The organism is Peptostreptococcus stomatis DSM 17678, from assembly GCF_000147675.1.
GTDB classification, from domain to species: Bacteria; Bacillota; Clostridia; order Peptostreptococcales; family Peptostreptococcaceae; genus Peptostreptococcus; species Peptostreptococcus stomatis.
In genome coordinates this window covers 1-110,664 of sequence record NZ_ADGQ01000050.1, presented here as the reverse complement: position 1 = coordinate 110,664, position 110,664 = coordinate 1, and the positions used below count along the sequence as shown (strand labels likewise).

The 110,664-nt window shown below is 35.4% G+C and carries 90 protein-coding genes, 1 other RNA gene and 1 other annotated feature; of the genes, 34 read left to right on the top strand and 57 right to left on the bottom strand.

The features are described from left to right. The first annotated feature begins 78 nt into the window (after nucleotides 1-78). From HMPREF0634_RS04715 to HMPREF0634_RS04705, 3 genes are all read left to right on the top strand, one after another. Nucleotides 79-1,929, top strand: coding sequence for a tetratricopeptide repeat protein (locus tag HMPREF0634_RS04715; RefSeq protein WP_007789334.1), 1,851 nt, complete (start codon nucleotides 79-81; stop codon nucleotides 1,927-1,929). A 109-nt stretch (nucleotides 1,930-2,038) separates the two neighbouring features. Beyond that, nucleotides 2,039-2,974, top strand: coding sequence for a magnesium transporter CorA family protein (locus tag HMPREF0634_RS04710; RefSeq protein ID WP_007789430.1), 936 nt, complete (start codon nucleotides 2,039-2,041; stop codon nucleotides 2,972-2,974). Nucleotides 2,975-2,987: 13 nt separating this feature from the next. Next, nucleotides 2,988-3,692, top strand: a complete 705-nt coding sequence (locus tag HMPREF0634_RS04705) for a hypothetical protein (RefSeq protein ID WP_007789347.1) — start codon at nucleotides 2,988-2,990, stop codon at nucleotides 3,690-3,692. 52 nt (nucleotides 3,693-3,744) lie between these two features. Here the strand turns inward: HMPREF0634_RS04705 and typA are convergent, their stop codons facing one another. Then, nucleotides 3,745-5,583 carry a translational GTPase TypA gene (typA, locus tag HMPREF0634_RS04700; protein WP_007789466.1) on the bottom strand — a complete coding sequence of 613 codons (1,839 nt, stop codon included), beginning with the start codon at nucleotides 5,581-5,583 and terminating at the stop codon, nucleotides 3,745-3,747. Between the two features lie 156 nt (nucleotides 5,584-5,739). Next, the gene (locus tag HMPREF0634_RS04695) at nucleotides 5,740-5,940 is read right to left on the bottom strand and encodes a hypothetical protein (protein ID WP_040565761.1); all 201 of its coding nucleotides are present in this window, start codon (nucleotides 5,938-5,940) and stop codon (nucleotides 5,740-5,742) included. Nucleotides 5,941-6,130: 190 nt separating this feature from the next. On the opposite strand from HMPREF0634_RS04695, the gene HMPREF0634_RS04690 reads away from it, so the two are divergent. Then, nucleotides 6,131-8,398 (top strand): heavy metal translocating P-type ATPase, encoded by a 2,268-nt coding sequence (locus tag HMPREF0634_RS04690; RefSeq protein WP_007789440.1) that lies wholly within the window; start codon nucleotides 6,131-6,133, stop codon nucleotides 8,396-8,398. 132 nt (nucleotides 8,399-8,530) lie between these two features. Here the strand turns inward: HMPREF0634_RS04690 and HMPREF0634_RS04685 are convergent, their stop codons facing one another. After that, complete coding sequence (locus tag HMPREF0634_RS04685; RefSeq protein WP_040565760.1) at nucleotides 8,531-8,827, bottom strand: Dabb family protein; 297 nt, start codon at nucleotides 8,825-8,827, stop codon at nucleotides 8,531-8,533. Between the two features lie 270 nt (nucleotides 8,828-9,097). Here HMPREF0634_RS04685 and HMPREF0634_RS04680 point away from each other — a divergent pair, with 270 nt between their 5' ends. The 15 genes from HMPREF0634_RS04680 (at nucleotide 9,098) to HMPREF0634_RS04610 (ending at nucleotide 28,354) form a co-directional block, all read left to right on the top strand. Then, entirely contained in the window at nucleotides 9,098-9,781 is a 684-nt protein-coding gene (locus tag HMPREF0634_RS04680) for a response regulator transcription factor (protein ID WP_007789459.1), read from the top strand. Between the two features lie 92 nt (nucleotides 9,782-9,873). After that, on the top strand, nucleotides 9,874-11,247 hold the full coding sequence (locus HMPREF0634_RS04675; protein WP_007789361.1) for an NCS2 family permease: 1,374 nt from the start codon (nucleotides 9,874-9,876) through the stop codon (nucleotides 11,245-11,247). A gap of 150 nt (nucleotides 11,248-11,397) precedes the next feature. Next, the gene (locus HMPREF0634_RS04670) at nucleotides 11,398-13,017 is read left to right on the top strand and encodes an ABC-F family ATP-binding cassette domain-containing protein (protein ID WP_007789379.1); all 1,620 of its coding nucleotides are present in this window, start codon (nucleotides 11,398-11,400) and stop codon (nucleotides 13,015-13,017) included. Between the two features lie 347 nt (nucleotides 13,018-13,364). Continuing rightward, a complete protein-coding gene (locus HMPREF0634_RS04665) occupies nucleotides 13,365-13,940 on the top strand; it encodes a recombinase family protein (protein ID WP_243440509.1) in 576 nt (191 codons plus the stop codon). A 207-nt stretch (nucleotides 13,941-14,147) separates the two neighbouring features. Continuing rightward, nucleotides 14,148-16,607 (top strand): ABC transporter permease, encoded by a 2,460-nt coding sequence (locus HMPREF0634_RS04660; protein ID WP_007789369.1) that lies wholly within the window; start codon nucleotides 14,148-14,150, stop codon nucleotides 16,605-16,607. 47 nt (nucleotides 16,608-16,654) lie between these two features. Beyond that, nucleotides 16,655-17,335 (top strand): ABC transporter ATP-binding protein, encoded by a 681-nt coding sequence (locus HMPREF0634_RS04655; protein WP_007789373.1) that lies wholly within the window; start codon nucleotides 16,655-16,657, stop codon nucleotides 17,333-17,335. A 295-nt stretch (nucleotides 17,336-17,630) separates the two neighbouring features. Then, the gene (locus HMPREF0634_RS04650) at nucleotides 17,631-18,233 is read left to right on the top strand and encodes an NUDIX hydrolase (RefSeq protein WP_007789416.1); all 603 of its coding nucleotides are present in this window, start codon (nucleotides 17,631-17,633) and stop codon (nucleotides 18,231-18,233) included. 212 nt (nucleotides 18,234-18,445) lie between these two features. After that, nucleotides 18,446-18,736: an MTH1187 family thiamine-binding protein gene (locus HMPREF0634_RS04645; protein ID WP_007789455.1), complete on the top strand. Its 291-nt coding sequence runs from the start codon at nucleotides 18,446-18,448 to the stop codon at nucleotides 18,734-18,736. Then, a complete protein-coding gene (locus HMPREF0634_RS04640) occupies nucleotides 18,711-19,472 on the top strand; it encodes an ABC transporter permease (protein WP_007789367.1) in 762 nt (253 codons plus the stop codon). Before HMPREF0634_RS04645 ends, HMPREF0634_RS04640 begins: the two co-directional genes overlap by 26 nt. 2 nt (nucleotides 19,473-19,474) lie before the next feature. Beyond that, nucleotides 19,475-20,497, top strand: coding sequence for an ABC transporter substrate-binding protein (locus HMPREF0634_RS04635; RefSeq protein ID WP_007789393.1), 1,023 nt, complete (start codon nucleotides 19,475-19,477; stop codon nucleotides 20,495-20,497). Continuing rightward, the gene (locus HMPREF0634_RS04630; RefSeq protein WP_007789426.1) at nucleotides 20,472-21,197 is read left to right on the top strand and encodes an ABC transporter ATP-binding protein; all 726 of its coding nucleotides are present in this window, start codon (nucleotides 20,472-20,474) and stop codon (nucleotides 21,195-21,197) included. The genes HMPREF0634_RS04635 and HMPREF0634_RS04630 overlap by 26 nt, the downstream gene beginning before the upstream one ends. A gap of 188 nt (nucleotides 21,198-21,385) precedes the next feature. After that, nucleotides 21,386-24,028, top strand: coding sequence for a DNA mismatch repair protein MutS (gene mutS, locus HMPREF0634_RS04625; RefSeq protein WP_007789428.1), 2,643 nt, complete (start codon nucleotides 21,386-21,388; stop codon nucleotides 24,026-24,028). A 9-nt stretch (nucleotides 24,029-24,037) separates the two neighbouring features. Then, nucleotides 24,038-26,098 (top strand): DNA mismatch repair endonuclease MutL, encoded by a 2,061-nt coding sequence (mutL, locus tag HMPREF0634_RS04620; RefSeq protein ID WP_007789434.1) that lies wholly within the window; start codon nucleotides 24,038-24,040, stop codon nucleotides 26,096-26,098. 25 nt (nucleotides 26,099-26,123) lie between these two features. After that, nucleotides 26,124-27,080, top strand: coding sequence for a tRNA (adenosine(37)-N6)-dimethylallyltransferase MiaA (gene miaA, locus HMPREF0634_RS04615; protein WP_007789337.1), 957 nt, complete (start codon nucleotides 26,124-26,126; stop codon nucleotides 27,078-27,080). After that, nucleotides 27,080-28,354, top strand: a complete 1,275-nt coding sequence (locus HMPREF0634_RS04610; protein WP_007789371.1) for a methionine gamma-lyase family protein — start codon at nucleotides 27,080-27,082, stop codon at nucleotides 28,352-28,354. The genes miaA and HMPREF0634_RS04610 overlap by 1 nt, the downstream gene beginning before the upstream one ends. Nucleotides 28,355-28,549: 195 nt before the next feature. On the opposite strand, the gene HMPREF0634_RS04605 is transcribed toward HMPREF0634_RS04610, so the two are convergent. Further along, nucleotides 28,550-29,047, bottom strand: coding sequence for a prolyl-tRNA synthetase associated domain-containing protein (locus HMPREF0634_RS04605; RefSeq protein WP_007789386.1), 498 nt, complete (start codon nucleotides 29,045-29,047; stop codon nucleotides 28,550-28,552). A 678-nt stretch (nucleotides 29,048-29,725) separates the two neighbouring features. On the opposite strand from HMPREF0634_RS04605, the gene nrdD reads away from it, so the two are divergent. From nrdD to HMPREF0634_RS04575, 6 genes are all read left to right on the top strand, one after another. Beyond that, nucleotides 29,726-31,846, top strand: coding sequence for an anaerobic ribonucleoside-triphosphate reductase (nrdD, locus tag HMPREF0634_RS04600; RefSeq protein WP_007789363.1), 2,121 nt, complete (start codon nucleotides 29,726-29,728; stop codon nucleotides 31,844-31,846). Between the two features lie 97 nt (nucleotides 31,847-31,943). Further along, nucleotides 31,944-32,447 carry an anaerobic ribonucleoside-triphosphate reductase activating protein gene (gene nrdG / locus HMPREF0634_RS04595; protein WP_007789447.1) on the top strand — a complete coding sequence of 168 codons (504 nt, stop codon included), beginning with the start codon at nucleotides 31,944-31,946 and terminating at the stop codon, nucleotides 32,445-32,447. A gap of 151 nt (nucleotides 32,448-32,598) precedes the next feature. Then, on the top strand, nucleotides 32,599-32,916 hold the full coding sequence (locus tag HMPREF0634_RS04590; RefSeq protein WP_007789380.1) for a hypothetical protein: 318 nt from the start codon (nucleotides 32,599-32,601) through the stop codon (nucleotides 32,914-32,916). 165 nt (nucleotides 32,917-33,081) lie between these two features. Next, nucleotides 33,082-33,939: a tRNA (guanosine(46)-N7)-methyltransferase TrmB gene (gene trmB / locus HMPREF0634_RS04585; protein WP_007789405.1), complete on the top strand. Its 858-nt coding sequence runs from the start codon at nucleotides 33,082-33,084 to the stop codon at nucleotides 33,937-33,939. Beyond that, nucleotides 33,923-34,741, top strand: coding sequence for a hypothetical protein (locus HMPREF0634_RS04580; protein ID WP_007789376.1), 819 nt, complete (start codon nucleotides 33,923-33,925; stop codon nucleotides 34,739-34,741). The genes trmB and HMPREF0634_RS04580 overlap by 17 nt, the downstream gene beginning before the upstream one ends. A gap of 386 nt (nucleotides 34,742-35,127) precedes the next feature. Further along, the gene (locus HMPREF0634_RS04575) at nucleotides 35,128-35,976 is read left to right on the top strand and encodes a DegV family protein (protein WP_007789432.1); all 849 of its coding nucleotides are present in this window, start codon (nucleotides 35,128-35,130) and stop codon (nucleotides 35,974-35,976) included. A 183-nt stretch (nucleotides 35,977-36,159) separates the two neighbouring features. On the opposite strand, the gene HMPREF0634_RS04570 is transcribed toward HMPREF0634_RS04575, so the two are convergent. Both HMPREF0634_RS04570 and HMPREF0634_RS04565 read right to left on the bottom strand, forming a co-directional pair. Next, entirely contained in the window at nucleotides 36,160-37,515 is a 1,356-nt protein-coding gene (locus HMPREF0634_RS04570) for a citrate/2-methylcitrate synthase (protein WP_007789381.1), read from the bottom strand. 445 nt (nucleotides 37,516-37,960) lie between these two features. Next, nucleotides 37,961-39,013, bottom strand: a complete 1,053-nt coding sequence (locus HMPREF0634_RS04565) for a threonine aldolase family protein (protein WP_007789378.1) — start codon at nucleotides 39,011-39,013, stop codon at nucleotides 37,961-37,963. Nucleotides 39,014-39,190: 177 nt separating this feature from the next. Between HMPREF0634_RS04565 and HMPREF0634_RS04560 the strand changes: the two genes are divergently transcribed. Continuing rightward, nucleotides 39,191-40,330, top strand: coding sequence for a tyrosine-type recombinase/integrase (locus HMPREF0634_RS04560; RefSeq protein WP_040565759.1), 1,140 nt, complete (start codon nucleotides 39,191-39,193; stop codon nucleotides 40,328-40,330). 142 nt (nucleotides 40,331-40,472) lie between these two features. Further along, complete coding sequence (gene lexA, locus HMPREF0634_RS04555; protein WP_007789339.1) at nucleotides 40,473-41,108, top strand: transcriptional repressor LexA; 636 nt, start codon at nucleotides 40,473-40,475, stop codon at nucleotides 41,106-41,108. A 138-nt stretch (nucleotides 41,109-41,246) separates the two neighbouring features. Here the strand turns inward: lexA and HMPREF0634_RS04550 are convergent, their stop codons facing one another. The 12 genes from HMPREF0634_RS04550 to HMPREF0634_RS04495 all read right to left on the bottom strand — a co-directional run bounded on the left by HMPREF0634_RS04550 (nucleotide 41,247) and on the right by HMPREF0634_RS04495 (nucleotide 52,935). Continuing rightward, on the bottom strand, nucleotides 41,247-41,735 hold the full coding sequence (locus tag HMPREF0634_RS04550) for a DUF2628 domain-containing protein (protein WP_050786356.1): 489 nt from the start codon (nucleotides 41,733-41,735) through the stop codon (nucleotides 41,247-41,249). A gap of 13 nt (nucleotides 41,736-41,748) precedes the next feature. Then, nucleotides 41,749-43,644 carry an ATP-dependent zinc metalloprotease FtsH gene (gene ftsH / locus HMPREF0634_RS04545; protein WP_007789341.1) on the bottom strand — a complete coding sequence of 632 codons (1,896 nt, stop codon included), beginning with the start codon at nucleotides 43,642-43,644 and terminating at the stop codon, nucleotides 41,749-41,751. A 10-nt stretch (nucleotides 43,645-43,654) separates the two neighbouring features. Continuing rightward, nucleotides 43,655-44,542: a 4-hydroxy-3-methylbut-2-enyl diphosphate reductase gene (ispH, locus tag HMPREF0634_RS04540; RefSeq protein ID WP_007789420.1), complete on the bottom strand. Its 888-nt coding sequence runs from the start codon at nucleotides 44,540-44,542 to the stop codon at nucleotides 43,655-43,657. 17 nt (nucleotides 44,543-44,559) lie between these two features. Then, nucleotides 44,560-45,174 carry a lysophospholipid acyltransferase family protein gene (locus HMPREF0634_RS04535; RefSeq protein WP_007789453.1) on the bottom strand — a complete coding sequence of 205 codons (615 nt, stop codon included), beginning with the start codon at nucleotides 45,172-45,174 and terminating at the stop codon, nucleotides 44,560-44,562. Continuing rightward, nucleotides 45,174-45,833, bottom strand: a complete 660-nt coding sequence (cmk, locus tag HMPREF0634_RS04530) for a (d)CMP kinase (RefSeq protein ID WP_007789418.1) — start codon at nucleotides 45,831-45,833, stop codon at nucleotides 45,174-45,176. The genes HMPREF0634_RS04535 and cmk overlap by 1 nt, the downstream gene beginning before the upstream one ends. 63 nt (nucleotides 45,834-45,896) lie before the next feature. Beyond that, nucleotides 45,897-47,153: a BaiN/RdsA family NAD(P)/FAD-dependent oxidoreductase gene (locus HMPREF0634_RS04525; RefSeq protein ID WP_007789409.1), complete on the bottom strand. Its 1,257-nt coding sequence runs from the start codon at nucleotides 47,151-47,153 to the stop codon at nucleotides 45,897-45,899. Nucleotides 47,154-47,169: 16 nt separating this feature from the next. After that, entirely contained in the window at nucleotides 47,170-47,820 is a 651-nt protein-coding gene (locus HMPREF0634_RS04520) for a histidine phosphatase family protein (protein WP_007789335.1), read from the bottom strand. A 90-nt stretch (nucleotides 47,821-47,910) separates the two neighbouring features. Continuing rightward, entirely contained in the window at nucleotides 47,911-48,747 is an 837-nt protein-coding gene (locus HMPREF0634_RS04515) for a MurR/RpiR family transcriptional regulator (RefSeq protein WP_050786357.1), read from the bottom strand. 201 nt (nucleotides 48,748-48,948) lie between these two features. Beyond that, on the bottom strand, nucleotides 48,949-49,680 hold the full coding sequence (locus tag HMPREF0634_RS04510) for a pseudouridine synthase (protein WP_007789477.1): 732 nt from the start codon (nucleotides 49,678-49,680) through the stop codon (nucleotides 48,949-48,951). 59 nt (nucleotides 49,681-49,739) lie between these two features. Further along, nucleotides 49,740-50,453, bottom strand: coding sequence for a tetratricopeptide repeat protein (locus tag HMPREF0634_RS04505; RefSeq protein WP_040565758.1), 714 nt, complete (start codon nucleotides 50,451-50,453; stop codon nucleotides 49,740-49,742). A 200-nt stretch (nucleotides 50,454-50,653) separates the two neighbouring features. Beyond that, nucleotides 50,654-52,042 carry an NADPH-dependent glutamate synthase gene (gene gltA, locus HMPREF0634_RS04500; RefSeq protein ID WP_007789383.1) on the bottom strand — a complete coding sequence of 463 codons (1,389 nt, stop codon included), beginning with the start codon at nucleotides 52,040-52,042 and terminating at the stop codon, nucleotides 50,654-50,656. After that, nucleotides 52,042-52,935, bottom strand: coding sequence for a sulfide/dihydroorotate dehydrogenase-like FAD/NAD-binding protein (locus HMPREF0634_RS04495; protein ID WP_007789384.1), 894 nt, complete (start codon nucleotides 52,933-52,935; stop codon nucleotides 52,042-52,044). Before HMPREF0634_RS04495 ends, gltA begins: the two co-directional genes overlap by 1 nt. A gap of 382 nt (nucleotides 52,936-53,317) precedes the next feature. Between HMPREF0634_RS04495 and HMPREF0634_RS04490 the strand changes: the two genes are divergently transcribed. Then, a complete protein-coding gene (locus HMPREF0634_RS04490) occupies nucleotides 53,318-54,172 on the top strand; it encodes a sulfurtransferase (RefSeq protein WP_007789443.1) in 855 nt (284 codons plus the stop codon). A 186-nt stretch (nucleotides 54,173-54,358) separates the two neighbouring features. Here HMPREF0634_RS04490 and HMPREF0634_RS04485 read toward each other — a convergent pair whose 3' ends face one another. From HMPREF0634_RS04485 to HMPREF0634_RS04455, 7 genes are all read right to left on the bottom strand, one after another. Beyond that, a complete protein-coding gene (locus HMPREF0634_RS04485) occupies nucleotides 54,359-55,402 on the bottom strand; it encodes a biosynthetic peptidoglycan transglycosylase (RefSeq protein ID WP_007789397.1) in 1,044 nt (347 codons plus the stop codon). 12 nt (nucleotides 55,403-55,414) lie between these two features. Next, entirely contained in the window at nucleotides 55,415-55,933 is a 519-nt protein-coding gene (locus HMPREF0634_RS04480; RefSeq protein WP_007789365.1) for a 3'-5' exonuclease, read from the bottom strand. A 20-nt stretch (nucleotides 55,934-55,953) separates the two neighbouring features. Continuing rightward, nucleotides 55,954-56,844 carry a tRNA 2-thiocytidine(32) synthetase TtcA gene (locus HMPREF0634_RS04475; RefSeq protein WP_007789349.1) on the bottom strand — a complete coding sequence of 297 codons (891 nt, stop codon included), beginning with the start codon at nucleotides 56,842-56,844 and terminating at the stop codon, nucleotides 55,954-55,956. A 133-nt stretch (nucleotides 56,845-56,977) separates the two neighbouring features. Then, entirely contained in the window at nucleotides 56,978-59,266 is a 2,289-nt protein-coding gene (locus tag HMPREF0634_RS04470; RefSeq protein WP_007789451.1) for a type IA DNA topoisomerase, read from the bottom strand. A gap of 253 nt (nucleotides 59,267-59,519) precedes the next feature. After that, nucleotides 59,520-60,941 (bottom strand): amidophosphoribosyltransferase, encoded by a 1,422-nt coding sequence (purF, locus tag HMPREF0634_RS04465; RefSeq protein ID WP_007789375.1) that lies wholly within the window; start codon nucleotides 60,939-60,941, stop codon nucleotides 59,520-59,522. A 277-nt stretch (nucleotides 60,942-61,218) separates the two neighbouring features. Further along, on the bottom strand, nucleotides 61,219-62,865 hold the full coding sequence (gene gltX, locus HMPREF0634_RS04460; protein ID WP_007789424.1) for a glutamate--tRNA ligase: 1,647 nt from the start codon (nucleotides 62,863-62,865) through the stop codon (nucleotides 61,219-61,221). A gap of 227 nt (nucleotides 62,866-63,092) precedes the next feature. Continuing rightward, nucleotides 63,093-64,544: a VanW family protein gene (locus HMPREF0634_RS04455; RefSeq protein WP_007789449.1), complete on the bottom strand. Its 1,452-nt coding sequence runs from the start codon at nucleotides 64,542-64,544 to the stop codon at nucleotides 63,093-63,095. A 317-nt stretch (nucleotides 64,545-64,861) separates the two neighbouring features. Between HMPREF0634_RS04455 and HMPREF0634_RS04450 the strand changes: the two genes are divergently transcribed. Continuing rightward, nucleotides 64,862-65,545 carry a LexA family transcriptional regulator gene (locus HMPREF0634_RS04450; RefSeq protein ID WP_007789478.1) on the top strand — a complete coding sequence of 228 codons (684 nt, stop codon included), beginning with the start codon at nucleotides 64,862-64,864 and terminating at the stop codon, nucleotides 65,543-65,545. Nucleotides 65,546-65,590: 45 nt separating this feature from the next. Here the strand turns inward: HMPREF0634_RS04450 and HMPREF0634_RS04445 are convergent, their stop codons facing one another. From HMPREF0634_RS04445 to HMPREF0634_RS04410, 8 genes are all read right to left on the bottom strand, one after another. Then, a complete protein-coding gene (locus tag HMPREF0634_RS04445) occupies nucleotides 65,591-65,926 on the bottom strand; it encodes a hypothetical protein (protein WP_050786355.1) in 336 nt (111 codons plus the stop codon). A 163-nt stretch (nucleotides 65,927-66,089) separates the two neighbouring features. Continuing rightward, nucleotides 66,090-66,860, bottom strand: a complete 771-nt coding sequence (locus HMPREF0634_RS04440) for a ribonuclease H family protein (RefSeq protein ID WP_007789390.1) — start codon at nucleotides 66,858-66,860, stop codon at nucleotides 66,090-66,092. A 65-nt stretch (nucleotides 66,861-66,925) separates the two neighbouring features. Beyond that, complete coding sequence (locus HMPREF0634_RS04435; RefSeq protein WP_007789353.1) at nucleotides 66,926-67,519, bottom strand: TVP38/TMEM64 family protein; 594 nt, start codon at nucleotides 67,517-67,519, stop codon at nucleotides 66,926-66,928. 107 nt (nucleotides 67,520-67,626) lie between these two features. Further along, the gene (locus tag HMPREF0634_RS04430; RefSeq protein ID WP_007789407.1) at nucleotides 67,627-68,202 is read right to left on the bottom strand and encodes a zinc dependent phospholipase C family protein; all 576 of its coding nucleotides are present in this window, start codon (nucleotides 68,200-68,202) and stop codon (nucleotides 67,627-67,629) included. Between the two features lie 83 nt (nucleotides 68,203-68,285). Then, nucleotides 68,286-69,239 (bottom strand): TIGR01212 family radical SAM protein, encoded by a 954-nt coding sequence (locus HMPREF0634_RS04425; protein ID WP_007789471.1) that lies wholly within the window; start codon nucleotides 69,237-69,239, stop codon nucleotides 68,286-68,288. Beyond that, on the bottom strand, nucleotides 69,239-69,805 hold the full coding sequence (locus HMPREF0634_RS04420; RefSeq protein WP_007789388.1) for a hypothetical protein: 567 nt from the start codon (nucleotides 69,803-69,805) through the stop codon (nucleotides 69,239-69,241). The genes HMPREF0634_RS04425 and HMPREF0634_RS04420 overlap by 1 nt, the downstream gene beginning before the upstream one ends. 4 nt (nucleotides 69,806-69,809) lie before the next feature. Further along, nucleotides 69,810-70,613: a Cof-type HAD-IIB family hydrolase gene (locus HMPREF0634_RS04415; protein ID WP_007789359.1), complete on the bottom strand. Its 804-nt coding sequence runs from the start codon at nucleotides 70,611-70,613 to the stop codon at nucleotides 69,810-69,812. Nucleotides 70,614-70,622: 9 nt separating this feature from the next. Continuing rightward, on the bottom strand, nucleotides 70,623-71,888 hold the full coding sequence (locus HMPREF0634_RS04410) for a competence/damage-inducible protein A (protein WP_007789445.1): 1,266 nt from the start codon (nucleotides 71,886-71,888) through the stop codon (nucleotides 70,623-70,625). A gap of 175 nt (nucleotides 71,889-72,063) precedes the next feature. On the opposite strand from HMPREF0634_RS04410, the gene HMPREF0634_RS04405 reads away from it, so the two are divergent. Beyond that, nucleotides 72,064-72,960, top strand: a complete 897-nt coding sequence (locus tag HMPREF0634_RS04405; protein WP_007789377.1) for a D-alanine--D-alanine ligase — start codon at nucleotides 72,064-72,066, stop codon at nucleotides 72,958-72,960. Nucleotides 72,961-73,028: 68 nt separating this feature from the next. Here the strand turns inward: HMPREF0634_RS04405 and HMPREF0634_RS04400 are convergent, their stop codons facing one another. The 10 genes from HMPREF0634_RS04400 to HMPREF0634_RS04355 all read right to left on the bottom strand — a co-directional run bounded on the left by HMPREF0634_RS04400 (nucleotide 73,029) and on the right by HMPREF0634_RS04355 (nucleotide 85,581). Further along, nucleotides 73,029-75,233: an amino acid adenylation domain-containing protein gene (locus HMPREF0634_RS04400; protein WP_007789422.1), complete on the bottom strand. Its 2,205-nt coding sequence runs from the start codon at nucleotides 75,231-75,233 to the stop codon at nucleotides 73,029-73,031. A 174-nt stretch (nucleotides 75,234-75,407) separates the two neighbouring features. Beyond that, nucleotides 75,408-76,301: an alpha/beta hydrolase gene (locus HMPREF0634_RS04395; RefSeq protein ID WP_040565756.1), complete on the bottom strand. Its 894-nt coding sequence runs from the start codon at nucleotides 76,299-76,301 to the stop codon at nucleotides 75,408-75,410. Between the two features lie 225 nt (nucleotides 76,302-76,526). Further along, nucleotides 76,527-77,927 carry an asparagine--tRNA ligase gene (asnS, locus tag HMPREF0634_RS04390; protein WP_007789399.1) on the bottom strand — a complete coding sequence of 467 codons (1,401 nt, stop codon included), beginning with the start codon at nucleotides 77,925-77,927 and terminating at the stop codon, nucleotides 76,527-76,529. Nucleotides 77,928-78,001: 74 nt separating this feature from the next. Further along, nucleotides 78,002-78,215, bottom strand: a binding site (T-box leader). A 67-nt stretch (nucleotides 78,216-78,282) separates the two neighbouring features. Next, entirely contained in the window at nucleotides 78,283-79,854 is a 1,572-nt protein-coding gene (locus HMPREF0634_RS04385) for a fibronectin type III domain-containing protein (RefSeq protein WP_007789468.1), read from the bottom strand. A 77-nt stretch (nucleotides 79,855-79,931) separates the two neighbouring features. After that, complete coding sequence (asnB, locus tag HMPREF0634_RS04380) at nucleotides 79,932-81,791, bottom strand: asparagine synthase (glutamine-hydrolyzing) (RefSeq protein ID WP_007789469.1); 1,860 nt, start codon at nucleotides 81,789-81,791, stop codon at nucleotides 79,932-79,934. Nucleotides 81,792-81,993: 202 nt separating this feature from the next. Continuing rightward, on the bottom strand, nucleotides 81,994-82,455 hold the full coding sequence (locus tag HMPREF0634_RS04375) for a shikimate kinase (RefSeq protein ID WP_007789436.1): 462 nt from the start codon (nucleotides 82,453-82,455) through the stop codon (nucleotides 81,994-81,996). Nucleotides 82,456-82,457: 2 nt separating this feature from the next. Further along, the gene (locus HMPREF0634_RS04370; protein WP_007789438.1) at nucleotides 82,458-82,772 is read right to left on the bottom strand and encodes a chorismate mutase; all 315 of its coding nucleotides are present in this window, start codon (nucleotides 82,770-82,772) and stop codon (nucleotides 82,458-82,460) included. Nucleotides 82,773-82,848: 76 nt separating this feature from the next. Next, nucleotides 82,849-83,925 (bottom strand): chorismate synthase, encoded by a 1,077-nt coding sequence (gene aroC, locus HMPREF0634_RS04365; protein WP_007789461.1) that lies wholly within the window; start codon nucleotides 83,923-83,925, stop codon nucleotides 82,849-82,851. A gap of 8 nt (nucleotides 83,926-83,933) precedes the next feature. Next, nucleotides 83,934-85,349 (bottom strand): 3-phosphoshikimate 1-carboxyvinyltransferase, encoded by a 1,416-nt coding sequence (gene aroA, locus HMPREF0634_RS04360; RefSeq protein WP_007789463.1) that lies wholly within the window; start codon nucleotides 85,347-85,349, stop codon nucleotides 83,934-83,936. Between the two features lie 13 nt (nucleotides 85,350-85,362). Then, nucleotides 85,363-85,581 carry a hypothetical protein gene (locus HMPREF0634_RS04355; protein WP_040565755.1) on the bottom strand — a complete coding sequence of 73 codons (219 nt, stop codon included), beginning with the start codon at nucleotides 85,579-85,581 and terminating at the stop codon, nucleotides 85,363-85,365. A gap of 233 nt (nucleotides 85,582-85,814) precedes the next feature. Here HMPREF0634_RS04355 and HMPREF0634_RS04350 point away from each other — a divergent pair, with 233 nt between their 5' ends. Then, on the top strand, nucleotides 85,815-86,495 hold the full coding sequence (locus HMPREF0634_RS04350) for a hypothetical protein (RefSeq protein WP_040565754.1): 681 nt from the start codon (nucleotides 85,815-85,817) through the stop codon (nucleotides 86,493-86,495). Nucleotides 86,496-86,666: 171 nt separating this feature from the next. Here HMPREF0634_RS04350 and HMPREF0634_RS04345 read toward each other — a convergent pair whose 3' ends face one another. From HMPREF0634_RS04345 to HMPREF0634_RS04330, 4 genes are all read right to left on the bottom strand, one after another. Next, nucleotides 86,667-88,820, bottom strand: coding sequence for a PTS transporter subunit IIABC (locus HMPREF0634_RS04345; RefSeq protein WP_007789480.1), 2,154 nt, complete (start codon nucleotides 88,818-88,820; stop codon nucleotides 86,667-86,669). A gap of 155 nt (nucleotides 88,821-88,975) precedes the next feature. Continuing rightward, nucleotides 88,976-89,857, bottom strand: a complete 882-nt coding sequence (gene licT / locus HMPREF0634_RS04340) for a BglG family transcription antiterminator LicT (protein WP_007789357.1) — start codon at nucleotides 89,855-89,857, stop codon at nucleotides 88,976-88,978. A 313-nt stretch (nucleotides 89,858-90,170) separates the two neighbouring features. Continuing rightward, entirely contained in the window at nucleotides 90,171-93,704 is a 3,534-nt protein-coding gene (gene nifJ, locus HMPREF0634_RS04335; RefSeq protein ID WP_007789355.1) for a pyruvate:ferredoxin (flavodoxin) oxidoreductase, read from the bottom strand. Nucleotides 93,705-94,289: 585 nt separating this feature from the next. Continuing rightward, complete coding sequence (locus HMPREF0634_RS04330; protein ID WP_007789457.1) at nucleotides 94,290-96,053, bottom strand: GAF domain-containing SpoIIE family protein phosphatase; 1,764 nt, start codon at nucleotides 96,051-96,053, stop codon at nucleotides 94,290-94,292. A gap of 135 nt (nucleotides 96,054-96,188) precedes the next feature. Between HMPREF0634_RS04330 and HMPREF0634_RS04325 the strand changes: the two genes are divergently transcribed. Then, nucleotides 96,189-96,653: a hypothetical protein gene (locus HMPREF0634_RS04325; RefSeq protein WP_007789427.1), complete on the top strand. Its 465-nt coding sequence runs from the start codon at nucleotides 96,189-96,191 to the stop codon at nucleotides 96,651-96,653. 243 nt (nucleotides 96,654-96,896) lie between these two features. On the opposite strand, the gene HMPREF0634_RS04320 is transcribed toward HMPREF0634_RS04325, so the two are convergent. The 10 genes from HMPREF0634_RS04320 to HMPREF0634_RS04280 form a co-directional block, all read right to left on the bottom strand. Next, nucleotides 96,897-98,132: a BaiN/RdsA family NAD(P)/FAD-dependent oxidoreductase gene (locus HMPREF0634_RS04320; protein ID WP_007789412.1), complete on the bottom strand. Its 1,236-nt coding sequence runs from the start codon at nucleotides 98,130-98,132 to the stop codon at nucleotides 96,897-96,899. A gap of 106 nt (nucleotides 98,133-98,238) precedes the next feature. After that, nucleotides 98,239-99,033 (bottom strand): HAD hydrolase family protein, encoded by a 795-nt coding sequence (locus HMPREF0634_RS04315; protein WP_007789374.1) that lies wholly within the window; start codon nucleotides 99,031-99,033, stop codon nucleotides 98,239-98,241. An 84-nt stretch (nucleotides 99,034-99,117) separates the two neighbouring features. Further along, nucleotides 99,118-99,648, bottom strand: a complete 531-nt coding sequence (gene hpt / locus HMPREF0634_RS04310) for a hypoxanthine phosphoribosyltransferase (RefSeq protein ID WP_007789402.1) — start codon at nucleotides 99,646-99,648, stop codon at nucleotides 99,118-99,120. Between the two features lie 26 nt (nucleotides 99,649-99,674). Then, nucleotides 99,675-100,679, bottom strand: coding sequence for an aspartate--ammonia ligase (gene asnA / locus HMPREF0634_RS04305; RefSeq protein ID WP_007789475.1), 1,005 nt, complete (start codon nucleotides 100,677-100,679; stop codon nucleotides 99,675-99,677). Nucleotides 100,680-100,755: 76 nt separating this feature from the next. Further along, nucleotides 100,756-101,985 carry a DUF3798 domain-containing protein gene (locus tag HMPREF0634_RS04300; RefSeq protein WP_040565753.1) on the bottom strand — a complete coding sequence of 410 codons (1,230 nt, stop codon included), beginning with the start codon at nucleotides 101,983-101,985 and terminating at the stop codon, nucleotides 100,756-100,758. Nucleotides 101,986-101,995: 10 nt separating this feature from the next. Beyond that, nucleotides 101,996-103,099 (bottom strand): DUF3798 domain-containing protein, encoded by a 1,104-nt coding sequence (locus tag HMPREF0634_RS04295; RefSeq protein WP_040565752.1) that lies wholly within the window; start codon nucleotides 103,097-103,099, stop codon nucleotides 101,996-101,998. A gap of 75 nt (nucleotides 103,100-103,174) precedes the next feature. After that, the gene (galE, locus tag HMPREF0634_RS04290; protein ID WP_007789473.1) at nucleotides 103,175-104,197 is read right to left on the bottom strand and encodes a UDP-glucose 4-epimerase GalE; all 1,023 of its coding nucleotides are present in this window, start codon (nucleotides 104,195-104,197) and stop codon (nucleotides 103,175-103,177) included. Nucleotides 104,198-104,208: 11 nt separating this feature from the next. Further along, nucleotides 104,209-104,385 carry a hypothetical protein gene (locus HMPREF0634_RS09775; protein ID WP_165480189.1) on the bottom strand — a complete coding sequence of 59 codons (177 nt, stop codon included), beginning with the start codon at nucleotides 104,383-104,385 and terminating at the stop codon, nucleotides 104,209-104,211. Between the two features lie 8 nt (nucleotides 104,386-104,393). Further along, entirely contained in the window at nucleotides 104,394-106,373 is a 1,980-nt protein-coding gene (locus HMPREF0634_RS04285) for a hypothetical protein (RefSeq protein ID WP_040565751.1), read from the bottom strand. Between the two features lie 14 nt (nucleotides 106,374-106,387). Further along, the gene (locus tag HMPREF0634_RS04280; RefSeq protein ID WP_007789343.1) at nucleotides 106,388-109,231 is read right to left on the bottom strand and encodes an SPOR domain-containing protein; all 2,844 of its coding nucleotides are present in this window, start codon (nucleotides 109,229-109,231) and stop codon (nucleotides 106,388-106,390) included. Between the two features lie 143 nt (nucleotides 109,232-109,374). On the opposite strand from HMPREF0634_RS04280, the gene rnpB reads away from it, so the two are divergent. Beyond that, nucleotides 109,375-109,707: RNase P RNA component class A (gene rnpB, locus HMPREF0634_RS09370), an RNA gene on the top strand. Between the two features lie 138 nt (nucleotides 109,708-109,845). Further along, nucleotides 109,846-110,583 (top strand): glycoside hydrolase family 73 protein, encoded by a 738-nt coding sequence (locus HMPREF0634_RS04275; RefSeq protein ID WP_007789345.1) that lies wholly within the window; start codon nucleotides 109,846-109,848, stop codon nucleotides 110,581-110,583. Nucleotides 110,584-110,664: the final 81 nt, after the last annotated feature.

Sequence of the window (110,664 nt, the reverse complement as noted above, 5' to 3'; positions counted from 1 at the left end):
TTTATATTTACTTTACTTTTTAAATGCTATATAATTATAAGTGAAAAAGTATGCAAATGAGAGTAAGGGGTGAAAGAGATGTCACAAAATCCAAAGGTGGATTATTTAAAAGGTAACTTCTATGAAAAAATTGGCAAGTCTGAACTTGCAGTTGAAAAATTTAAAGAAGCAGCAGAGTCTGGATATGAAAGAGCCCAACTTATTCTAGGTCAACTATATGATAGCCAGGGAGAAATAGAAAAGGCAGAAAACTGGTACAGGTCTGCCTTTAATAATGGTGTTGATTATGCAGCATTTAACCTTGGAAACATGTACTATAATAATGAAATCTATGATACATCCCTTTATTGGTATGAAAAGGCAGCAGAAAAGGGTATTCTTGCAGCTAAAAACAATATTGGTGTCATTTACTATATACTAGAAGATTATGAAATGTCTGAGAAAGTTTTAAAGGAAACTGCCGAGGCTGGTTTTGCTAAGTCTTATTTCAACCTTGGTCTCTTGAATATAGAGCTGGGCAATAAGGACTTGGCCGAAGAAATGTACGAGAAGGGGGCAGCCCTTAATGATGAGGATTCTATCTATAATCTGGCAGTTATAGAGATGGACAGGAGCAATTTTACCAGGTCTATGGACCTTTACAGGAAGCTTTTAAAGAAAAAGCACCTCAAAGCTGCAATAAACCTTGGTGTCTTGAGTGAGCTTTCAGAGAACTTTGCAGACGCCGAAAAGGCATATAATATTGCAGCAGATGAGGGTGACCCAGATGCCCAGTATAGGATGGGCTTTATCCTAGATAGGAAGGACAAGTCATCTGATGCAATCCACTACTACGAGTTAGCAGTAGCTCAAAACCATACTATGGCAAAGTATAGGTTAGCCAACCTTTATAATAGGAACAATGACACAGACAATGCCAGGATATACTATAAGATGGCAGCAGATGATGGTGTCAAAGAGGCCAAAAACAACTTGGCAGGTATCCTTTTTGAGGACAAGAACTACAAGGAGGCTGGCCTTTATTACAAGCAGGCCATAGCCCAGGGATGCTATAATTCTGCTGAGAATATGGGTGACCTGTGTAGGACTCTAAAGGAATATGATATAGCTATTAACTACTATAAGATGATACCTGATAACATAAATTGTCAGATTAAATTAGCCAATATATATGAAAAACTAAATGATTTGGATAATATGATAGATTGGTATAAAAGGGCAGCTGATCACGGGGATATAGAATCCTGCTTCAAGCTGGCTAGTATCTATGAAAAAACTGCTAATGAAAAAAAGGCCCTTAGATACTACCAAATAGCTTCTGACCATGGTCACCAGATAGCCAAACTCTATGCGGGCAGGCTATATTTTATGCAGACCAACTATGAGGAAGCCAAGGCTTATCTTGAGGAGCCTGCAGAACTCAATAATATATATGCCTTAAATACCTTAGCTGTCATGTATGACAACTTTTTTAAGGACCCTAAAAAGGCCATTGAGTACTATGAAAAAGCCATAATGCTTAATTGTACTGAGGCCATGTATAACCTTGCCCAGTTGATGTTTAGGAGTTTTGAATATGATAAGGCGGAAAAATACCTAAAAATGGGGGCAGAAAATGGCAATAAGAGGTGTGAATACTTCTTGGCAGCCTTTTACTACAGGAAGTCAATAGATATGTTTAAGTCCCTGGCCAACCTTAATTATGAGAATTCCAATGAACTCCTAAATGATATAAGGCATATGGACTTTATTGATGATCATCTATTGATGACAGACTTTTCTATATATCCACTTGAATACGAAGTTATAAAGGAAGATGTAGAGCCCCTTTATATTATAGATATAGATGAAGACATAACCAGCCTACTTAGTCAGGGAGATGTTAGGATGGCTGTAGACCAGGGTCAGGTTGAAAATATTGATATTTAAACCAGTATAGATTAACTAGGCTAGTCTGATGGTAAAATTAATATTATGGAATAAATTAAGATTAGAGTTTACATAAGAAATACTATAAGATTCAGAAAGGGGTGAGCTTATGATAAGATACTATAAAACGGTTAATGAAAATTTAGAAAGACTAGATGAATTTGAAGCAAGTTGTTGGATAAATCTTACTGAGCCAACCTCCAATGAAATTGAAGATATTAGTAAGCTTTTAGAAATAGATACAGATATTGTGGCTGCAGCCCTAGACAATGAAGAGAGTTCCAGAATAGAGTATGATGATAATTACACCCTAATCTTGATTGATATACCCTTCGATATGTCAGACTCAAAGTCTTCTAACTATATGACAGTACCTATTGGTATAATACTTGCCAAGGACTGTATCATTACAATCTGCTCTAAGCAGACGAGAATTATAAATGACTTTATAGTAGGCCATGTCAAGGACTTCTATACCTATATGAAAACTAGGTTCATCCTGCAAATCCTATATAGGAATGCAACCTTCTACCTGCTATATCTAAGAAGGATTAATAATACCACTAACCTTATAGAGCAGGAAATCCATAATTCTATGAAGAATAAGGAACTCCTACAATTATTGCAGTTGGAAAAGTCTCTGGTATACTTTTCAACATCACTGACAGCCAATGAAGCTACTCTAGACAGGTTGCTAAAGCTAAACGTTATAAAGCACTATGCTGAGGATGAAGACCTTCTAGAGGATGTAATTATAGAGAATAAACAGGCCCTACAAATGTCCAAGATGTATGGTGATATCCTTAGTAGGATAATGGATGCCTTTAGTGCAATTATAAGCAACAACCAGAACAATGTTATGACCTACTTAACTGTAGTAACAATAGTAATGGCAGTTCCAACCATTATTTCTGGTCTCTTCGGTATGAACGTTGGTGGTATCCCATTTGCTCACCATCCATTTGGATTTTTGATTGTAAATGTGGTTACTATACTTATATGTTTCTTGTCTACTGCCTACCTAATAAAGAAGAGGCTCCTATAGGATGGTGAGATAGATGAAAGAAGAAAATTATGAGAAATTACTACATATAAATACCTCCAAGATTGAAAGTAGAATGGACAATAAAACTATCTACAACCGCTATGAGCCAACACCATATAAGGCTCTAATCAAGCTTTTTGATGAATATAAGGCTGGTATAGAGGACCACTTTGTAGACTTCGGCTCAGGTAAGGCAAGATTTGCATTTTTAGTAAATTTTCTCTTTAATTCAGCCTGTACTAGTGTAGAAATTTGTGAGGACTTCCATAAGATGGCCTTGACGAATAAGAAAAACTACCGGCCAAGAAACCCAGCTTCCAAGGAGAGGTTATTTTTTGTAAATTGTCCAGCAGAGAAGTACCAGGTGAGTGGATTTGAAAATAAGTTTTATTTTTTCAACCCCTTCGCCTTAAGTATATTTATAAGCGTAGTGAATAATATTTATAGGTCAGTTGAAGAAAGGCCTAGGGAGGTAGATATAATCCTCTATTACCCATCTTATGAATATATCGAATACCTGGAAAATAGGACTAACTTTCATTTGTATAAGGAAGTCTTCCTTGATGATTCTAAGAATGATCCCAGGGAAAGGTTTGCTATATATAGGTTGGGTGAGGACAAGCCTATTTACGATGATTGTTTTACAAGTATATGTATCAAGTCAGTATACAGAAGAGACTTGATGATTTTTCAAAAATATAAGAAAAGGTCACTGTAATAGAGTATTTTAAACCTATACAGTGACCCTTATTTTTATTTCTTTTATTTTTTTAGTCAATTACCTTATTCTGTAATGACCTGTTGTATTTTATCCTATCTTGTTCGTTTAGGACCTTCTTTCTTAACCTGATTGAATCAGGTGTTACTTCTACTAATTCATCATCCTCTATAAATTCCAAAGATTCTTCTAGGGTAAATATCTTTGGTGGTGATAACTTGATGGCATCATCTGAACCTGATGCCCTGACATTCGACATCTTCTTATTCTTACATGGGTTAACCACCATGTCTTCTTTTCTAGAGTTCATACCAATTATCATACCCTCGTATACGTCAACGGCTGGATCAACAAATAGGATACCCCTAGATGATAGGGCATTAAGGGCATAACCCATAGTCTTGCCTGCAGTCTGAGATACTAAAACACCATTTAATCTTGATGGTATTTCACCCTTGTAGTCATCAAATCTTTCAAATGATGAAAGTAGGGTACCTTCACCCCTAGTGGCATTTATAAATTCACTCCTGTAACCAAGTAATCCTCTTGTAGGTACCAAAAATTCTATCTTTACATAGTCGCCCTCTAGGATTTCCATTGACTCCATTAGACCCTTTCTCAGATTTAATTCGTTGATAACTGTGCCCGAGTAAGCCTCTGGACAAGAAACAGTAACCCTTTCTATAGGTTCAACAAGGTTGCCTTCCGGGTCCTTATGCATAAGTACCTGTGGCTTTGATACTCCTAATTCGTAGCCCTCTCTTCTCATATTTTCTATAAGTATTGAAAGGTGAAGCTCACCACGACCACTAACCCTATAACCATCTGTAGTTTCAAGAGGTTCTACCTTTAGACCAACATTAACTTCTAGTTCCTTTTCAAGCCTGTCCTTTATATGCCTTGTAGTTACAAACTTACCACTCCTGCCGACAAATGGTGAATCATTAACCATGAAGTTCATAGATAGGGTAGGCTCCTCAATTAAGATGGCACCCATTGGCTTTGGATTATCTTGACTACATATAGTTTCACCTATAGCTATATCGGGTATACCAGCAACCACTACCATTTCACCACTCATAGCCTGGTCAGTTTCAACCTGCTTAAGTCCCTCGTAAACTGATAGCTTAGAAATTTTACCCCTTCTAGGCTCATGGCCCTCTGAGCAGATGCAAATCTGTTCTGTTGAGTCTAACTTGCCCTTAAATACACGGCCGATTCCCAGTCTTCCTATATAATCGTCATAGGCTAGGGCAGAAATCTGAACCTGTAGGGGCTCATCATCATAGTCTGGATATGCATCTACATGGTTAATTATTGTTTCAAATAGGGGAGATAAGTCCTTACCCTCATCCTCTAGTTCTTTTAGGGCTATACCCTGCTTGGCTATACCATATACAATAGGGAAGTCACACTGTTCATCTGTTGCATTTAAGTCAACAAATAGGTCAAATACTTCATTAACAACCTCTTCAGCTCTCTGGTCCTTCTTGTCTATCTTATTGATGAATAGGATAGGTCTTAGACCCTGTTCTAAAGACTTCTGCAGTACGAACCTTGTCTGAGGCATTGGTCCCTCAGTTGCATCTACTAGTAGTATAACTGTATCTACAGTCTTTAATACACGCTCAACCTCAGAAGAAAAGTCACTATGGCCAGGTGTATCAACTATATTGATCTTGTATTCACCATGTCTTATAGAACAGTTTTTTGAGTAGATTGTTATACCCCTTTCCTGTTCCAGGTCGTTACTGTCCATTACGCAGTCTTTTACGACCTCATTATCTCTAAAAACACCACTTTGATTTAGGAAGGCATCTACTAGGGTAGACTTTCCGGCATCAACATGGGCTATTACTGCTATATTAATTATATTATGCTTAATACTCACTAAAATCGCTCCTTTATAATACATATTAAATTTTAATCAACTTTTATATTATACCAAATAATAGGAATACTGTATAGAAAAATCTAAACAAAAAGCCCTGATTTTCACATTTTAGCAAAGATCAGGGTAAAAAATATCCTTATATAGAGAAAGGTACTATTTTTTTGGCATAAAGTCATCATCCTTGTTGTATGATGTAACCAGGTAAGTAAGTACAAAACCACATATCAAGCCTCCTATAATTGGAAACATGGGTACATCTGCATGCAATATATACTTGTAGATTAAACCACTCACTGAAGAAAAAACAGAGAATAGGGCTACAAATAGTAGTAAATTTCTAGTTGACTTGCTCATAAAGAACCCCCTCGTCTATAATTGTATGGATAACTACAAGTATCCATACAATTATTATAAGGCAAATATAAAAAAAATACCATATATATTTTCCCACTTGATTTAATATACCTCATAGGGGTATAATAGGCTTATAGATGAAAATAATTATAGATTCATAGTATGAATCTATTGATACAGGAGGTAAGTCATGGAAGATAAGGATATTAAATTAGAAAAAATAGATTTTTCAGTCTTGGGTATGTCATGTGCAGCTTGCTCAAAATCTGCAGAAAGATCACTAAAAAAGACCGAGGGTGTATCTTCAGCAGTGGTCAATATTGCTACAGAAAAAGCCAGTGTAGAATACGATCCAAAAGTGTGTAATGTAGACAATTTGAGGGCTGCAGTAGAAAAGGCCGGCTTTACAATGGAATTAGAGGACCATATAGACAGGGAAGATGATACAACCAGTTTTAAGAGATTTCTAGTCGCCATAGTATTTGCTAGTTTGCTATTTACAATATCTATGGGGCCTATGGCAGGTATAAGTCTACCAGCCATAATTTCACCACATCATAATCCATTAAATTATGCCCTTATACAGGCGATTTTAGCCATTGTAGTCATGGTAGCCGGTAAAAAATTCTATATCAAGGGATTTAAGGCCCTATACCAACTGGGTCCTAATATGGATTCCCTAGTAGCTGTATCTACATCTGCATCCTTTATATACAGTATTATATCTACTTTTAAGGTAGCCTATGAACCTGGCTTTGCAGATAATATACTTGCCAGTGGCCACCACCTGCCCCTATACTATGAGTCCTGTGCCATGATTATAGCTTTGATAATGTTGGGTAAGTATTTAGAAGGCAGGAGCAAGTCAAAAACGTCTGAAGCCATAAAGTCCTTGTTGGAACTCCAGGCTAAGATAGCTATTATAGAGGTTGATGGTCAGGAAAAGGAAGTGGAAATTGATAAGGTAAGGGTAGGAGATATAGTTATAGTAAAACCAGGTCAAAAAATTCCTGTAGACGGTAGTGTTATATTCGGGTCTACTTCCATAGATGAATCAATGTTGACAGGAGAGAGTATACCAGTTGAAAAAACAGTAGGTGACCCAGTTACAGGAGCCAGTGTTAATAAAAATGGATACATTAAATTTAAGGTGGAAAAGGTGGGCAAGGATACCACACTTTCACAAATTATAAGACTCGTGGAGGAAGCCCAGAATAGGAAGGCTCCTATAGCCAACCTGGCTGACCTTATATCAGGTTACTTTGTACCAACAGTAATAGGAATTGCCCTAGTTTCAGGTCTTGCCTGGTTATTTATCGGAGGAACAAGTTTCCAGTTTGCCTTCACTATATTTATATCTGTCTTGGTAATTGCCTGCCCATGTGCACTTGGTTTGGCAACACCTACAGCCATTATGGTTGGAACAGGTAAGGGGGCAGAGAATGGTATACTAATTAAGGGTGGAGACTCACTAGAATCTGCCCACAAGATAAGTACAGTGGCCTTTGATAAGACGGGTACAATTACCGAGGGTAGACCTAGGGTTACAGGTGTGAAAAATTTAAGTAAATCCCTAGATGAAGATCAGCTTATGTCATTCGCGGCATCGATAGAATCAAATTCCGAGCACCCCTTGGCAGATGCCATCGTTGACTACTCTAAAGAAAAAGGGGTAGAAATATATCCAGTTGAAGACTTTGTAAGTATAACTGGCAAGGGGGTAGAGGCTCTTATTAATAAAAAAAGGGTTAGCCTGGGAAATCTCAAGCTAATAGATAGCTATGGTGACATAAATGACAAGTCTAGCCTAAAATCTATGGTAGATGAATATGCTGAAAGGGGAAATACGCCTATGCTATTGGCTATAGATGGACATGTCAAAGCAATTATAGCAGTTGCCGATACCATTAAGGAGGACAGTGCTAAGGCCGTAGAAAAGCTCCACCAGATGGGAATAAAAGTTGCCATGATTACAGGTGATAATGAAAAGACAGCCCTGGCCATAGCCAAGCAGGTAGGAATAGATATAGTAAGGGCAGATGTCCTTCCATCAGAAAAATCTCAGGTAATTAAAGACCTACAAGACCAGGGTGAGTTTGTTGCCATGGTTGGTGACGGTATAAATGATGCCCCTGCCTTGGCCCTAGCTGATGTTGGCATAGCAATTGGCAGTGGTACTGATGTGGCTATAGAATCCGCAGATATTGTCCTAATGAAGAATAGCCTAATGGATGTGCCTAATTCAATCAAACTTAGTAAAGAAACTATAAGAAATATTAAAGAAAATCTTGGTTGGGCTTTTGGTTACAATATTATAGGTATACCTTTTGCAGCCGGTCTAATTTACTTGTTTGGAGGACCTCTTCTAAACCCTATGATAGCAGCTGCAGCCATGAGTCTATCATCTGTCAGTGTGGTTTCTAATGCCCTAAGGTTGAGAAAGTTTAGGACATTTTAATCACTTGATTTTTTAAAAATATACACACGAAAAAAGGGAAGTATAGAGTTAGATAAATCCTCTATATTTCCCTTTTTACTTTTAAAAATAGTCTATTAGACTTAATATAAAATAAATAAAATTCCTGATCTATTATTCATGAATATCTATAACAGACTTTTCTTTTAATCCTAGAGACTTTAGTTTAACAAGGACCTCTTGGTGGTCTGGGTGGTCTATATATCCTCCTAGATCGCCTGCTTGAGCAAGGTCTACAAATAGGACTAAATCCATATTATTTTCCTTTTCTGGTAAGCAGTTGATGAAAAACTTATAACCCTGAATTACCTTGTGAACCTTTTCTAATTTTTCATAGGTTTCTGATACTAATCTATCCACCTTTCCTAGGCAATCCTTATTCTCAAACTTGAATAAAACTATATGCTTCACGCTGAACCTCCTGTAGAATTATTTTTCTCTTTTATTATATAATAAAAGAGCTAGATTTCCAATATATTATTTTATAATATAAGACTATATTTCTCATATGATATATAATATTCATATTATAACGAACTTTATTTCTTGAATATTGCTATAAAATTTGATATAATTGTCTATAGATTGTAGAGGCTTACTGTATTTATATAGGAAATTGAATGAGTCAGGATAATCTGATATAATATTTCTGTAAGTGAGCTTGAGAGAAGGGATAATATTATGAATCGACAAAGAATTCTAATTGTAGAAGACGATAAGGAAATACTAGAGTTGACAGCTGAATTTTTGCAGGCTAAGAACTACCTGGTTGATACTGCCACTAATGGGGTTGAATGTATTAAAAAGTTTAAAGAATCTAAGTACGATATGATCATCTTAGATATAAAGATGCCTAATTTAGACGGACATACTACTTGTAAGATGATTAGAAATACTTCTAATATTCCCATAATATTCCTTACTGCCTTGTCTGACGAATCCGACCAGATAAAGGGCTTTGAACTTGGTTGTGATGACTATATTACTAAGCCATTTTCCTTTAACCTCTTACTAAAGAGGCTGGAGGCAGTACTAAGGAGGAGTCACAACGAAAATAAAAATACTTCATTGAACTTTGAGGATATATCTCTAGACCTGAATACCTACACCTTAAAGGTTAAAGATGCAGTCGTAGAGTTGACTCTTAAAGAGTTCAATATACTTAAAGAGTTAATAGAAAAATATCCACAGGTAATTACCAGGGAAACCTTATTAGACAGTATATGGGGCTATGACTACTACGGAGATTCCAGGATAGTTGATGCACATATAAAGAATATAAGGAAAAAAATTGGCCTACCCTATATAAAAACGGTTAAGGGCATTGGATATACACTAGAGAAACTTGAAGGAAATCAGGACTAGATAATTATGTTATTTCAAGTTGGGCCTCTTTAGGAGGATGGACTCAACTCTTGATATATTTTATTATTTATTTTTAATTTTGGAGGTACTAAATGAACTCAAATCAGAAAACTGCTAGTAGACAGGGGCCTTTTCCCCTGCTTTCTGAAAAAAATGTTAATATGAAAAAAGAAATATTAGCAGGTATCACAACATTTTTAACTATGGCTTATATTATCGCTGTTAACCCTAGTACACTAGCTGCTGCTGGTATGGATGCTGGAGCCCTGGTAACTGCTACATGTTTAGCCGCGGCCCTTGGTTGTTTTATTATGGGATTTGTTGCTAACCTACCATTTGCCCTTGCATCAGGTATGGGCTTAAATGCATTCTTTGCATATACAGTTGTTTTAAAGGGTGGGGTACCATGGGAAACTGCACTTACAGCAGTATTTGTAGAAGGTATTATCTTTATATTCTTAACATTATTTAAGGTTAGAGAAGCAGTAGTTAACTCTATACCACTTAATATGAAGCATGGTGTTACGGCTGGTATAGGTATCTTTATAGCCTTCATAGGTTTAAAGGGATGCGGTCTTGTAATAGCAAATGAAGCTACTTTTGTTAGTATGGGTCACCTTTCACCTACAGTTATATTTGCCTTTGTTGGCTTATTTGTAATAGGTGTTATGGACAAGAAGAATATGAAGGGGTCTATCTTGGCTGGTATAGCAGTATCTTCTATAATGGCTTGGATATATGCTGTGCTTAATCCAGAAATGGCAGCTAAGCTTGGAATTTATCTTCCTACAGGTATATTTAAGTTCGAATCAATTGCTCCAATAGCTGGTAAGGTTGACTTTGGATTTTTCTCACATCCAAAAGATATTGGTAACTTCTTTGTTATAGTTTGTACTTTCTTGTTTGTCGACTTCTTCGATACAGTAGGTACTCTAGTTGGAGTTTGTTCTAAGGCTAATATGTTAGATGAAAATGGCAATGTACCAAATGTTGGTAGAGCCCTACTGGCTGACTCATTAGCAACTACTATAGGCGCCCTACTAGGTGTATCAACAGTAACTACATATGTTGAGTCATCAACAGGTGTACTTGCTGGTGGTAAGACAGGTTATACAGCTATTACTGTAGGTATCCTATTCCTCATGGCTATGTTCTTCTCACCAATATTTATAGCTATCCCAGCTTGTGCGACTGCACCAGCCCTTATATATGTTGGTTACTTGATGATTAGCTCTCTACGTGAAGTAGACCTACACAATGTAACAGAAGGTCTTCCAGCCTTTATTACAGTTATCAGTATGGCCCTTACTTACAGTATAGGTGATGGTTTAACTATAGGTATCCTATCATATGTATTGATTAACCTAATTTACAATATCTTTGCTAAGCCAGATGAAAGAGAAAAAGTATCTTGGGTAATGATCATATTGGGAATCCTATTCCTAATTAAATTATTATTCTTATAAAATGAGTCAAGGATAAATATTAATTGACAAAAACTGTCTAATTGGTATAATTAAATATAGGTTAAATATCTGGGACTATTGTATATGTACTTATTCAATAGTCCTTTATCTTGAAAAAAATTATTTTACATAAATATGAGAGGAGATACTATGTTACAAGTAACAGATGTCGGCTTAAGATTTGGCGACAAGGAGCTATACAAGGAAGTAAATCTTAAATTTACAAAGGGAAACTGCTATGGTGTAATTGGGGCAAATGGAGCAGGAAAGTCAACTTTCTTGAAAATATTGTCCGGTGAAATTGAGCCTAATACAGGAGTAATATCAATAACAGACAAGGAAAGAATGTCTGTACTAAAGCAGGACCACTTTAAATATGACCAAACTTCTGTCCTAGATACAGTCATAATGGGACATGAAAGACTATGGACTATTATGAAGGACAAGGATGCCCTATATATGAAGGAAGACTTTTCAGATGAAGATGGTATAAGGTTAGCCGAATTAGAAGGTGAATTTGACGAATTAGACGGTTGGGATGCAGAAACTAATGCTGAAAAAATCCTTATGGGATTAGGTATAGAAAAGGACCTTCATTACTCGCTTATGGCAGACCTAACGGGTGCCGAAAAGGTCAAGATTTTATTGGCCCAGGCCCTATTTGGTTCTCCTGAAATACTTTTACTGGACGAGCCTACAAACCACCTGGATTATTCATCTATAAAGTGGCTGAATGAGTTTATAATAGGCCTAGATGAGACCATAGTAATAGTAGTATCCCATGACAGGCACTTCCTGAACACTATATGTACCCATATCGTTGATGTAGACTTTGGAAAAATCCAGCTATATACTGGTAACTACGACTTCTGGTATGAGTCAAGCCAGCTAGCCCTACAGTTAATGAAGGACCAGAATAAGAAGGCAGAAGAGAAGATTGCCCAGCTAAAGGAATTTATAGCCAGGTTTTCATCTAATGCTTCCAAGGCTAAGCAGGCAACTTCCAGGAAGAAGCAGCTAGAAAAGTTAAACATAGAAGAGATACAGCCTTCTAGAAGGAAGTACCCATATGTTGCCTTTAAGCCAGAAAGAGAGATTGGTAATGAGGTCCTAGAAGTCCACAATATAACTAAGGTAATTGATGGGGTTAAGGTCCTAGACGATATATCATTCAGGCTAGAAAATGATGACAAGGTAGTCTTTATGGGGGATGATATGGCTGCTACAGCCCTATTTAACATCCTATCAGAAAGGGATACTGACTTTGAAGGTAGCTTCAAGTGGGGTGTAACTACTTCTCAGGACTATATGCCGAAGAACCACAATGAATACTTCGATGGTTGTGAATTATCCTTAGTAGACTGGCTAAGACAGTATTCAGAAGAGAAGAGCGAATCATATATCAGGGGCTTTTTAGGCAGGATGCTATTTAGTGGTGATGAAGCCCTTAAGGAGGCCAACGTCCTAAGTGGAGGAGAAAAGGTTAGGTGCATGCTATCAAAGCTAATGCTATCAAATGCTAATGTATTGATGTTAGATGATCCAACCAACCACTTAGACCTTGAATCTATAACTTCAGTCAATAAGGCCTTAGAAGATTATAAGGGCGTTTTACTATTTACATCACATGACCACCAGTTTATATCCTCTATAGCAAACAGGATTATATTTATAGGTGAAAATGGAATCCTGGATAGAAAGACTAACTTCGAAGACTTTATAGAAAGTGAAGAAATACAGGACCTATTAAAGAAAATTGTTCAGCAGTAGGTTATCAAAATATAAATAAAGGTATCAAAACTATAATTTTATATTTGAAACCCTTACTTTTTAAGAGTTTATAGGTATAACTACTGACACTTATAAACCTAATTTATAAAATAAATTTTCTAGAATGGTAAGAAAATAATAGTGTACTTATGATTACAATAAATTAGTCTCTACTACAAGTCATTTATTGTAACCATAAATTTCCAACATCTCATTAGTAATATTCAAAAATATTTTTCAATTTTTGAATATTACTAATTGTATTTTATGGCTAAAGTATGTTATAATGATTTTGTTAGGATATGGCAGGAAAAAATCATAAGTTATGAACATGAATATCAAAGGAGGTGTGGCACTTGATTTATGGTTACTGTAGGGCAACTACAAGCAAACAAATAGAACTCGGTTATTTGGAAGAGCAAGAAGATCTTATAAAAGAGAGATACTATGAAAGCATTATATTCAAAGAGTCCTCACTTGATATGAATGTGAAGCCAGAATTTGAAAAGATTATAAATTTATTGAATCCAGAAGACATACTAGTGGTTACTCAATTAGATAGGTTTGCCACTTCTATTGGTGATGCTGTTGATATTATAGCTTCTATAAGGGGTAAGCAGGCATCTATTCATATTCTAAATATAGGACTTATTGATTTTTCTGTTTTGGGAAATATCCTATTCAAGACTTTGTGTGCTGTAAATAACTTTGATAAGGCACTATTGGTAGAAAGAATCCAGTCAGGTAAGAACAAGGCCAAAAAGACGAGTGGCTTTAAAGAGGGTAGGCCTAAAAAATTCAGCCAGGACCAAATTGAGGAAGCTTTAGAAATGCTAAATTCTTATTCATATAAGAAGGTAGAAGAATTAACTGGTATATCTAAGAGTACCCTTATAAGAGCTAAGAAACAGGCAATAAAATAGGCTTTTAAAGGAATCATTTTATTAATATGAATTTACATGGACTAATTTGTGGTTTATACCATAGTTAGTCTATTTTTTTATACATATACTTCTCTGTATAATTAATATATAGCATTATTGCTTTTATATAATATTTATATTATAATAATAACGAGTATTAAATTTTCAAGTCATTAATAATATATCTACTTTTTGGGGAGGTCAATTATGATAGCAAAATTATCCTTTAACTACTTAATCAAGAATTTTAAAAGAAGTCTTGTCTTAGTAATATGCATAGCATCCGTCTGTTCTTTCGTGGCATCAAAATCATTAGTGGAAAAAAATTCAACCTATAATAAAATGTTAGAAGTTCATAGTCTTTATGCTGGCTATGATGCTAAGTTTTACGGTGCTAATGTAGATAATATAAAAAAAATGGAAAATATTGATGGAGTCAAAAAACTAATCTATACATATGAATTAGGTAATATCACATACAAAAATGGTGTGGATATTAGTTTATATAACTACAGTGACGAATACTATAAATTAAATCGATTCAAGTTGTTAGAGGGTAGGTTACCTCAAAATGAGAATGAAATAGCAATAGAAAAAAGGGCCTTAAAGGAAATTAATAAAAACTTCAAACTAAAGCAGGAAATTGATTTTTTAAAAATAACAAAAAACAAGTCAAACTCCCAATATGATATCTCATCCAAAAATATTAAATATAGACTTGTAGGTATTATCGATAGAAATCAAAAATACTATGAAAATGAATATAAACTTACAGGATTTACAAGAAGTCATAATTCTAAGTCTTATCATGGTTTCCTTGCCTTTGCTCAAAATGCTGATAAAAGAAGCATTTATGAACAAATCAGGCAAAAGAGTGGCCTTAATGATGAAAACTTAAGGTATAATGAACAATTATCAATGGCTCAAGGTGAATACAAGGAGACTAGGCAGTTTTCTAACTTCAAGGAAGTACTCATGGTTTTAATTATATCACTACTCTTGATATTAAACATATTTAATATATTTACTTCCTCTTTTATAAAAGAGATTGGTGAATTAAAAATACTAGGGGCTTCCAAAAGAGATCTTATTAAATTGTTCCTTATACAATTTACATCTATATGGCTATGTGGTTATTTATTGGGAATTATATCTGCCACGCTATTGTCTAAATTAATAGTTGAAAACTATATATTTAAGAACTTTGTAAATGCTCGATTTATTTTTTCTCTTGAAGATGTAATATACCCACTTATCATAACATTCTTTATTGTGATGCTTTCTTCCTTATCGCCAATATTTATTGGGTCTAGGAAGAGTGGACTAGAGTGTATAAACGAAAATTATAGGAGGAAAGCCTATATATCAATTAGCACAAAAAACATTTATATCAAGAACTTTATCAATATGTTTTTGAGAAATATATCAAACATCTTGATTGTAGTAATCTCATTTTCAATTTTAGGTGGCATGTATTTTGAAACAACTTTTAGAATGACAAATAACTTTAATGTAATAGATATGCAACAAAATAATTTATTTATAAATGACATGATACTTTCACCAAACTTAATTGACACTAATATAGGACTTTCAAGCTTTAGTAAGAATGACTTTGATTCAGTCAAAATTTCTGGAAAATATACCATGGTCAATTATAAAAAAGAGATACCTTATTCATATATATCTTTGGATAGGGGACAAATTACTAAGGACTACTATACAGCCCAAAATTTTTCAGGTGAAACTTTAGATATGCCAATTACCTTGAAAGCCTATAGCCAAAATATGTATTCTTCAATAAATAAATATTTAGAAAATGGTTCAATAGAAAAAATCAATGATGAAAGAGGAGATTATATACCTGCCTTAATTACAGACAAATACTATGATATGAATAGTGGTGAAAACAGAAAAGTTTTTTCTAATCCAGTCAAATTGAATAATATTTATAAAATCAAGCTTTTCTCTATAGTAAATGGTCAAGTAAAGAGATATGATAAGAAGATAAAGGTGGTCGGATTGATTAATGAAGACTGGCTATTCAAAGGAAATAGCAATTTTGGGTATAATCCAGAAGTAATTATTTCATCTAAACATATAGATAAGTTAGGTATGGAAAATAGGTATAGCCAAATAGGCCTTATTAATGAAAAAGGCTACTCTGAACAAAACAGGAAAATATTAGACAAAAAATATAGCAGTGATAGGTACACAGTGTTTGATATAAATTCTTATACTAAGAGAAATAAAGTTAATGAAAATGTATATTTGAAAGAAAAATTGAGTCAAATAGGAATTTTACTTGTACTTACTATGATTAATTTAATACTTATGATAAGGTCTAATATAATAAAGAGGGCAGATGAATTTGCAATAATGCGAGCATTAGGAATGACATTAAAAGAAAAGTATAAGTGGATTATATTAGATAACTTAATAATAGCTCTTGTTGCAATAATAATAAATATAATATCAGCAGTATTTATTTATTATAACAATTCATCTAAACTGAATCAATTGTATATGGATATATATAGTAAAGCTCTATTTATATTTAATATACCATTTAAAGAAATGAGTATATATATTTTGGTAGTATTTATTTCAATGGTATTAGGAATCTTATTATCGAAGAAGTTAATAAAATATAATGAACAAATATAAGTTTATGGAAAATATATTAAAAGTATTATTTAAGTGAGGTAAAGAAGATGAAATTATTTGCAGGAAAAGGGATAAAAAAATATTATGGAAAAAAGGATAGTTTAGTAAAGGCAGTCGATGGAATAACACTTGAAATTGAAAACGGAAAATTTACAGCAATAATTGGTACTAGTGGTTCAGGAAAAAGTACCCTTCTTCATTGCATGGGTGGTTTAGACAAACCTACAGAAGGAGAAGTCATTTTAGGAAATAAAAATATATATAGTTTAAATGACGATGAATTGTCAAAGATTAGAAGGCAGGAATTTGGATTTATATTTCAAAGTTTCAATCTAATACCTGTACTTAATGTATATGATAATATAATACTTCCAATTCAATTAGATGGGAAAAAGGAAGATAAAGAATATATCATGAATATAATAAAAAAAGTTGGTTTAGAGGATCAGCTAAAAAAATTCCCAAATGAATTATCCGGTGGACAACAGCAAAGGGTAGCAATTGCTAGAGCATTATCTAATAAACCAACAGTAATATTTGCTGATGAACCAACAGGAAACTTGGATAGTAAGACAACAAAAGAAGTGATGAACTTACTTAAAAGTACAGTAAATGACTTTAATCAAACATTAGTTATGATAACTCATGATGAAAATATAGCTAAACAAGCAGATAGAGTTATAACAATAAGTGACGGAAAAATAATTAAAGATGAAAGAAAATCATAATAAAGCAAAAATATCTTAAAAGATCTGACTTTTTTATAATAAGACTTAAATGTATTATTTCACAATTAACAACTACAATATTGGTATACTAAATGCGAAAGATATTAAGTTCACACATCTTTCGCATTTTAGTATACAATTATATACAGAAAATTTTTATACAATATATTTTTTCATGGATTATTTAGTAGTTGCACTTGAAAAATATTATTATAATACCTTATACTGGGTATATAATCTGTATCTTAATGTTTAGGATTTAAGGTTATAATTTTCTAGGAAAGGAGGAAGTTCAATGTTTGATTTAAATAAAATATTCAAAGACAGAGAACCTGGCTTTATAGGCATTAAAAATAAGACCTACTCCATTGTCGTACCTGTAATAGACATAGATGGTGACCAACACCTTATATTCCAGGTAAGAAACAAGAAGCTAAATGTCCAACCAGGAGAGATATCTTTCCCAGGAGGGCAAGTAGAAGATGGAGAGTCTCCTTATGATGCAGCAATTAGAGAGTTTTCTGAAGAAATGGCCTGTGGTCCAGACCAGGTAAATATAATTACCAAGTTGGATACCTATGTCTTACCTGCAAGAGGCTTGATTCATTGTTTTTTGGCTGAAATAGACAAGAATTTCAAGCTTGACATAAGAAATGATGAAGTGGAGTCCTTATTTACTGTACCAATCAGATATTTCCTGGATAACGAACCTCTTGTGCTTAAAAATACAGTTCGTATTGAGCCAAGCAAGGACTTCCCATACGAGGAAATGAATATACCTAAGTCTTATTATTGGGGTTCTTTTAAGTATCCTATATCTTTTTATAAGATAGGGGAGACGGTAATATGGGGTATTACAGCTAACATTGTAAACAATTTTTCAAAAAAACTGATATAACTATTCTTTAACCTATACATGTGATATAATCATAGTGTAGGGTATATCAAATAGGAATAGGTATAAACTACTAAAGAAAGAAAATTTAAAAGGGGAGCTTTTGCTGAGAGGAATGATTTCGACCCTTAGACCCATTGGATAATGCCAGTGTTGGAATTTTTTGTCTCACACTAGTGAGACTTTTTTTATTATATAAAAAGGAGATGATAGTTATGGTATTAGGAGATATAGCAGTTATGCCTTTAAGGCCCTATGGGACTGAAGAAGAGATGTATAAAGTTGTAGACGAGTGTATAGACCTTATAAAGAAGAGTGGGCTTAAGTATGAAATTGGGGCAAATTCTACAACTGTAGAGGGGGACCTTGATAGGGTATTTGACTTAGCAAAGAAAGTCCACCTTGTTCCATTTGAACTTGGTTGTGAAAGGGTTATAACAATATTTAGAGTAGATCAGAAAAAGGGTGGATTATCTATTGATGAAAAACTTAAACACCACAGATAGGATAAAGAATATTGCCTACCCACTGGCAACTTTTATTGGGCTGATAATTTTATGGGAATTGGCTGTAGATAGGTTTTCTATACCTTCCTATATACTACCTAGTCCAAGGGATATTTATTTAGAGTTTGTAAATGATTGGCAAGTTTTGGCCATGCACAGTAGGGTAACCCTGGAGGAAACAGTAATCGGTCTATCCCTGTCAGTCCTTATTTCCCTATTTATAGGTATGATTATGGACTTTGTGCCTTTTATTAAAAAATGTTTCCATCCAATCATGTATGTGACTCAGATGATACCAACTATAACAATAGCACCACTCCTGGTTATTTGGTTTGGTTTTGGAATCAAGTCAAAGGTTATATGTGTTATCTTAACCTGCTTTTTCCCAATGTTGATCAATTTCATGGATGGTATGGACAGTATAGACAGGGACCTAATCAATTTATTTAAAATTATGAAGGCCAAGAGGTTAGATACATTTATCCACTTGAAATTCCCTATGGCCATGGATAAGTTTTTTACTGGTCTAAAAATTTCATCTACCTATGCCTTTATAGCAGCAACAGTTGCAGAGTGGTTGGGTGGTAGTGCAGGCCTGGGTGTATATATGGTAAGGGCCAAATCTTCATACGCCCTAGACAAGGTATTTGCCTGTACTATATTAGTTGTTTTGTTTAGTTTATTATTTGTAGGACTTATTTCAATATTAAAAAAAGTATTTATTAAATGGAGGTAAATATGAAAGCAAAGAAAATTTTATCATTGGCCTTTGTAGGTATGCTAGCCATAGCCAGTTTATCTGCTTGTACGGGCGACAAGAATTCATCTAATGGAGGGGTTGGTGACAAGCTAGAAAAGGTTACTTTAGTTCTTGACTATACACCTAATACTAACCATACAGGTATATATTTAGCCAAGGAAAAGGGCTATTACAAGGACCAGGGTATTGACCTAGAAATTATTCAGCCATCCGACAGTGATTCAGCAACCCTAGTTGCAAGCGATAAGGCCCAGTTTGGTGTCAGCTACCAGGAAGACGTAACCTATGCCCTAACAAGGGAAAAAGACCCTCTTCCAGTAAAGGCTGTAGCTACGATTATCCAGCATAATACATCTGGTTTTGCAGCTCCAGTAGAAAAGAATATTAAGACTGCCAAGGACTTTGAAGGAAAAACATACGGTGGTTGGGGATCTCCATCTGAGGAGGCCATTATAAAACTTGCCATGGAAAAGAAGGGGGCAGACTTTAGTAAGTTAAATAGGGTAGATATAGGTCAGGACGACTACTTTACTGCCACTAAGAAAAATATAGACTTTGCCTGGGTATTCGAGGCATGGACAGGTGTAGAGGCCAAGTTAAAGAAGATAAACCTAGACTATATACCTATTAGGGATATAGATCCTGCCCTAGATTACTATACACCAGTATTAATAGCAAATAATAAGACTATAAAGGAAAAACCTGATTTAGTTAAAAAGTTTATGACTGCCACAAGCAAGGGTTATGAAGAGGCTATAAAGGACCCTAGTGGTGCAGCAGATATACTTTCCAAGGCTGTTCCAGAACTTGACAAGAACCTAGTAAAGGCCAGCCAGGACTACTTGGCTAAACTATACCAAGACGATGCTCCTAGGTGGGGTGAAATGAAGGCTGATGTATGGAAGAACTATGCCAAGTTCATGCAGGACAATGGCCTAATTAAAAAAGCATTAAATGTTGATGAGGCTTTCACAAATGAATTCTTACCAGAAAAAAAGTAAAGTAGTTTTTGAAAATATTAATAGGTACTATGGTCAAACAAAAATTTTAGATGATATCAACCTCCATATAAAGGAGGGGGAGTTAGTTGCCATAGTAGGGCCTAGTGGGTGTGGAAAGTCTACTATCTTTAATATAATGTCAGGCCTGATAGAACCATCTTCAGGTAACTTTAGTATAGATGGTAAACTCAGCTATATGTACCAAAAAGACCTCTTATTGCCATATAAGAATATCCTGGACAATGTTGCCCTTCCTATGATCATAGAGGGCCAGTCAAAGAGCGTAGCCAGGGAAACTGTAAAACCATATTTCAAGACCTTTGAACTAGAAGGCTATGAGATGATGTATCCTCATGAGCTCTCAGGCGGTATGAGACAGAGGGCAAACTTTATGAGGACCTACTTTTCATCCAATGATATAATGCTTTTGGATGAACCATTTGGTGCTTTGGATTCTATAACAAAGGCTTCTATACAAGACTGGTTTTTAAAGGTTAGGAAAAAGACTAACTCAACTATATTTCTGATAACCCATGATATAGATGAGGCCATCCATCTGGCTGATAGGATTTATGTAATGTCAAACAAGCCAGCCCATGTAAAAGAGGAAATTTTACTTTATCCCAACCATATTGATAAGGCTGATATAGGTCAAATAGCCAGGGTGAAGGCCCACATTATGGACCTGATCAGAAGTTAGGACCTACTATACTCAATACATGACTATTATATATTTATAAACTTATATAAAAAAATTAAATAATATTTCAAGACCAACCTCAAAAGAGTATTAGGAACCTAATTTTCTATCCTTTAGAGGTTGGTTTTTTGTCAAGCCTTATAGAAATATGGTATAATTAAATATTGAGAAATAAGACGGAGGTAGTCATGAATATAGATAGAGAAAAACTTTCACCCATGATGAAAAAATACTTAGAAACAAAGGATGAATATCCTGATTGTATTCTTTTTTATAGATTAGGCGACTTTTATGAAATGTTCTTTGACGATGCCCTCTTGGCATCTAGGATATTAGATATTGCCCTTACAGGTAAGGCTTGTGGTCTTGAAGAAAGGGCTCCTATGTGTGGCGTTCCATATCATTCTGCATCATCATACCTAACAAGGCTTGTAGAGGCTGGTTATAAGGTGGCTATAGGGGAGCAGGTAGAAGATCCTGCTACTGCCAAGGGACTAGTAAAAAGAGAAGTTGTCAAGATAGTTACACCGGGAACCCTATTAGAAGATGATTCTCTAGAAAAAACTTCTAATAATTACTTGATGGCCATATACTATCAGGGCCAGGATGCTTCAATAGCCTATGTAGATATTAGCACAGGAGAACTAAATACAAGCCTGATATCCCTAGATGGAGTAAAAAATGAGGTTGCTAAAATTCTTCCAAGAGAGATACTATCAAATAGTCCAGACCTTTTAGGTTCTCTAGCCAGCCTATCTGATATGGCAAATATCTACCTAAACGAAGACTTTGATATCAGCCTTTTAGACAAGACGGTCATATATGATAGGTTTGAACCGGCCTATCTTGATAAGCTAGGTTTGGACAAGGATAACTTGATCCTATATTCACTGGCAATTATCTTGAATTACATCAGTAAGACCCAGATGATGAATGAGACTAACCTCAATACCATAAATATATACCAGTCAGGTGACTATATGGCTCTGGACTTATTTACCCGTATAAACTTGGAGTTGACCAAGACTATTAGGACCAGCAAGAAAAAGGGGAGCCTACTCCAGGTACTGGATGCAACATCTACACCTATGGGGGCCAGAATGTTAAAAAAACATATAGAGCAACCCCTTATAAAAAAGGATATGATAGACCACCGTCTGAACATTACCCATGAAATTAAGGATGACTATATACTTAGAGATGAGTTAAAAACATCAGTATCTTCAATATTTGACCTGGAGAGAATTTGTGCAAAAATAGCCTATGATAGGGTATCTCCCAAGGACCTGGTAAACCTAAAAAACAGCCTTCAAGTCCTACCTTATATTGTGGATACAATATCAAATTCCAAGGCTTCTGGTCTTAAAGACTTTATAGGTAGCTTAGACTGCCTAAAAGACATCTACATCCTAATAAAGGATTCTATAAAGGATGAACCTTCAACAGGTATTAAGGACGGAAATATTATTAAAGAAGCCTATTCCCATGAGCTTGACCAACTAAGGGATATATCTCAAAATGGGGCTTTTATGATTAGGGATATAGAGCAGAGAGAAAGAGAAAAGACTGGGGCAAAGTCTCTTAAAATTGGATATAATAAGGTCTTTGGCTACTATATAGAAATAACCAAGGCCAGCCTATTACAGATAGATATAGACGATTCCTATATAAGAAAGCAGACCCTGGTAAATGCTGAAAGGTTTATAACACCAGAGTTAAAGGAAATAGAAGATAAGATACTCAATGCTGAAGACAAAATCAAGGCTATGGAGTATGAATTCTTCAAGAATATTAGCAGGCAAGTATATCAAAATATAGACAGGATACAGATTGTAGCATCAAAAATTGCCCAGTTAGACCTCTATATATCAAATGCCATTATAGCTAATAAGTATAACTATGTAAGACCAAATATAAATCAAAATGGTGTACTGGCTATAGAAGGTGGACGTCACCCAGTTATAGAGCAGATTATAGGAGAAGAAAACTTTATAAATAATGATACGGACATAGGATATGATAATATGATTAATATTATTACAGGGCCAAATATGTCAGGTAAGTCAACATATATGAGGCAGGTGGCCTTGATTACCTTAATGGCCCATATAGGTTCTTTTGTACCTGCAACATATGCAAATATACCTATAGTAGACCGTATTTTTACCAGGGTAGGGGCAAGTGATGACCTAGCCCAGGGCCAGTCTACCTTTATGGTGGAAATGGATGAAGTTAGCCAGATACTGTCAAACGCTAGTAGTGATAGCTTAATTATCCTGGATGAAATAGGTAGGGGGACTAGTACCTATGATGGTATATCCCTAGCCTGGTCAATAGTAGAATACATATACAAGAGGATAGGGGCCAAGACTCTCTTCGCTACCCACTACCATGAATTGACTGACCTGGAGGACAAGTACCCTAGGATAAAGAATTATTCAGTAGCGGTTCAAGAAGAGGGGGACGATATAGTATTTTTAAGGAAAATAATAGCAGGAGCTGCCGATAGGAGCTATGGTATCTATGTTGCTAAATTGGCTAAGTTACCTGGCCAGGTAATAGAAAGGGCTGACCAAATACTTGTAGAACTTGAAAAGAACCATATAGAAAACTCAGCTAGTATTGACCAATCAAGGGAGAAAAATATACAACTTAGCTTTGACATGGTCGTAAATCAAGCTCAAAATAAAGAGATTGAAGAAAAAAATAAAGTCTATAAAAAATTTATAGGTCAAGTCCTGGATATAGATATAATGAATTCTACACCTATGGACATTATGAATACAATGTACGAATTGAAGAAAGAAGCAGAAAAAATAAGTAAGAACTAGGAGGTGGCTATGACTAGGATAAATATATTAGATGATTCTACTATTAATAAAATCGCTGCTGGTGAAGTCATAGAAAGACCTTCATCTATTATAAAGGAAGTTGTCGAAAACTCACTGGATGCTGGTGCAAAAAACATCACCATACAAATTGAAAATGCTGGCAAGGATATGATCAAGGTCATAGACGATGGGGCTGGTATTGAGGCTGATGATATAAACAAGGCCTTTTTGAGGCATGCTACCAGCAAGATTAGGAGGGCAGAGGACCTTTCTAACCTCCACTCCCTGGGTTTTAGGGGGGAGGCTTTGGCATCTATAGCTGCCATATCCAAGGTAGACATGGTAACGAAGACCGAGGATGCCCTTATGGGTACAAGAATACTTATAAATGGTGGTAAAATCGAATCTAAAAACCCTATTGGGGCAAACAGGGGTACCCAACTAATAGTTAAAGACCTCTTCTACAATGTACCGGCCAGGAGGAAGTTTTTAAAGTCCAACCATGCCGAGATTATAAATATTACCGACCTGGTAAATAAATTGGCTATTGGAAATCCCGGTGTCAGCATAAAATACATAAATAATGGAAAAACTATATTTGAAACTATTGGCGATTCAAACCTATATAATGCCATACGTATGATTTATGGAAAGGATACAAGCGATCACCTTATAAAGATAGACTACCAATCTAGCTATTACAAGATTGACGGTTATATAGCCAACAACAACGTATATAGGTCAAATAGGAACAACCAATTAATATTTATAAATGGTAGGTATGTAAAGAGTCCTAATATAATGAATGCTATTAATAGCGCCTACAAGGACATCATACCTATAAATAAATACCCAGTCTATTTTATTAACCTTGAAATAGACCCAGGTAAAATAGATGTAAATATCCATCCTAGCAAGCTTGAAGTCAAGTTTGACAATGAGGGTCCTATACTAGAGGACCTGGGTGATTATGTAAGGGGGACCCTACTTAAAAATAGTCTGATTGGTAGGTATAGATCCAAGGATAGGCCAGCTAAGACCTATGAATCAAATGAGACCTTTAGGTCTTTTGACTCTTTTTCCTACTCTAAAAATGAACAAAAGGAAAATTCAGACCTAGTAAGGGAAAATGGTAAGTCGGCCTTTATAAGTGAAGATGATAGTGGTAAGCCTGGCCATATAGATTGTAAAAACTCTATCCAGGAGGTAGGTGATAAGGTTGCTTCATATCCTGACAAAGGCCTTGCTAGGGCAGACCAGGTGGTTAGTCTTGAAGACTTAAAGTCACTAGAGGACCTAGGTTTGGATAGACTAGGCCAAGATGGTAAGAATTCCAGTTTAAAAAAGTTGGACCAGACTCCAAGCGACCTTGATAATAAGCAACTTGACCTAAAAGTAAGTCAAGGGGCTCATATTCAAAATAAGGGCCAAGACCAACAACTTTCTTTTATGGAAGGGGCTACTTCTACCAGACCAGAATTTGAGGGTTTAAACTATATAGGCATCGTATTCAATACTTATATTCTTTTCTCTAAGTCTGACCAATTATATATGATGGACCAACATGCAGCCCATGAAAGGGTAAGGTTTGAAATGTATATGAAGTCTTTCAAATCTGACTCAATCAGGATCCAATACCTGCTAGACCCTATTATCATGGACCTATCTCCAACAGACATGGAAGTGGCTATCAGGAATATTGACCTTTTTGAAAGGTATGGTTTTATAGTTGAAGCCTTTGGTCACAAGAATATAAGTGTAAGGGGATTACCGAATACCTTTGGCAGGCCTGAATCTGAAAAGTTCATCTATGAACTTATAGACAAGTTCTTAGACCTTGACAAGTCATCAAAAAGGGATAGTATTTACGACAGCAAGTATGATCAAATAGCTGAAATGGCCTGCAAGTCTGCAATCAAGGCAAATGACAAATTAGACTATAATGAAGTAATGGCCTTGCTTGAATCGCTTAAAAAGTGTGATAATCCTTATACTTGCCCTCATGGAAGGCCTGTAATGGTATCTATGACTAAGTATGATATAGAAAAGATGTTTAAGAGAAAAATGTAGGGGCTAATCCCAGAAAGGAAGAAGTATGGAAAATAAAATACCAATACTTATACTCACAGGTCCAACTGCTGTAGGTAAGACAGACCTTTCTATAAAACTAGCCAAGATTTTAGAGGGTGAAATAATATCAGCCGATTCTATGCAAATATACAGGTATATGGATACAGGTAGTGCCAAGGTAAGGCCTGAAGAAATGGATGGGGTAGTCCACCATATGATTGATATTGTCGACCCTCAAGAAGATTTTTCTGTATCTGAATTCAAAGAAAAAGCGGAGGCTATAATAGGAGATATCCATTCAAGAGGCAAGTTCCCGATAATAACTGGTGGGACAGGCCTCTATCTGAATTCTATATTATTTGATATGGATTTTGGTCAGTCCCAGGCAGACCCGCAAATAAGGAAGGAACTTGAAGATATTTTACAGGAAAGGGGCCTTGATTACCTTTACTCACTCCTAGAGGATATATCACCTGAAACAGCCAAACGTATCCATAAAAATAATGCAAAGAGGGTCATAAGGGCCATAGAAATATTTAAATCGGGAGGAAGCCTAGGTGATTTTTCAAATGACCTGAAACCTAATGAAAAATACCAGGCTCATATTGTTGTCCTTAATAGGGATAGGTCCCACCTATACGACCGTATAAATTACAGGGTAGACCTAATGTTTGACCAAGGCCTCCTAGATGAGGTAAAAGATTTGCATGAGAGGGGCTACACTAAGGATATGACATCAATGAAGGGAATTGGCTACAAGGAAGTTCTTGACTATTTTGATGGGCTTATAAGTCTTGAAGATGCTAAAAACTCTATCAAGCAGTCATCAAGGAGGTATGCAAAAAGGCAGATTACCTGGTTTAAGAGGTATCCACATGCCCTATGGCTTAACCTAGATGAGGTCAAATCTATTGATGACCAGATAAGAATAATAAGAGAATTCGTAGCTAATCAAAGCATTGAAGAAGAAGGAGATATATGATGTTAAAAGAAACTGAAGAACTGCTACTCAGTAAGTATGGAATAGACAAGAATATATTAGACCTGTCTAAGGAAGTTGACCAAGAGATAAAGGCCCAGTTCGATAGGCTAAATGAAATAAGGGAGTACAACCAGTTAAAGGTCTTAAATGCTATGCAGGAAGCAAACCTGAGTGACAACCATTTCAATTGGACTACCGGTTATGGTTACAATGATATTGGACGTGAAAAATTAGAAGAAATCTATGCCAATGTCTTCCATGCAGAAGATGCCCTTGTAAGACCCCAGATAGTAAATGGTACACATGCCCTTTCCCTGACTGTCCAGGGTATAGTTAGGCCTGGTGATGAAATACTATCAATAACATCAGCTCCTTATGATACACTTCAGGGCGTGATAGGAATAAGGGAAGAGAAGGGATGTTTAAAGGAATTTGGGGTTACATATAAGCAGGTAGACTTCCTAGAAAATGGAGAGATTGATATTGAAGCTGCCAAGGCAGCCATTAATGAAAAAACAAGGTTAATCATGATTCAGAGGTCCAAGGGCTATGCCTGGAGAAAGTCCTTAACTATAAGGGATATTAAGGAGGCTATAGATGCTGTAAAGTCTGTAAAGCCTGACCTTATAGTCATGGTTGACAACTGCTATGGTGAATTTTTAGAAACACTTGAACCTACAGATGTGGGCGCTGATGTAATGGCAGGGTCCCTAATCAAAAACCCGGGTGGTGGTCTTGCTCTGGCTGGGGGATATATAGTAGGTAGGGCAGATATAATAGAGTTGATAGCCTATAGGTTGACTTGTCCTGGTATAGGCAAGGAATGTGGTCTTACTTTTGGAACTACAAGGGGAATTCTTCAAGGTTTGTTTATAGCCCCATATGTAGTCTCCCAGGCTATAATGGGAGCAATATTCTGTGCTAGATTATATGAAAAACTTGGCTACAAGGTAAATCCTGCCTATGATGCTGAAAGAAGTGACATAATTCAGATAGTCCAACTCCATAGTGCAGAGGAATTGATAAAGTTCTGTGAGGGTGTCCAGGCTGCTGCACCAGTTGATTCATATGTAACACCAGTACCTTGGGATATGCCTGGCTATGACGACCAGGTAATTATGGCGGCAGGTGCCTTTGTTCAAGGCTCATCAATAGAGTTGAGTGCCGATGGTCCAATTAGGCCACCTTATAATGTATACTTCCAGGGTGGGATGACCTATGACCATTCAAAGATGGGGTCATTAAAGGCCTTACAGCAGATGAATATCCTATAAGCCTCATGATACTTTAAATAAGAGCTATATGTAAGTAAGAAGTAATGAGTAAGAAGTGAATATTGAATAATAAGTAGCTAATAGGTGAATATATATTATCTATAGCAAGTATAAAAAAGCAAGAAGGGTAGTAGAACCACCCTTCTTGCTTTTTTCTTTAAGCCTATACAAGATTATTATTTTTAAGACCCTATTTTATAGGTCAATCAGATTTACTATAACCCCTATTGAGGCCAGGTATTTTTTTAAACCTTCCAGGGATATGTTAACAGTCTTATAGTTAACATTTGGGTGGAAGTTAAGTTGTTGGTCTGTAATAAGACTCCTGTCTAAAAAAAATTGAACTTCCTTATTTGTATCGTTTATTAGAGAGAAGGGATTTACTGATCCTGGTTCAAGTTTCAAGACCTTCATTAGTCTTTCAGGTGATCCAAAAGATAGTCTAGTTGACCCTATCTTTTCTCTTATATCTGTCATGTCAATTTCAGCATTGTGTTCGGCTGTTATTAGGTAGTACTTGTTACCCTTGGCATTTCTCAAAAATAAGTTTTTACACTGGATACCTGGAGCCCTATCTGCTATTTTATCCATATCTTCAGCAGTGAATAGGGGTTCGTGTTCTATTAGCTTATATTCAATGCCTAGTGAATCTAATTTATCATATACTTGCTGTTCGTTTTCTAAAATCTCCATAATGTCCCCCTTATTTGATATATATTTACTTACTGCATTATAGCATATATATAGATTATAAGCTAGCAATTATAAAAATAGATGAAAAGCTGACCCAAGCCCTCTTTGAAATGAAATTTTTCTATCACATAAACTTGTATCTATTCCCAGTTTCTTGTGTCAAAAATAGCATATTTAGTAGTTAATGAAGATACTTATCCGGTTAAGGAATCAATATATAGTGTTATATGTAAGTTAATAATAAAAATTTTCACAGTTTTTTTGCCTTAATTTATTAATTAATCTTGGTAGCATAAAGTACAAAAAGTTTAATCCTATATGTTATGATAGTAATGGTACCATAAGCAACATTATTATCTTAAGTTTGACTATTTTTCCATCATTTTCAACCCAAAATATAGTCTTGTTTTATTTTCTAAAATGTCTTATACTATATAGCGTAGACACAACATATTGTATCTATAAAAAACACCTAATCTATATGTTGTGTTTTAAAGATAACATTACACAATCTAGTAAATATCAATAATTCAAGTATACTGTATCTGTTTGTAGACTTATATTATAACTTTTAATTTGGAATTTTCGAGACAGATGGTTATACTTTTTATTTTAGGATATTGTGATAATGTGTTATAAATGAATGTCAAAGATAAAATGTGAAAGTGAGTGAATTATATGTACGCAATTAAGAGAGACGGGACTACTGTTCCTTTTGACCGATCGAAAATAAGAATAGCCATAGAAAAAGCTATGAAAAACGGTAGTGGTTTGTACCACCCTGATATAGCTGAAGCAGTTGCCAGAGACTGTGAAAATCATTTTTTAAAGCTAGATGAAACACCGACAATCTACAAGATTGAAGGTTTTGTATATGATAGGCTAATCCATTATAACCACAGCGAAACAGCCAGGGCCTATGAGGGTTACAGGGCTGTCCAGCAGTTTAAGAGACAGGTAAATACTACTGACGACTCTATACTTAAGCTGATGAGAAAATCAAATGAAGACCTTATGATGGAAAATTCAAACAAGAATGCTGTTATATGCTCAACTCAAAGGGACTTAATCGCTGGTGAAGTATCAAAGGATATAGCTAGAAGAAAACTTATACCACCACATATAGTTCAGGCCCATGATGAGGGTGCTATACACTGGCATGATATGGACTATACACTACAGCCAATATTTAACTGCTGTCTAATCAACATAGAAGACATGCTAGATAATGGTACTGTTATAAACGAAAAGATGGTAGAAAGCCCTAAGTCATTTTCTACTGCTTGTACGGTAACTACACAGATAATGGCCCAGGTTGCCAGCAACCAGTATGGTGGTCAGAGTATCACTATTAAGCACCTGGCACCTTACCTAAGGAGGACTAAGGATAAGTTCTATAATTTCTACCTAGACAAGTATAAGGATGAAGAACTAGCTGTAGATTTGGCTAATGATATGATGCTAAAGGACCTTAAGGATGGTGTTCAGACTATTAGGTACCAGTTATCAACCCTAATGACTACAAATGGTCAGGCTCCTTTTGCCACTATATATCTTGAAATTGAAGATGGCAGCGAGTATGAAGAGGAAATGGCCCTAATTTGTGAGGAAATGATCAAGCAGAGGCTAGAGGGTATGAAAAACTACAAGGGACAAAATGTAGGTGAAGCCTTTCCTAAGCTGGTTTACTTATTGGATGAAAACAACTGCCTTGAAGGAGGCAAGTATGATTATATAACTAAGATGGCAGCAGAGTGTACTGCCAAGAGACTAGTACCCGACTACCAGAGTGCTAAGATTATGAAGATGAACTATGAGGGTTGCACATTCCCACCTATGGGCTGTAGGTCCCACCTATCTCCATGGATAGATGAAAATGGAAACCACAAGTGGTATGGAAGGTTTAACCAGGGTGTTGTATCCTTAAACCTACCTCAGATAGCTATTATATCTGGTGGTAGAATGGGTCAGTTCTGGAATATACTAGACCAGAGGCTAGAACTGTGTAAGGATGCCCTACTTAGAAGGCATGAAATGCTACTAGGTACGCTTTCAGATGTATCTCCTATACATTGGCAGCACGGAGCTATAGCAAGACTTGAGAAGGGTGAAAAAATCGATCCACTACTAAAGGATGGATACTCAACTCTTTCACTGGGCTATGTTGGTATATATGAAATGGTATATGCAATGTTAGGTCTTAGTCATACTACACCTGCAGGGGAAAAATTTGCCCTAGATGTAATGAGACATATGAAGGATGCCTGCGATAGGTGGAGAAATGAAACCGGACTAGGTTTTAGTCTTTATGGAACTCCAGCAGAATCTCTTGTATATAGGTTCTGTAGGATAGACAAGGCCAGGTTTGGTGAAATAGAAGGCGTTACAGACAAGTTTTACTATACAAACTCTTACCACGTAAATGTTCTAGAAGAGATAGATGCCTTTAGTAAGCTTCAGTTCGAATCACAGTTCCACGGTATATCTACTGGTGGTTGTATATCATACATAGAAGTACCTGATATGACAAAAAATCCAGAGGCCGTAGAACAGGTAATCAACTTTATCTACCACAATATTCAGTACGCTGAAATCAATACAAAACCAGACGTGTGCTACGAGTGTGGCTACACAGGTGAAATGCAGTTGGATGAAAATCTAGATTGGTATTGCCCTTCTTGTGGTAACAGGGATAGGGATGAAATGCAGGTAATGAGACGTACTTGTGGATATATTGGAACTAACTTTTGGAACAAGGGAAGGACTCAGGAAATAGGAGATAGGGTCTTACACCTATAAGTTTTGATACCAAACATAAATATATTATATATAGATTATTGATGGCAAGAGGTTACCTTTTGCCATCTTATTCGTATCTAGTTATTAAGGAGCAAAGATGAAATACAGTAAGATAAGAAAATTAGATGTTACTAATGGCCCAGGAATCAGGGTTAGCCTTTTTGTATCTGGTTGTAGTCACAATTGTGAGGGATGTTTTAACAAGGACCAGCAAGATTTTAATTACGGTGATGACTGGACTGAAGAAACAGAGAAGTACTTCCTAGACCTTGTATCTAATCCTGTCGTTGTAGGCTTAAATATACTTGGTGGAGAGCCTCTTCAACAGACTATGGACTCATCCTTACTAGATTTACTTACAAAGGTAAATGAAATCTATCCTGACAAGGATATCTGGTTGTGGACTGGAGACCTATTTGAAGATGCCATAAAAAACCCTAAGAAATTAGCCCTGATAAAAGAGGTTGACGTCCTGATTGATGGTAGGTTTGAAATAGATAAGAGGAATATTAAACTTAAATACAGGGGGTCTGAAAACCAGAGGGTTATAGATGTCAAGGCCTCATTAGCTAGTTGTGAACCAGTGGAATATCCAATATAAGGTCTTTGATACTTGTAAAAACAAATGCAAAATAGTAATTTTTATGATATAATAGGCTTAGTTTTAAAATATATTATTGATTATTCTCATACATAAATGGATATATAGTCAATATAGATAATTAAAATAATGAAAAGTGAGGTATAAAGAAATGAAAGTAGATGCACCACAGCAGGCTATAAATGTTTTAAAGGAAATAATAGCTGAACAGGCAGACCAGCCAGCAGCAGTAAGAATGTATTTTGCTGGAGCAGCTTGTTCTGGACCATCATTTGGTTTAGCTCTAGATGAAAAGAAAGAAAGTGACGTATCCTGTATAGTTGAAGATATCGAATTTATAATGGATGCTCAGGAATACCAGGAATTCGGTGATATGCTAATCCAGGATATGAACAGTGGATTTAGAGTTATACCTGAAAAAATGAAGGATATGCAGAGCAGTTGTGGAAGTTGCTCAGGCTGTCACTAAGATTAGATTTATATATACCGTAGGCTAAAACCAGTCTACGGTATTTTTTTGCCTATTGGATATGACCATGTTATAATAAAAATATCACTAATATAAAAAGTCTCTAAGGTCTAATTTAGGTCTAGGGGCTATTATATTATAAATGAGTTCAATAAAGGAGACATTATGAGAAGACGTAGAGTAAAGGGGGCAGATGAAAAGCTCCTGTCATATAAAGACTATATAATTAACGGGATGGTTGACCAAGTCCTAGAAAGGGATGTAACTGATCTTTCAAATCCAGAAAATACAAATTCTAAAGTTCCTAAGCCTAAAAAACCTAGAATAAACAGAGTAGAAAAGCTAATTAGGAGAGAAGACCTTAGTAGGGATTTTTTGAATCCATTTGACAATAGGTACTTCTTAAAAGATGATGTCTACAATAAGCTTGTGAAGAATTATAGGGGCAGGTGGAAAGAAATTTTTGGTAACGACAATCCAATCCATGTAGAAGTTGGAACAGGTAGGGGCAAGTTTCTAACTGGTATGGCCCAGGCTAACAGGAATATAAACTATATCGCCCTAGAGATCAAAGAAGAAGTCTTGGTCAAGGCAGTAGAGAAGGCTTATAAATTAAACCTAAACAACATAGTATTTCTATGGGGTAGTGTAGAATTATTTGATTTATATTTTTCAGACTCTGAGCTTGATAGGATTTATATCAACTTCTGTGACCCATGGCCTAAAAAAAGGAATGCAAAGAGGAGGCTTACACATAAAAACTTTCTAGAACTATACAGGAAGAAATTAAATAATGGTCAAATACACTTTAAGACTGACAATCGAGACCTCTTTGAATTTAGTTTAAATGAAATATCCAATAATAATTGGATCCTACAAAATATATCTCTTAACCTGGCCAATAGTGATTACGAGGGTAATATTACTACTGAATACGAAGAGAGATTTATGACTTTGGGTATGCCAATATATAGGTTGGAGGCTATTGATAGGAGGCAATATCAAGATGGAAACTATAGCTAACTACCTGCTGAGTGCCCTTATACTTAGCCTGGAGATATTATTTGTCCTATCTCTACTGGCCAGTATATTCAGCTTTCTTGGTAAGAAAAATACCTTCTATATATACAATTGCTTTGGTATGAACGGTCTCGTTATAACAGGCCTAATAGGTACAGTTGTCCACGAATTTAGCCATATGCTATTTTGCCTTATATTTAGACATGAGATAGTAGAATTTTCCCTATTCAGACCCTATAAGAGTAGGTTTGATGGTGTAATGGGTTATGTCAACCATAGCTGTGATAGGTCCAGCCCCTACCAAATGGTCGGTAATTTCTTTATAGGAATTGCTCCTATCATAGTTGGTACTGGCTGCATGATACTCTTTATGCGTATTTTGTTGCCAGAAGAGTTTAAGGCTACCTACCAGACCTTTAACCAGAATATGGCATATATGTCCAATATAAACAGTATAGGTGATTCTTTGAATATCTATATAAATATAGTTATAGCCATAATCCATAATTTAAATCCATTTATAAGGCACAGCTGGCCAAGGTACATAGTCTTTATATATATAATGTATTCTATAACCAGCCATATGGACCTTAGCAAGGAGGACATTATTAATAGCAGGGCTGGACTCTTAGTATTTATAATCTTGACCTATTTGATTAATTTGATATTTATAGTCCTGGGTATAAAGTACCAGATCCTACTACTTAAAGTCTTAATTAGTGTATTTTCATTTTTGACAGTAGGTTTATTTTTTGCCTTTACAACGATGCTAATATCTAAGACCCTTGATATATTTATAGGTTAAGCCAAATGACTTACGGCTTAACCTATATAATTATAATTCTCCCTGAGAGAGAACTTAAGCCCTTATATGTAGTTTGGCTAACTTAGATGTTACTGGTTATATATCATATTAGGCATTATATATTATGCCAGGTCTTAAGTTAGGTGGGTCACATACAACTATTCCTTAAATGTATATTTAGGGAATAATTGTGTGATGATAGGACTATACAGGTTAATATTATACTGAAATAAACCAAGGTCTTGTTTGGATGTTTTTATAACTTATATACTTACACTTATACATATTTTTATGATATAATATAAGCTAACCTTAAATAAACGTATATAATAAATTTAATGCCCTAAATATGTATGGGTAGATAAATATAATTAGGAGGATTATTAATGAGTATTAAAATAGTCGTGGATTCTGCTTCAGAGTTCACTTATGAAGAAGCAAAATCTTTGGGCCTTTATTTCTGCCCTCTTAGTGTTACTTTTGGGGATAAGGAATATAAGGATAGCATAGATATAAATAACCAAAAGTTCTATGAATTATTGGAGGCGGCAGATGAACTTCCTAAGACTAGCCAGGTTGGTCCATTTACCTTCCAGGAAGCATTTGAGGAAATTGTAGAAAATGGTCATACAGCCCTTGCAATTACTTTATCTTCAAAGTTATCAGGAACATATTCAAGTGCAAGATTGGCTGCCCAGGGATTTCCGGGCAAGGTCTTTCTTGTAGATAGTTTGAGTGCAACTATAGGTGAAAAGATCCTAGTCTTATATGCCCTTGAACTTATTAAGACCATTGATGATCCGGAAGAAATCGTCAAAAAATTGGAAGCAAAACGTGAAAAAATTACTATCTGTTACCTATTGGATACCCTAGAATACCTACATAAGGGTGGTAGACTTTCAGCAGCCCAGGCACTTGCCGGCTCTATCTTATCACTAAAGCCCCTATGTGGCTTAAGTAATGGTGAAGTTGAAGTTGTAGCTAAGGCAAGAGGCCTAAAAAAAGGTATGGAAAAATTAGCTGATACAATCAGGTTAGCTGAGGACTATGACCCAGACATGCCGGCTATGATGGTTTACTCTGGTAACGATCCAAAGGGCCTAAATAAGTTTAAGGACTTATATCCCGATATCTTTGGTAAGGATATAGAAAGCATACCAGTATCAGTCATGGGGTCTACTATAGGTACCCATGTTGGACCTGGAACTATAGGATTGGCCTTCTTTAAGAAGTAAACATATGAAATAAATTCAAATCGACTGTTTGATGTGATAAATATAAGGTAGGCTGCATTTCTATCTGTTTAGAAAGAAATGCTTGCCTACCTTTTTATCCGTTATATAACTTTTTATATATCTTTATCACTGTATATAACTTATTATCAAATTTATATAACCTATTATCCAATGCTTTAATAATTATCTCTCATCCCTTGGCTTATATTCTTTAGCTACAACCAAACTCTTGTAGGCTGGTCTGATAATCTTATCAGCAGATATGAGCTCTTCTATCCTGTGAGCAGACCATCCTACTATTCTAGCCACTGCAAATAAAGGGGTAAATAATTCTCTTGGTATACCTAACATATCATATACAAAACCACTGTAGAAGTCGACATTAGGGCTTACAGGCTTTAGGGTATTCCTATATTCCTGTATCAACCTAGGTGCAATCTTTTCTATATTATTGTATAGTTTCATATCTTTAGAATGTTCTGTTTCCTTGGCTAACATCTCCACAAACTTTTTAAATACTACCTCTCTAGGGTCAGATAAAGTATAGACTGCATGTCCCATACCATAAATCAAACCCTTTTTATCAAAGGCTTCCTTGCTAAGTATTTTCCTCAAGTAGGCCTCAATTTCTGCCTCATTATCATAATCAGAAACGTGGGCTTTTATATCATCCATCATATTAATTACCATAAGGTTGGCTCCACCGTGCTTCTTACCCTTTAAAGACGACATGGCAGCAGCTATAGCTGAATATGTATCTGAACCACTAGACGTCACTACCCTAGTTGTAAATGTAGAGTTGTTACCTCCTCCATGCTCCATATGTAACATCAAGGCTATATCAAGCGCCCTAGCTTCTATCTTTGAATATTCACCATTTGGCCTCAACATCCTCAAAAGATTTTCAGCCAAAGACAGGTTCTTATCAGGCCTATGTATGTACATAGACTTGTCATTTTCATAGTGGTTATAGGCATGGTAGCCGTATGCTGCCATCATTGGAAAAGTGGAAATCAGCATAATACACTGTCTTAAAACGTTTTCTAGACTAAGATTATTTAACTCGTCATCATAAGAAGACAGGGTTAATATACTCCTGGTCATATTGTTCATGATATCTGGTGTAGCAGCCTTCATTATAACGTCTCTGGTAAAGCTAGGTGGAAATGACATGGCATTAGCTATAATGGACTTAAATTCATCTAACTCCTGGCTATTTGGCAACTGGCCGAACAACAGTAGGTAGGCTGCTTCTTCAAATATATACCTCTTTCCCAAGGCTCCCTGAACAAGATCGACTATATCATAGCCCCTATATAAGAGGAAACCATCTGTGGGTACCTTTACACCATCAACAAGCTTTGTACCACCAAGATGAGATATATTAGTAAGTCCAGTTAAGACACCCTGGCCCTTCTCATCTCTTAGTCCCCTTTTTACTCCGTACTTGCCGAAGAGATCCCTATCTATACCATCATTTTTATAACATAAATCTTTCTTATTTTCAACATAATTATCTAAACCTTTTATAACGCACATACAAAACACCTCTTTGAATTATTTTAAATTAGTATTTCATTTATTTTTTAATTGCAAATATAAGTAAAATTATTTCATTTAAAACAAGACCATTGTATTGCTTGTATTTTAATAGTTCTAGTATAATTTATTTATTTTTCTAGATGTTATATTTTTAAATACCTCTTATAACTCTTTTATATATTGCAATTTTTTGAACAAGTCTTTCTTTAATAATACTATAAGCTTTTTTCATTTTTTTGTCAATATGCAAGTTTTATTACTGATATTTCATATCAAGAATATAATTAGATAAAAAGAGTCCTGGTAAACATAAAGTATACCAGGACTGTAAAATTTACATATAAAAACTTATTTAATTTACTTATTTCTAATAAACCTTTATTTTCAGTATTTCTTTCGGATTATCAAAGTATTTTCATCTATTATATATATTAGTCTATACTTAAAGACTTGCTATAGTTTCTAGTAGGTAGTCTATATCTTCTCTCTTAGATGCCCAACTTGTACAAAATCTTAGTCCATTTGAATTGTCTTCTTCATAAGATTCAGTTGTATAACTAATCCCCCTATCATCAAATACCTTCTGTTGTTCCTTAGTCAATATAGGAAACTGTTGGTTGGTATAAGAATTTGAAAGGAACTTTATATTTTTATTCAAAAATGCCTCCTTTATTTCTAAGGCATACTTGCAGGCCTCTATACTACTCTTAGTATATACATCATCCGTAAACAGGTATTCAAACTGTACTCCCAAAAGCCTACCCTTGGCCATAATTGCCCCCTTACTCTTAGATAGGCAGGCAAAACCCTTATTGTATTTATCGTTGGTAAAGCAAACAGCCTCACCAAACATGGCTCCACACTTTGTACCACCTATATAAAATACATCCGAGTACCTAGACAGGTCTTCTAGGCTAATATCATTTTCTTCTGAAGCCAGCGCATAGGATAATCTTGCTCCATCAACAAATAGGGGTAGGTTGAACCTATCACATATAGTTTTAATTTCTATCAACTCCTGCCTTGTATACAGGACCCCCCTTTCAGTTGGATGTGAGATATAAACTGCACCTGGCTGAGCCCTATGCCAGTCCCAGTGTCCAAAAAAGTTTGATAGGTACTTGTCTAGGCTCGTTGGGTATAATTTAGCCTCATTATCAAGGACTTCATCACCATTAGATACAGTGATGACTTTATGCCCGATCCCTTCAATCGCTCCACACTCATGTATATTCACATGTCCCAATACAGGTGATATAACACCCTCATGCGGTCTCATAATTGAAGATATAACTGTTAGGTTTGCTTGTGTCCCACCGACAAAATAATGTACATCCAAGTCATTAGACTTACATGCTTGTCTTATTTTTTCAGTAGCACTATCACAGTATTCATCTAACCTATACCCGGCTGTTTGCTCCATGTTCGTCTTTACAAGTCTGTCAAGTAGACCTGGAAGGCAGCCTTCTAAATAGTCATTTTCGAATCTTAGCATAAATTTTTCCTCCTGATAATATATTTTTCTTACCATCCTTACTATATAGGTAAATTTTAACCTAATCTTACAAGTAATAAAAATGATATGTTATAATAGTATATTATATAAAAGAATTTGTCCAGTAATTTTTATAAATTCTGAAAACTTCTTACAATCTAAAGAAAGGTGAACGAAATGGCTAAAAAAATTAATAACAAATCGTCTAAACCGAACAATATTGTTATGAGAGATAGTAATATTATGGATGAATGTATGCTTTTGGAGTCACAACTACCACCCTTCATGAAGGAATACTTTATATATTTGAGGGGGGCTGTAGCTGTCACTACTAGGAGGGCATATTTAAATGATATAAAATTTTTCTGTACCTATATTATAGATTCTGGCCTATATACTAATGCAGAAAAACTATCTGATATAAGCTTAGAAGATTTCGCTGAAATTAGTGCCAGAGATATAAATATCTTCCTTGGCGACTACTGTAATCGCTACTACAAGGAGGTAAACTCTGACAGGGTCCTATACGAAAATAACAACAAGTCCCTGGCCAGAAAAAAATCATCCCTATCTACCCTATTCAAGTTTCTTTATAGGAATGGACAGTTAAAAGATGACATAAGTGGTGGCTTTAACCCTATCAAATTGCCTAAGCCCCAACCAGATGCTATTAAGAGACTTGAAATAGATGAGGTGGCTACAATGTTGGATGTTGTAGAAAACGGGAATGGCTTGACTGACAAGGAGAAAGACTACTGGTTAAAGACAAAACTAAGGGACAAGGCTATCTTGGTCCTCTTTATAACCTATGGACTTAGACTTAATGAATTAAGAGAACTTAATATATCGTCCTTTAATTTTTCTAGGGGTGAATTTATGATATATAGGAAGAGGGGTAAGGAAGTACTTATGCCTATAAATGAGGCCTGTGAAAGGGTTGTAAAGGACTATATCGACTATGAAAGACCTAAGTCAAGTGATATAGAAGAGGAATACCTGGATGCCCTATTCTTATCCTTACAAAAGAAAAGAATGACATCTAGGTCTATTAGAGACCTAGTAAAAAAGTATACATCTATTGCCATGAAGACTTCTAGAGACAAGGGCTATAGCCCCCATAAACTAAGGGCAACAGCAGCCACTTCCCTGATTGAAACAGGCTTTTCAATATATGATGTCCAAAATCTTATGGACCATGACAATGTTACAACTACCCAACTCTATGCCGCCCATAGAAAAAATCTAAAGAGGGATATTGTAGAAAACTTTAACTGGTTAGATGAAGATACTCCCCTAGGTAAAAAAAGAAATGATTAGCATAGGTTAATTAAGTATAATAATACAATTAATATTATAGTCCTGTATAGATACTTTTATATAGGACTATTTCTATTATAGTTAATAAACTTGAACATATGTTCTAGATATGATATACTCTAACTATATAGGAGGGATGCTCATGTACGATAATTTAACTGAAAAAGAGCTTTCTGTACTGAATTTCTTAAAGTACCATATCAAGGATAAGGGCTATCCACCTTCAGTACGTGAAATCTGCAAAAATCTCGATATCAAGTCAACTTCGACTGTTTTTGGTATCTTGAATAGACTTGAAAAAAATAAGTATATCAGGAAGGACCCTAGTAAAACCAGGGCTATTGAAATATTGGGCAATGATAATGGGTCCAATAATTATAACTTTGATCCGGAAATCATCAACTTACCGTTAGTTGGTAGCATTGCTGCTGGTAGTCCAATCTTGGCCCAGGAAAATATAGAAGACTATATTGGTCTGCCCTCAGCTTATATAAAGGGAAAGGACTGCTTTATGCTAAAGATTAAGGGCGACAGCATGGTAGAAGTAGGCATAATGGACAAGGACTACATTATAGTCGATGCTGCCGATACCAGGGCTGACAATGGTAAAATTGTGGTAGCCCTTATTAACGGGGAAAGTGCAACTGTTAAAACCCTGGAAAAAAAAGATGGCAAAATATGGCTTATACCACAAAATTCTGCCTATGAACCTATGATTTTTGAACCTGACCAGGTGAAGGTAATGGGCACAGTTACAGGTGTATTCAGGGTATATTAGAACATATAAAATGGTATTTTGAAAATAAAGGATGTCCCTCTTTCTGAGCAAGACATCCCTTTTACTTGTAAAAAGAACCACTAGACAGGCTGGTGGTTCTTCTCTATTACTTATATTTATTTACTTGTTTATCTTGCCCTATAAGAATATGCCTACAGCATAAAGGAAAATTGTTCCTCCTACCCAACAACCAGCAATATATCCATCTACTCCAGACTTGTCTGTCATAAATTTATGCCTGAATTTAACTGCTACTTCGTCACCCTGTTTTTTTAACTTATTTACATGCTTGTAGTAGTCATGGATTCCGTAAAAACCTGCACGCACATATAGGCCAAATGACAAGATATATATACCTATCCATAGAGGTTGCCTAATTACAGATGCTACCATAGCCAGAAGAACCTGAAGGCCAATAATGCTGGCCCCCTGTAAAACCATCTTACGGTATATGTACCAGTAAGGAGCAAGTAGCATGGCATGAAGGTTAAAGACCTTCTTATCTCCCCCCTTGTCAAAGGATTCAAATATAGGTTTATAGTAATCTAAATTCTTTTCTATCAGGTCATCCCTTTCTACAGGTTTGGTATAGGACTCAAATTTCAATTCTCTTCTAAAAGCTTTCATGCACATAAACTCCTTAATTATTTTCTAAGTCTGCCCTTATAGCAGATTCTAATTGCTGGCTAGCTTCTACAAAGTCAACCTTTTTTGTTATTATATAGTTGTTGTCGAGTATATCCATAAACTCTTCACCAGTGATGGTTTCATTTTGTAACAAGTATCCAGCTATCTCATGTAACTTATCTATATTTTCATTTAGTATGTCAATTGCCCTCTGGTGACAGTCATTAATTATTTTTATTACTGCCTTGTCTATATTAGTAGAAGTTTCAGGTGAACAAGCCAACGAAGTGTCTCCACCAAGATAGGCATTGTTGACTGTTTCAAGGGCTACCATACCAAATTCGTCATCCATACCAAACCTAGTAACCATAGACCTGGCAAACCTAGTGGCCATCTCTATATCATTAGATGCACCTGATGTCTTGGTATTAAATATTACCTCCTCAGCAGCACGACCACCAGTATATGTAGTTATCTTGTCCAAGGCTTCTTCTTTCGACATTAAGACCTTTTCTTCCTCATCTACCTGCATAGTATATCCTAAGGCACCAGAAGTCCTAGGTATTATTGTTATCTTGTGGACCGGAGCTGAATGCTTGCCCATGGCTGCAACCAAGGCATGTCCAACCTCGTGGTAGGCTATTATCTTCTTCTCTCTTTCGTTTATAACAGCCCCCTTCCTCTGGTAACCTGCTATAACGGTCTCAACAGATTCTTCCAAATCTTCCTGGAGTACTTTCTTCCTGCCTAACCTTACAGCCCTAAGAGCTGCCTCATTTACTATATTAGCCAACTCGGCACCTGAAGCACCTGATGTAGCCCTGGCAACTTGGTTATAGTCTATATTTTGGTCTACATTGACACCCTTTGTATGTACCTTGAGTATAGCCTCCCTACCATTTAAGTCTGGAAGTTCAACCGGAACCCTCCTATCAAACCTACCTGGTCTAAGTAGGGCCTTGTCTAATGAATCAGGTCTATTTGTGGCAGCCAATATTACTACACCAATACCGTCTTCAAAGCCATCCATTTCACTTAGAAGCTGGTTTAGGGTCTGCTCTCTTTCGTCATTTCCACCAAAGTTAGCATCCCTCTTTTTACCGATGGCATCAATTTCGTCTATAAAGACTATACATGGTGCCTTTTCCTTGGCCTGCTTGAAAAGATCCCTAACCCTTGAAGCTCCCATACCTACAAACATCTCAACGAATTCTGAACCAGATATTGAGAAAAATGGTACTCCTGCCTCTCCAGCAACTGCCTGGGCTAGTAAGGTTTTACCTGTACCAGGAGGTCCAACTAAAAGAGCCCCCTTAGGCATCTTGGCCCCTATCTCCGTATACTTCCCAGGATCATGTAGAAAGTCAACAATCTCACTAAGGGCTTCCTTGGCTTCATCCTGGCCAGCTACATCATCAAAGCTGACTCCAGTAGTCTTTACGTATAACTTGGCATTACTCTTGCCAAATGACATGATTCCACCTGAACCACCCATTCTCTTCCCCATACTGTTGAGTAAATACCTACCCAGCATCCAGAAGATAAGGAAAGGTAGCACCCAAGTAAGTAGGAAGTTTAATATTGGAGAATTTTCCATAGGAACTTCCTTAGAGTACTTAGCCCCTGATGCATTTAAGGTTTTAACTAGGTCTGGATCATCCATTGCCCCGGTCACATAAACTTTTTTACTATCCTTCTTTGGAGTGAACTTTATCTTCTTGTCTAAAACAGTTACGGTATCGACTTCCTTCTTTTCCAACATCTGGATAAAAGTTCCATACCCAACCTGGGTTACCCTATTTTTTTCTACATTCGGTATCAAAATTGTATTAAACAATAATATGACACCCAACAAAACTGCGTAGAACCATATAAAATTTAAATTGGGCTTCTTATCTTTATCATTCACTTTATATCACCTACAATTCTCTTAAAAAGTTAATAACTTCCTCTATTATCCAGTCTGGTGTTGAAGCACCAGCTGTTATACCTATAGTATGGTATTTCTCCAAGAGGTTTCTATCAAGATCTTCCTTGGTTTCTATAGAAAAAGTATCTACTATGTCTTGGCATATTTTAACTAATTTCTGTGTATTAGAACTATGCTTGCCACCTATTACTATCATAAGATCAACCTTTTGGGCTAATTCTCTTGCAGACTCCTGCCTAACCCTTGTGGCAGAGCAAATTGTATTTTCTACTTCAAACTTTATATCCAATGACCTTATATAATTAATAATTGCATCAAACTCCTTTTCATTCATGGTAGTCTGTGCAACTATAAAGTAGTCTTTATTGGTTTCAAAACTTATATTACTTATTTCTTCTAAATTTTTAGCTATTATAGCTGAGTGGCTGGACCATCCGTTGATACCTATAATCTCAGGGTGGTTCCTATCGCCTATAACTATTAGTTGCTTTCCATCTTCAAAGCACTTATTTGCCAGGTAGTGTATTTTCCTCACAAAAGGACATGTTGTATCTATTATCGGTATATTTTTTAACTTAGCCTCATCATATATAGACTTTGATACGCCATGAGACCTTATAATCATTTCCCTATCTTTACTAGCATTTATTCCTCGTCTAACTTTTTCACTCTCAATCTTTTCTATTTCTTCAATAGTATCAACTGTCAGCATACCTCTTTCTTCATACTTGGCAACAGCCTGTTTGTTATGGATAAGGGGACCCAAGGCATATATGGCTACCTTGTCACTCTTATCTAATTCATTCCAGGCCATATTCATAGCCCTTTTGACTCCAAAACAAAAACCCGCATTATCAGCAATCAATATATTTTTCAATCTACATCACCAACCGTTTATATTAATTTAATTCCATCCTTATTGTCATTGAAGTTCTCTATAACCTTGTCAAAAACTTCTTGGGAGATTTTAGGATATTCTGTCTTGTCAACCTTGGTATTATAATAGTTAGACATATCAATAGGTTGTCCTATAACTACCTTTACCTTGGAAAAGGGTCTATAATTTGTGATTATACTCATAGGTATTATATCTGCCTTAGACTTTATAGAAAATAAGGCAACTCCAGGTTTAGCAGGTAAAAATGTATTTGAGTCTAAACACCTTGTACCCTCTGGAAATATACCCAAAACCCTGCCATTCTTTATCTGTCTCAATATTTCCTTTACAGTAGATAGGCTAGGATTAGCCCTATTAATTGGTATAACTTCTACCTTATTGAGTAGGGACCTTAAGATAGGTATCCTAAAAAGTTCTTGCTTGGCTACCGGTATAATTCTCCTATTTTTTACTGCCCCTATCATAAAAAGGGGGTCAAAATAGTGTTTGTGGTTTGCAATTATAATATACTTACCTTCATCCGGTATATTTTCTTGTCCTATAACCTCTATCCTATAAAAAATAGCAAGTAAAAACCTCACTATAGAACATGCAAAATTGTAAAATCTCATTATTCACCAATCCTTCTCACCATATCAGATATATAAGTAACGACCTGGTCAATTGTCATAGATGTTGAATCAACCTCTATAGCATCATCAGCCTTAACCAGAGGTGCAACTTCCCTAGTTGAGTCTATATAGTCCCTCTTTTTTATATCTTCAATTATATCTTCTAAAACAACTGTCTGACCCTTGTCAACTAATTCCTGGTACCTCCTTCTACCCCTCTCCTGGGCAGAAGCATTCAAGAAAAATTTATACTTGGTATCTGGAAATATGTGGGTACCAACATCTCTACCGTCTAAAATAACATCAGACCTCTTGCCGATTTCTCTTTGTTTTTCCAACAAAAACTCTCTTACTTGAGGTATTTTGGCTACATCAGATACCTTAGAACTCACTTCCAAGGTCCTAATCTCCTCACCTAGTCTAACCCCATCTAGGTAAATAGAGTTGTCCACAAAGTCAACTTCCGTCCTAGAGCAGAGGTCAACCACCTTCTGTCTGTCATTTATATCAATACCCGATTTAAGGCACTTATAAGTTATTGCCCTATACATAGCTCCCGTATCTATATAATTAATACCCAGATTTTTAGCAATCAATTTTGAAATAGTACTTTTTCCAGCCCCTGCTGGCCCATCAATTGCTATCACCAAATTTTCCATATCAGTACCTACTTTCCTTTAAACCAATTTTATAATTAAAGTATATATATACAACCTTTATTTTCACTTAGCTTTTAAACTTTTAGCCAGGGACATACCCGCTAAATATCCAGTTGAAAAAGCTATTTGGAGATTAAATCCCCCAGTAAGGGCATCTACATCAATCATTTCTCCGACAAAATAAACCCCCGGATGAAGTTTAGACTCCATACTAGCAGGATTTATTTGTTTATGAGAAATTCCACCAGCTGTAATCGTTGCTGTCTCAATCCCAGCCAACTTCTTTACAGTAAATTTAGCCTCCTTTATGGCATCAACTACAATATCAATCTTTTCTTTCGTCATGTTTGCAGTGGTTTGGCCCAGCAGGTCAAATCCAATTTTCCTACTTAGCTCATCAAGAATAAACTTAATAAAGTTATTTGGTAAACTTCCCCTTAAGTTTACACCAATGGTTTTTTTCCTGTCATTTATTGCCAAATTATAGACCTGGTCCCTAGACATAGCTGGTAAAAAATCTATAAAAATTTCTCTATCTAATGGATTATCATTAATATAAGATGACATCTTAAGTATGGCTGGTCCACCTAAGCCCTTGTGGGTAAAGATAATATCCCCTAAAATTCCCCTTTTCTTCCTTCCTATTTTGGTCCAAACCAAGACCTTGTTCATGGAAATACCAGCCAAGTTTTTAACCCACTTTTCCTTGACTTCTATGGGAACCAGGCCTGGTCTAGGACTTACAACATCATAACCCTTAGCCTCTAAAAGGCCCAATATAGACCCATCAGACCCTGTCTTAGGAAAGCTCAAACCACCAGTAGCGAAAACCACCCTCTTAGCACTTAGTAGGTAGTCCTTAAATTTAACGGATTTTATTTTATCCTCAATATTTATATCTCGAACCTTGCATCCCAAATATAGGTTTATATTAGCATCTTTTAATTTAGCCTCTAAAGCCCCTATAAAATCTTGAGCTTTAGATGTTTTAATATAGACTTTCTGGTCATTATCAACTTCCACATTATAGTCTAAACCCAGGGATCTGACAAAGGTCTTTAAGTCTTCATTTGTAAAAGAATAAAAGGAGGAATAAAGGAATTTTTTGTTATTTACCACCATGTCAAAAAACTCTTCTATAGGCCTATTATTTGTGAAATTACACCTACCTCCACCGGTCATGGCCAACTTTTGCCCAAGGGCTTTACCCGATTCGACTAGGGCTATCTTTGATGTATTATTATACTTCCTAGCTGTGAGGGCGGCCATAATACCTCCAGGTCCTGCCCCGACAACAATCAAATCATATTCTTTCTTCATTATCTATCTCTCTTAACTACTCCAGTGGACTCTGAATCTGGTTTATGTCCAAAAATGCACCTGACTCTAGGTGGTTTATATCATTCATCTTTATAACTACGGGCCCATACTCCCTAAATTCAACTATATTAAGGGCAGTATTGTCCTGTTTTATCCTATACAAGTTAGAAAGTGGTGACTCTAAAAAGCTTAAAAGCATTACCCTAACAGTTACTGAATGAGATACCAAAAGAATGTGCTTATCTTGGTATTTTTCATTCAAGTCCTCTATTAACTTGTCTTCCCTCTCCTTTACTATATGTAATGTCTCTCCCCCTGGCATATCAGCCTTATCTGGCTCATTTCTCCATAGGTGTAGGAGGTCTGGATATTTTTCCTTTATTTTTGGTATAGGCATACCCTCCCATTCACCAAAACCCATTTCTCTAAGGGCAGGTGTAGGATTAATACTTAAGTTTAACTCTTCGCCTATTATTTCGGCAGTCTCTACAGCCCTGCCAAGGTCACTACAATATATTAAATCAATAGGATATTCCTTCAAATATTTTGCCAAATTTATTGCCTGGATTTTTCCCAGTTCAGTCAAGGGTGAATTACCATGACCCTGTGTCCTTCCCTGTGTATTCCAAACAGTTTGGCCATGTCTTACTAAATAATATGTGTTCATTCTAACCTCCAAATAAGTTATATATTATACATAAAATAATAACCTAATATCTCTATTAGGTTATTGAATTACTCATATTAAATATTTTGTCTATTCATATATTCCATATTTTTCCCAGATATCTTCTAGTTCCTTTAGGTAGGATTTTACGTCATCCTTCTCCCTCATAGCTATACCCATAACGATTGCATTAGCCACACTGAAAGCTGGCACTAGTGAATCTATAAATGATACCATATTGTTCCTAACGGTAACAACAGTATCTGATATCTTTGATATAGGGGCATTAATGCTGTCAGTAATTGCAACCACCTTGGCCCCCCTCTCCTTGGCAAAGTTAACTACCTTGTAAGTCTTCTTAGAATACCTAGGAAAACTAATAGGTATAAATACGTCACCTTCACTAATTTTTGTCATCTGTTCATATGGCTCACCCATATCCATTCTTATAATAATTACATTATCTAGGATATAGTTTAAATAATAGGCCAAGTACTTGGCAACGAAAATAGAGCTTCTTAGCCCCATAATATATACCTTTTTAGCATTAAAAATCGTATCTACTGCTTCTTCATAAGAGTCTTGATCGAGATGTTCCATTGTATCTTTTATATTATTTATATCATTCTTAAATACATTGTTAAGAATCATACTGTCAGACATATAGTCTGCATCAGTCATTTCAACCCTTTCAACAGTTGTTAGCTTTGTCTTTATTAGCTCCTGAAGGGCATCCTGGAATTTCGGATATCCAGAAAAACCCAGGGCTGTTGCAAATCTTACAACAGTAGATTCACTCACTCCTACAGTTTCACCCAATTTTGAAGCCGTCATAAATGCAACCTTAGGATAGTTATTCATCGTGTACTGGGCTAATAGCTTTTGCCCCTTACTCATAGTCTTATACCTATTTTTCATTATATGCATTAGGTTGTTTAATTGATCATCATCACCATCATTTTGCTTGTTTTCATTGGTTATACCAATTCTAAGTTCTTTCTTTTTTTTCATATCGTTTGTATCGAATTTCATAAAATACACCCCTAGACAAATTTGTATAATTTACTACTACAATTATACAGTAAAAATCAATAATTTTCAATAAAGTCAAAACTTTTATAAGTATAATTAGTCTCTTTTCCCCGTAGGATTTTTTAGATAGTTTACTTCATCATCGGTCAAATGCCTATACTTGCCAACTTCAACATTATTTACACTTATCTTACCCAAGGCCACCCTTTTTAAATTCATAACTGGATGGTTAATAGCATTAAACATCTTTCTTACCTGTCGATTTCTACCCTCATGTATGCTTACCCTACATACAGAGTAGTTTTTTTTAACATCAGTCTTTAAGACCCTTATTTTGGCCTTAGATGTTACATAATCTTCTATTTCCAGTCCATTTTCAAATCTCTCTAGTTCCTCAGAAGTTGGTATCCCCTTTACCGAAGCTATATAGGTCTTGGTAATTTCATGTTTAGGGTGGGTGATCTTATAAGTCAGATCACCATCATTTGTCATTAGTAAAAGACCACTAGTCTCATAGTCCAGCCTACCTACAGGATATATTCTTTCCTTTATATCAGTTACCAGGTCCATGACATCTTTTCTACCAAACTGGTCCTTAGATGAAGTTATATAACCCTCGGGTTTGTTCAGTAATATATATACCAATTTTTCACTATTTATATCTATTTTTTTTCCATCATACTCTACTATATCCTTATCTTCATTAACCTGGTAGCCTAGATCATAGATAATTTGACCATTCACCTTTATTCTACCTTCAGAGACCAGGTTTTCTGCCTTTCTTCTTGATGCAATACCTGCACTTGCTATATACTTATTAATTCTCATGCTTATTTTTCTCCATTTCAAAAAGCTATCTCATAACGAAATAGCTTTTTATACATAAATTAATTACCTTTTTGTCCACCACTTGTACCTGTGCTACCAGTATTTCCTTGTGTAACCTGGCCTGTACCACCAGTTCCACCCCTGTTAATGTTATTAGTACCATTATTTACAGTACCGCTCCTGTTTATATTATTAGCGCCATTATTTATAGTACCACCCTGGTTAGTATTTGCTCTGGTATTGGGATTATACTTCCCCTGGCTCGGTTCATTAACACTTTCATCACCAGTTTGATTTTTGTACTTATTGTACTTATTGTAATTATTTCCATATGTGGAACCATTAGCATATTTATTTTTATTTTCTTCTGCAGACTTTTTAGCATTTTCTTTTCTTACTATAACAGCCTTTTTCTGCTTATCATATTCGTCCTTAACCCTATCTAGCATTTCCTGGGCCTGACTCCTTATCTTAGCTGAGCCAGAGTTATCATTTACCAAGTCTTGAAGTTCTATTATAGCTTGCTCATAATCTTTTCTTTTTTCACTTTTTGTTGCCTTCTGTAGCTTTAAAGCCTGATAATACATACCTCTCGCCTCTGTATTGGCTTCATCCTCATCTAGAACCTTAGACAGGTTAGACATAGCCTTGTTGTACTCACCATCCTCAATATATTTTCTGGCATCACTCATCAGCTGGCCTGATTCAGTGAAGCCACAACCACTTAGGACAAGTGTAGATAACAACAAAATTGAAAGTATTTTTCTTTTCATATTAACCTCCTATTAAGGTAGATATCGCCTATTTATACAATTATACCACATTAATGCCTATAAGTATAGGAATTTGCCTATTTTAATAATGGATAAAGAATGATTTTTAATATTTATATAAATAGGCTGCATATTCATAGATTGAATATGCAGCCCTTATATACTTTTAATTGCTTATATATCTAATTGTATACCTGAAATTAAAGGTACTTTTCCCTTAGGTACTTATCCATGGCAGCAGCCGCTGTCCTACCAGCACCCATTGCTGATATAACTGTTGCTGCGCCTGTGACAGTGTCTCCACCAGCATATATACCTTCTATAGATGTCAAGCCATCTTCATCAGCAACTATACACCTTCTCTTATTTATATCAAGGCCTGGTGTAGTAGATGCTATAAGTGGATTTGGCCTAGTACCAAGAGACATTATAACCATATCAACATCTAATTCAAATTCAGATCCTGGTACTTCTACTGGCCTTCTTCTACCTGATTCATCTGGCTCACCCAATTCCATCCTGATACACCTCATACCACATACATTACCATTGTCATCAACTAGGATTTCAGTTGGATTAGTAAGCAAGTTAAACTGGATACCTTCTTCCTTGGCGTGGTGAACTTCTTCAACCCTGGCAGGAAGTTCTGACTCACTTCTCCTGTATACTATATGAGTGTCAGCACCTAGTCTTAAGGCTGTTCTAGCAGCATCCATGGCAACATTACCACCACCTACTACTGCTACCCTATTACCAACCCTGATAGGAGTATCATAGTCATCAATATAGGCCTTCATCAGGTTGACCCTTGTAAGGAATTCATTGGCTGATAGGACACCATTGGCATTTTCACCAGGTATACCCATAAATGACGGTAGCCCTGCACCTGACCCTATAAATACAGCCTTGAAGCCTTCATTTTCAAACATCTCATCTATTGTAATAGTCCTGCCTACTACAACATTATTTTCAATCTTTACCCCCAATTTTTTGATTGAGTCAATTTCATAATTTACAACTTTTGTCTTTGGTAGCCTGAACTCTGGTATACCATATGTCAAAACTCCACCAGCCTCATGAAAGGCTTCAAAGATAGTTACATCATAGCCCGCCTTGGCAAGGTCACCAGCACAGGCAAGACCAGATGGTCCTGAACCTACTATGGCAACTTTTATTCCGTTCTTTTCTATATTACCACTTAGGTCTATATGATTTTCCCTAGACCAGTCGGCAACGAACCTTTCCAACTTACCTATTGATACAGGTTCACCCTTTATACCTACAACACAGACTCCTTCGCATTGAGATTCCTGTGGACATACACGACCACAAACTGCAGGTAAAGAACTTGACCTTGCTATAACCTTGGCCGCTTCTTCAAAGTTTCCTGCCTTTACCTCCTGGATAAACTCTGGAATATTTATACTTACGGGGCATCCCTGGACACACCTAGGATTTTTACAATTTAGGCATCTCTGGGCTTCTTCCTGGGCTTCTTCTGCATTATATCCATAACAAACTTCTTCAAAATTGGTAGCCCTAACCTTCGGATCCTGTTCCCTAACAGGTACTTTTGTCTTTATAGCCATTAGTGCTTACCTCCTATCTGACAATTCGGACTAGAATGAGTAGGTCCATCCTGCTTTCTCAAAGTTTTTCTGCCTTCTTCACTCTTGAACATCTGTTGTCTCTTCATCGCTTCATCAAAGTTTACCAACCAACCGTCAAATTCTGGTCCATCTACACAGGCAAACTTAACCTCATCTCCTATGCTTACACGACAGGCACCACACATACCAGTTCCATCAACCATGATAGTATTTAAGCTGACTATTGTTGGTATATTAAGCTTCTTAGTCGCAAGACAGGCAAACTTCATCATTATCATAGGCCCTATTACTATAGCCTGGTCATATTTCTTGCCCCTATTGGTAACTAGTTCATCTAACATTACTGTTACATTGCCATGAAAACCATAACTTCCATCATCTGTACACATATATAGGTTTTTAGCAACGTTTTCCATCTTGTCTTCAAAAATTATAAGGTCCTTAGTCCTGGCACCTATGATCACATCTACATCTACCCCGTGTTCATGCAGCCATTTAACCTGTGGATATACTGGGGCTGCACCAACTCCACCAGCTATAAATATCATTTTTTTATTTTTAAGCTCATCTATACTTTCATAGATGAACTCACTTGGCTGACCCAGAGGACCGACAAAATCCTTGATAGAATCTCCCACTTCTAGCTTGCCTAACTTCTTACTAGAAAAACCTACAACCTGGAAGACGATTGTCACAGTTCCTCTTTCTTCATCATAGTCAGCTATTGTAAGTGGCATCCTCTCACCTTTTTCATCTATTATAACAATAATAAATTGACCTGGTTTTGCTGAGTGAGCAACTCTTGGAGCTTCAATATCCATTAAGTACACAACATCGTTAAGTTTTTTCTTCTCAACTATTTTGTAGCTCATTATAATATACCCCCTGTTTCGTAATGTGTTTTTTATTCTCAATAGATAATATGGAAATAAAATATAAAAATTTTCACCATATGCACTCCTTAATTATACACTATATCTTCCATATTTTATAGGTCTTTTATGAAAAATACACCCCTCTTAAGGTCAAAATTCTTGCCATAAACTCATTTTGTGCTTATAAATATTCATGATAGGAAAATGTTTGTTTTCATATGATATATATAAATTCAAAAATTCAGAAAATATCAATATTAAAGTCTTATATTGTATACATAATAAAATAATTATGTTATACTCAAGGTACAGGGGGATAAACTAATCCAGTTTTTAATATTATTATTAATTATAGGTATATTTAAAAGGAGATGTTATTATGAAAAGACTAATTAGCGTTAATGAATTCTTTGAACTACAGAAGAGCGATAAAAAGGTTGTTGTCCTTGACTGTAGGTTTGACCTTATGAACAAGACTTATGGTATTGATTCATACAAGGAGGGTCATATAAAAGACGCCTACTTAATTAATATAGAAAAGGACTTAACTGATCCGGTTGGTCAGCATGGTGGTAGACATCCATTTAAGGACCGTGACCAGCTAAAGGCCATCATAGAAAGCTTTGGTATTGACAATGATACAATAGTTGTTACATATGATGATGGTGACCTACAAGGTGCTGGTAGACTTGTTTTCCAGTTAAACAACCTAGGTTTTTATAATGCTTTTGTCTTAGACGGTGGTCTAATTGCCTACAAGGCTAATGGTGGTCAGATAGAAACAGAAGAAAGAAAACCACAGAAATCAGACAAGCCTTTTGATGTAAAGATTGATACTTCATTTATGGTTGATATGGAATATGTAAAGTCTAAACTATATGATGAAAATACAATCATAATAGACTCCAGGTCTCATCCTAGGTATCTAGGCCTTGAAGAACCAGTTGATAAGGTGGCCGGCCATATACCAAGTGCAAAAAACTACTTCTTTATGGACAACCTAAATGTTGATGATATGACTAAGTCATCATACATAAGTGACGAAAAGTTAAAAGAACGTTTCAAGGATCTTGATCCTAAGAAGGAAATCATCGTTTATTGTGGTTCTGGTATTTCCCTAATGGTTAATGCCCTTGCCCTTGACAAGATAGGTATACCTTATAAGATTTATCCTGGTAGTTACTCAGACTGGATTAGCTATGATGAAAACAAGATAGCCACAGTAGAAGAATAAAATATAAAATTTTTATGAATTTAATATAATAAACTAGGTCTATACCTGGTCATCATAAGAGGTGGACACACATTGATACTCTAAGTGGCCACCTCATTTTTATATTATTTAAAATTAAAATAATACCAAGAGATATAATATCCCTTGGTATTTAATATACACCCGCATCTAGGTATTTAATATTTACTATTGGTCAATCTCAGACTTGAATGGTGTATCCCTATACATCTGGGCCTTATACACATTTTCCTTTATATAACCCAGTTTATACATCCTTAATAAAACTGCTGCCTGCCTTTTTTTAGCCTGCTCATAATTTTGATACAGGCTTGGGTTATTAGTAATACCCGCAAGCATAGTACACTCTCCAAAGGTAAGATTGGATACATCTTTACCAAAATATAGGTGGGCTCCAGCCTGAACTCCATAAGCCGATTTACCCAAGTACATATTATTCAGGTAAGCTTCAAGGATTTCATCCTTGGTCATTATCTTATTTAATTCTCGTGCATTATGCATATCCTGAATTTTTCTTTTTAAGGTCTTTTCATTGCTAGTCAAGAGATTTTTAGATACCTGCATATCTATAGTGCTGGCACCTTGTGTAGCCCCTCCTGTAAGGTTGTTTACTATAGACCTTACAAAGGATTTGTAATTAATCCCCTTATGGTCATAAAACCTATGGTCTTCTATAGCTACTACAGCCTTTTGTAAGTTTGCCGGTATCCTGGCTAAGGCTACAGGTTCCTTGTTTATATAGCTTTCATTAACCATTTTTTTAGTTAATACAGGCATATCGCTTACTACACTTCTTACATACAAAAATCCTGCAGAACCGCCAATTATAGAAATTACAAGGACCACTAATAAAAGCTTCTTCAGAATCCTCTTTAACCTTGATGGACCATATTCTTCATAGTCATAATATTCATCATCATAGTCATCGTAGTCATCATAATCATCTTCATTATATAATGGCCTTTTATTTCTAGTATAATAGTCCCTATCTCTATCCTTTATATACCTATCTGTATTTCTATTTCTTCTAGAGTTGAAATCTACTATATTAGAACTCTCCTCATAATAGCTATCTCCACTTCCAGCCTGTTTCTTTATACGAACCTTGGACTTGTTTTCTTCCCTATTAGACCTGGCTTGACCAGACCTGCTTGAATTAGTCGAGCTAACCCTTTTACGCCTTAGCTTATTTTTATCATTATTGTCAGCCATAAAAACCTCCCCTTACATAGACAGCCTAATCTTCATAAATAGTTTAGCTGTTGCAAGGGTATCAGAATCTGCTCTATGGGCATTTTCATTTAAAATTCCATAATAGTCACAGGCAGTCTGCAATTTTTTATTCTTACCCTTGTATTCCTTATTCTTCTTTAGCATTTCCATAGTGCATATATACTTGTCTATAGGATCTAGGTTCATCTTTTCAAGATAATAATTTAAAAAACCAATGTCAAATTTCGCATTATGGGCAATTATTGTCCTATCACCAATAAACTTCCTAAAATTAGGTAAGACATCCTCAAGTGGCAGGGCATCCTGAACCATATCATTCGTAATATTTGTAATTTCAGTTATAACACTAGGTATAAATCCATTTGGTTTTACAAGCCTAGAGTAGTTTCTGTATATCCTATCTCCCTTGATCTCAGTTACACCTATTTCAATTATTTCATCACCATTGAAAGGACTCAAACCTGTAGTTTCTAAATCAACTACTACATATTCTTCTTCAAAATATACCATGTGACCACCTCCTAGTTTGCCTACTCAAGATCACCTAAATCATCCTTATCAAACCTCTCCATAAAAGTATGCTTGACTCCGTCTAACTGCCAACCGAGTACAGAATCTATATTAACATTTTCTGCAGCCTTAAATATAGACTTCTCTACGTTGGAAAAGTTATCAGACAGCTTACTTATAAGTTCTTTTATTTCATACCTCTTATTACCTGTCCTGCTTGCAGCAACTGTACATGCACAGTTTATAGGTGCTAGTCCAGTATACTTAATCCATCTTATTATGTCTTCTTCCCTTATATAATATAGGGGTCTAATCAATTCAAGGCCATCAAAGTTTGTTGACTTTAGTCTAGGCAACATGGTCTTGAAATTACCAGAACAAAGTATATTCATCATGGTAGTCTCTATCACATCATCAAAGTGGTGGCCTAGGGCTAGTTTGTTACAACCCAGGGCTTCTGCCTTACCATAAAGGGCCCCCCTCCTCATTCTTGCACACATATAGCAGGGATAGTCGCTGGCTATCCTATCAGCAACTTCAAATATCTGGGAATCGAATACCTGTATTGGTATCTCAAGATATCTGGCATTGTCTAGAAGAATATCTCTTATAGTCTCATGGTAGCCCGGGTCCATGCCTATATATACAACTTCAAAGTTAACTGGAGAATGTCTCTTAAGTTCTTGAAACATCTTGGCCATAAGGATGCTATCCTTGCCACCAGATATGGCTACAGCTATCTTATCCCCTTCTTCGACCAGGTTATATGCCTTAATAGCCTTTATAAACTTTGACCACAACTTCTTCCTATACCTCTTGGTAATACTCTTCTCTATTTCTTTTAAATCCTTTTTATCTTCATCAGGGACTATAAGGTTACAACCTAGTCCTGCTAATCCGTTTTCTGACATTTTTCCTCCAAATTTATTGCTATAAAATCCATCCCTCATTATATCATAGATATACCTGCATGGTCAAAGCTATAAACAATAAAGAATTAAGTTTTGAGTATCCATAAGATACAAGTAGAGACAAAAATACAATTTATTCTAATTTAGCTTCAATTTTTAACCTTAAAACCTTGTCAGGACTGATTATATAACCTATCTTGGCTTCAAACTTCTTGCCATTTATATCTTGTAGTCCCTTTAAGTTTGCCTCCCCTTTTTTAGCCAGGGAACGTACCATGGTTTTATTAGGTTTTTTATTATAAGATGCAAGCTGGGTGTCATTTTTCCAAATTGTAAAGCCACATTGTTTATAATTTTTACAAGAAAAGGCCTTTGGTGACTCTATAATACTGGCCCCACATTCTGGACACTTTCCTATTATCTCTAGGCCGGTTTGTGGATCTATGACCTTTTCCTTAGTCTTTTTAATGGACTTTGACCTTGTACTTGAAATTTTCTTATCTTGTTCAATGCCTTTTTTCCCAAGTTTTTCACTGATCTTAACAGTAGTTTTAGCCTGAGAAGTCTTAGCTTTAAAGCTTGATTCCTTGACAAATTTTTTTGTCCTTGGATTATAAACTATTTTATCAGTATTAATGGACTTATTGGGTCCGAATTTTATCTTATTCACATTATCATAGACGAACTTACATATCATATTAAGGTAGTCCTTCCTACTGAAATTTCCCTTTTGTATATCGAAGAGGCTCTTCTCCAACTTACCTGTAAAGTCAACATCAAACAAGTCGTCAACAGGGAATATCTCTACTAGATTTATACCTAAATCAGTTATAGAGTAGCTTTTGCCCTTCTTTTTTACATAACCTACTTGTCCAATCTTTTTTAAAACATCTGCCCTGGTAGCAGATGTACCTATTGAATAGCCTGATAAGACGCTCGTATCGTCTTCAGAAACATTCTTACCACAGTTTTTCATCGCCTTTAAGAGAGAATCTTCCGTATAGGGTTTAGGTGGACTCGTTACCTTTTCTAGAGGCTTTATGGAGACAACATCTACACTTTCCCCTTTTTCAACCAGGGGTAATAGATTACCACCAGCCAACTTACCATATATATCTAAGTAGCCCTTAACCTTTAAAACCTTCCCCTTTGATTGGAACCTGTGTTTATCAACATCAGTCATAATTTCAGTATTTTCATATTCAGCAGGTGGCATAAAGTTTGCCAAAAACCTATCTCTAATAGCCTCATAGACTATCTTTTCATCCTTTGATAGACTATTAGGAGGTATTATATAGGTAGGTATGATGGCACTGTGGCTCTCTACCTTTGATGAGTCAAATACCCTTTTTGACTTGGAGAACTTTATATTAGATTCACAAGGATGCCCCTTTTTTATAATATTTAAGGTTTTTTCAACCTTACCAACCAAACTTTCTTCCAAGTAAAGAGAATCTGTCCTAGGATAGGTTATATAGCCTCCCTTCCCTTTACCTTCATAAAGATTTTGACATATGCTTAGGACCTTGTCAGACGTAAAACTAGCATATTTTGATGTTATAAAACCTTGAAGTGAAGTCAGTGAAAATAGTTTGGGTGCATATTCCTTGGATTTAGTAACCACTTTAGAACTTATGACACCAGTATTTGAATCTATTTTAGATATTATACCCTTGGCCAAGTCAAGATCTGTCATTTTTTTATTCTTATCTAAAACTAGTTTACCACTATATTCACCATTTTTAGCCCTGAACCTTCCCTCTATCTCATAGTACTTCTCTGGTACAAAGTTTTTTATTTCCATGTGTCTATCATATACTAATTTTACTGTTGGTAGGATTACCCTTCCTATGTTAAGCATCTTACCATTGCCATATTTTAGAGTGGCTGCACAGGTGAAGTTAATCCCAATCAGCCAGTCTGTTATCAACCTAGTGTATCCAGCAGCCTGAAGGTTTCTCATATCCTCATCATCTTTTAGGTCATTGAGACCCCTAGTAATGTCTTCTGGTGTCCACTCATTAACTAATATACGTTTAACAGGTTTTGTGTTTTTTGCCATCATAAATATCAAGAAAGATATTAGTTCACCTTCCCTATCATTATCTGTAGCATTTATAATATATTCTACATCCTTCCTATTTATTAGACTTGAAACTATTTTAAACTGTTTATCCTTATCTTTATCCACCTTGAATTTGAACTTAGACTCCGGTATAAATGGATAGTTTTCCATCTTCCATGAACCAGAATACTTGTCCTTATTATAGTCCTTCATGTCAAAGAGAGATACAAGGTGTCCAACTGCATATGTTACTATGTAATTATTACCCTCAAAATATCCGTTTTTTCTAGCGCCTGCCTTTAAAAAGGCTGCTATTGTCTTTGCTACTGAAGGTTTTTCTGCCAATACTAATATCATATAGGTCTCCTCCTATATCTAATTATTTACCTATATCTATATCTATTTTAATTATTTACCTATATACTTATCTTTTTATTATACCATATCATAAAGTATCAGACCATTTTTTTACTAGCTTCAGTAGATCAGACTTGTTGGATTGGAGAATCAATAATATAAATAGGCAGTCCAAGTTATTAATTAACTAAGACCGCCTATTAATTGCTACTTTAATCTATTTACTTGTATACTTATAAATTTACTCTTAAACCTATAATACTATCTTGCTACTACAAGAGTTGGTTTTAGATGGGTCACTTGGTATTCCACCTGCATACTTTCCAGTAAAGCAGGCATCACAATAGTCAAGACCTGGACATAATTGTCCAAGATCCTCTATATCCAAGAAACCTAAAGAGTCAGCATTTATGCTTTCTTTTATCTCATCAATCGTATTATTGACAGCAACTAGGTTCTCACTACTTGGAACGTCAGTACCATAATAGCATGGATGCTTAAATGGTGGAGAGCTGATCCTTACATGTACTTCAAGGGCACCCGCATCCTTTAGCATTTTAACTATGTTTCTTATAGTAGTACCCCTAACTATAGAGTCGTCTACCATCACTACCCTCTTGCCCTTCACTACGTCCCTAATTACGTTTAGTTTAGCTTGGACACCGGCAGTTCTCTCATTTTGTTTTGGCTTTATAAAAGTTCTTCCAACGTAACTATTCTTGTAAAAGGCCATTCCATAAGGTATGTTTGACCCCTGTGAATATCCTACTGCAGCTGCTAGACCTGACTCTGGTACACCAATAACAAGATCTGCGTCAACCGGGTATTTTTCTGCTAAGATACTACCAGCCCTTACCCTTGAAGAGTATACACTTTGTCCATCTATTATACTATCGGTTCTTGCAAAATATATATATTCGAATATACACCTTGATTTTACAGGAGCATGGTAGATCCAGTCAGAATAAATCTGACCATCTACTATGGTTACAATTTCCCCAGGTTCAACATCCCTGACAAATTCTGCACCTATAGTATCCAAGGCTGCTGATTCAGAACTTAAGAAGTATATGCTGTCCTTCCTTCCTATGCATAGGGGTCTAAAACCTAATGGGTCTCTGGCTCCAATTAGCTTTGAAGGACTTCCTACTACAAGAGAAAATGCCCCTCTTAACTTCTGGGCTGCAGATTTTACTGCATCCTGTATAGACAGAGTATGTAATCTTTCTCTAGCTATAAGATAGGCTATAACCTCAGAATCTGTATTAGTCTGGAAGATTGCGCCAGTTGTAGCCAAGCCCTGCTTCAACTCTGCTGCATTAGTCAAGTTACCATTGTGGGCCATTGATAGTATCCCCTTCATATAGTGAATTACAAATGGTTGGGCATTTTCACGCCCTATTCCACCTGCTGTAGAATACCTAACATGACCAACTCCTAGGTTACCTTTTAATGATCTCAAGACATCCTTGTTGAAAACTTCATTAACTAAACCACTATCCTTATGGAACATTACGTTCCTTCCTTCTTCATTTGTATCTGTAACCGAAATACCAGCACTTTCCTGTCCCCTATGTTGTAGGGCAAATAGACCATAGTATATATAAGATGCTACATCTTGACCACTAAAGTCAAATGCACCAAATACCCCGCATTCTTCTTTTAATCCTGCCATTATCATTTCTCCTCTATAAGTATATATAAATTTCGTACATTTATTTCCTCATATATATATTTTATTCGTATTTACTATTTTTTGCAAGACTAAATACGTATTTTTTTATAAAAAAAGTGGCAAAGAATTGAATAATGTCGAACTATATCCCCCTTGCCACTCGTTTAATATTCGTATTTGTATGTTCTTCTCGAATTATATACTATAACTCGAATAAATTGCTAGCTGAATGCTAGAAAAGATAAATATAAAACACTATTTAATATCACCAAAAATTTTATGCTAGTGTTTCGAGATACTTTTCAATTCTTGCAAGTACTCTATCACGGCCCATAACCTGTTGGATACTCCATAAGTCTGGTGACTGTTGTCTACCAACCACAGCAACTCTAATGGCTGTAGATACATCAGTAATATTACCCTTGTAAAGTTCCGGTTCATTCTTAAAGGCCTTATTATTTGATGTGAATCCATTTGTATCAGTTATAGTTTTTACCTTTTCAAACCAAGCTTCATTGGTATCATCCTGGTTATAAGTATCTATATATGCCCTTAAAATTACCCTTGCATCCTCTTTTGATACCCTTTCAGGCAGGTTATCAACATACTTGAAATCTTCATCAAAATAATATGATACAAAGTCCATAATCTGACTACAGTTCACTAGGTCTTTTCTAGGTTTCTTTCCTGACCTTCCAATGGCCAATAGCCTGCTTAGGTCATCCCTATACTTAACTAGAAGCTGGTTGGCATCCTTATCGAACTTTTCAGACCAAGCCATCATAAAATCAAGGATTTGGTCTTCACTCATCTTTACTAGGACATCCTTGGAGATGTCATTAAGTTTATTTAGGTCAAATAGGGCACCAGATGAACTCATATTTTTTGTCTTAAAGGCAAATTCCCTGTAAGACTTGTCTGGATTTTTCATCCTCCACTCTTCATAGTTAGAATTCATCAAAGTCATAAGATACTCTGTAACTGCCTCTGGAAAGTAGCCATCCTTCATATAGTATTCTAGGGATAACTCAGGATCCTTTCTCTTAGATAACTTTCTCTTCTTGTCATCTTCTACCTTCATTAGGTGGGCAGTATGGTTGTAGTTAGGTCTTGTCCAACCCATAAGGAAGAATAGCTCTAAGTGTATAGGTAGGGTAGATAACCATTCCTCACCCCTAACCACATCTGTAACCCTCATAAAGTGGTCATCCACTACATGGGCAAAGTGGTAAGTTGGTATACCATTTTGCTTAAGTATTACTACATCAAGATTGTTTTGTCTAACATTTATTTCACCCCTGATACCATCCTTAAACTTCATGGCAACTTCTGGGTCCCCACCAGACTTTAGTCTTAAAGTCCATGGCTTACCGGCATCAAGATTTGCCCTTATCTCTTCTAGACTTAGGTTTCTGTCAGTAGCCCATTTTCCATAATAGCCGGTATTGACACCAGCCTTTTCCTGTTCTTCTCTTATTATGGCCATTTCTTCTTCTGAAACGAAAGATGGATATGTAAAGCCCTTTTCTGTAAGATACTTGGCAGCAGTCTGATAGATTTCCTTTCTATCACTCTGTCTGTAAGGTCCATAAATACCCTTTTCACCATCTAGGCTTACCCCTTCATCAAATTCTATACCGAAGAATTTCAATGATCTTATAATCAGTTCTTCAGATCCTTCTACCTTCCTCTTATCATCTGTATCCTCAATCCTTAAGAGCATAGTACCATCATTAAGATGGGCTATTCTCTCATCTACAAGGGCTCCATAAAGGTTACCTAAATGGATAAATCCAGTTGGGCTCGGCCCCAACCTTGTTACCTTGGCCTTCTTGTCAAGGTTTCTTTCTGGATATAGGTCTTCATAGTATTCTATCGTCTTATCAACATTTGGAAATAGCAATTGTGCTAACTCTTTACTCATTACACTCGTCCTCCATTTTTAATCAGTATTATTATATCATATATTATTCATTTAAACTATGATTAAAGTTTACTTATATATAAATCATACAAAGCCATGCAGATTAATCTAAACCCATAAAAAATAGAGAGTAAGCCTAGTCTTTTCTATATAGAAAAGACTAGCCATCACGACTAGTCTGTATTATTTATAATATATATTATGCTAAAAATTTCATTTAGTAGATTTTATGCTCCTGCACCTGGACTTGCTGACTGACCTCCACCTGGTGCTGGTGCTGGAGCTTGTTGCTGTGGTTTTGGCGCTACTTGACCCGGCTTGCTTGGTTTTGCTGCCTTGGCTGCACCCACCCTAACAACACCTACCTGGGCTGGGTAATTACTATAACCTATCTTTTCAGACTTAACAAGATTTCCCTTTTCATCCTTGTACTGTCTATATGTAACAACATTATATCCTGCTCTTGAATATTTTTCTACAACCCTTGCACCTGCTGGTAGACTAGGATCTGAAACAGTCTTACTTCCACCACCATAAGAACCTAGGACCTGAGTTGCTATATCTATATTCTTATAGTCGCTTGAAGCCCCATACACTTCAGATATAACCTTGCTACCATATGTATAGTTCTTTATATATACATTGTGTTTGAATGGGTTCTTGAACTTTAGGTCCTGACCTGGATTACCATCAAATACAGTAGCATCCCTACCCATATTCACATAATCAGAAGGTATTGTATGACTCCTTCTAGTAGTTATTTCCATACCTGATAAAAGGGCTGCATTGAATATAGTTGATGAAGTCTGACAAACACCACCACCGATACCCATTACTAACTTACCGCTTTCTATTACCGGAGCTGCCTTATATCCCCTAGCTAGGGTTTTCTCACCAGTTAAACCGTTGAAAGAATATTCCTGACCCGGCTTTAAAACTATTCCACTTGAATCCCTTGTAGATTTTTCTATGTTATAGTTTCTAGAAGAAAGCCCCCCATAAACTGTTGAATAAGCTCCTAGAAGAGTATCTATTCCCTTTAAGTCTGCCTTAGTAAATTTTGCAGGTTCCAGTTTAACTACCATTTCTGCATCAAACTTATCAGTTCCTAAGTTTTTAACCAACTTGTCATGTGATGCTTGAAGGTCCATTGTCTTACCAGGTTCATCTGCTACTATAGTAGTCTTTTTAGTCTTGTAATCATAGTCTAAAGTAGCTTCCTTAACCTGACTGTCCAACTTTGATTTAACCTGTTTTAAACTTTCATTAAGCTTACTATCATTATAGTTCATATCAAGGGCAACACTAGCCTTGCTACCTAAATCTGCCTTCAGAGTTCTGGCTAGATTAGTAAAAAAGCCATTCTTCCTATTATAATTATAGGCAGAATCTACAGTTGAATTATAATTTATGTTTAAGTCTATGTCACTTGCAGAAACCTTCCACGACTGATTGCCATAATACATCCTAATATTTTTCAAAGTATCTAATGATTCCAATTTTGCCAGGGCCTGACTCTTAGTCATGCCACTAAGATCTACATTAGCTACTCTAACGCCCTTTAATATCTTATCTGATGCAACCTGCATAGATAAGGCACCCGTACCTATGGCTAATATACCAACTAGTACAGCAGCGGATATTATTACCGCCTTTTTATGTTCTTTTAATATATTCATATATCCACCTCACCAACAATTATATTACTCTTTTTTCATTATACTACATAAACAAAAATATTCAAGCAGGCTTTATGATTTATATTGTAAATTTTTGATTAATTAGAAAATTCACAGTTTAAATATGACTAGTACCTGCTCATTAAATTGTAACTTTTAAAGTATCATTTTAGTATTATAACATATATCTAGGATAAAAGAATAGGAAATTTTAAAAATATAGAAAAATATTCCAAATAATAGTTGCGTTTTCATAACTATATGTTATAATAGTATATAGATTGATAAATCGACCAAATTACGAGGAGGTAGCAAGTATGAACAAGGAATTATTCATAAATAGATTAAAGGCTGCTATGAAGAATAAATCGATAAGCCAATACTCTCTCTCCAAGATTAGCTGTATTAACAGGGGAACAATTAGCTCTTATATGTCTGGAAAATATCTTCCCAAACAAGATAAAATATTCATCCTAGCAGACATATTAGAGGTAAACCCTGAATGGTTAGCCTGTAATTCAGATAGCATGGACAGGATAGACCTTAATACACAAAGTACCTTTGATGATGGTCTTTTAATAAATTCATATCCTTTTGTCGATGCAGGTGTATCTGCAGGTCTAGCAAACGAAATTGAAGCCCAACAAGACATAGACCTAGTTAATATACCCGACCTACTATTAGGAAGGTATGCCGGTAGGAAAGACCTTCTTCTTATGAGGGTAAATGGTGAAAGTATGAACAGGGTCATACCTAATGGTTCTTTAATTGGTCTTATCACTAATGTATCTCCTTCTTCCCTATCAAATGGAGATATTGTGGTTTTTTCCAATAATTATGAATACAGTGTCAAAAGGTTTTTTAAAGATAAGAAGAATAAAAGATATATATTTAGTCCTGATAGTTATGAAACTTGTTTTGATGATATAATCATTCCTTTTGATAATTCTGATGGTTTAAATATTATAGGTAAGGTTATAATGTACAACACGGTATTATAGAGATAAAAAAAACACAACATCTCTGTTGTGTTTTAAAGTCAAAATTTAAGAAGCTGCTCTATTGTTCTTTCTGTCTCTTTCCCTATTGTTCTGTCTTGCTCTTTCAAGCCTTTCACGTTCAAGTCTCTTAATCAATGGCTTGTTGACTGGTGCAAACATCTTGCGTCCATGATATAGGGTAAGCGAAAGAGTTATAAAAATAATAGAACCAAATAAAACATACCTGTAGAATACTACAGATGCCTGTACACCTAAAAATAGGTTCATAATTAAAATAGTCGCACTCAAAGCAAGGGATACAATAACTGAAAATACAAAAAGTCTTATTATTCTACTCCAAAAACTACTTAATTTAATTAACAAGTCTCTCAATATTTTCACCATCCCTTCCCAAAAAATTCATAATTTGTATCATAATTTCCATAAATTATATTCATCCTACTAATATAATAACAAATTATGACACTTTTAGCAATTATATTTTACAATTTTTTTTAAATAAATCTGAGGAATGTTTATTTTGCTTTAATAAAAATATCAATACTTATATAAATACTGCTTGTTTAGCTAGTTTGTCAGCCATATCATTATACTTATCACCACTATGGGCCTTTACTTTTTTGAAGCTAATATTGGTTTTTTTCATAGCCTCAATACAAAATTGCCTATAATAAATAGTACCTTCCTTGTTGGCTTTCCACTCTCCTGTACACCATTTTTCTATACCTTCATAGTCATAATATATAAGTAAATCTCTGTAACCCCTATCAATACAGTACTTCATGGCCAAAATTGACGCTTCGATTTCTCCTGCAACATTTCTCATTGAAACATAATTTGGGTTCTTGCCTGTGTTTGAGATTGTATCTAGTATTTTACCATCTTGCAAAATTACCACACCTGAACCATAAGTTTTACTTGCATGTTCATAACTTCCATCTATATATGCTTCAATAGTGCCAAAAATATGGTTTTTTTCATCATTTTTGTCCATATATTGATTTTTTGTGTTTTTTATATCTATATTTTCTTCTTTTAAAGTGTTTTTTTTCTCGTTTTTAATTTCTAAATTACTTGCATTAGTATTTTTTATCTTTATGAAATCATCCTTAACTTGCTTGGTATCTTTAACAATGTCACCATCCTCTTTCCTTGCTAGATCTTTTACTAGAAAATCTATCGCTTCTTTAGGATCTTCAAAGGACTTATAGCTTGCATTAGGATATCCGCTTACTGAATCCTTGCAGTCCTCCCAAGTAAGGAAAATCCCCCTAACCTTTCCTCTTATAACTACATAATATTTTTGCTTCTTCATTTTTCTCCTCCTAGTTCAAAATATATTTTGAACATCTATATTCCTAACCCTGTATTTATATATACTTAATCCTTATCTTTATGCCTTTTGACATATATCTTGTCTATATCCTTGTTCATCTTGTTTGCCAATAAATAGGATCCAATCACTATTATAGCGACTACAAATATCTTAAGTGGACTATGTATAAAGCCTACCAGGTCACTACCTATATAGCTGGCAGTGAACATCATCAGAAACTTACCGAACATCATAGGTACTACAAAGTCTTTTAATTTTATATCACAGAATGCCGCCGCTATAGTCATAAGTGAACTCGGCAAAACTGGTATAGTATAAAATAGGAATACAACCTTAAATTGAGATTTCTTTACCTTATGTATTATATTTTCAACCTTTTGAGTCTTCCTTTTTTGAAAAAAATCTTTATGGGCAAGTCTCTTTACCAGTAAGAAAACTATTACGACCCCTGTGCAGGATCCCAGCCATGACACTAAAAAACCTCCTACAAGCCCATTGATAGCTGCATTTATTGCTGCTATAGCCATGATTGGAAGGGCAGGTATAAAGCTTTCTATACAGGCAGCCAGGTATCCTAGAACCAGGGATAAAATAATATTATCGCCTGCCCAGTAGAGAATCTGTTCAATATATTGCATATTATATCACCTTCTATTTTTTATTTATTAGGTATATTATTAAAATGAATCCCTCACCAAAATAGCAAAGTATAAAAAAAGTTCGTATAAGGTTTATACGAACTCTATTAGCATACTGAATGTGACTTGACTGTATTTTCTAAAATTGACTCTAATATATAATTTGTAACAGTATTACAAACATAAGTAGAATGCTTCAAGTCATTTTCTTCAAACTTACCATTTGACTTGTATTCTGAGTACAATTTATCGAAAAAGGCATCAAATCCTTCTAGGTACTGTTGTCTATCATTAATTATCTTATAGTCCTTAGCAACCTTAGTTAGGTTTCTCTCATATTGGATGTGGATTTTCATACTGTGCTTAAATTCCCACCTCTCGCTATGGGCTAGGCAGAAGAAATCTGTCAAAAAATGACAAACTACTCCAATTTCCTGGGATAGACCTGCCCTAGTATAGTATTGGTATAAATTATCCAAATTTAAACTTGATAAAAAATTTATCTTTTGTCTTACCATGTCATATGACTCATCTAAATAGTGTTTTTTTAATTTATACTTTGATACAATATCTGGCTTTATATTCCCATATATAAAATTCTTGCTATCCAAGAAAAACTGCTTATTGGCATCAGTGTTTTCTAGCAAGGACTTAGATATAATTATATGAGACTTCATCATCATATTAATCACCCTCATTCTCTTAGTATATTATATACCTCATTTCTTAATAAAATATTAAAAAAATCCGATTATTTTCACTAAATTTATACTTTTCTTGTATAAAATTTCCCTTGCCAACTATTCCTTCTCTTCAACTCATCATCGATAGCATTTAAAACTTCCCATTTCTTAAGACTCCACATAGGTCCTACAAGGTCTTCCTTCTTACCATCGCCTGTTAACCTATGTATGACCATTTCTTGTGGTAGGATTTCCAACTGATCACATACCAAGTCAACATATTCTTCCTTGGATAAAAGTTTTAACTCGCCCTTATTCAGCATGTTAACCATGGGAGTCCCCTTTATAACATGGAGCAAGTGAATCTTGACGCCCTGAATATCCATGTGGGATACCCTTCTAATAGTCTCCATCATCATATCATAAGTCTCTCCAGGCAGACCATTTATCACATGTGCTACAACCTCTATTTCCCTTGATCTCAACCTATTCACACAATCTACAAAGACATCCAAGCCATGGCCCCTATTAATTATATTAGAAGTCTGATCATGGACTGTTTGTAGACCTAACTCTACCCAAAGATTGGTTCTAGTATTTAGTTGAGCAAGATAGTCCAATAAGTCATCATCTATGCAGTCCGACCTGGTTGATATAGACAGACCTACTACCCCATCCTGGTCTAATATGGTTTCATACTTGTCCTTCAAGACTTCTAGTGGTGCATATGTGTTAGTAAATGCTTGGAAATAGCCTATATACTTAGCCTGTGGCCACTTCTTTTCCATCATTTCCTTTATGTCTTTGAATTGCTTTACCAGGTTGTCCCTAGGATTACCAGCAAAGTCACCTGACCCATCCTTGCTACAATATGCACAGCCACCATAACTAATACTTCCATCTATATTGGGACATGTAAATCCAGCATTGATAGATACCTTAAATACCTTTGTTCCAAACTTTTCCCTTAGATAATAGTTCCAGGTATGGTAGCGCTTATTTTCTATCTTGTACTTAAATTCTCTATTTTCCATCATTAATCATTTACCAACCTAACACCAGCAGCTATGAAACTAATGCCAAAGACAATAGCTATAAATGATAAGACACTAACCAAAAACCTAGTAAAAAATAAGGGTGATATTATCAACATAAGCCCTAGTATAACCTTAATGATATCCCAAGTTCCAAAACTGTAACCCGCATAGTTCCTGCATTTTAGAAAATATCTTATCTCCTTATATAATAAGTATATTCCCAATAATATTGACAGAATCATATTAACCTGTCTTGGGAAAACAAATAGAAGTATTGACATCACTAAGAAACCTAAACACCTCAACCTCATCATATTAACCTGGCTTTTTACTGCATACTTATTCAACTCGTTAACTTCTTTGAATGCCAACCATGTAGCATATAGAAAACAAAGGGCTATCCCCCAGGAAAAAATGTTAATCCCAACTGATTTCCTAGAAATGCAGTAAAAACCAATAGAAAGGAGGATTACTCCCAGGATAATCAATTTCTTATAGTTCTTCTTATCATAGAAGTTAAGAAAGTAAATCAAATCCATATTATCCATATTAATTTTAAATCCCATAAACCTAACCTCCTATTTCTTCATTATAGTCTATTACCATCTTTATAGCATCTGCTACACTTGGGGTAGAAAAAGTTGCCTCCTTCTTAACCATATCCATAGCATCATCCATTGCAAAGCTCATCTTTATATTCTTCAACATGCTTATATCGTTTGGTGAGTCCCCTATAGTAACAACTTCATTTAAACATAAATTTTCCTTCTTACAAATAAACTTAATAGCCTCAAATTTTGATACGTGGGCTGGAACTATATTAATAGTTGTCTCACTTGATATGTAAACTTCTAAATCCGTGGAAAGTTCTTCCTTATATTTTTCAACCAATTTATTTAACTTATCCTTGTCTGGACTCAATATACCCACATTACCTACCTTATTTTCATAGGTGTCCTTATCCATAAAGCTTTCATCAACCTCATATCCCTTTGTAAAGTAGTCAGCTGATGAACCATCCCTAGCCATTATAATCTGGCCTTCATACTTGAAATAAATCACATCATCTACCATATCTATATAGTCAAGTGACCTATATACTTCTATAATTTTTTTAATTTGTCCATCAGTCAAACTAGTTTTTTGGATACATTTACCTTCTGGATCATAAATATATGAACCATTTTCACAGATTAAATACCCCCCACTAGCCACATCTTCCAGTATATTAACACTATGTTTATATACCCTTCCTGTCGCTATATTAAAACTAATACCATTTAACCTGGCTTCATTTATAGCTTCTATGTCACTAGGACTGATTCCACCCCTATATAGGGTTCCGTCTAGATCACAAAATATATTTTTTATCATAAAAGCCTCCTAATCATCTGTCAACAGACACCTTACTTCATTTAAGGCAGTCCTTGCAGCTCTTTCTCTGATTTTTCTCCTATCGCCTGTAAATACCCTCCTTATAGAGGTGACTTGACCCTTGTAATATAGGCCAATATATACCAGGCCTACTGGTTTTTCTTGGCTACCTCCACCAGGTCCTGCTATACCCGTAGTAGAAAGTCCTATGTCTGTACCAGCAGTCTTGGCTATGCCCATGGCCATTTCCTCTGCAGTTTGGCTACTAACAGCACCAAATTCCTCTAGGGTTTCTGGCTTGACATCCAGCCTCCTTACCTTAGCATCATTGGTATATGTTACACATCCTTCAATAAAAGAATTGGATATACCTGAATTATCTACCAAATAAGAGGCTATTAGGCCTCCAGTACAAGATTCCGCAACAGCTATTGTCTTTTTCTTTTCTATAAGTAGGTCTCCAACAAGCTTCTCCATTTCTGACTGACTTTCAGAAACAGAATCGTCACCTATCATATAAATATACTTGCCAGATATAGCCTTAATCTCATCTATTTTTCTTTCTATTAAACTAAGACATTCTTTCTCTTCCCTGGCTCTCGCAGTGACCCTAACCATAACCTCCCCCTCCTTGGCATATAGGGCAACAGTCGGGTTGGTCTGCTTATTCAATATATCTAATAATTCCATCTCAAGACCTGACTCGCCTATACCAAAAAACCTGATATACCTAGATAAGAATATATCAGGATTCTCATCTATCAGTAGGGGTAGTACCGAATTTTTAAACATGGCCTTCATCTCTCTAGGCGGACCAGGCATTACTATTATCCTTTTACCATCTTTCTTAAAGACTGCCCCTGGGGCTGTACCATTTTTATTAGGTATAATATCAGCCTCTTTAGGGAACATAGCCTGCTTGATATTATTCTTTGGTATCCTATCCCTACTACCACTATACCTTGCACACATGTCTTCTATTATGTTCCAAGATTCCTGGTCGACTACCATTTCCTGGCCAAAGTATTTAGCTGCGGCTTCTTTAGTTATATCGTCACCAGTCGGACCTAGGCCCCCAGTAGTAAGGACAATATCTGCCCTTTCAAAGGCTATTTCAAAAGACCTCACAAGCCTGTCTATATTATCACCTAAAGTCATCTGCCTATAGACATTTATACCTATGGCTGCAAGTTCCTTAGATATATATTGGGCATTAGTATTTACAATATCACCTAAAAGCAACTCCGTTCCGACTGAAATTATCTCTACATTCATTATATTTCCTCCTGGCCCTTGCCATCCGTCATTTCTCATAAATATATCTGTATAGGTTAATAATATCAAAAAACTTAAAAATAAACAAGTTTTATGCTCTTTTCCTTGCATGGTATCAAACATAGATATATAATAGACCATATAAGACTTTATAAAATTTATGGAGGGAATATACATGAAAGTAGCAGTAATATACGGTGGTATTTCATCTGAAAGAGAAATATCCTTAAGATCAGGTAAAGCTATAATAGATAATCTTGATAGAAATAAGTATGAAGTTATTGGCTGTCAGATTGATGAAATGACAGATGTATTTAAAATTGACAATGATATTGATATTGCCCTTATAGGCCTACATGGTAAATTTGGCGAAGATGGTGTAGTCCAGTCTATCCTAGAAGCCAAGGGTATCAAGTACTGTGGTTGTAACCCATTAACTAGTGGTATCCTAATGGATAAGAACTATACTAAGACTATAGCTAGGCAAAACAACTTGTTGACAGCCGATTGGACTAGTGTAAAGAGTGTGGAAGAAATTGACTATGGCCTAATTGACAGGATGGGCTATCCAGTATTTATAAAACCTAACTCTGGTGGGTCTAGTGTAGCGACATTCTTTATTAAGGACAAGAAGGACGTAGAAAATGCAGTAAGAGAAGGTCTAAAGTACGATGAAATCGTCCTAATAGAAAAATATGTCAAGGGTGTTGAATATACTTCTTTTATATTAAATGGCCAGGTCTTCCCTACTATAAGAATAACTTCTGACAATGAATTCTTCGACTTTGAAGCCAAGTACTCTACTACAAATGGTGCTAGAGAAGAAGTAGTTGAATTAAGCCCAGAGCTTGATAAAAAATTAAAAGAGGCTTCTAATACTTGTTGGAAAGTTTTTAACTGTAAGGGCTATGTAAGAGTTGACTATATCATTACAGAGGACCAGGATGTTTACCTACTAGAGTTGAATACCCTACCAGGTATGACTGAAACCAGCCTTATACCAAAGAGTGCCAAGGCTATGGGAATCAGCTATAAAGGCCTGCTTGATAAGTTAATTGAAAGTAGTCTTTAACAGATAGTGGCTAAAATTTAATATAGTAAATTAAAAGGGGTCAGTATAAATTGACCCCTTTTAATCGCTTATTCATTATCTATTATAGGCAAGGACTTCTTGTCCACCTTACCTATTGGTGTAACTGGCAAATGGTCTAGACACATTATATACCTTGGCAACATATGCGGCGGTAAGTTTTCCTTTAAAAAATCTTGGACCTTGTCAGGTGGATAATATCCTTCAAACGGCTCATAATAGGCATCTAGATATGTATCACCATCCCTGTCTTCCTTGTTAACGACAACTGAATTTTTAATTTCAGCTATCATATTTATCATGTTTTCTATTTCAAAAATTTCTATTCTTATACCCTTAATCTGTACCTGGGAGTCCATCCTACCCAATATAGAAATTGTACCTTCATCATCTATCCACTTAGCCAAGTCACCTGTCCTATACATCTTTTGTGTATACTGGTTATGCTTGAAAGGATTATCAACAAAGGACATCTTATTCTGTTCTTCCTTGTTAAGGTAACCATTGGCTATCTGTATACCAGATAGGCACAACTCTCCTGGTACACCAATGGCACAGACATTATTGTTGTTATCCAGTATATAGGCTTCGGTATTGTAGATAGGTTTACCAACTGGCACATTTTCGTAGAACTTATCAACCACGAAGGATGAGCACAAGACCGTAAATTCAGCAGGCCCATATTCATTTATTATCTTATATGACCTCTCTACATACCCCTTGAATTTGTCTCCCCCAACCTGGAGAACCCTTAAACCTGGACATGGGCAATTGGTCATAAACAACTTCCCTAAAATTGCAGGTAGGGCTAGAATAGTGATACCCTTTCTCTGACAATACACTTCTACTGTTCTCTCATTTTTCCTATGTACTTCTGGTATTATATCAACACATGCACCAACCAATAGATATGGGAATATCTGTTTCATTATAGCGTCAAAACTAAAGCTCAAATATACACCACACCTGTCATTTTCGTCAGCATTAATATAGTCATTTGAATAATAACACATATTTAGGAGGCTCTCATGCCTTACACTTATACATTTAGGTCTTCCCGTAGTTCCTGATGTGGATATCCTATAGGCCTCATCAGTAGGTTCATTACTTTGTGTCAATGGATAATCGTGTTCTAGTAGTTGAGGGTTATTTATATCTAGAACTGAGTACCCCCAATGCCTTTCCCCTATCCTCAACATCTGACTATCACAGGTTAATATCAGCTTAGTCTGACCATCCTCTAGGAGGTAACCCAGCCTTTCATCAGGGTTGGTCTTATCTATAGGGAAAAATATTGCTCCTGCCTTTAAAATAGATATGGCAGATAAAACTACATTCTTGTCCCTATCTTGCAAGACAGCTACGGTGTCACCCTTTTTTATGCCCATATGGTTTAGATAAGCGGCTATCTTGTCTGTTATCCTATCTATCTCCCTGTAGCTAATATCTTCCTTATAGTCACTAATAGCTATATTATCTGGTGTTTTTTCAACCTGCCTTTTAAGAAGGTCTACATATCCTATACTTGGGTTGAAGTCAAATACATTTTCGTTAAAGCTTCTTATAAATATCTGCTTATGTTCTTCCTTCATACTCTGTATATTTTTTATCTTGATATCCCTATCAGCTACTATCTGAGTCAAGATATACTTAAATAGGTATATAATACTTCTTGCAGTAGACTTATCGTAGAAACAAGGCTTGTAGGCAAGCTTTATCCTGATTTCATTTGAAACACTTACCTTCATATATATATCTATTTTCTGCATGTTTTCTTGTGAAACATTCTTGTCGTTTTTTACCTCATATATAAACAAGGTATTGATCAGCTTTTCATTTAGGCCTGTTTTAAAGCCACTAGGAGCCATCATATAGTAGTCATATTCTTTTGACTCTGTCAACTGGTCCATTACCTGTCTACAGACATCAACAAACTTTACATCGGTATCGTCTATTTTCAAACGCATTGGTAGCCACTTGTCAGTCTTTCCAAATACGACATCATCCTCATGGGTAAATCTTTGAAGGACTATGGCAAAGACAGTATCTAAAACTGCTTCAAATGACAAGTTGTTTTCATCACAGTATTTCAATAGGTTTTCATAGGGTGTTCTCTTTATAGTCTTTTGTATTAGGCTAAATTTGCCTGTATCTTCATTAAAAAAATCATTTGGAAACCTAGCCAGGGTTATATAGTCACCTAATAGGTTGTCCCAATATTCTTTTGCTCTTTTATAATGCTTTGTATCTCCCATATAAACACCTCCTTTACAGCTTTTTCTTAGCCTTATTTAGCTTAATTCAGTCTTTTATCTACATAAAAGATCTTATATCATATATTTCTACATATTATTACATATTAATACATATTTTTATCTAATATCATTCTATTTATTTATAATAAAATTGTCCTTTTAATATAATAGGGTCTACCTACTGGTTCTGGTTATAAATCTATCTATACGCTTTGCAGACATATCCTGTTGAATAGAAGTACCAGTTCTGGCCTCCCTATCTCCAGTAATCTTATCAACATCAGCAAAGTTAGTATTGTTGCCTCCTACAATTTCCATAAATTCAGCACTTGCAGGAAGGTTACTTTTATAGCTACTAAATTTTGAGAAATCTAATACCCCATCATTAGTTCCCCAAATAGTCAAAACTGGCTCGTTTATTAGTTTTAATTCATCATTTAGGGGATAAGTACCCATAAAGACAACTCCCACAATCTTCTTATTGCCTGCAGCAGCCTTGGCCGCCACCTCACCACTAGTGTTGTGGGAGACTAGGTACCACCTTTCATCCTTAGAGTTAGCGCTTATTATCTTGTTTGCCTTGTCAAAAGAGAAAAATGGATAATTCATAGGAATTTTAGCTATTACAACCTTGTATCCCCTAGCTGCTAACTTTCTACCTAATCCAATATAGCCCTTAGGTTCTATACCACTACTCGGGTATAGAATTATGGATTCTTTCTTACTCGTATTGTAGGGTCTTAATACAAGGTTATCATCCTTATCGTATATTATGTTAATTTCTGAGTCCGATTTTATAAGGTCTTGAGTATAAGCTTTAAGCTTGTACGTCTTATTTATATGAAATAAAAACATTGCAAATACAAGGATAATTGCAATTAGTATGGTCCTAATAAGCATGTTTTTAATTTGCTTTTTCTTCCTGGCCTTGAGTTTTTTCCTTTCCTTTTCCAACTGGTCACCAATTGATAAAGACTTTTCGAGCTCCATTGTTATACCTAGTGTATCAGATTCTATATTATTTTTTTTACTTTTAATCCTAACTTTTGAATCCTTTATTACCTTCAATAGACAGCCCCCTCTTCGTTCAATCAAATAACTGGCTTTACTATATACTCTAACTTATTTATAAAACGTCTAACAATTTCATAAATAGTTGTAAATAGAAACCATTCTGGTACATTTTATACTATTATTCTTTACTTAGTCTATATTGTCTATAATATTTATAGCATAAAGGGGAGGTATAACCTCCCCTAAAATATATGAAAACATAAAGAACTATCGATCTACTTAGAACTCGGCATTCTTTGGTGTTCTAGGGAATGGTATAACGTCCCTTATATTTGACATACCAGTTAGGTACATTATAATTCTCTCAAATCCTAGACCAAATCCAGAATGTGTTGCTGTACCAAACTTTCTAAGTTCAAGGTACCACCAGTATTCCTCTTCATTAAGACCTAGTTCCTGGATCCTATTCATCAAGACATCATATCTTTCTTCTCTCTGGGATCCACCTATTATTTCTCCGACACCTGGAACCAATAAGTCCATTGCCCTTACTGTCTTACCATCTTCGTTCATCCTCATATAGAAGGCCTTAATATCCTTCGGATAGTCTGTAACAAAGACTGGGGCATTGTAAACCTGCTCAGTAATGTATCTTTCATGTTCAGTCTGTAGGTCACATCCCCATTCAACTGGATATTCGAACTTTTGACCTGACTTGATTAGGATGTCCACTGCTTCGGTATATGTAATTCTCTTGAAATTAGAATTTAGGATGTTATCTAATCTCTCTAAGAGACCCTTATCGATAAAGCTGTTAAAGAAGGCCATTTCTTCCGGACAATGTTCAAGTACATAGTTGATTACATACTTAATCATATCCTCTGCTAAGTCCATGTTGTCTTCAAGGTCAGCGAAAACTATTTCAGGTTCTACCATCCAAAATTCAGATGCATGACGACCTGTGTATGAATTTTCTGCCCTGAAAGTAGGACCAAATGTGTATATATTCCTAAATGCTAGGGCCATTATTTCACCGTTTAACTGGCCTGAAACAGTCAGGTTGGCTTCCTTACCAAAGAAATCCTTACTATAGTCTACCTTGCCATCTTTAGTTAGTGGTGGGTTTTCCATATCAAGAGTAGTTACCCTAAACATTTCACCAGCACCCTCAGTATCTGAACCTGTAATAAGTGGTGTATGTGCATATACAAAGTTTCTTTCATTAAAGAACTTATGTAGAGCAAACGCAACTACTGACCTTACCCTAAATACAGCTGAAAAAGTATTTGACCTCGGTCTTAGGTGGGCTATAGTTCTTAAGTATTCGAATGTATGCTTTTTCTTCTGTAGTGGGTAACTAGAATCTGAATCCCCCTCTACTATAATCTTACTTGCATGTATTTCTATTGGATTCTTAGCATTATCTACCGCTACTAACTTACCTTCTACCAAGATTGATGAAGAAATGGCTAACTTAGACACCTGGGCAAAATTATCCAAGGCCTTTTCGTCAATTACGACCTGTAGGTTCTTGAAAAAAGAACCATCATTAACTTCCATAAAACCAAAACTCTTTGATATTCTTGATGTCCTAATCCATCCCGCTATCTTTACTGTCTTGTCTATATACTCTTCACTATTCCTATAAAGAGCCTTTACTTCTAAAAATTCCTTTTGCATAATTCCTCCTAATTAAACTATATAATATATTTTACACCTGGACTACCTAATAAATAAAAAAACACGTAGTCCACAAAAGGGACGACGTGTTATAATCGCGGTACCACCCTAATTACCGGCCAAGGCCGATCTCTTAGAAGATTTATAACGGTATCCAACCGTCTGAGCCTACTTTATTCGGTCAGAAACTCCTAGGTGTTCTTCATCATAAGTATATTACCAGTCTTACACCACCACCAGCTCGCTAAAACATTGACCTATGACTACTCTCCTAATCACTGTCTTTAAAATTCAATAACAAAAGTATAACAATTTTAAAATACTTTGTCAACGTTTATACTGGTATATTTCCTATTTATTCCAAGAAATTTGATTTTACATTAACAGGCTTGCTAAAAGTAGATACCTGACCATGTTCGTTGACAGCTATTATATAAAAATCGTAGTTTATCTTGCTCCTATCTATTTTTAGGGTAGTCGTATTTTTTTGTATATTCTTTGCCAGCAATATATGATTGCCTTCTTTTCCATTCTTATCCACATAGTATACCCTGTAGCTATATTTAGCCCCGTCTATCGGACTCCATCTTAATCTAACAGTGCTGTTTTCCCTATCTGTAACTGCCTCTAGGTTTTTAACGTACTTATTTTGGAATGAATTACCTATATGGCTAGATATATGTAGGACCTTGCTATTTTTTGTTTTTTCCCCATAGTAATTATTTCCAACTATATATATATCATAATCAAAGTCTGATCCGGCCCCTATATCAAACCTTAGAAGTTCTGACAACCTATTGCCAAATGGTATTCTGGCATTGTCTGCCCTTGTCCTGGTATATAGACTGTAGTCCTCACCCCTGATTTTGTCCTTAACATATATATCATAGGAGTTTATCCTAGAATTATGGTCCCAACCTAACTCTATATTTAACTTGCCATTATTAACATCATACCTATACTGAAAACTTTTTGGTTCAATATTTTCAAACTTAGCTGGACCCACACTCACAAGAGCCCTGTCAACCTTATTTCCACTCTCAGCTTCTATCAAGTATGTTCCCAACCTATTAGCCTTTACATTACCCTTTTCATCAATTTCTATCCCAAAACTAGTTTCAAGCCCACTTTCTCCAAAGGCCACCTTCTTGTTGGCATCATATTTATCAGAATCCAAGACCCTATATGTAACCTTAGTCTTCATATTTATCGGTAGGGTTGCAACCCTGGTATTTAAATTTTGGCTAGTATCGAGTTCTATATCGTATAGGTCTTCTAAATCCAACTTAGATACCCTTGGCTCAATCTTTATAGTGGTCTGGGTTTCCTTCCTATCATACCTGGATATCAGTTTTACTTCTCCAACCCCAACTGCTTCTACACTGTTGTTTTCCACCTTTAAGACCTTGTCATTAGTACTTATATACTTAAGTTTATAGCCTTTCTCTAATTTTTTAAAATCATCAATATCTATATTGGCATTAATTTTGCTCTTGTCACCATAATACCTAAGTGGCTTGTCAAAGCGAACCTGCATACTGGTTATTTTAGGATTTACTACCATTATGGTAGCCTTTCTCAAGACCCTATTTTTATTCAATACACCGATTGAAGCATATCCTACCTTGTTGGCAGTCAGCTTATCACCCTTGATTGATACCACAGACTTATTATCAAGAACGGCAAATTTTAGACTTGGCTTTTTAGCAAAATCTGGAACCATTATATATTCACCAGGTGATATAGAAACCGTGTCACCCAGTTTTATCACATACTTATTTACATTGGTAATAAAGGTACCACCTATAATTCTTATATCTATCCCCTTGACCATAGGACTAATGTAGCCATGTTTAAGCCCATAAAAAATTCCAAATAAAAGGAGAGGAATGACTGCTATTATACCTAATTGTCTTTTCTTATGCATAAGTAGTTCACTCCTCTCTATTTATATCTTTTAAATGTTGTTTTTATTGTACCATTAATTTTTAGACAAGGTGACAATTAATTTCCTGCTACTTCATCTATAAAGTACCTCTTGTACCATACTAGGAAGACCAATACTGTATAGATTTTTCTGGCATTGTTAGTTATACCATGATAATGGTCATCTAACAACTTATTAATCTTGTCCCTGTCAAAGAATTCATCTACATAGTCGGCATTGAAATACTCTTTTACAAAGTTATAATGCTTTTCTTCCTGAAACCAAAGTCTGATTGGAACTGGGAAGCCCTTTTTCTTTCTCTTATACCATTCTTCAGGTAATTTCTTTTCAGCAGTCTTTCTCAAAACATATTTAGTAGTTCCATGACTGATCTTCTGGTCTGAGCTGATACCTTCCCCAACCTTCATTACTTCCTTATCAAGGAAGGGAACTCTTAGTTCTATAGAATGAGCCATACTCATCTTGTCAGCCTTCTGTAGGATGTCCCCTTCCATAAATAGCTTGATGTCCAAATACTGCTTCTTAGTTATATCATCCTTACCCTTTACCATATCGTAAACTTCCTTGGTAATCTGCCTTACACTTCTAGACTTTTGGTATTTAGGCTTTAGGATATCCTTAGCCTCATCTTCTTCAAATATTAGGGCCTCTCCTATAAAGGTTTCTTCAACTGGTCTACCTGCCCTTAGTAGGGTAGTCTTTCCATGGAATTCTGGCAAGTGCTTAGCTATTGCAGCTGCAGGCTTTAGGATAAATCCTGGCAGTTTTTTAAGTTTTTTCTGACCAGGATCAGTATCATACCATTCATAACCACCAAATATTTCATCTGCACCTTCACCAGATAGGACAACTGTTACACCGCTATCCCTTACCAATTTGGACAGGAAGTAGAGTGGTAGTGTAGATGGGTTGGCCTGAGGTTCATCCATATGATACTGGATTTCTGCCAATTTACCTAGGCAATCATCTCCATTTATAGTCTTTCTTATATTCTCAATACCAAGTATTTTTGATAGGTCTGCTGCAAGAGTAGACTCATCAAAATTATCCTGTTCAAACCCTATAGAGAAAGTCTTATCAGGCATTAGACAAGCTGTTATATAGCTTGAGTCTATACCACCAGATAGGAATGCACCCGAAGCGACATCAGAACGTTTATGAAGTTTAACTGAGTCAGCAACTACATCCTCTATCTTCTTTATATTTTCTTCTAAACTTGAATGTGTATCATTGAAGTCAACATCCCAGTACTTCTTAATTTCCATCTTGCCATCCTGGTATGTAAAATAGTGACCTGCTTCTAGTCTCTTTACCCCCTTAAAGAAGGTTTCATCCTTTTGAGATGAATACTGGAAAGTCAAGTAAGGCCTTAGGGCTTTTTCATTTACTTCCTTCTTGAAGTCTGGATGTTCTAAGAAAGACTTGATTTCTGATCCTATTAACAAGCAGTCCCTACCATCCTTTTTATATTCATAATAGTATAGGGGTTTAATGCCAAAGTGGTCCCTAACTACAAAGGCCTTCTTTTCTACCTTGTCCCATATACAGAAGGCATACATACCCCTTAGTCTATCAACCAGGGCCTCACCATATTCAACATAACCGTGGATTAGGACTTCACTATCAGTATCACTCTTAAAAGTATAACCCTTGCTCATTAATTCACTTCTTATTTCTTCAAAGTTATAAATTTCCCCATTGAAAACAAGGACCTTATTGCCATCATGACTATATAGGGGCTGGCCACCAGCCTCAGACAAGTCAAGTATACTTAATCTCCTAAAACCAAGGGCAGCATCGTCATCATAATACTTGCCCCCCATGTCAGGTCCCCTGTGAACAATCCTATTCATCATCTTATCTAAAATCACTTCTTTGTTATTGCTATTGTCAAAAAATCCAACAAAACCACACATATATTAAATCCCTTTCTTATTTTGTCTATCCTTATATTTTGTCTTATATTTCGTCACTAATTTAAACCAAAAATTAGTTGATATATTAGCATTATTTTATATAAGTACCATAATACCATAAAAATGGATATTTTTCAATTTATAGGCCTCCATAATAGAGCTTTGCTTTTAGGTTTATTTTCTACTCATTTTAGCTTATAGCTTAAATTGTCAAATAATGCTTGGCTATGGTGTGTATGGTGTCATAAATATCCTCATTAAAGATTTTAAGGTCACAAACGGTCTCATATCTTATATTCCTTTTCTTGTATAGTTCTTTTAGTACCTGAGGTCCCCCCTGAGAAAGGGGTCTACCATCTATAGCAAGTTCATCTAGGTTTCTATCGATATAGTAGACTATATTGGTTGGATTTTTAATATAGGTTAAGTTTTCATCCTTGGTAAGAATGCCGCCACCAGTAGCTATAACCTTACCTTGTTCCTTAAGCACCCTTTTTAAAGCATCTGATTCCAAACTCCTAAAATGACTTTCACCATACTTTTCTATGATTTCACCTGGTTTAGACTTATTTTCCTTGTATATAACTTCATCTATGTCTATAAAGTCCCTATTCAGAAAGTAGGCCAATTTCTTTCCTATTGTAGTTTTACCACTACCTGGCATACCTACGAGAATAATATTTTCTTTTTTTTCTTACATTCTTCTTGTAGTTCTTTATATGAGGCGAAGTTTTTAGACTGCCTAGCCTTACTTACAGCAAATATTTCTTCAAAAATATCCAATATTGCCTCATCCTTCAGGTCGTAGTCATTTATAAGTCTATCTTTTATATAGGATTCCCTATCCTTATTTTCAATTTCCAGTCCTTCGATATACTTGTATAGGCCTACCTTGTCAACTAAATCAAATCTCCTATTTAAGAGCTCAACTAGGTCCCGATCTACCTGGTCTATACTTGTCCTAATCTGTCCTAAATCCATAATATACTCCTCAATATAATATATATTGCCTATAACCTATTCCATTTAATTGATTAAATCGAAAAATAAAGATTATTTATAATACAAAATCTGCCAAACTAATTGCAGTCATAGCCTCAACTACCGGTACCATCCTAATGCCTATACAAGGGTCATGTCTACCCTTGATTTCTATTGTAACATTTTTTTTAGTAAGCAAATCAATAGTTTTCTGTTTTATTCCAATGGAAGGTGTAGGTTTTACGGCCAGCCTAAATACTATAGGCATGCCTGTAGATATACCCCCTATAATACCTGCAGAATTATTAGAGTAGTAACCTATACTGCCATCATCCTTATAGTACATCCCATCATTATGATCTGAACCTAGCATATCAGCTACCCCAAATCCCTGTCCAAATTCTATACCCTTGACCCCTGGTATAGAAAATAAATTTTTTGATATGGATGATTCTATTCCCTCAAACATAGGGTTACCGTAGCCAGCCTTTAAACCCACTACACCGCATTCTATAATGGCACCTATACTATCCTTATTTGACCTAACCTCATTTATATAGTCTTGCATTCTTCTTCCAACCTCCTGATCAATGGTTGGAAAATCAGCATTTTTTAGTTTTTCCGTATCATCATAACTTAGGTCCAATAAATTGTAGTTTGCATCTATAATCGGTCCTACCTTGTATAAATGTGCGCCAATACTTATACCCTTATATCTCAAAAGCTGGATTAGTATACCTCCAATCACACAAATAGGTGCCGTTAACCTACCAGAAAAATTGCCTCCACCTCTCATATCAACCCCATCACCAAACCTAAGTCTGGCCGTTAAGTCAGCGTGGGATGGTCTAGGACTTTTAGCAAGATCAGAATAGTCACTAGACCTGTGGTCGGAGTTTTTAATTGTAAAGGCAATAGGTGTTCCTATAGTATATCCATCTAATAAGCCACTATGAAAAACTGGCCTATCTTCCTCTTTTCTAGGACTAGTTAGTTTGGTCTTGCCAGGGGCCCTCCTGTCAAGGAAGGCTTCTAATTCTTCCATATCTATTTTAATACCAGAAGCTAGGCCTTCTACCACACCACCTATTGCAGGTCCATGAGATTCTCCAAAAATATTTATTTTTATCCTGTTTCCTAATATCCAAGTCATACAACCACCTACCTAACTTCAAATCCTAGTACTTTAAAGTCATCAAAAAAAGTCGGGTAAGACTTGTTCACAGCCTCTGCCCCCTCTATTATAAGTTGCCCATCTAATAGGCTTGCTGCTATACTTGATGCCATAACTATTCTGTGATCATTGAAAGAATTGACCCTATAAACCGGCAACTTCTTCCTGTCTCTACCAGATATAATCAAGTTCTTGCCTTTTAAGCAAGCACAAGCCCCTAGGCATTCAACCATACTTATAACCGACTCTATCCTATCACTTTCTTTTATTCTTAGCCTATCAATTCCTGTAAAAGAGCTCTCTCCCTCTGCAAATACAGCAAGTATAGCCAGGATTGGTAACATATCCGGTGTATCAGCTATATTTAGGTTCAGAGGCTTCCTTTGACCCGGTAGAACCTCTATATAAGAATCCTTGACCACAAGCCTTGCCCCATACTCTTTAAGTATTTCTATAATCCTCTTGTCACCCTGACTAGATTCCAAGTCAAGGTTTAATACCCTTATCCCCCTGAAAAGGGCTCCAATAGCAAGAAAAAAACCAGCATTTGACCAGTCTGATTCGGCCTTTATCTTATTAGACTTATAGGCCTGTCCCGGTTTAATGCTATAAGTTTTTATTATCCTATTTCTATCCCCATCAGCTAGGGATTCTCTACTATCGTACTCTTCTACCTCGACACCAAACAAGGACATTACATCCTTAGTCAAGTCTATGTATGGCTTGGATTCCAATTTATCCATGACATCTACCCTTAGCTTACCGTCCATAAGAGGACCAGCTAGAAGTAGACCAGAAATGTATTGTGATGATATATCCCCCCTAATCTGGAAATCAGATATTTTTTTAGGCTCTATATCCCTTTTTCTACCTATTCTATTCCTTATTTCTATAGGCAGACTATCAGAAGATATACTAAAGCCTGCCTGTCTTAAAGCCTGTGTTAAATCATCTATTGGCCTGGTCATTAGTCCATGTCGTCCTGTGAAGATATAGTCATCTGACAAGCTAGTTGCCAATGGAAGTAACATCCTAAGTGTAGACCCACTTTCCCTACAATCAACAATCTTCTCCCCATACTTTCCATCAGAACTAATATGGTCATGGTTTCCTTTGCTACCAATACTATGTGACATATTATCCGCTGGTATGGCCTCTACGGTCATCCAATCCTCTTCTATATAAATCTTAGCCCCCATCACTTCTAGGGCTGATATGGTAGCCATAATGTCTTCAGATAGCCCCTTATAGCTTATAGTGGACCTTCCTTGAGCAAGGCTAGCACATATAAGGGCCCTATGTATAAAAGACTTAGAACTTATAGCCTCAACTTCTCTAATAGGATTTTCTTTATAATCCACAATATCTAACCTATTAATGGTTACACTCTTGTTACTAGCCATAACTACACCCAAACTATCTAGAATTATACTTTCTTATCTTCTCATATACAATATTGCATAGGATAAAAAGTACAATAAATAAGAGGCTGTAATAAATTGTCATTTTTTCCCTATTATGACCGAACTGCTTAACTAAGTTTCCGTTCCCACTTTTAATCAAATAATCTATACCACAAACACCTATTGAAAACATCAAAGAGTTTGCAATCTGCTTTATTCTAACTTTTTTCATTTTAAGTATCTTCCCCTCTATAAAATCTAATTCTTTAATTAAGGTAATTATACCACAGTTGATAACTTGTTACAAAATGTAAAACATATTACGGAACTGTAATAGTAAATAACAGGCCTGTAATCTTTAAATACTAATTAATATGATAATATAATAGTATATAAAACTGATAAAAAGGTGTAATAACACATCAGTATAAATTTATTTTTCTTTATAGCAAAGGATGTGATTTTATGAAAAAGAAAGTATTGACAATAGCAATTATAGTAGCAGGAATCATTTCAATAGGTGGTATAGGTCTAGCCCTAAATGCCCATCAAGCATCAAACTTACTAATAAAAGAAAATGATACTATGTATGCAGAGGTAAAAGAACCTGTTTACGAAGATAATAATTACAAGCAGGATAATGAAGATATAGATAGCAATACACCTGTTAATAATCATGAAGATATAACTATTGATGAAGTTCAGTCTGGCTCAAAAGATACTTCACAAAATATAGATAAGGCAAAAAATAAGGATCTAGTAATAAATAAAACTAGCAGGGATATTGCTAAGAGACCGGCACATAAAATCGATGCTAAAGCAGTAGCGGATGATAAGTCACTAGCAAAAGACCAAGTAAAGAAGGAAGATGGCCAAAATCCAAAAGAAAACTTGCAAAATGACCAAAATTCTTCTAAGCCTGCAGGCCTAAGCAGAGAGGATGCTTTAAACTTGTTAAAGGAAAAAAATAGCAAGGTAGACTACAGCTACATGGGTGATGAAAATACTTACAGTGTATTGAAAGAAAAGGGTCATGAAGGTTATGTATTCCTACCAAATGCACCAACTGATTTAGGTATGTTCGTTAACAAAAATACTAAAGAGATATACTATTTCCATCCATCAGGCTATATGGATATATATTAAATAATAATAAACTTTATATAATAGCCAATTCAATCTTTAATAATCAGTCAAAAAACAGGTAGACATTCCATAATTGTGGATATCTACCTGTTTCTATTTTAGACTAAGCCTATGGCAAGTCTTTTTATCTTAAATTATATTATTATACACTAGACTATATATCTTGTAATACTACTTACAAGCTACCCTGTCCTTCTGTCCAGCTTCAACCTGACCTGGCACAAGTTCAATCTTCTTGCTTGCATCCAGGTTAGTAAAGATTACTGGAGTAACTGTAGGATATCCCTCAGCCTGGAATACAGCCTTGTCCATGTGGGCCAACTTATCACCGGCCTTAACCTTCTGTCCCATTTCACAGAATAGTTCAAATCCCTTACCATCCATTTTGACAGTATCTATACCCATGTGGATCAATACTTCAAGACCATCTTCTGTAGCAATTATTATCGCATGCTTAGTTGGGAATATCATACCTACTTCACCACTTACTGGAGCGTATATATCTCCATCAGCAGATTCAACAGCAAATCCTTCACCCATTAGTTTCTGTGAAAATACATCATCAGGAACCTGACTTAAATCAAGCAAGTCTCCATTTGCTGGAGAAACTATTTCCAAACTAGATTCTCCAAGTTCAACTTTCTTTTCTTCTTCAAGCATGGCACCTTCACTTAACTTACCGGCAGCCAACATATCCCCATAAGCATCTTCAACATTAGATCTTTCCAAGTATTCTTCAAGGTTAGACTTTATGATTGTTACCCTAGGACCATATATTACCTGTACTCCTGCTCCTGCCTTTACTACACCAGCAGCACCAGTTCCCTTTAAGACATCATCCTTAACAAGTCCTGAATCCTTTACAGTACACCTTAATCTAGTGATACAGCAATCAACTGATTCTATATTAGACTTTCCACCTAGACCATGTACTATAGCCATTGATAGGTCATCGTCAGCATTTGCCACCTTGTCTCCTGTAGTATTTTGCTCCTTCTTGGCATTTACATCAGCCTTGGTATATAGCTTAACTTCTGCATTGTCATCTTCTTCCCTACCTGGAGTCTTTAGGTTGAACTTCTTGATTAAGAAGCTAAATAGGAAGTAGTAAACTACGAAATAACCTATACCAACTACAAGTACCATCAACCAGTTAGTTCTAGCATTACCTGGAAGGATACCAAATAGAGTCAAGTCTATTAAACCACCAGAGAAAGTCATACCTACACCAACCTTGAATATGTGCATTAGCATATAGGCTGCACCTGCAAATATACAGTGAATTAGGTATAAGAATGGGGCAACAAATAAGAATGTAAATTCTATTGGCTCAGTGATACCTGTTAAAACTGATGTAAGAGCAGCCGAGAATAATAGACCTCCAACAATCTTTTTCTTTTCTGGCTTAGCTGTCCTATACATAGCAAGGGCTGCACCCGGTAAACCAAATATCATTAGTGGGAACTTTCCAGACATAAACCTTGTAGCAGCTACACTAAATACTGATGTATTCGGGTCTGCAAGCTGGGCAAAGAATATATTCTGTGCACCCTCTATCATCTTGCCACCAACTTCCATTGTACCACCAACTGATGTCTGCCAGAATGGTAGGTAGAAAACATGGTGTAGACCAAATGGAATAAGGATTCTTTCCATGAAACCATATACCCAAGTACCAAAGTAACCAGAAACCCTAACTATTTCTCCTACAGCATTGATACCAACCTGTACCGTAGGCCATACGTAGAACATGGCTATACCTACTACTAGGTATACAACTGCAGATATAATTGGCACAAACTTAGTACCGGCAAAGAAAGACAGTGACTGTGGCAACTCTATCTTATAGAACCTATTGTGTAGGTAGGAAACACCTAGACCTACTATAATACCTCCGAATACACCCATCTGTAGTGACTCAATACCAACTGTAGTAGCTACAGAACCTGCCAACATCTTGTCTGCCCCACCATGAACTGTAATCATGGCACCTATAGCAGCATGCATGATAAAGAAGGCAAGCGCACCAGCAAGTGCTGCAACAGCCTTTTCTGCCTTGGCCATACCTATAGCAACACCCATGGCAAATAAGATAGGCAGGTTGGCAAATACTATATTACCTGCACTGTTCATAACAGTAAGTATAGAGTTTGCAAAAGTACCAGGACCTAATACTCCCATTAAATTATAGGCTTCCAACATTGTAGTATTGGTGAAGGAACCACCTATACCAAGGAAAAGCCCTGCAACTGGTAGAATTGCTATTGGAAGCATAAAAGATCTACCAATTCTTTGTAAAACTTCAAAAATTTTACCCTTGTCCATAATAACCTCCTAAAAAAATATAAATATAAAATTGAATCCTTTAGAACTATTGTTCATAAGATAATCAAATAAAAAAGACTTAAGTATATAGGAATACATGAAAACTTGAACACAAAATAATAGTGTTCTTAACACTTCATAACACACCTATACACCTAAGTCTTGCCTTCTTCAGTAACAACCTTAGTCCTATAAGATTTTTTTGTAACTCTATCGATATGTAGGGTTAAATATAATTTCTCATCATTCCCAATTTCATAAAAATAATTATTCATTATATAATCATTAATCTTTTCTACACACCCATAGGCTTCACAATATTTAATTTTAACTAATTCCAACAAATCATCATTATTATCATCCAGTCGCCTGTTCAAAAGAACCCTCTTTGCAAAAAATCGCACATGTGTAACCAGACGGTCATAATCCAAATCGTCTTCCTTGTATTCTATTTTATAATAATATCTAATAATATTCAAGACATCTTTCAAAATTTTTAGAACTTTTATATCTTCCTGATACTTCTCGGAATTTCCCTGGTAATATGAATTTACTATATGGATGGCTATAAAACCGGCCTCATCCTCAGGCATATCTATACCAAATTTATTATTTAAGTAATCTACTGCCAACTTACCGGCTTCAAACTCCCTCTTATATATCCTCTTTATTTCATACAGAAAAGTATTCCTAACAAGTATACCCTCATTAAACCTCTTGATAGCGAAAGCTATATGGTCTGTAAGAGACAAATATATATACTTATAAAGGTCTTCTCCCAGGAACTTTTCAATTTTACCTATTATCTCACTGGTAACATCAAATATATAGGGGTCTATTTCTTCTGTCAGGGCAATCAGCCTCTTTTTGACACTGGTATCATCAGATATAAATTTCTTTTCCACCTTATCTATATCAACAACCATGCCTTTTTTCTTCTGGAAGCCCAGGCCCTTGCCTGTTAGAATATATTCTCTATTTTTAAATTCATCATAGACCAAGACTACATTGTTATTAAATACTTGTTTTATTAACATATTCTCTACCTCCATACTTTTAATTAACTTACCCTATATACTATAGATTATCACAAATAGGATTTTTTTGTACATTTTTTGCCAATATTTTTTATATATTATAAACATTTGCATCTATTTGCATAGATACCGATTTAATTGCAAAAAGGGCTGATTACATTTCATATGTTTAACGTGAAACTTACCCTATAAGATTAGCTTTTATAAAAGATAAGAGGAGACCAGACACTCCTTTTTATATATTGGAATATCTGGTCTCCACTTGTTTGAGATTTACTAATAAGTCTAATCCCACTTAAATATATACTTATTCTTATCTATCTGCTAAAGCCTTGTAACCTTCATATCTTTCTCTAGCATTCTGTTCAGCAAGAGCGAATAATTCTTCACTTTCTTCTGGGAACATCTTAGCTATTGAAGCATACCTGTTCTGACCCATGATGAATTCTCTGAATGATTCAGTTGGTTCCTTAGAATCAAGTATAAATGGATTCTTGCCTTCAGCCTTAAGCTCAGGGTTAAACCTGTATAGGTGCCAGTATCCACACTTAACTGCATCAGCTTCGTTTTCTACTGATTTACCCATACCCTTTCTAATACCATGATTGATACATGGAGCATAAGCTATTATTAGAGATGGTCCATTGTGCTTTTCGGCTTCTATGATAGCCTTAAGTACCTGGTTCTTATCAGCACCCATTGCAACCTGAGCTACATATACATTACCGTATGTGGCAGCCATCATACCAAGGTCTTTCTTCTTAGACCTCTTACCTGCAGCAGCAAACTTAGCCATAGCAGCTACTGGAGTAGCCTTAGAAGACTGTCCACCTGTATTAGAGTAAACTTCTGTATCGAATACCAATACATTTATATCTTCTCCTGAAGCTAATACGTGGTCAAGTCCACCGTAACCGATGTCATATGCCCAACCGTCTCCACCAAGGATCCAGTTTGATCTCTTAACGAAGTAATCCTTTAATTCGGATAACTGACCTGTAAGTTCTGTGAACTTTCCTTCTGCTAGATACTTGTCAACTAGACCTTCAAATGCTTCACTTGTTGCAACTGTAGTATCACCATTGAACATATTAGCAAGGTAGTCATTTATTATAGCCTTGTCAGCTTCTGGAGCTAGACCTACTAACTCTTCTGCTAGTGACTTAACCCTATTTCTTAACTGCTTAACACCTAGATACATACCATATCCGTATTCAGCATTATCTTCGAATAATGAGTTTGCCCATGATGGACCCTTACCTTCGTGGTTAACTGTATAAGGTGTTGATGGAGCAGACGCACCCCAGATTGATGAACAACCTGTAGCATTGGCAACCATCATTCTTGGTCCAAACAATTGAGTAACAAGCTTCATGTAAGCTGTTTCACCACAACCTGCACATGCACCTGAGAACTCAAGAAGTGGCTGTCTGAACTGTGATCCCTTAACTGTAGTTGGAGCCATAACATTTGGCTTAGCTGATACCTTTTCAAAGTCAGTTGCAAAGTACCAGTTAGCTTCCTGAGCTTTCATCTGTTCTTCCATAGGCTTCATGATTAAGGCCTTAGTCTTAGCTGGACATATGTCAGCACAGTTACCACATCCTGTACAGTCCATTGCTGATACCTGGATTCTGTACTGTAAGCCTTCTAGACCCTTACCAGCAGCCTTCTTAGTTTCAAATCCTTCTGGTGCATTGGCAACTTCTTCTTCAGTTAATAAGAATGGTCTAATTGCAGCATGAGGACATACTAATGAACACTGGTTACACTGGATACAGTTATCTATCTGCCATTCAGGAACGTCAACAGCTATACATCTCTTTTCGTATGCTGCAGTACCCTGTGGGAAGTGACCGTCTTCACGACCATTGAAGGCAGATACTGGTAGAGAATTACCTTCAACTGCTGTCATAGGTCTAAGTATATTCTTGATGAACTCTGGTTCACCTATAGTAGCTAATTCTGCTTCATCAACTGCATCAGCCCAAGTAGCTGGTACATCAATCTTAACTAGGGCATCTATACCCTTATCAACAGCTTCGTTGTTCATATTAACGATCTTGTCACCCTTCTTACCATAAGTCTTCTTTATAGAATCCTTTAGGTAAGCCACGGCATCTTCTACTGGTATGATATCTGCCAACTTAAAGAATGCTGACTGACAAATCATGTTTATTCTATTTCCTAGTCCTATTTCTTTTGCTATATCTACAGCATCAATAGTATAGAACTGTATTTCATTTCTAGCTATATATCTCTTAAGAGCAGCTGGTAGGTGTGTATCTAATTCTTCTGGAGTCCAGATAGTGTTAAGTACAAATATACCACCCTTTCTTAAGCCCTTGATTACGTCATACTGGTGTACATAGCTCTGCTTATGACAGGCAATGTAATCAGCTTCATCAAGTAGGTAAGTAGACCTGATTGGAGTATCACCAAATCTTAAGTGAGACATAGTTATACCACCAGACTTCTTAGAGTCATAGTCAAAGTATGCCTGTACATACTTATCAGTATTATCACCAATAATCTTTATAGCCTGCTTATTAGCACCTACAGTACCATCAGAACCTAGACCCCAGAACTTACATCTTACTGTTCCTGGATGAGCTATTCTAACTTCCTTGCTAGCCTTGATTGAGTGATGAGTTACATCATCAATAATGCTTAGAGTGAATCTATCCTTTGGCTTGTCAGAAGTCAAGTTCTCAAATGCTGCCAATAGGTCTGTTGGTATAGTATCCTTTGAACCTAGACCATATCTACCACCTATTATCATAGGAGCATTTTCTCTTCCATAATAGATATCTCTAACATCTAAGTATAGAGGTTCTCCATTAGCACCTGGTTCCTTTGTTCTATCTAGTACAACTATTCTTTCAACTGTCTTAGGCATAGCTGCTAGGAAGTGGTCCTGAGAGAATGGTCTGTAAAGGTGAACCTTAACCATACCATACTTACCACCATTTGCATTTAATTGATCTATCAATTCTTCAGCTGCCTCTGTAACAGATCCCATAGCAACCATTATATACTTGGCATCTTCAGCACCATAGTAGTCAAATAGACCGTGCTTTCTTCCTGTCATTTCAGACATTTTTTCCATATACTTTTCAACTATACCAATCATGTTGTCATAGTACTTGTTTGATGCTTCTCTAGTCTGGAAGTAGATGTCAGGGTTCTGAGCAGTACCCCTAGTTACTGGAGAATTTGGAGAAAGAGCTCTGTCTCTGAAATCCTTAACAGCATCAAAGTTTAATAACTTAGCATAGTCTTCATTTTCAAATAATTCTACCTTCTGTATTTCGTGAGATGTTCTGAAACCATCAAAGAAATGTATAAATGGTAGCCTACCTTCAATAGCTGCATAATGAGCTACTGGAGCTATATCTGCAACTTCCTGAACAGAACCAGATGCTAGTAAACAACATCCTGTCATTCTAGCTGACATAACGTCCTGGTGGTCACCAAATATTGATAGTGCCTGAGCTGCAAGTGCTCTAGCTGACACGTGGAATACACCTGGTAGTAATTCACCTGCACACTTGTACATGTTAGGTAACATCAATAATAGACCCTGAGATGCAGTATAAGTTGAAGTAAGTGCACCTGATGCCAATGAGCCGTGGAAAGCACCTGCTGCTCCACCTTCAGACTGCATTTCAACTACCTCTACAACCTGTCCGAAAATATTTTTTCTACCCTGTGATGCCCATTCATCAACAACTTCTGCCATTGTAGATGATGGAGTGATTGGATATATAGCAGCTACATCTGTAAAACTATAAGATACGTGGGCAGCAGCTGTATTACCATCAACTGTTTTCATAAATTTAGCCATTTTTTTCCTCCTTAAGAAAATAAGAATAAGTATATTGTTTCTTGTATACAATATGGAATACACTAAAAGTCTCTTGATCTTCTTTAATGACAACAATATAAATAAATTATATACTAGTCGCATTTGATAATACAAAAACTTAAAAATAGTGTATACTAAATTAATTAATAAAATTTACAATTAGAATGGTTAGGAAAACTTTTTTAAAGTTTTTCTGCCTTTCTAAACGTTCAAACTCATTATACTAAAAAAAAACAAAAAATCAACTTAATAAGAAAAATTCATTTGTCTATTTATAGTCATTCAAAATGTCAAAATGCGACTTGAATTAAACACTCTGTTTATATAGTATTATATGATTTTCCCATTTCAATTCAAGATAACACTTCTCTATTAATATTAAATAGATTATATTCATATATCTTATCTTTTTAATTATTCCCATTTTTTTCATAAAAAAACAAGTTAATTGGCGTTAAACAATTAACTTGTTTTTGTTGGTTTTTTGCGTATAGTTTATCAATTAATAATCCTTATCTCATTTGAAATTATATATGCTATAGTCTAGAAACTGATAATTTACATCTACGACTTTATAGTAACAAGTAGGATATCATCTCTCTTCTCTTCATCATAAGTATTTTCTTTAATGGTCTTATCCAGTATATCCAAGAAGAATTCTTTTTTATCATCTATATGGTCTAAAAAGAATTTTTCAAGCCTAGACATACCAAACTCATCACCATTAGAATTTTTCAACTCTATTATACCATCAGTAAATAGCAATAAACCCTTCAAGTTTTCAATATTTAATTCCATATTTTCATACTTGGTGTCATCTAATATACCAACCGGTATACCCTTTTTATCGTCCTTAAAATACATTAGCTCATTGTCCTTATCTACCATTATTGGTAGGTAGTGGCCTGCATTGGATATAGTCATAACTCTTTCATGCCTACTAATAGTACCAACTAGGGCTGTAGAATAGACGCCCATCTTGTCAAACTCATCATAAAGATACTTATTCATCTTGGTTAATAAGTCTGCGGGACTGTCTACGTAGCTAACCAAGGCATTAAAGGCCCCTTTCATAGTAGCAACTATATAGTTGGATATTATACCGTGCCCCATTACATCGGCAATTATAAATACAACATTGTCGTTTGTCTCAATAGCATAGTGGAAGTCCCCCCCTACGACCTTGGCTGACTTGTGATAATAGAAGATGTCCTTACCATTAACCTTTTTTACATTGTTTTGTTTCATTATAAGTTCTTGCTGCTGTTTCAAAACATTAAGATCATTATCTATAGACCTATGTTTCTCATAATTGAGTGTATACTCATAGGACTGCATACTCATACCAATCTGTCTGGAAATGGCTGATAGGGTATTTTGGTCATCCTTTGTATATTTATTTTCACTTATACACCATAGTATTAGCTGGGTCTTTGAGTCTATTATAAATTTATAATATAGATAATATCTTGCTTTTTTTCCATTACTTTCAGCCAAGTCATCACTCTCTCCAAAGGCAGTCATCTTATTTTGCCTGATTATCTCTGGTATCAATTTATTCATATAGTTTGAATCTTCTATAGGGTCAACTATACTTATCTTCTGTCCTTGAATATCTCCATTACCATCCAAATTGTATATATTTAATAAACAGGAAGAACTATTTGTACTATTCTTAAGTATGGCTGCCATCCTTTTAAGATAATCATGCATATCCTTTGTAGAATAGAGTTGCTTTGAAGCATTATTTAAACTAGTCACTGAATTTCTCAGCTTATTGATTAGCTTATTAATACCATTGTTTTTCTCGGTAATTGAGATTGACAAGGTCATAAGTGAAGCCACCTGTGTAATAAAATCTATATCATCATCACTCAAAACATCTGTCTCACTTAGGTAACAAGTCATAAAACCTACAGTCTTATGGTTTATTACAAAGGGAAAAACGGCCCTACCAACATATTTTTCATTAGTTGCAAGTTCGACTTCCTTGGCGGCCCTAGGATCTTCAAATATATTTTCAACAATAACAACCTTCTGTTCTTCTACTGATTCATGTATGTAGTCTGGATATATATCAAAGTCTATCTTGACACCGTATTTTTTATCGGGTTTAAAAAGTTGAGGTATGTACTCAAGTGTTGCAGAGCAAACCAAGTGTGCATAATTATAATCATGCCCATAAAAAAGATTGACGCAGGCCTTAGTTGGATGCACAACATTAAGCATCTTGCTAATTATTAAGTCTTTAACTTCGTAAAAGCTATCTGCCCCTGTAACGATCTTGGTAATCTCAACAAGGTTTTTCATTCTCTCAATATTACGCATAATACTCTCCCCTCTTTAATAATAAGTATATTATACTATACTTTGGGAAAAAAAAGTAATTTTTGCAAATTATTTATTATCATAAACTAGCTTTTTCTATTTTTTTATTGTAAAATTAAAGTAGAGGTGATGCAGATGAAGTTTTTAGATCTTAGTTTAAAGCATCGTTACGACATCTATACCCGCACAAAAAAAGTATTGAGAAAGTACCAAAAAGGAATTGTATCTGGAAAACTAACAGCAGATAAATTTGCTGATAATATGTTAAAAGATAATTCCATGATAGCCTATTTAGAAGAAATAGGAATAGTTGTAACAGAATTCAGGGACGCCTATAAGGAATATGTACAAACCCTTATCCTAATACAAAACGACTGCTTGGCTTACCATAAGCAGAAATCACCTTCCTATTATTCAAAAAAAGCAGACTATACCAGTATTTTTAAACTAAATACCTTATTGACTGAAAGCGGTTACAATCTTTCTATACCCGCTCAATATCTAACTGAATGGGATGTAGATTGCATAGAAAGGTTTTTAGAAACGGGCAATATAGATATTGGTAACGAAAAGATTTACAATTATATTACTAACTTATAATTAGATCTTTAGTTCGCCCTATAAATCGATTAAATCATACGGTAGGATGAACTTGAGTATTTATTTTTCGGAAAATTGTCCAAGCCAATAAGAGGCCACTTCCTTCTTCCACTTTGATTTGCCCTCCAAGTCCCCATTTACATATCCTTGGAGTTGAATCAATCTGGAAGAGGTTGGTGACCTCTTTATACTTATTTTATATTTTTACTCTACCCTTAAAGGTATTATATTTTCCCAAATTTATTATTTTTCTCTAGCAGAACTTGTGCCAGCCAAATATCCTGTTGAAAAAGCAATCTGTAGGTTAAAGCCTCCAGTAAAAGCATTTACATCCAAGATTTCACCTGCAAAATACAGACCTTCCACTAATTTAGATTCCATGGTGCTCGGATTCACTTCCTTAACCTCTATCCCACCTTCAGTTATAATGGCCTCATCTATTGGTCTTAACCTTTTTATATCAAAGTCTATTCCCTTTATCAGGCTAAGAAGTCGGTGCCTTTCTTCCTTAGATACCTGATGGACTGGCTTTTTCCTATCTATACCTACCTTATCGATAATATAATCTATCATCTTCTTATGTAGGAGGTCTTTTAAGCCTGTTTCAAAACTATTATTGGAATACTTTTCAAAGTCCCTCAAAATCCTAGCATCTAACTTTTCATTCGACAGGGCTGGTTTTAGGTCTAAAAGAATCCTGTAATTATTTTTTTGGAAGTCATCTATATAACATGATGCCGACTTAATTACCGGTCCATCCAGACCATATTCTCTAAATTCAAGCTCACCAAAGCCCTGGTAAATTTCCTTACTATTTTTGTATAGTTTTATAGAAATATTCCTTAGATTAAGGCCTACCATGTCGCGCTTGATATCTTGAACAGTTTCCATACCTATAAGGCTTGGATAGAGATTGGTCACCCTGTGACCACATTCTTTTGCCATCGTATAACCATCCCCGGTAGACCCTGTAAGCGGATATGACTTACCACCAGTTGCTAATATTATCTTATCAGCAAATATCTTAGTTCCATTAGATAAAATAAGACCCTTAACCTTATTTCCATCTAGGAGTATGGACCTTACCTTGGCCCCTGTTTTAATATTTACAGCCTGGCTGTCTAGCATTTTCTCCATAGCCTTAACTACATCAATTGCCTTATCACTTAGTGGAAATACCCTGTTTCCTCTTTCAGTCTTTAACTTTAAACCAAAGGATTCGAATAGGTCTATAAGGTCGTCATTAGTGAAGGAATACAAGGAACTATACATGAAATTGCCATTCCTGTATATATTGTTTATTATAGTATCAAGGTCAGATGCATTAGTTACATTACACCTACCCTTACCAGTTATCCTGATTTTTCTACCCAATATTTTATTTTTCTCTATTATTGTAACATGGGCTCCTTCTCTTGCTGCAAAATAAGCCGCCATCATACCGGCTGCTCCAGCACCTATAACTACTACCTTCTTCATCTTAGTATTCACCTATATCCCTATAAATTATCTAGTATAAATCTTATAAAAATATCATATAAAATCTAGATATATAATAAATCCAATAATTTCTAATCTTTGTTTCCTAGTCTATCCAGCCAAAGTGCCTACATGCATATTCTATGCCACCATCATCAGCATCCTTAGTCACGAAGTCTGCTATTTTCTTCAGTTCTTCAACCGCATTTCCCATGGCAATAGATGTCCATTCTGGTCTAAACATTTTAATATCATTAGTATTATCACCAAATACAACTACATCCTGGTCTTCTATTCCCATCAGGTCCATAATCTTCCTAATACCCAAGGACTTGTCATCCGGTTCTATAACTATATAACCCGGCCTATACCTAGTATAGGTCACATTTTTTAAGGCCTCTAGCCCAGCCTCTTCTTCCGGATTTATACAGGCAAATCCCTTAAATATATCTTTGACCTTTCTGATGTCAAGGTTTGGATCAATTACTGTATCCATATAGTTCATTTTATCCTTTTCCATAATATCATAGAACTTCTTGGTCCTAGTATGCCATACCCTTTCATCAGCCATACATATAGCCCAAGGGATATTCTTTTCTTCAAAGACATCCACTATGTCTATCATCATCTGCCTGTCTAGTGGTTTTATATCTACCTGACCATTTAAAACTGTACCAAATCCACCGTCAGTCACCATATTGCTTATACCAAATTGATCGCAAAAGGGCTTGGTCATTGTGTACAGCCTACCTGTAGCCACACTTATAAAATGGCCCTTCTCTTTTAACTTATTTAGGGCGTACTCAGTTGACTCAGGTATATACTTTGGCATACCTATAGCAATCGTCCCATCTATATCAAAAAAGAAATACTTCTTCCTAAATTCCTTTTTACCTTCCATGACTTTCCCCTTCCAAAAAAACTGTACCATCATTATATCATATCAGGTACAGTTCTTATAAGCTATCGTAAAATATTTAATATATTAGTCTTCCACGTCCTCAACTATAGCAATGTATGGAAGATTTCTATACTTTTCATCATAATCAATACCATAACCTACTATAAACTTATCCTCTATTACAAAGCCTACATAGTCAACATCTACATCAACCTTTTTCCTGGCAGGCTTATTTAGTAGGGTGCATAATTTTAGGCTTCTTGGTTCCCTAGTCATAAGAGTATCATATAGATTTCTTAGAGTGATACCAGAATCTATTATATCTTCAACAATTAATACATTCTTATCCTTTATATCTACATCAAGATCTTTTAAAATTTTTACTGTACCAGACGATACAGTAGCACTTCCATAACTTGACACACTCATAAAGTCTATATTCACATTAAGGTCTATCTTTCTCATAAGGTCTGCCACAAAAACGCTAGCTCCCTTTAATATACCAACTAGCAGAAGGTCTTGTCCCTTGTAGTCTTTTTCTATCTGCTTAGCTAATTCAATAACCTTAGCTTCTATTTCTTCTTGACTAAACATAACACCAGTTAACTTATACATACTGCCTCCAATTTCTATACAAATAATTATAGTAGGTGGATACCTGCCTTGGCACAATCTCTAATCATACCATTTGGCCATATACCAACCTGGACTTCACCAATATGTGCTTTTCTAAGGAAGAACATGCATATTCTAGATTGACCTATTCCCCCTCCTATTGTGTATGGAAGGTCACCATTTAATAACTCTCTATGATAGTCAAATGACTTTCTATCCTCAGCACCGGCGATTTCTAGCTGCCTACTTAAGGCCTCTTCGTCTACCCTGATACCCATTGAAGATAATTCTATTACATCATCAAGGACTGGATTATAGAATAATAGGTCTCCATTTAGTTCCCAATCATCATAGTCTGGTGATCTACCATCATGTTTTTCGCCTGACTCCAATACTCCACCTATTCCTATCAAGAATACAGCCTTATGCCTCTTTACAATGGCCTTTTCCCTTTCCTTAGGAGTTAGGTTTGGCCATTCATTTTCTAAGTCCTGACTTGTAACAAAGGTAATCTTGTCAGGTAGTAAAGGAGTAAACTGGGGATATATACTTACTATATACCTATCAGCCCTCTTGAATACTTCATATATTTTTTCAACTATCCAAACTAGCTTTTCATATGTCCTATCTTCTTTTTTAATATGGTACTCCCAGTCCCACTGGTCAACATACAAAGAATGTAGGTTATCTAGTTCCTCATCCTTTCTAATAGCATTCATATCTGCATATATACCTTCATACACAGGTATATTGTACCTTTTTATAGCCATCCTCTTCCACTTTGCCAAAGACTGGACTATTTCTGCCTTCTTGTTCATAAATGGCACAACAAAACTTACTGGTGTTTCAACACCACTTAAGTTGTCATTGGTACCAGTTTCTGGAAGGACGAAAAGGGGTGAAGAGACTCTTAAAAGGCTTAACTCCTTACTTAGTTCCGATTGAAAAAAATCTTTTAAATTTTTTATGGCCTTTTGTGTTTCTAAAACACCTAGCTCACATTTATAATTTTCAGGTATTATCATTACCATTTTTTTACCTCCATTGAATCAATATCTCCATTATACTTATTAATAAACTACTTTGTCAATCTCAATGACTTATCAACTAATAAATATACTGGTCTGGGTACACAAACTTGTAGTTATTAGCACCCTTACCTACATTAGCAAAACCTGCATTAATATTAGTCCTAAATGTAGATATTTTTTCTAAAAAATACGGATTATAACATTTTTTAATATCCGTATCCTTTCCTGTAATATTTACAGCTAGTTCCAAGGCTGTCCTTAGGGTATGATTTTTAGGGTCTGCACTAGATGAACCAATCCTGTTACTAGAATTATTAATCCTGTTTAAGTATGTAGACACTTGTGAGTTCAAGTAGGCATATTCACACCTCTGCCTATGTATGTACTTAATACCAAACTTATTTAAGATATAAGTAAGCCTGTTTGGTTCAGATAGTTCTGACACATAGTACTTATTTTCTGTAATCCTACTAACCAAAACGTCATCAACCAATTTGCTGGTTGAGTAGTAGCTCACCTTATCACCATATTTTTTAGCAATATCATCAATTAGATTAGATATATAAGCCCTTTTTTGACCCTCTTCTAACTTTGGTAATTTTACTTCTTCATATGCCATATCATAGGACTTAGTTTCTTTTTCTAGACCTTCTATATTAGACTTTACTGTAGGTGACATATTTTCCTCATCTACTATAACTACAGTCCTATCTGCCCCCATAGTTTTAGCCAATTCAGCTATATTTTTCGTCCGATCTGACCTATCAGTCTTAAAGTTCATGTCAAAAGTATTTATTAAAGCCTTTGACAAGTTATTTTCACTTGCACCAGACTCCTTTTCATCAATATTTTTAATATCAGTAGTAGCCTGGTCAGCAGATAATAAGACTAGGTCTTTTCTCGACTTTTTAAGTTTATTTATGTCTGATATTATATCAAGATCAGATGTTGAAACTACCAAGGCCTTAATATCATTATTATTCTTTATCTTCACCAGAAGGTCATTCTTATCCTTTTTATAAGTTGACAAGCCCTTCTCTGGTAGAGAATAATTAATGATTTTTGCCTTTGTCAATTTGTTATTCAATTTAACATCATACTGTTCTTTTATTGACTGGGCCATATCATAAGTAGCAAAATCATCTTTTTTGCCATCTGTCAGTATAGCTATACTGGCCTCCTTGTCAGAGTCAGAATCCAGAATTTCTTTTTTAACCTTGTTATTATCTCCTGAACAGGCAGTAAGAGAGGCTAGAACTATTGCGAGGCTTGTAAATACACATATTTTTTTGAATATATTTTCCATAAGCACCTCCTTAATAAATTCTAGTCAGGAAGCTAAGCTCCCTGAAATACCCATAGGCAATTCCTAGGCTATCAAAGTTTAGACCAAGATTCAAATTAGTATTGGCCCTATTTAGTAAAGATATATTTGTATAACACTCTTCTAGGGTGAAATTTTTTTCATACATATAATTAGCTACTTCAATTACCAACTCAGTAGTTAGAGCCCTTCTTGATTCGGATATACCTGCTAGTTTACTTTTAAGCCCTCTCTTAGCAAGTTGATATGAAACCGCCTTGTCAAAATCTTCTCTTGACTTGTACTGGTCCATGCTTTTAAGGCCCAGTTTATTTGCCACTAGGTCTCCATCATTAGATGAGTTAATATTTGGCACTATAAACTTGTTCTTTATAAGATTATCTAGACAAAAGTCTGAATACATCTCATCAGATGGATAGATTGCAGTGCTAGACTTTGTATTTTCATCCATTGCATCCAATTTTTTCTGTAGGTCTTCTAACTTATCTCCGACCTCTTCTACAGTAAAATTAACTTGATATTTTTCAGCAACCAGTCTAGCCCTATTAATGTCTTCTATGATTTTTTTAGAAGTTGCATTATCCTTAGACACAAGATAAATAAAGTTCTTTGCCGACATTTCCTTGGCTGTTATAAGAGATTCTCTGCCAGAATATCTAGACTCTACAAGACCAATATCTATATTCTTATCCTTGGCAACCATGTACCTATCTATAGAAGATAGTTCACCAATTCCATTGGCTACTGTAACCACACCTGGTAGTTTTTTCTTTACCCCCTTAAAAACTGGCTCTAAGCCGCTCTTATTAGTGGATATAATGACTACCTTCACACTTTTATCTATATTATTTATGATTTTGTCGACATAATCCTTGCCAAAATTTCCCTTGGTATTCGGTAGGTAATTTATGGCAACCTTTCCGTTAGTCAAATACTTGGGGTCGACCTTAGTACCCTTATCTATATATACAGTTATTTCTGCCTTATTATCTGTCATGTCTAATGTATCCTTTTTTGTGTTTTGACTTTTATTGCATGCAGCCAGGCCGACTGCAATTATAGAAGCTAAACAGAACATCATTATTTTTTTTAACATTCTACACCTCTTTAGTTTACGCATATTCCTAGGTATCTATAGTTCAACTATAATATATGTTCAAGACTATAGTATCTATTCTTCATAACCTTTAGGATTATTTTTTTGCCATCTCCAAGAGTCCTGACACATCCTATCTATATCAAATTCAGCCCTCCATCCAAGGTCTCTTTCAGCCTTTGATGAATCTGCATATGACATATCTATATCCCCTTCTCTCCTTGGCCCAATCTTATATGGTATATCTTTTCCACAAGCCTTAGAAAAAGATTCAATAAGTTCCATTACACTATATCCCTGGCCAGTTCCTAGATTATAATAATCTAATCCTATCTTTTCACCAAGTAGTTTTTCTATTGCCTTTACGTGGCCCTTGGCCAGGTCAACAACATGGATATAGTCTCTTACACCAGTTCCATCCTTAGTCCTGTAGTCATTACCAAAGACATTTATATGTGGCAACTCTCCTATTGCAACCTTAGTTAAATACGGCATAATATTGGCTGGTATCCCACCGCAATCTTCACCTATAATGCCTGACTCATGGGCTCCAATAGGATTGAAATATCTTAGGATGATTGCATTTAACTTACTGTTAGCATGGCAGGCATCTTTTATAATTTCTTCTCCCATAAGCTTGGTAGTCCCATAAGGATTTGCAGTTGATAACTTGTAGTCTTCCCTAGCTGGTAGATCTTCAACTTCTAAATCTCCATAAACAGTTGCAGAAGAGCTAAATACAAAGTTATGCACATTGTACTTAGATATTATAGTCAACATATTTATTAGTGAAAGAAGGTTGTTATCATAGTACTTTAATGGATTGGCTACAGAGTCACCAACTGCCTTATAAGCTGCAAAGTCAACAACAGCATCTATATGATTCTCTTGAAATACTTTTTCCAAGTCGGAAGACCTGGTATCTATTTCATAAAATTTAAGAGTCTTAGATGTTATCTTTTCTATCCTGTCTATAACAGTCTTATAGCTATTAGATAGGTTATCTACTATTACAACACCATATCCTGAATTCAATAATTCAACAGCAGTATGACTTCCAATATAACCAGCTCCGCCGGCTAATAAAATATTTTTCATCCACTTACCTCCTATATCAGCTTACTAGAAACTTCCGGGTCAACTATTTCAATAATATTATCCCTATCAATATTAGTATCAGCTACTAGCAAGTCATCTAAATCTATTTCCTTATATTTCACACTTTTTTCTCTGGCTACAAAATTACATAAGCGAAATTCCTTTGCCATTATTTCATCTATTAACATAAGACCTCCTATCTATACCCACCAGTGAAATAGTATTCACTGTCTATCTTCATGCTTCCAAACTTCATAAGAGAGTATAGGTCTTCTATAATATCCTTTCTTAAGACCTTTGACTCTTTATTGATATTAAACTGTCTGAAAATATGGGTAGATTTTATCCTTTCCATTAGTTCTATCTTCAAGTTTTCTTCATCAAGTTGTCTGTAGTTTGGATAAAAACTGTAGTAAGTCTCAAATACCGTCTTTACAGTTTTAGCCACATAATGTGGAAGAAGATTATAAATTATATGTTCAAGTTTCTGGTAGGCCATATCTGCATGTAGGTCTATCTGGTATATTTGAGCTTCCCTTAACATTCTGATGCTTGATTTTCTCATTTCATCAGGTAGTATCATATATGACATCTTGTCTATAAGACCTATAATCCCGTTTATATCCATCTTTATATCATTTCTCAGGTCAAAGAAATGTCTCTGGAGTCTTGATATATCAGTCAAATCACAAGTCAAATCTAGAGACTTGAAGTATCTTTCTTCACTTCTCTCCAGTATATCTGACATATGTACTGTTATTAGGTCTATATTACTAAGCTGGTCCTGTAGGTCACTGTATAAATAGTTTATAAAGTCAACCTTGTCTGCCAGGTCAATATTATTATTCATCATATATGAATACTTGCTGTTCATATGATATATATGTCCAAAAAAATTGAATATCACCATATCTGACACTGACTTTATCCAGTTGTCATATACTTCATCAAGATTGGTGGTCTCTAGTAGGGACTTCTGGTATTCAGAAAAAATATTGGCAGATAGGTCCGTGATTATCTCCCTCTTCAAATTCATAATGACAAGTTTATCCTTGAATTTAATTTCTACACCAACAAATCCCTCACTTTCGAAGAGGTCTTCATTTACAGAAATATTAGATATAGAACTTTTTTCTATATCCAAGATACACTTGTCTTCTGCCTTCATTATTGATATATAATCATCATCTATCTCGATAAAGAAGGGCCTAAACTCCTTAGAAAAACCTATTGACTTATTTTCTATTGCCTTTAATGAATCAAATCCAACCTTTTTGGCTGAATCAGAGTCAATATAAAGTGTGAATACATCTTGTCCGTCATACACTATATAATTATCATCACCTATATAGTAGCTAGTAAAAAGAGACCTTTCCTTACACACTAATTCTTTCTTATTTTTCTTTTCATATAGAACATATAGGTCTTCATGTCTAATCAAAAACATATTCTTGTTTAAATATTCGTTAGACCTAAGCCTACCCGATAGTTTACAAAATACTATTGGGTCTTGGGCAGGCAACCTACCTATTTTCGAATTATTCTTTACTATTTCATCTATATTCTTTGGTATACTTGCCTTATTTATCCTACCCATGAAGCTAATATCCCTATATACTCTTGATTGGAAATCAATATAGAAATAGCCCTTTATATTCAACATATTGTCTGTATTGGTATAAGACTCAAGGTCATAAAGACTAAATTCAAACCTCTTCCCACTACTAACAAATACTAACCTGCTATCCTCATATTCTAAAATACCAGTATATAGGTCTCCATCAGCATTCATAATTAGGTTTCCACCCTGAATATCAAAGATGAACTTTTTAGAATTCTGTCCTATCTTTACCAATTCAAATAGGTCTAATACCATTATCAATGATGGGTATACCCTATAGGATTCGCCATCCTTAACCCTCATAAATGGTATGGAATCTGCAATTACACTTACACTATCCCCATCTATCTCTGTATATAACTTTTGGCCTTCTGTAGACAAGTCATAGTATATGTAATCTTCGTTTTCCCCTTGTAAAGAATCAACCTTGGAAACATAAATGTTTCCAAGGTTAGTAAATTGCAAATACTTGTCCTCAAGGTTGAAGTCAACTAATCCATTTAAGCTATATCCAGATTTTATTTTAAATACTACTCTTTCACTATCCTTTAACAAAACCTGTGACCTCCTTAATTATCCTTAAGCGCTTGTTCGTATATCTCATCTAAATTAGTAACATAAGATGCATTCTTTCCAGTTGAAGATATTTGATTCCTCAAATCATTGTAGTCAGTTTTCAACTGGTCCTTAGATAGGTTAGGTATCCTTATTTTATAGGCACTAATCTTCAAGTCATAGTACTTATTCTGACTAGCAATATAGTTCTGTATACCTTTTGCAGATATTGACTTTGACTTTGCATAAGCATCATTGTAGTCAAAGAATTCTCCTACCTTTAGCATATAGTAGCCTGCATTTCTAACGACCTGGGCCTGGACCCCCCTCTTGGCAAAATTATTTGCCACAGACTCAGCCCCATCCTTATCCTTAGTGGCACCCACAAAAACAGTATAGTAAATACCCTTACCATTTTTATACTGTTCTGCCTGCCTATCTAATTCACTGGCCCTGGTTTCATTTTCATCTCTAAGCTTTTCAGCCTCGGTCTTTTGTGTTATTTCAGCTGTTGACTTAGGATTGTCTTTTCCACTTGTATTTGTACCAGAAACTTTTTTCTCAACCTTCACATTTTTTGTTGTATTGTTAGTTTCCTCAACTGAAGGCATTGTAAACTGCTTTATAAAGAAAATATATGAAGAGAATAGGACTGCTATTATAACAATTATAATTATGCCATCCCTAGCCATCTTAGCCTTCGGTAGTACTTCCATAAAGCCTTCCTTTTGACCAGGATCAACTTCTTCTTTTAACTTTTTCTCTTCCCTTGCATCTTTTAATTTAGTAAACTTGGCAAAGAATTTGGAATCCTTGAACCTGTCCACAAGTCCAGGACCATCGTCTATATCGTCATATTCATCATCTTCACCATAATCTTCTTCAGGCTCTTTTACATGGCTTTCATCTGGAGAACCCTGTGAACCATGTCCTTCCAGGCTTTCTGAATTTTCTTTATTCATAGCTATCAACATTTCAAGTTCTTCAAAATCATCCTCTTTCTGTTCAGATGATTGACTGTCATCTGAAGAATAGCCTGCCTGATTTTGATCATCTAATCCCTGCTCTTGATTTTCTATATCGTCTTCTTGACTTCCTGTATCTTCTTGATTTTCATTCAACACTTCATAGTCTTTATACTTGTCATCTTCTTTGTGTAAGTCTCCATAAAAGACGGGTTTTGATTCAAGACTTTCTGTATGCCCTTTCTTAGGATACACACAGTCACCTTCTTCAAATACAATATCAGCCTTACCTGCTAGTGACTTGATGCCTGGTTTTATTATCTCTTCAGCTAAATGTCTTTCATCTATTAGCTCATCGTATTCTTTTTTGCTATCACTGACTTCCTTACGTCTATTCTTTTCCCTCATCATAAGTATAGCTAGGGCGTTTTCATCCTGGATTGATTTATCACCATTAAACAGGTTAGGATCTATGTCATTATACTCATCCTCATCCATATTTGAATACCTAGAGTACTCTTCTCCCCTATACTTCTTAGAAAAGAAATTCTTAAACTTGTCTGATATCCTATCTTTTTCATAATAGTCTTCGTCATCGTTGATTTCATCATAATTATACTCTTCAAATTCATCATCATAATACTCATCTGAAGCAGTATCATAATCCTGCCTATTCTTTTTCTTAAAGAGATTATCCTTTAATGAAGATATAAAGCCACCCTGATCTTCTTGTCCATAATGATCTATACCATCAACAATATTCTCTACTCTTTCTCCTATCGGAAGGTCCATTCCCATATCCAATAGGTCCATTTTCTGGGCAAAGTCTATCTTATCATAGCTAGTATCAACTACCTGTCTACCAAAGAAATTATTATTTTCTATATTGAAGTCTGATTTAACAAGCTTGTGACAAGCTGTCCACCTAGACTTGCTTAAAAATGTCTTGTTTCTTACAAGTCTTTCAACTACTTCTTTAAACTCATTTTCATCTATAAGACCTATAACCATCATCCTGAAAGTATTTATAAAATACTGCTTATTTTCATCAGAAATATAGTCCATTAAAAGAGCTACACATGAAACATAATCTTTTAAGCCTTCTGAAAAACCGTAAGCATCATCTTCTTCAATATCTTCAGCAAGTACTGCATCCCTGAATATATCATTGATTTTAACTGATATTTCAGGTGTACTTATCATTGATACATACTTGGTGAAACTTATGCACTTGTCTTCATCTGCCAGCTCGTATTCTTCCGATATATCGTCATCTTCTACCAGGGCTTCATCTGTAAACTCCTCTATTGGGGTTTCTTGACTGAAAAGTATCTCATTGATCATGGTGAATATTTCATTCATCAGGTCTATTTTAACCTCTTCAGTACTCATATCTAGAATATCCTTATACTTATCTACATTCCCAGAGATTACAGTGATAACCATTCCCAGAACATCCTTATAGATATTAAGTATCTTGTAGTCATTTTCTATCTTCTCAATTTTTTTAACACCTGAATTCTTGTCATAAGACATAAATATCTTTCTATCCTTATCATTTAGATGTTTATTACCATTCTTCATGGCCTTATTTACATACTGTCTAGAAGATGCTTTAATATTTTCTATACTTTTTTCAACAGACTGGTGACCCTGTATAAGGTCATTCTGTATCCACATTTCAAGTATATACTCTAATTTTTTAATTATTGACTTGTAATATATTATATTGTATCTTAAAAGTTCTATATATTTTTCTTCATTTTCATCTACTTTTTCAAATTTATTTTTAAGCGTTTCATTTAAGTTGCTGTTCATAGCAAACTTGTCATCAATATATCTTTCATTGACTTCAAGAACAGCTAACCTAATTAATTCTCTGCTATTATTCAATGTATTCACTCCTTATTAGTTTTTTATTACTAAATTTCAGTTTATCATTACTATTATAGCATATTTTCTATTATTAGATTCAAACTATTTAAAATTAGTTAATAATATTTGCATATAATTTGTCTTTTTGATATAATTGTCAACAAGTATAGCAGGTGATCGCAGGTAGAAATACGTGAGGAAAGTCGGAGCTCCATAGAGCAGGGTGCTAGGTAACGCCTAGTGAGAGCGATCTTAAGGATAGTGCAACAGAAATAAACCGCCCTTATAGGTAAGGATGGAAAGGCGAGGTAAGAGCTCACCAGCATATAGGTGACTATATGGCTATGTAAACCCCACCTGGTGCAAGGCCAAGATAGGAATAAGAGATGTTGCTCGCATCTCCCGGTAGGTAGGCCGCTTGAGCCTATTGGTGACAATAGGCCTAGAAAGATGATCATCAAATACAGAACTCCGCTTATAGCTATACTTAACAAAGAGACTGTGGCCTTCCACAGTTTTTTTGTTATAACAAGGGTATTTTTCAACTTATATTACCATAAATTAAGCTTTATGATTTATCCTTATTATTATGACTTAGTAAACTAATTATAGATTCTATATAAAAGGATCAATTGGTAGTTATTGGAGGTGATTTTATAACTAGTTTAGACAGAAGAGTTAGAAAGAAAAAAATACAAGCTAGTGGAAAAAATAACAAGTATAAGCAGAAAAATCGAAAATCTAAGACCAGTAAAAAAGCTAAAAGACCAAAAAGATTTTTTCGCCTTATCATACTATTAGTTCTTATCATTTTTGCCTATACTTTTGCAAACTTATTTAGTTATTTTGATAATATAGATACTAAAATTATGACAGAAAATAATAGGAGTAACCAGGAATTTATAGATAGTCTAAAGGAAATTTCTATTGTTGAGTATAGAAAAACTGGCCTACTTCCTTCTGTAACAATTGCCCAGGCCATATTAGAGTCAAATTGGGGTAGGTCTAAATTAACGAAAAATGCCAACAACCTTTATGGTATAAAGGCAGACGCCTCATGGCATGGTGACAAGGTATTATTTAATACTAAGGAATACTATAACAGCCACGTAAATGCATACTTTAGAAAATATAATTCTTGGGCGGATAGCGTAACTGATAGGTCTAATTTTTTGATGAAAAATAAGAGGTATCTGAAGTCAGGACTTTTTGAAAAAAATACCTATCGTGCCCAGGCTCAGGCACTTGAAGATGCTGGTTATGCAACTACTACAAATGCTAAAGGAGAAAAAATATACGCTGATAAACTCATATCAATTATAAAAAATTACAACTTGTATGAGATAGATTATAGTGTTAAGCCTAAATAAAAATCTTTAAAAGCGTTTTATCTATTTAATCGATTGCTTATTATAAACATATTAGTCTAATTCAATAAAATGGGAGTATGT

Coding starts and splice junctions, on each gene's coding strand:
- HMPREF0634_RS04715 (WP_007789334.1), top strand. CDS start 79: ATGTCACAAAATCCAAAGGTGGATTATTTAAAAGGTAACTTCTATGAA.
- HMPREF0634_RS04710 (WP_007789430.1), top strand. CDS start 2,039: ATGATAAGATACTATAAAACGGTTAATGAAAATTTAGAAAGACTAGAT.
- HMPREF0634_RS04705 (WP_007789347.1), top strand. CDS start 2,988: ATGAAAGAAGAAAATTATGAGAAATTACTACATATAAATACCTCCAAG.
- HMPREF0634_RS04695 (WP_040565761.1), bottom strand. CDS start 5,940: ATGAGCAAGTCAACTAGAAATTTACTACTATTTGTAGCCCTATTCTCT.
- HMPREF0634_RS04690 (WP_007789440.1), top strand. CDS start 6,131: ATGGAAGATAAGGATATTAAATTAGAAAAAATAGATTTTTCAGTCTTG.
- HMPREF0634_RS04680 (WP_007789459.1), top strand. CDS start 9,098: ATGAATCGACAAAGAATTCTAATTGTAGAAGACGATAAGGAAATACTA.
- HMPREF0634_RS04675 (WP_007789361.1), top strand. CDS start 9,874: ATGAACTCAAATCAGAAAACTGCTAGTAGACAGGGGCCTTTTCCCCTG.
- HMPREF0634_RS04670 (WP_007789379.1), top strand. CDS start 11,398: ATGTTACAAGTAACAGATGTCGGCTTAAGATTTGGCGACAAGGAGCTA.
- HMPREF0634_RS04660 (WP_007789369.1), top strand. CDS start 14,148: ATGATAGCAAAATTATCCTTTAACTACTTAATCAAGAATTTTAAAAGA.
- HMPREF0634_RS04655 (WP_007789373.1), top strand. CDS start 16,655: ATGAAATTATTTGCAGGAAAAGGGATAAAAAAATATTATGGAAAAAAG.
- HMPREF0634_RS04650 (WP_007789416.1), top strand. CDS start 17,631: ATGTTTGATTTAAATAAAATATTCAAAGACAGAGAACCTGGCTTTATA.
- HMPREF0634_RS04645 (WP_007789455.1), top strand. CDS start 18,446: ATGGTATTAGGAGATATAGCAGTTATGCCTTTAAGGCCCTATGGGACT.
- HMPREF0634_RS04640 (WP_007789367.1), top strand. CDS start 18,711: ATGAAAAACTTAAACACCACAGATAGGATAAAGAATATTGCCTACCCA.
- HMPREF0634_RS04635 (WP_007789393.1), top strand. CDS start 19,475: ATGAAAGCAAAGAAAATTTTATCATTGGCCTTTGTAGGTATGCTAGCC.
- HMPREF0634_RS04630 (WP_007789426.1), top strand. CDS start 20,472: ATGAATTCTTACCAGAAAAAAAGTAAAGTAGTTTTTGAAAATATTAAT.
- mutS (WP_007789428.1), top strand. CDS start 21,386: ATGAATATAGATAGAGAAAAACTTTCACCCATGATGAAAAAATACTTA.
- mutL (WP_007789434.1), top strand. CDS start 24,038: ATGACTAGGATAAATATATTAGATGATTCTACTATTAATAAAATCGCT.
- miaA (WP_007789337.1), top strand. CDS start 26,124: ATGGAAAATAAAATACCAATACTTATACTCACAGGTCCAACTGCTGTA.
- HMPREF0634_RS04610 (WP_007789371.1), top strand. CDS start 27,080: ATGTTAAAAGAAACTGAAGAACTGCTACTCAGTAAGTATGGAATAGAC.
- HMPREF0634_RS04605 (WP_007789386.1), bottom strand. CDS start 29,047: ATGGAGATTTTAGAAAACGAACAGCAAGTATATGATAAATTAGATTCA.
- nrdD (WP_007789363.1), top strand. CDS start 29,726: ATGTACGCAATTAAGAGAGACGGGACTACTGTTCCTTTTGACCGATCG.
- nrdG (WP_007789447.1), top strand. CDS start 31,944: ATGAAATACAGTAAGATAAGAAAATTAGATGTTACTAATGGCCCAGGA.
- HMPREF0634_RS04590 (WP_007789380.1), top strand. CDS start 32,599: ATGAAAGTAGATGCACCACAGCAGGCTATAAATGTTTTAAAGGAAATA.
- trmB (WP_007789405.1), top strand. CDS start 33,082: ATGAGAAGACGTAGAGTAAAGGGGGCAGATGAAAAGCTCCTGTCATAT.
- HMPREF0634_RS04580 (WP_007789376.1), top strand. CDS start 33,923: ATGGAAACTATAGCTAACTACCTGCTGAGTGCCCTTATACTTAGCCTG.
- HMPREF0634_RS04575 (WP_007789432.1), top strand. CDS start 35,128: ATGAGTATTAAAATAGTCGTGGATTCTGCTTCAGAGTTCACTTATGAA.
- HMPREF0634_RS04570 (WP_007789381.1), bottom strand. CDS start 37,515: ATGTGCGTTATAAAAGGTTTAGATAATTATGTTGAAAATAAGAAAGAT.
- HMPREF0634_RS04565 (WP_007789378.1), bottom strand. CDS start 39,013: ATGCTAAGATTCGAAAATGACTATTTAGAAGGCTGCCTTCCAGGTCTA.
- HMPREF0634_RS04560 (WP_040565759.1), top strand. CDS start 39,191: ATGGCTAAAAAAATTAATAACAAATCGTCTAAACCGAACAATATTGTT.
- lexA (WP_007789339.1), top strand. CDS start 40,473: ATGTACGATAATTTAACTGAAAAAGAGCTTTCTGTACTGAATTTCTTA.
- HMPREF0634_RS04550 (WP_050786356.1), bottom strand. CDS start 41,735: ATGAAAGCTTTTAGAAGAGAATTGAAATTTGAGTCCTATACCAAACCT.
- HMPREF0634_RS04535 (WP_007789453.1), bottom strand. CDS start 45,174: ATGAGATTTTACAATTTTGCATGTTCTATAGTGAGGTTTTTACTTGCT.
- cmk (WP_007789418.1), bottom strand. CDS start 45,833: ATGGAAAATTTGGTGATAGCAATTGATGGGCCAGCAGGGGCTGGAAAA.
- HMPREF0634_RS04525 (WP_007789409.1), bottom strand. CDS start 47,153: ATGAAGAAAGAATATGATTTGATTGTTGTCGGGGCAGGACCTGGAGGT.
- HMPREF0634_RS04520 (WP_007789335.1), bottom strand. CDS start 47,820: ATGAACACATATTATTTAGTAAGACATGGCCAAACTGTTTGGAATACA.
- HMPREF0634_RS04515 (WP_050786357.1), bottom strand. CDS start 48,747: ATGCATATAATGAAAAATAGGTATAAGACTATGAGTAAGGGGCAAAAG.
- HMPREF0634_RS04510 (WP_007789477.1), bottom strand. CDS start 49,680: ATGAGAATTAATAAGTATATAGCAAGTGCAGGTATTGCATCAAGAAGA.
- HMPREF0634_RS04505 (WP_040565758.1), bottom strand. CDS start 50,453: ATGAAAAGAAAAATACTTTCAATTTTGTTGTTATCTACACTTGTCCTA.
- gltA (WP_007789383.1), bottom strand. CDS start 52,042: ATGGCTATAAAGACAAAAGTACCTGTTAGGGAACAGGATCCGAAGGTT.
- HMPREF0634_RS04495 (WP_007789384.1), bottom strand. CDS start 52,935: ATGAGCTACAAAATAGTTGAGAAGAAAAAACTTAACGATGTTGTGTAC.
- HMPREF0634_RS04490 (WP_007789443.1), top strand. CDS start 53,318: ATGAAAAGACTAATTAGCGTTAATGAATTCTTTGAACTACAGAAGAGC.
- HMPREF0634_RS04485 (WP_007789397.1), bottom strand. CDS start 55,402: ATGGCTGACAATAATGATAAAAATAAGCTAAGGCGTAAAAGGGTTAGC.
- HMPREF0634_RS04480 (WP_007789365.1), bottom strand. CDS start 55,933: ATGGTATATTTTGAAGAAGAATATGTAGTAGTTGATTTAGAAACTACA.
- HMPREF0634_RS04475 (WP_007789349.1), bottom strand. CDS start 56,844: ATGTCAGAAAACGGATTAGCAGGACTAGGTTGTAACCTTATAGTCCCT.
- HMPREF0634_RS04470 (WP_007789451.1), bottom strand. CDS start 59,266: ATGATATTAGTATTGGCAGAAAAACCTTCAGTAGCAAAGACAATAGCA.
- purF (WP_007789375.1), bottom strand. CDS start 60,941: ATGGCAGGATTAAAAGAAGAATGCGGGGTATTTGGTGCATTTGACTTT.
- gltX (WP_007789424.1), bottom strand. CDS start 62,865: ATGAGTAAAGAGTTAGCACAATTGCTATTTCCAAATGTTGATAAGACG.
- HMPREF0634_RS04455 (WP_007789449.1), bottom strand. CDS start 64,544: ATGAATATATTAAAAGAACATAAAAAGGCGGTAATAATATCCGCTGCT.
- HMPREF0634_RS04450 (WP_007789478.1), top strand. CDS start 64,862: ATGAACAAGGAATTATTCATAAATAGATTAAAGGCTGCTATGAAGAAT.
- HMPREF0634_RS04440 (WP_007789390.1), bottom strand. CDS start 66,860: ATGAAGAAGCAAAAATATTATGTAGTTATAAGAGGAAAGGTTAGGGGG.
- HMPREF0634_RS04435 (WP_007789353.1), bottom strand. CDS start 67,519: ATGCAATATATTGAACAGATTCTCTACTGGGCAGGCGATAATATTATT.
- HMPREF0634_RS04430 (WP_007789407.1), bottom strand. CDS start 68,202: ATGATGATGAAGTCTCATATAATTATATCTAAGTCCTTGCTAGAAAAC.
- HMPREF0634_RS04425 (WP_007789471.1), bottom strand. CDS start 69,239: ATGATGGAAAATAGAGAATTTAAGTACAAGATAGAAAATAAGCGCTAC.
- HMPREF0634_RS04420 (WP_007789388.1), bottom strand. CDS start 69,805: ATGGGATTTAAAATTAATATGGATAATATGGATTTGATTTACTTTCTT.
- HMPREF0634_RS04415 (WP_007789359.1), bottom strand. CDS start 70,613: ATGATAAAAAATATATTTTGTGATCTAGACGGAACCCTATATAGGGGT.
- HMPREF0634_RS04410 (WP_007789445.1), bottom strand. CDS start 71,888: ATGAATGTAGAGATAATTTCAGTCGGAACGGAGTTGCTTTTAGGTGAT.
- HMPREF0634_RS04405 (WP_007789377.1), top strand. CDS start 72,064: ATGAAAGTAGCAGTAATATACGGTGGTATTTCATCTGAAAGAGAAATA.
- HMPREF0634_RS04400 (WP_007789422.1), bottom strand. CDS start 75,233: ATGGGAGATACAAAGCATTATAAAAGAGCAAAAGAATATTGGGACAAC.
- asnS (WP_007789399.1), bottom strand. CDS start 77,927: ATGCAAAAGGAATTTTTAGAAGTAAAGGCTCTTTATAGGAATAGTGAA.
- HMPREF0634_RS04385 (WP_007789468.1), bottom strand. CDS start 79,854: ATGCATAAGAAAAGACAATTAGGTATAATAGCAGTCATTCCTCTCCTT.
- asnB (WP_007789469.1), bottom strand. CDS start 81,791: ATGTGTGGTTTTGTTGGATTTTTTGACAATAGCAATAACAAAGAAGTG.
- HMPREF0634_RS04375 (WP_007789436.1), bottom strand. CDS start 82,455: ATGCCAGGTAGTGGTAAAACTACAATAGGAAAGAAATTGGCCTACTTT.
- HMPREF0634_RS04370 (WP_007789438.1), bottom strand. CDS start 82,772: ATGGATTTAGGACAGATTAGGACAAGTATAGACCAGGTAGATCGGGAC.
- aroC (WP_007789461.1), bottom strand. CDS start 83,925: ATGACTTGGATATTAGGAAACAGGATAAAAATAAATATTTTTGGAGAA.
- aroA (WP_007789463.1), bottom strand. CDS start 85,349: ATGGCTAGTAACAAGAGTGTAACCATTAATAGGTTAGATATTGTGGAT.
- HMPREF0634_RS04355 (WP_040565755.1), bottom strand. CDS start 85,581: ATGAAAAAAGTTAGAATAAAGCAGATTGCAAACTCTTTGATGTTTTCA.
- HMPREF0634_RS04350 (WP_040565754.1), top strand. CDS start 85,815: ATGAAAAAGAAAGTATTGACAATAGCAATTATAGTAGCAGGAATCATT.
- HMPREF0634_RS04345 (WP_007789480.1), bottom strand. CDS start 88,820: ATGGACAAGGGTAAAATTTTTGAAGTTTTACAAAGAATTGGTAGATCT.
- licT (WP_007789357.1), bottom strand. CDS start 89,857: ATGTTAATAAAACAAGTATTTAATAACAATGTAGTCTTGGTCTATGAT.
- nifJ (WP_007789355.1), bottom strand. CDS start 93,704: ATGGCTAAATTTATGAAAACAGTTGATGGTAATACAGCTGCTGCCCAC.
- HMPREF0634_RS04330 (WP_007789457.1), bottom strand. CDS start 96,053: ATGCGTAATATTGAGAGAATGAAAAACCTTGTTGAGATTACCAAGATC.
- HMPREF0634_RS04325 (WP_007789427.1), top strand. CDS start 96,189: ATGAAGTTTTTAGATCTTAGTTTAAAGCATCGTTACGACATCTATACC.
- HMPREF0634_RS04320 (WP_007789412.1), bottom strand. CDS start 98,132: ATGAAGAAGGTAGTAGTTATAGGTGCTGGAGCAGCCGGTATGATGGCG.
- HMPREF0634_RS04315 (WP_007789374.1), bottom strand. CDS start 99,033: ATGGAAGGTAAAAAGGAATTTAGGAAGAAGTATTTCTTTTTTGATATA.
- hpt (WP_007789402.1), bottom strand. CDS start 99,648: ATGTATAAGTTAACTGGTGTTATGTTTAGTCAAGAAGAAATAGAAGCT.
- asnA (WP_007789475.1), bottom strand. CDS start 100,679: ATGGTAATGATAATACCTGAAAATTATAAATGTGAGCTAGGTGTTTTA.
- HMPREF0634_RS04300 (WP_040565753.1), bottom strand. CDS start 101,985: ATGGAAAATATATTCAAAAAAATATGTGTATTTACAAGCCTCGCAATA.
- HMPREF0634_RS04295 (WP_040565752.1), bottom strand. CDS start 103,099: ATGTTAAAAAAAATAATGATGTTCTGTTTAGCTTCTATAATTGCAGTC.
- galE (WP_007789473.1), bottom strand. CDS start 104,197: ATGAAAAATATTTTATTAGCCGGCGGAGCTGGTTATATTGGAAGTCAT.
- HMPREF0634_RS09775 (WP_165480189.1), bottom strand. CDS start 104,385: ATGTTAATAGATGAAATAATGGCAAAGGAATTTCGCTTATGTAATTTT.